Origin of the sequence: Streptomyces sp. NPDC059875 (genome assembly GCF_042731085.1) — a bacterium.
GTDB lineage: Bacteria > Actinomycetota > Actinomycetes > Streptomycetales > Streptomycetaceae > Streptomyces.
The window spans coordinates 224,045-338,475 of the sequence record NZ_JBHWJZ010000003.1; the positions used below are offsets into that span (position 1 = coordinate 224,045).

The 114,431-nt window shown below is 71.2% G+C and carries 101 protein-coding genes and 4 pseudogenes (2 of these 105 running past the window's edge); 52 read left to right on the forward strand and 53 right to left on the reverse strand.

All coding sequences use genetic code 11. The features are described from left to right. The 4 genes from ACFV9D_RS04970 to ACFV9D_RS04985 all read right to left on the reverse strand — a co-directional run. Positions 1–678, reverse strand: partial view of an N-acetylglucosamine kinase gene (locus ACFV9D_RS04970; RefSeq protein WP_385141007.1) — the 5' portion only. Its footprint begins 294 nt before the window's first position; only the first 678 of its 972 coding nucleotides appear in the window; its start codon is at positions 676–678; its stop codon lies off the left edge, out of view. Then, positions 675–1,352 carry a uracil-DNA glycosylase gene (locus ACFV9D_RS04975; protein WP_385141010.1) on the reverse strand — a complete coding sequence of 226 codons (678 nt, stop codon included), beginning with the start codon at positions 1,350–1,352 and terminating at the stop codon, positions 675–677. Before ACFV9D_RS04975 ends, ACFV9D_RS04970 begins: the two co-directional genes overlap by 4 nt. A gap of 34 nt (positions 1,353–1,386) precedes the next feature. Next, on the reverse strand, positions 1,387–2,472 hold the full coding sequence (locus ACFV9D_RS04980; protein ID WP_385141014.1) for a WD40/YVTN/BNR-like repeat-containing protein: 1,086 nt from the start codon (positions 2,470–2,472) through the stop codon (positions 1,387–1,389). Positions 2,473–2,629: 157 nt separating this feature from the next. Beyond that, positions 2,630–3,712, reverse strand: coding sequence for an NADH:flavin oxidoreductase/NADH oxidase (locus ACFV9D_RS04985; protein WP_385141017.1), 1,083 nt, complete (start codon positions 3,710–3,712; stop codon positions 2,630–2,632). A 127-nt stretch (positions 3,713–3,839) separates the two neighbouring features. Between ACFV9D_RS04985 and ACFV9D_RS04990 the strand changes: the two genes are divergently transcribed. Beyond that, positions 3,840–4,202, forward strand: a complete 363-nt coding sequence (locus tag ACFV9D_RS04990) for an ArsR/SmtB family transcription factor (RefSeq protein WP_385141020.1) — start codon at positions 3,840–3,842, stop codon at positions 4,200–4,202. Between the two features lie 75 nt (positions 4,203–4,277). On the opposite strand, the gene ACFV9D_RS04995 is transcribed toward ACFV9D_RS04990, so the two are convergent. Both ACFV9D_RS04995 and ACFV9D_RS05000 read right to left on the reverse strand, forming a co-directional pair. Further along, complete coding sequence (locus tag ACFV9D_RS04995; RefSeq protein WP_385141023.1) at positions 4,278–5,651, reverse strand: FAD-dependent oxidoreductase; 1,374 nt, start codon at positions 5,649–5,651, stop codon at positions 4,278–4,280. 254 nt (positions 5,652–5,905) lie between these two features. Beyond that, positions 5,906–6,556, reverse strand: coding sequence for a DUF305 domain-containing protein (locus tag ACFV9D_RS05000; protein ID WP_385141026.1), 651 nt, complete (start codon positions 6,554–6,556; stop codon positions 5,906–5,908). A 192-nt stretch (positions 6,557–6,748) separates the two neighbouring features. Between ACFV9D_RS05000 and ACFV9D_RS05005 the strand changes: the two genes are divergently transcribed. Then, positions 6,749–8,278 carry an LVIVD repeat-containing protein gene (locus ACFV9D_RS05005; protein ID WP_385141029.1) on the forward strand — a complete coding sequence of 510 codons (1,530 nt, stop codon included), beginning with the start codon at positions 6,749–6,751 and terminating at the stop codon, positions 8,276–8,278. Here ACFV9D_RS05005 and ACFV9D_RS05010 read toward each other — a convergent pair. The 4 genes from ACFV9D_RS05010 to ACFV9D_RS05025 all read right to left on the reverse strand — a co-directional run bounded on the left by ACFV9D_RS05010 (position 8,266) and on the right by ACFV9D_RS05025 (position 11,385). Then, the gene (locus tag ACFV9D_RS05010) at positions 8,266–8,964 is read right to left on the reverse strand and encodes a TetR/AcrR family transcriptional regulator (RefSeq protein ID WP_385141031.1); all 699 of its coding nucleotides are present in this window, start codon (positions 8,962–8,964) and stop codon (positions 8,266–8,268) included. The genes ACFV9D_RS05005 and ACFV9D_RS05010 overlap by 13 nt on opposite strands. Positions 8,965–9,093: 129 nt before the next feature. Further along, on the reverse strand, positions 9,094–9,771 hold the full coding sequence (locus tag ACFV9D_RS05015) for a phosphatase PAP2 family protein (RefSeq protein WP_385141034.1): 678 nt from the start codon (positions 9,769–9,771) through the stop codon (positions 9,094–9,096). A 46-nt stretch (positions 9,772–9,817) separates the two neighbouring features. Beyond that, entirely contained in the window at positions 9,818–10,753 is a 936-nt protein-coding gene (locus ACFV9D_RS05020; RefSeq protein ID WP_385141036.1) for a M56 family metallopeptidase, read from the reverse strand. A gap of 86 nt (positions 10,754–10,839) precedes the next feature. Beyond that, entirely contained in the window at positions 10,840–11,385 is a 546-nt protein-coding gene (locus ACFV9D_RS05025; RefSeq protein ID WP_385141038.1) for a DUF5134 domain-containing protein, read from the reverse strand. A 143-nt stretch (positions 11,386–11,528) separates the two neighbouring features. Here ACFV9D_RS05025 and ACFV9D_RS05030 point away from each other — a divergent pair, with 143 nt between their 5' ends. Then, positions 11,529–12,080, forward strand: coding sequence for a GNAT family N-acetyltransferase (locus tag ACFV9D_RS05030; protein WP_385141041.1), 552 nt, complete (start codon positions 11,529–11,531; stop codon positions 12,078–12,080). A gap of 26 nt (positions 12,081–12,106) precedes the next feature. Here the strand turns inward: ACFV9D_RS05030 and ACFV9D_RS05035 are convergent, their stop codons facing one another. Continuing rightward, positions 12,107–12,790: a glycerophosphodiester phosphodiesterase gene (locus tag ACFV9D_RS05035; RefSeq protein WP_385141044.1), complete on the reverse strand. Its 684-nt coding sequence runs from the start codon at positions 12,788–12,790 to the stop codon at positions 12,107–12,109. Positions 12,791–12,929: 139 nt separating this feature from the next. Next, positions 12,930–13,463, reverse strand: coding sequence for a PadR family transcriptional regulator (locus tag ACFV9D_RS05040; protein WP_385141535.1), 534 nt, complete (start codon positions 13,461–13,463; stop codon positions 12,930–12,932). A gap of 116 nt (positions 13,464–13,579) precedes the next feature. On the opposite strand from ACFV9D_RS05040, the gene ACFV9D_RS05045 reads away from it, so the two are divergent. The 7 genes from ACFV9D_RS05045 (at position 13,580) to ACFV9D_RS05075 (ending at position 20,544) form a co-directional block, all read left to right on the forward strand. Continuing rightward, a complete protein-coding gene (locus tag ACFV9D_RS05045) occupies positions 13,580–14,713 on the forward strand; it encodes an LLM class flavin-dependent oxidoreductase (protein WP_385141047.1) in 1,134 nt (377 codons plus the stop codon). Further along, positions 14,710–15,813 carry an alpha/beta hydrolase gene (locus ACFV9D_RS05050; RefSeq protein ID WP_385141050.1) on the forward strand — a complete coding sequence of 368 codons (1,104 nt, stop codon included), beginning with the start codon at positions 14,710–14,712 and terminating at the stop codon, positions 15,811–15,813. Before ACFV9D_RS05045 ends, ACFV9D_RS05050 begins: the two co-directional genes overlap by 4 nt. Before the next feature lie 80 nt (positions 15,814–15,893). Then, the gene (locus ACFV9D_RS05055) at positions 15,894–17,300 is read left to right on the forward strand and encodes a DUF6421 family protein (RefSeq protein WP_385141053.1); all 1,407 of its coding nucleotides are present in this window, start codon (positions 15,894–15,896) and stop codon (positions 17,298–17,300) included. Between the two features lie 29 nt (positions 17,301–17,329). Next, positions 17,330–18,088, forward strand: coding sequence for an SDR family NAD(P)-dependent oxidoreductase (locus ACFV9D_RS05060; protein ID WP_385141056.1), 759 nt, complete (start codon positions 17,330–17,332; stop codon positions 18,086–18,088). Then, positions 18,085–19,164, forward strand: coding sequence for a threonine aldolase family protein (locus tag ACFV9D_RS05065; protein WP_385141538.1), 1,080 nt, complete (start codon positions 18,085–18,087; stop codon positions 19,162–19,164). Before ACFV9D_RS05060 ends, ACFV9D_RS05065 begins: the two co-directional genes overlap by 4 nt. Positions 19,165–19,259: 95 nt before the next feature. Next, the gene (locus ACFV9D_RS05070; protein ID WP_385141059.1) at positions 19,260–19,838 is read left to right on the forward strand and encodes a transglutaminase domain-containing protein; all 579 of its coding nucleotides are present in this window, start codon (positions 19,260–19,262) and stop codon (positions 19,836–19,838) included. A 13-nt stretch (positions 19,839–19,851) separates the two neighbouring features. Continuing rightward, positions 19,852–20,544: a B3/4 domain-containing protein gene (locus tag ACFV9D_RS05075; protein ID WP_385141062.1), complete on the forward strand. Its 693-nt coding sequence runs from the start codon at positions 19,852–19,854 to the stop codon at positions 20,542–20,544. A 38-nt stretch (positions 20,545–20,582) separates the two neighbouring features. Here ACFV9D_RS05075 and ACFV9D_RS05080 read toward each other — a convergent pair whose 3' ends face one another. Further along, the gene (locus tag ACFV9D_RS05080; protein ID WP_385141065.1) at positions 20,583–21,305 is read right to left on the reverse strand and encodes a lysophospholipid acyltransferase family protein; all 723 of its coding nucleotides are present in this window, start codon (positions 21,303–21,305) and stop codon (positions 20,583–20,585) included. Positions 21,306–21,527: 222 nt separating this feature from the next. Between ACFV9D_RS05080 and ACFV9D_RS05085 the strand changes: the two genes are divergently transcribed. The 6 genes from ACFV9D_RS05085 (at position 21,528) to ACFV9D_RS05110 (ending at position 28,263) form a co-directional block, all read left to right on the forward strand. Beyond that, positions 21,528–21,860, forward strand: a complete 333-nt coding sequence (locus tag ACFV9D_RS05085; protein WP_385141068.1) for a TlpA family protein disulfide reductase — start codon at positions 21,528–21,530, stop codon at positions 21,858–21,860. Between the two features lie 197 nt (positions 21,861–22,057). Beyond that, entirely contained in the window at positions 22,058–22,573 is a 516-nt protein-coding gene (locus tag ACFV9D_RS05090) for a flavin reductase family protein (RefSeq protein WP_385141071.1), read from the forward strand. A 189-nt stretch (positions 22,574–22,762) separates the two neighbouring features. Then, positions 22,763–23,548, forward strand: coding sequence for an electron transfer flavoprotein subunit beta/FixA family protein (locus tag ACFV9D_RS05095; RefSeq protein ID WP_385141074.1), 786 nt, complete (start codon positions 22,763–22,765; stop codon positions 23,546–23,548). A 126-nt stretch (positions 23,549–23,674) separates the two neighbouring features. Further along, complete coding sequence (locus tag ACFV9D_RS05100; protein WP_385141077.1) at positions 23,675–24,637, forward strand: electron transfer flavoprotein subunit alpha/FixB family protein; 963 nt, start codon at positions 23,675–23,677, stop codon at positions 24,635–24,637. 167 nt (positions 24,638–24,804) lie between these two features. Continuing rightward, entirely contained in the window at positions 24,805–26,094 is a 1,290-nt protein-coding gene (locus ACFV9D_RS05105; RefSeq protein ID WP_385141080.1) for a DUF6986 family protein, read from the forward strand. Between the two features lie 117 nt (positions 26,095–26,211). Next, positions 26,212–28,263, forward strand: coding sequence for a protein kinase (locus ACFV9D_RS05110; RefSeq protein WP_385141083.1), 2,052 nt, complete (start codon positions 26,212–26,214; stop codon positions 28,261–28,263). Between the two features lie 19 nt (positions 28,264–28,282). Here ACFV9D_RS05110 and ACFV9D_RS05115 read toward each other — a convergent pair whose 3' ends face one another. Beyond that, positions 28,283–29,317, reverse strand: coding sequence for a LacI family DNA-binding transcriptional regulator (locus ACFV9D_RS05115; protein WP_385141086.1), 1,035 nt, complete (start codon positions 29,315–29,317; stop codon positions 28,283–28,285). A gap of 129 nt (positions 29,318–29,446) precedes the next feature. Here ACFV9D_RS05115 and ACFV9D_RS05120 point away from each other — a divergent pair, with 129 nt between their 5' ends. Then, entirely contained in the window at positions 29,447–30,397 is a 951-nt protein-coding gene (locus ACFV9D_RS05120; protein ID WP_385141088.1) for an ROK family protein, read from the forward strand. A gap of 52 nt (positions 30,398–30,449) precedes the next feature. Here the strand turns inward: ACFV9D_RS05120 and ACFV9D_RS05125 are convergent, their stop codons facing one another. Then, positions 30,450–30,629 carry a hypothetical protein gene (locus ACFV9D_RS05125; protein ID WP_385141091.1) on the reverse strand — a complete coding sequence of 60 codons (180 nt, stop codon included), beginning with the start codon at positions 30,627–30,629 and terminating at the stop codon, positions 30,450–30,452. Between the two features lie 204 nt (positions 30,630–30,833). On the opposite strand from ACFV9D_RS05125, the gene ACFV9D_RS05130 reads away from it, so the two are divergent. Then, positions 30,834–31,877 (forward strand): NUDIX domain-containing protein, encoded by a 1,044-nt coding sequence (locus ACFV9D_RS05130; protein ID WP_385141541.1) that lies wholly within the window; start codon positions 30,834–30,836, stop codon positions 31,875–31,877. Positions 31,878–31,980: 103 nt separating this feature from the next. Here the strand turns inward: ACFV9D_RS05130 and ACFV9D_RS05135 are convergent, their stop codons facing one another. Both ACFV9D_RS05135 and ACFV9D_RS05140 read right to left on the reverse strand, forming a co-directional pair. Next, positions 31,981–32,667: an MBL fold metallo-hydrolase gene (locus ACFV9D_RS05135; protein ID WP_385141094.1), complete on the reverse strand. Its 687-nt coding sequence runs from the start codon at positions 32,665–32,667 to the stop codon at positions 31,981–31,983. A gap of 93 nt (positions 32,668–32,760) precedes the next feature. Continuing rightward, positions 32,761–34,125 (reverse strand): dipeptidase, encoded by a 1,365-nt coding sequence (locus ACFV9D_RS05140; RefSeq protein WP_385141097.1) that lies wholly within the window; start codon positions 34,123–34,125, stop codon positions 32,761–32,763. Positions 34,126–34,247: 122 nt separating this feature from the next. On the opposite strand from ACFV9D_RS05140, the gene ACFV9D_RS05145 reads away from it, so the two are divergent. Continuing rightward, positions 34,248–35,681 carry a geranylgeranyl reductase family protein gene (locus ACFV9D_RS05145; RefSeq protein WP_385141099.1) on the forward strand — a complete coding sequence of 478 codons (1,434 nt, stop codon included), beginning with the start codon at positions 34,248–34,250 and terminating at the stop codon, positions 35,679–35,681. Positions 35,682–35,730: 49 nt separating this feature from the next. Here the strand turns inward: ACFV9D_RS05145 and ACFV9D_RS05150 are convergent, their stop codons facing one another. Then, positions 35,731–36,183: a nitroreductase family deazaflavin-dependent oxidoreductase gene (locus tag ACFV9D_RS05150; protein WP_385141102.1), complete on the reverse strand. Its 453-nt coding sequence runs from the start codon at positions 36,181–36,183 to the stop codon at positions 35,731–35,733. A 150-nt stretch (positions 36,184–36,333) separates the two neighbouring features. Here ACFV9D_RS05150 and ACFV9D_RS05155 point away from each other — a divergent pair, with 150 nt between their 5' ends. From ACFV9D_RS05155 to ACFV9D_RS05170, 4 genes are all read left to right on the forward strand, one after another. Beyond that, positions 36,334–37,038, forward strand: a complete 705-nt coding sequence (locus tag ACFV9D_RS05155) for a TetR/AcrR family transcriptional regulator (RefSeq protein ID WP_385141105.1) — start codon at positions 36,334–36,336, stop codon at positions 37,036–37,038. Positions 37,039–37,139: 101 nt separating this feature from the next. After that, positions 37,140–37,289 (forward strand): hypothetical protein, encoded by a 150-nt coding sequence (locus ACFV9D_RS05160; protein ID WP_385141107.1) that lies wholly within the window; start codon positions 37,140–37,142, stop codon positions 37,287–37,289. Positions 37,290–37,342: 53 nt separating this feature from the next. Next, entirely contained in the window at positions 37,343–38,641 is a 1,299-nt protein-coding gene (locus ACFV9D_RS05165) for a sensor histidine kinase (protein WP_385141110.1), read from the forward strand. After that, entirely contained in the window at positions 38,638–39,303 is a 666-nt protein-coding gene (locus ACFV9D_RS05170; protein ID WP_385141113.1) for a response regulator, read from the forward strand. Before ACFV9D_RS05165 ends, ACFV9D_RS05170 begins: the two co-directional genes overlap by 4 nt. A gap of 60 nt (positions 39,304–39,363) precedes the next feature. Here the strand turns inward: ACFV9D_RS05170 and ACFV9D_RS05175 are convergent, their stop codons facing one another. The 3 genes from ACFV9D_RS05175 to ACFV9D_RS05185 form a co-directional block, all read right to left on the reverse strand. Next, positions 39,364–40,110, reverse strand: a complete 747-nt coding sequence (locus ACFV9D_RS05175) for a maleylpyruvate isomerase family mycothiol-dependent enzyme (RefSeq protein WP_385141544.1) — start codon at positions 40,108–40,110, stop codon at positions 39,364–39,366. A 225-nt stretch (positions 40,111–40,335) separates the two neighbouring features. Next, positions 40,336–41,556 (reverse strand): MFS transporter, encoded by a 1,221-nt coding sequence (locus tag ACFV9D_RS05180; RefSeq protein WP_385141116.1) that lies wholly within the window; start codon positions 41,554–41,556, stop codon positions 40,336–40,338. Positions 41,557–41,647: 91 nt separating this feature from the next. Then, positions 41,648–42,310 (reverse strand): endonuclease, encoded by a 663-nt coding sequence (locus ACFV9D_RS05185; protein WP_385141119.1) that lies wholly within the window; start codon positions 42,308–42,310, stop codon positions 41,648–41,650. An 85-nt stretch (positions 42,311–42,395) separates the two neighbouring features. Between ACFV9D_RS05185 and ACFV9D_RS05190 the strand changes: the two genes are divergently transcribed. Together ACFV9D_RS05190 and ACFV9D_RS05195 are read left to right on the forward strand one after the other, a co-directional pair. Beyond that, positions 42,396–43,622 carry an ROK family protein gene (locus ACFV9D_RS05190; RefSeq protein ID WP_385141121.1) on the forward strand — a complete coding sequence of 409 codons (1,227 nt, stop codon included), beginning with the start codon at positions 42,396–42,398 and terminating at the stop codon, positions 43,620–43,622. 145 nt (positions 43,623–43,767) lie between these two features. After that, complete coding sequence (locus ACFV9D_RS05195) at positions 43,768–44,532, forward strand: class I SAM-dependent methyltransferase (protein ID WP_385141124.1); 765 nt, start codon at positions 43,768–43,770, stop codon at positions 44,530–44,532. Here the strand turns inward: ACFV9D_RS05195 and ACFV9D_RS05200 are convergent. Then, positions 44,505–45,140, reverse strand: coding sequence for a DUF4865 family protein (locus ACFV9D_RS05200; protein ID WP_385141127.1), 636 nt, complete (start codon positions 45,138–45,140; stop codon positions 44,505–44,507). The two genes, ACFV9D_RS05195 and ACFV9D_RS05200, sit on opposite strands and share 28 nt — an antisense overlap. A gap of 29 nt (positions 45,141–45,169) precedes the next feature. Beyond that, positions 45,170–45,757, reverse strand: coding sequence for a TetR/AcrR family transcriptional regulator (locus ACFV9D_RS05205; RefSeq protein WP_385141130.1), 588 nt, complete (start codon positions 45,755–45,757; stop codon positions 45,170–45,172). A 188-nt stretch (positions 45,758–45,945) separates the two neighbouring features. Between ACFV9D_RS05205 and ACFV9D_RS05210 the strand changes: the two genes are divergently transcribed. From ACFV9D_RS05210 to ACFV9D_RS05220, 3 genes are read left to right on the forward strand one after another with little or no spacing between them, the layout of a single operon-like run. Next, positions 45,946–46,227 (forward strand): SHOCT domain-containing protein, encoded by a 282-nt coding sequence (locus ACFV9D_RS05210; RefSeq protein ID WP_385141132.1) that lies wholly within the window; start codon positions 45,946–45,948, stop codon positions 46,225–46,227. Beyond that, complete coding sequence (locus ACFV9D_RS05215) at positions 46,224–47,003, forward strand: ABC transporter ATP-binding protein (RefSeq protein ID WP_385141135.1); 780 nt, start codon at positions 46,224–46,226, stop codon at positions 47,001–47,003. The genes ACFV9D_RS05210 and ACFV9D_RS05215 overlap by 4 nt, the downstream gene beginning before the upstream one ends. Further along, the gene (locus ACFV9D_RS05220) at positions 47,000–49,552 is read left to right on the forward strand and encodes an ABC transporter permease (protein WP_385141138.1); all 2,553 of its coding nucleotides are present in this window, start codon (positions 47,000–47,002) and stop codon (positions 49,550–49,552) included. Before ACFV9D_RS05215 ends, ACFV9D_RS05220 begins: the two co-directional genes overlap by 4 nt. A gap of 170 nt (positions 49,553–49,722) precedes the next feature. On the opposite strand, the gene ACFV9D_RS05225 is transcribed toward ACFV9D_RS05220, so the two are convergent. Together ACFV9D_RS05225 and ACFV9D_RS05230 are read right to left on the reverse strand one after the other, a co-directional pair. Further along, a complete protein-coding gene (locus tag ACFV9D_RS05225) occupies positions 49,723–50,334 on the reverse strand; it encodes an ATP-binding protein (RefSeq protein ID WP_385141141.1) in 612 nt (203 codons plus the stop codon). A gap of 195 nt (positions 50,335–50,529) precedes the next feature. Further along, positions 50,530–50,835, reverse strand: coding sequence for a hypothetical protein (locus tag ACFV9D_RS05230; protein ID WP_385141144.1), 306 nt, complete (start codon positions 50,833–50,835; stop codon positions 50,530–50,532). A 174-nt stretch (positions 50,836–51,009) separates the two neighbouring features. Between ACFV9D_RS05230 and ACFV9D_RS05235 the strand changes: the two genes are divergently transcribed. After that, a complete protein-coding gene (locus tag ACFV9D_RS05235; RefSeq protein ID WP_385141146.1) occupies positions 51,010–52,152 on the forward strand; it encodes a PLP-dependent cysteine synthase family protein in 1,143 nt (380 codons plus the stop codon). On the opposite strand, the gene ACFV9D_RS05240 is transcribed toward ACFV9D_RS05235, so the two are convergent. From ACFV9D_RS05240 to ACFV9D_RS05250, 3 genes are read right to left on the reverse strand one after another with little or no spacing between them, the layout of a single operon-like run. Beyond that, positions 52,112–52,612, reverse strand: a complete 501-nt coding sequence (locus ACFV9D_RS05240; RefSeq protein WP_385141149.1) for an SRPBCC family protein — start codon at positions 52,610–52,612, stop codon at positions 52,112–52,114. The genes ACFV9D_RS05235 and ACFV9D_RS05240 overlap by 41 nt on opposite strands. Positions 52,613–52,666: 54 nt before the next feature. Continuing rightward, complete coding sequence (locus tag ACFV9D_RS05245; protein WP_385141151.1) at positions 52,667–53,113, reverse strand: SRPBCC family protein; 447 nt, start codon at positions 53,111–53,113, stop codon at positions 52,667–52,669. Beyond that, positions 53,110–53,949, reverse strand: a complete 840-nt coding sequence (locus ACFV9D_RS05250) for a DeoR/GlpR family DNA-binding transcription regulator (RefSeq protein ID WP_385141154.1) — start codon at positions 53,947–53,949, stop codon at positions 53,110–53,112. The genes ACFV9D_RS05245 and ACFV9D_RS05250 overlap by 4 nt, the downstream gene beginning before the upstream one ends. Positions 53,950–54,088: 139 nt before the next feature. Between ACFV9D_RS05250 and ACFV9D_RS05255 the strand changes: the two genes are divergently transcribed. Beyond that, positions 54,089–56,491 carry a hypothetical protein gene (locus ACFV9D_RS05255; RefSeq protein ID WP_385141157.1) on the forward strand — a complete coding sequence of 801 codons (2,403 nt, stop codon included), beginning with the start codon at positions 54,089–54,091 and terminating at the stop codon, positions 56,489–56,491. Here the strand turns inward: ACFV9D_RS05255 and ACFV9D_RS05260 are convergent. The 4 genes from ACFV9D_RS05260 to ACFV9D_RS05275 form a co-directional block, all read right to left on the reverse strand. After that, positions 56,461–58,875: a right-handed parallel beta-helix repeat-containing protein gene (locus tag ACFV9D_RS05260; protein ID WP_385141160.1), complete on the reverse strand. Its 2,415-nt coding sequence runs from the start codon at positions 58,873–58,875 to the stop codon at positions 56,461–56,463. The genes ACFV9D_RS05255 and ACFV9D_RS05260 overlap by 31 nt on opposite strands. Before the next feature lie 82 nt (positions 58,876–58,957). Further along, positions 58,958–59,566, reverse strand: coding sequence for a hypothetical protein (locus ACFV9D_RS05265; protein WP_385141162.1), 609 nt, complete (start codon positions 59,564–59,566; stop codon positions 58,958–58,960). 164 nt (positions 59,567–59,730) lie between these two features. Further along, positions 59,731–60,555: an MOSC domain-containing protein gene (locus ACFV9D_RS05270; RefSeq protein ID WP_385141164.1), complete on the reverse strand. Its 825-nt coding sequence runs from the start codon at positions 60,553–60,555 to the stop codon at positions 59,731–59,733. Positions 60,556–60,590: 35 nt separating this feature from the next. After that, entirely contained in the window at positions 60,591–61,067 is a 477-nt protein-coding gene (locus tag ACFV9D_RS05275; protein WP_385141166.1) for a DUF6643 family protein, read from the reverse strand. A gap of 266 nt (positions 61,068–61,333) precedes the next feature. Here ACFV9D_RS05275 and ACFV9D_RS05280 point away from each other — a divergent pair, with 266 nt between their 5' ends. Continuing rightward, positions 61,334–62,635, forward strand: coding sequence for a TerD family protein (locus ACFV9D_RS05280; protein WP_385141546.1), 1,302 nt, complete (start codon positions 61,334–61,336; stop codon positions 62,633–62,635). 19 nt (positions 62,636–62,654) lie between these two features. On the opposite strand, the gene ACFV9D_RS05285 is transcribed toward ACFV9D_RS05280, so the two are convergent. Beyond that, on the reverse strand, positions 62,655–63,839 hold the full coding sequence (locus ACFV9D_RS05285; protein WP_385141168.1) for a glycosyltransferase: 1,185 nt from the start codon (positions 63,837–63,839) through the stop codon (positions 62,655–62,657). Between the two features lie 58 nt (positions 63,840–63,897). Between ACFV9D_RS05285 and ACFV9D_RS05290 the strand changes: the two genes are divergently transcribed. Both ACFV9D_RS05290 and ACFV9D_RS05295 read left to right on the forward strand, forming a co-directional pair. Further along, positions 63,898–64,683 carry a glutamate racemase gene (locus ACFV9D_RS05290; protein ID WP_385141170.1) on the forward strand — a complete coding sequence of 262 codons (786 nt, stop codon included), beginning with the start codon at positions 63,898–63,900 and terminating at the stop codon, positions 64,681–64,683. Positions 64,684–64,744: 61 nt separating this feature from the next. Continuing rightward, positions 64,745–65,320 (forward strand): hypothetical protein, encoded by a 576-nt coding sequence (locus ACFV9D_RS05295; RefSeq protein WP_385141172.1) that lies wholly within the window; start codon positions 64,745–64,747, stop codon positions 65,318–65,320. Positions 65,321–65,543: 223 nt separating this feature from the next. On the opposite strand, the gene ACFV9D_RS05300 is transcribed toward ACFV9D_RS05295, so the two are convergent. Beyond that, positions 65,544–66,581 carry an O-antigen ligase family protein gene (locus ACFV9D_RS05300; RefSeq protein ID WP_385141175.1) on the reverse strand — a complete coding sequence of 346 codons (1,038 nt, stop codon included), beginning with the start codon at positions 66,579–66,581 and terminating at the stop codon, positions 65,544–65,546. A 252-nt stretch (positions 66,582–66,833) separates the two neighbouring features. Here ACFV9D_RS05300 and lnt point away from each other — a divergent pair, with 252 nt between their 5' ends. The 6 genes and pseudogenes from lnt (at position 66,834) to ACFV9D_RS05330 (ending at position 73,389) form a co-directional block, all read left to right on the forward strand. Next, positions 66,834–68,438, forward strand: coding sequence for an apolipoprotein N-acyltransferase (gene lnt / locus ACFV9D_RS05305; protein ID WP_385141178.1), 1,605 nt, complete (start codon positions 66,834–66,836; stop codon positions 68,436–68,438). Positions 68,439–68,584: 146 nt separating this feature from the next. Then, entirely contained in the window at positions 68,585–69,067 is a 483-nt protein-coding gene (locus tag ACFV9D_RS05310; RefSeq protein ID WP_385141181.1) for an NUDIX domain-containing protein, read from the forward strand. 166 nt (positions 69,068–69,233) lie between these two features. After that, on the forward strand, positions 69,234–69,995 hold the full coding sequence (locus ACFV9D_RS05315; RefSeq protein ID WP_385141183.1) for a 3-hydroxybutyrate dehydrogenase: 762 nt from the start codon (positions 69,234–69,236) through the stop codon (positions 69,993–69,995). A 56-nt stretch (positions 69,996–70,051) separates the two neighbouring features. Continuing rightward, the gene (locus ACFV9D_RS05320) at positions 70,052–71,941 is read left to right on the forward strand and encodes a helix-turn-helix domain-containing protein (RefSeq protein WP_385141186.1); all 1,890 of its coding nucleotides are present in this window, start codon (positions 70,052–70,054) and stop codon (positions 71,939–71,941) included. 270 nt (positions 71,942–72,211) lie between these two features. Beyond that, on the forward strand, positions 72,212–72,430 hold the full coding sequence (locus ACFV9D_RS05325) for a hypothetical protein (protein ID WP_385141189.1): 219 nt from the start codon (positions 72,212–72,214) through the stop codon (positions 72,428–72,430). Between the two features lie 6 nt (positions 72,431–72,436). Next, a pseudogene (locus ACFV9D_RS05330) lies at positions 72,437–73,389 on the forward strand (IS5 family transposase). Between the two features lie 67 nt (positions 73,390–73,456). Here the strand turns inward: ACFV9D_RS05330 and ACFV9D_RS05335 are convergent. Further along, positions 73,457–75,727 (reverse strand): MMPL family transporter, encoded by a 2,271-nt coding sequence (locus ACFV9D_RS05335; protein WP_385141192.1) that lies wholly within the window; start codon positions 75,725–75,727, stop codon positions 73,457–73,459. A 175-nt stretch (positions 75,728–75,902) separates the two neighbouring features. Here ACFV9D_RS05335 and ACFV9D_RS05340 point away from each other — a divergent pair, with 175 nt between their 5' ends. Continuing rightward, complete coding sequence (locus ACFV9D_RS05340; protein WP_385141194.1) at positions 75,903–77,075, forward strand: sensor histidine kinase; 1,173 nt, start codon at positions 75,903–75,905, stop codon at positions 77,073–77,075. Continuing rightward, on the forward strand, positions 77,050–77,712 hold the full coding sequence (locus ACFV9D_RS05345) for a response regulator transcription factor (RefSeq protein ID WP_150497990.1): 663 nt from the start codon (positions 77,050–77,052) through the stop codon (positions 77,710–77,712). The genes ACFV9D_RS05340 and ACFV9D_RS05345 overlap by 26 nt, the downstream gene beginning before the upstream one ends. Before the next feature lie 319 nt (positions 77,713–78,031). On the opposite strand, the gene ACFV9D_RS05350 is transcribed toward ACFV9D_RS05345, so the two are convergent. Both ACFV9D_RS05350 and ACFV9D_RS05355 read right to left on the reverse strand, forming a co-directional pair. Further along, entirely contained in the window at positions 78,032–79,405 is a 1,374-nt protein-coding gene (locus tag ACFV9D_RS05350; RefSeq protein ID WP_385141197.1) for an MFS transporter, read from the reverse strand. A gap of 300 nt (positions 79,406–79,705) precedes the next feature. Then, a complete protein-coding gene (locus ACFV9D_RS05355) occupies positions 79,706–79,921 on the reverse strand; it encodes a hypothetical protein (RefSeq protein WP_385141200.1) in 216 nt (71 codons plus the stop codon). Between ACFV9D_RS05355 and ACFV9D_RS05360 the strand changes: the two are divergent. The 3 genes and pseudogenes from ACFV9D_RS05360 to ACFV9D_RS05370 all read left to right on the forward strand — a co-directional run. Beyond that, positions 79,897–80,100, forward strand: a pseudogene (locus ACFV9D_RS05360) (class I SAM-dependent methyltransferase); the annotation flags it as partial. The gene ACFV9D_RS05355 and the pseudogene ACFV9D_RS05360 overlap by 25 nt on opposite strands. 101 nt (positions 80,101–80,201) lie before the next feature. Then, on the forward strand, positions 80,202–81,380 hold the full coding sequence (locus ACFV9D_RS05365) for a hypothetical protein (RefSeq protein ID WP_385141203.1): 1,179 nt from the start codon (positions 80,202–80,204) through the stop codon (positions 81,378–81,380). A 32-nt stretch (positions 81,381–81,412) separates the two neighbouring features. After that, positions 81,413–81,574, forward strand: coding sequence for a hypothetical protein (locus ACFV9D_RS05370; RefSeq protein ID WP_385141206.1), 162 nt, complete (start codon positions 81,413–81,415; stop codon positions 81,572–81,574). Positions 81,575–81,931: 357 nt separating this feature from the next. Here the strand turns inward: ACFV9D_RS05370 and ACFV9D_RS05375 are convergent, their stop codons facing one another. The 7 genes from ACFV9D_RS05375 to ACFV9D_RS05405 form a co-directional block, all read right to left on the reverse strand. Next, a complete protein-coding gene (locus tag ACFV9D_RS05375) occupies positions 81,932–82,708 on the reverse strand; it encodes a hypothetical protein (protein WP_385141209.1) in 777 nt (258 codons plus the stop codon). A 63-nt stretch (positions 82,709–82,771) separates the two neighbouring features. Continuing rightward, complete coding sequence (locus tag ACFV9D_RS05380; protein ID WP_385141211.1) at positions 82,772–83,185, reverse strand: hypothetical protein; 414 nt, start codon at positions 83,183–83,185, stop codon at positions 82,772–82,774. Between the two features lie 521 nt (positions 83,186–83,706). Beyond that, positions 83,707–84,534 carry a competence protein CoiA gene (locus ACFV9D_RS05385; RefSeq protein ID WP_385141214.1) on the reverse strand — a complete coding sequence of 276 codons (828 nt, stop codon included), beginning with the start codon at positions 84,532–84,534 and terminating at the stop codon, positions 83,707–83,709. 3 nt (positions 84,535–84,537) lie between these two features. After that, complete coding sequence (locus ACFV9D_RS05390) at positions 84,538–84,780, reverse strand: hypothetical protein (RefSeq protein WP_385141217.1); 243 nt, start codon at positions 84,778–84,780, stop codon at positions 84,538–84,540. Between the two features lie 1,591 nt (positions 84,781–86,371). Then, entirely contained in the window at positions 86,372–86,584 is a 213-nt protein-coding gene (locus ACFV9D_RS05395) for a hypothetical protein (protein WP_385141220.1), read from the reverse strand. Between the two features lie 369 nt (positions 86,585–86,953). Beyond that, a complete protein-coding gene (locus ACFV9D_RS05400) occupies positions 86,954–87,130 on the reverse strand; it encodes a hypothetical protein (protein ID WP_385141222.1) in 177 nt (58 codons plus the stop codon). Continuing rightward, positions 87,130–87,900 (reverse strand): hypothetical protein, encoded by a 771-nt coding sequence (locus ACFV9D_RS05405; RefSeq protein ID WP_385141225.1) that lies wholly within the window; start codon positions 87,898–87,900, stop codon positions 87,130–87,132. Before ACFV9D_RS05405 ends, ACFV9D_RS05400 begins: the two co-directional genes overlap by 1 nt. A 497-nt stretch (positions 87,901–88,397) precedes the next feature. On the opposite strand from ACFV9D_RS05405, the gene ACFV9D_RS05410 reads away from it, so the two are divergent. Continuing rightward, positions 88,398–88,586 carry a hypothetical protein gene (locus ACFV9D_RS05410; RefSeq protein ID WP_385141227.1) on the forward strand — a complete coding sequence of 63 codons (189 nt, stop codon included), beginning with the start codon at positions 88,398–88,400 and terminating at the stop codon, positions 88,584–88,586. Here ACFV9D_RS05410 and murF read toward each other — a convergent pair. The 6 genes and pseudogenes from murF to ACFV9D_RS05440 all read right to left on the reverse strand — a co-directional run. Continuing rightward, positions 88,583–89,986 carry a UDP-N-acetylmuramoyl-tripeptide--D-alanyl-D-alanine ligase gene (gene murF, locus ACFV9D_RS05415; RefSeq protein WP_385141230.1) on the reverse strand — a complete coding sequence of 468 codons (1,404 nt, stop codon included), beginning with the start codon at positions 89,984–89,986 and terminating at the stop codon, positions 88,583–88,585. The genes ACFV9D_RS05410 and murF overlap by 4 nt on opposite strands. Before the next feature lie 32 nt (positions 89,987–90,018). After that, positions 90,019–90,624 carry a C39 family peptidase gene (locus ACFV9D_RS05420; protein ID WP_385141548.1) on the reverse strand — a complete coding sequence of 202 codons (606 nt, stop codon included), beginning with the start codon at positions 90,622–90,624 and terminating at the stop codon, positions 90,019–90,021. A 43-nt stretch (positions 90,625–90,667) separates the two neighbouring features. Continuing rightward, a complete protein-coding gene (locus ACFV9D_RS05425; RefSeq protein WP_385141562.1) occupies positions 90,668–90,865 on the reverse strand; it encodes a hypothetical protein in 198 nt (65 codons plus the stop codon). Positions 90,866–90,888: 23 nt separating this feature from the next. Next, positions 90,889–91,071: pseudogene (locus tag ACFV9D_RS05430) on the reverse strand (pyridoxal-5'-phosphate-dependent protein); the annotation flags it as partial. Then, a complete protein-coding gene (locus ACFV9D_RS05435) occupies positions 91,068–91,214 on the reverse strand; it encodes a hypothetical protein (RefSeq protein WP_385141233.1) in 147 nt (48 codons plus the stop codon). The pseudogene ACFV9D_RS05430 and the gene ACFV9D_RS05435, both read right to left, overlap by 4 nt. Before the next feature lie 51 nt (positions 91,215–91,265). After that, positions 91,266–91,466: pseudogene (locus tag ACFV9D_RS05440) on the reverse strand (pyridoxal-phosphate dependent enzyme); the annotation flags it as partial. Between the two features lie 273 nt (positions 91,467–91,739). On the opposite strand from ACFV9D_RS05440, the gene ACFV9D_RS05445 reads away from it, so the two are divergent. From ACFV9D_RS05445 to ACFV9D_RS05455, 3 genes are all read left to right on the forward strand, one after another. Further along, complete coding sequence (locus ACFV9D_RS05445) at positions 91,740–92,708, forward strand: FAD-dependent oxidoreductase (protein ID WP_385141236.1); 969 nt, start codon at positions 91,740–91,742, stop codon at positions 92,706–92,708. Next, positions 92,705–93,256 carry a flavoprotein gene (locus tag ACFV9D_RS05450; RefSeq protein WP_385141240.1) on the forward strand — a complete coding sequence of 184 codons (552 nt, stop codon included), beginning with the start codon at positions 92,705–92,707 and terminating at the stop codon, positions 93,254–93,256. Before ACFV9D_RS05445 ends, ACFV9D_RS05450 begins: the two co-directional genes overlap by 4 nt. A gap of 268 nt (positions 93,257–93,524) precedes the next feature. Continuing rightward, on the forward strand, positions 93,525–94,430 hold the full coding sequence (locus ACFV9D_RS05455) for a DUF5655 domain-containing protein (RefSeq protein WP_385141243.1): 906 nt from the start codon (positions 93,525–93,527) through the stop codon (positions 94,428–94,430). 185 nt (positions 94,431–94,615) lie between these two features. Here ACFV9D_RS05455 and ACFV9D_RS05460 read toward each other — a convergent pair whose 3' ends face one another. Next, the gene (locus ACFV9D_RS05460) at positions 94,616–95,026 is read right to left on the reverse strand and encodes a TIGR03618 family F420-dependent PPOX class oxidoreductase (protein ID WP_385141246.1); all 411 of its coding nucleotides are present in this window, start codon (positions 95,024–95,026) and stop codon (positions 94,616–94,618) included. A 453-nt stretch (positions 95,027–95,479) separates the two neighbouring features. Between ACFV9D_RS05460 and pglW the strand changes: the two genes are divergently transcribed. From pglW to pglZ, 4 genes are all read left to right on the forward strand, one after another. After that, on the forward strand, positions 95,480–100,150 hold the full coding sequence (pglW, locus tag ACFV9D_RS05465) for a BREX system serine/threonine kinase PglW (RefSeq protein ID WP_385141249.1): 4,671 nt from the start codon (positions 95,480–95,482) through the stop codon (positions 100,148–100,150). Positions 100,151–100,213: 63 nt separating this feature from the next. Further along, complete coding sequence (gene pglX / locus ACFV9D_RS05470; protein WP_385141252.1) at positions 100,214–103,972, forward strand: BREX-2 system adenine-specific DNA-methyltransferase PglX; 3,759 nt, start codon at positions 100,214–100,216, stop codon at positions 103,970–103,972. A gap of 20 nt (positions 103,973–103,992) precedes the next feature. Continuing rightward, a complete protein-coding gene (locus ACFV9D_RS05475; protein WP_385141254.1) occupies positions 103,993–107,886 on the forward strand; it encodes a phage resistance protein in 3,894 nt (1,297 codons plus the stop codon). Then, on the forward strand, positions 107,886–110,801 hold the full coding sequence (gene pglZ / locus ACFV9D_RS05480; RefSeq protein ID WP_385141257.1) for a BREX-2 system phosphatase PglZ: 2,916 nt from the start codon (positions 107,886–107,888) through the stop codon (positions 110,799–110,801). Before ACFV9D_RS05475 ends, pglZ begins: the two co-directional genes overlap by 1 nt. A gap of 347 nt (positions 110,802–111,148) precedes the next feature. On the opposite strand, the gene aspS is transcribed toward pglZ, so the two are convergent. Both aspS and metG read right to left on the reverse strand, forming a co-directional pair. Beyond that, positions 111,149–112,465 carry an aspartate--tRNA(Asn) ligase gene (aspS, locus tag ACFV9D_RS05485; protein WP_385141260.1) on the reverse strand — a complete coding sequence of 439 codons (1,317 nt, stop codon included), beginning with the start codon at positions 112,463–112,465 and terminating at the stop codon, positions 111,149–111,151. A 404-nt stretch (positions 112,466–112,869) separates the two neighbouring features. Continuing rightward, on the reverse strand, positions 112,870–114,431 hold the 3' portion of the coding sequence (gene metG / locus ACFV9D_RS05490; protein WP_385141263.1) for a methionine--tRNA ligase. It continues 163 nt past the right edge of the window; 1,562 of the gene's 1,725 nt are visible here — the last part of the coding sequence; its start codon lies off the right edge, out of view; it ends in the stop codon at positions 112,870–112,872.

Sequence of the window (114,431 nt, forward strand, 5' to 3'; positions counted from 1 at the left end):
GCCGGCCGTGGCGCAGTGGGCCACGTCGGGGGCGAAGGAGGCCAGCACGGCGGGCCGGTCGGGCCGGGGATACAGCGCCCCCGGCAGCCCGGCGGCGGGACCGAACAGCTTCTCGGCCCGCGCGAGCAGCGCCGAGGAACCGCCGCGCCGCCCGTCGAAGGCGCGCATCGCCGCCTCCAGACCGGCGCGGCCGATCCACGCACCGCTGCCGCAGTCGCCGAGCAGATGACCCCAGCCGTCGGCACGGCGCCACGTGGTGAGATCCGTGCCGAGCGCGATCAGGCCCGTGCCGCCCGCGACCACGGCCCCGGGCCGCTGCCCGAGGGCCCCGGCGTACGCGGTGACGGCGTCGGCGGCCAGCGCCAGACGTCGTACGCCCACCGCCCGGTCCAGAGCTCCGGGCAGCACGGCGCGCAGCTCGTCGCCGAGCGTCGCCATTCCGGCGGCCCCGACCGCCAGAGCGACCACGGGCGCGGCCCCGGCGCGGCCCCGCATCGCCTCGACGGCGGGCAGCAGCTGCTCGAGCAAATGCGCTGCCTCGATCCCCCCGGGCCCGGTCCGCACGGGCTCACGGGACGTCACGGTCTCCACGGCGACCCCGTCCAGGGCGCGCGCCAGGGCGATCCGCAGCCCGGACCCGCCCGAGTCGACCCCGACGACCCAGCCGTCGTCCGTCACGGCAGCCGCCAGTCCACCTCCTGCGCCCCCTGGCGCAGAAGCAGTTCGTTGGTGCGGCTGAAGGGCCGCGACCCGAAGAAGCCCCGGTCCGCCGACATCGGGGAGGGGTGCGAGGACTCGATCGCCGGCAGGGCGCCCAGGAGCGGACGCAGATTGCGCGCGTCACGCCCCCACAGCACGGACACCAGCGGCTTCCCTCGGGCGGCCAGGGCCCGGATGGCCTGCTCGGTGACGGCCTCCCACCCCTTGTCGCGGTGGGCGCCGGGCTTGCGGGGCGCCGTGGTGAGTGCCCTGTTGAGCAGCAGCACACCCTGGCGGGTCCAGGGTGTCAGATCGCCGTTCGAAGGGCGGGGCAGCCCCAGGTCGTGGTGCATCTCGCGGAAGATGTTGTCCAGGCTCGGTGGCACGGGGATCACCTCCGGCGCCACGGAGAAGCTCAGGCCCACCGCGTGCCCCGGCGTCGGATACGGGTCCTGGCCGACGATCAGGACCCTCACCTCGTCGAAGGGCTGCTGGAACGCCCGCAGGACGTTCGCTCCGGCAGGCAGGTAGGTCCGCCCGGCGGCGATCTCCTGACGCAGGAAGTCGCCCATAGCGGCGATGCGTTCGGCCACGGGTGCGAGCGCGAGCGCCCACCCCGGCTCGACGATCTCATTCAACGGTCGTGCTGCCACGGGCGTCACTCTACTGGCGCAGCGTGACGGCGCCTCACCCGATCACCGCCGCCCGCACGCAGAGCACGTCCGGCAGGTGCTCGGCCAGGAGCTGCCAACTGTCGCCGTCGTCGGCGCTCGCGTACACCTCCCCGTTGCGATTGCCGAAGTAGACGCCCGCCGGGTCCCCGTCGTCCGTGCACAGCGCGTCCCGCAGCACCGTGCCGTAGTGGTCGCCCTCCGGCAGTCCGGACGTGAGCGCCTCCCAGCTGCCGCCGGCGTCACTCGTACGGTAGACACGGCAGCGGTGCCCGGCGGGCACCCGGTCCTCGTCGGCGTTGATGGGGAACACATAGGCCACATCGGGCCGATGGGGATGCGCGGCGACCGTGAAGCCGAAGTCGGAGGGGAGCCCGGCACCGATGTCGGTCCACTTCGCGCCCGCGTCGTCGCTGCGGAACACACCCCAGTGGTTCTGCAGATAGAGCCGGTCCAGGTCGCCCGCGTCCTGCGCGATCTTGTGCACGCACTGGCCGAACTCCGGGTTCGGATCGGGCAGGAAGACCGCGGACACCCCCTGGTTGGAGGGGTTCCAGCTCGCCCCGCCGTCGCGGGAGCGGAACACCCCGGCCGTCGACACCGCGACCGTCACCGCGTCCGGATCGCGCCGGTCGGTCACGATCGTGTGCACGGCCTCGCCGCCTCCGCCCGGCACCCACCGCGACCGGGTCGGGTGCTCCCACAGCGGGCGGACCAGCTCGAACGAGGCACCGCCGTCCTCGGACCTGAACAGAGCGGCGGGCTCCGTGCCCGCGTAGACGACGTCCGGGGAGTGCGCGGGCGCGGGGTGCAGCTGCCAGACCCGCTCCAGTGAAGCTCCGGTGTCCTTGGGGAACTTGACCGCGGGCTTCGGCGGCTCCGTCCAGGTGGCGCCGAGGTCGTCCGAGCGGAACACGGACGGGCCCCAATGGGAGCTGTCGCCGCCGATGAGGAGCCGGGGCGTGGACCGCCGGGTGTCGATGGCGACCGAGTAGATCGCCTGCGCGTTGAAGTGGGGATCGTCGAACTCCCACCGGCCGTCGCGCCTTCGGCCGATGAACAGACCCTTTCGGGTGCCTACGGTCAGTACTACGTCGGGCATGGCCGACACCTCCAGGATGTCGTTGTCGCGGATACGGGCCAGTCTGCACCCGGCCACTGACAGCGGCCCCCGGAACGGGCGTCTCCCCAGGTCGGAGGCGTGTTCCGCGTCAACCCGGGGAGAAGTCCGAAGGGAGGGGCGAGGGTCGAGCGAGGGCTCAGATCGCCCAGGCGTACTGGCTCGGCGCGTGGGTCTCGGCGCCCAGCTCGCGCGCCGCCCGGCGCGCCCAGGAGGCGTCGCGGAGCAGCTCGCGCCCGAGCAGGACGGCGTCGGCCTCCCCGTTGGCGACGATCTTCTCCGCCTGGTCGATCTCCGTGATCAGCCCGACGGCCGCGACGGGCAGACCGGTCTCGGCCTTCACCCGGGCCGCGAAGGGCACCTGGTAGCCCGGGCCGACCGGGATTTCGGCGGGGCCGCCGTTGCCGCCGCTGGAGACGTCGAGGAGGTCGACTCCGTGCTCCTTCAGCAGGCCCGCGAAGCGGACGGTCTCGTCCGGGGTCCAGCCCTGGTCCTCCAGCCAGTCGGTGGCCGAGATCCGGAAGAAGACCGGAAGCTCCTCGGGCCACACCGCCCGGACGGCGTCGACGACCTCGAGGGCGAGGCGGGTGCGGTTCTCGAAGGAGCCGCCGTAGGCGTCGGTGCGGTGGTTGCTGTGCGGGGAGAGGAACTCGCCGATCAGGTAGCCGTGGGCGCCGTGCACCTCGACCACCTCGAAACCGGCCGCCAGGGCGCGGCGGGCCGCGTCCGCGAACTGACCCACGATCTCCGCGATCTGTCCGGTCGTCAGCTCGGTCGGGACGGGGTAGCCCTCGGCGAACTCGACAGGGCTCGGCGCGACCGGCTGCCATCCGTGGTCGCCGGGCGCGACCGGCCCGCGGCCATGCCAGGGGCGCTTGGTGGACGCCTTCCGGCCGGCGTGACCGATCTGGATGCCGGGTACCGTGCCGTGCTCCTTGAGGAAGGTGGCGATGCGGCGGAGCGCCTCGACCTGGGTGTCGTTCCAGATGCCGAGGTCGGCGGGGCTGATCCGGCCTTCGGGGGCGACAGCGGTCGCCTCGACGAGGATGAGGCCGGTACCGCCGGTGGCGCGGGAGGCGTAGTGGGCGAAGTGCCAGTCGTTGGCGACGCCCGCGTTCGGGCCGAACACCTCTGCCGAGTACTGGCACATCGGAGCCATCCATACCCGGTTCGGGATGGTCAGGGACCGCAGGGTGTAGGGCTCGAACAGGGCGACGCTCATGACGGACTCCGTTTCGGGGCAGGGCCTCGGTGGCACTCGTACGATACTCATCGTAGTACGGCATCTGTCAAACTACGAGAGTCCTCGTACAATGGGCGCGTACCCCGGATGAAGTGGAGCCGCCGCCGTGACGACCGCGATCAACCCTCGGGCCCTCGAGCACCCCGCGCGGGAGGAGATCCGCCTCGAGGGGGTGCTGCACGCGCTGTCGGACGCGGTGAGGCTGCGGATCGTGAGCGACCTGGCGCGCGAGGGTGCCGAGTTGAGCTGTTCCTTCTTCGTCCTCCCGGTGACCAAGTCGACGACCACGCACCACTTCCGGGTGCTGCGCGAGAGCGGCGTCATCCAGCAGATCTACCGGGGCACCGCGAAGATGAACGCCCTGCGCCGCGACGACCTGGACGCCCTCTTCCCCGGTCTCCTCGACAGCGTCCTGCAGGCGTCCGGGGCCCAGGCGGAGCGCCTGGGCGAGCCGACCGGGGACGCGTAGCGACTCCCGCCGTGTGCGGGCGCGGACGCGGCCCTGGGACCGGCCGCAGAATGTCGTGGAGGAGCCCGACCGGCCCTAGGCGCCCCGGTCCGCGCTCTCCCGGGCGGCCGCCCGCAGGCCGGGCCAGTCCGGGATCTTCACCCGGCCGCGGCCCAGTGAGCGGCCCAGGGCCGACTCCGCCGCCTCGATGGAGAGCCAGCCCCGCCAGGCGACCGGTTCGTGGCCCAGGTCCCGCAGCGCGCCGACCGGGTCCGCCGGCACCGGGCGGTCGGCCAGCTCCGCCGCGTCGGCCAGCAGGGAGGTCACCGTCTCCTTGGCGCAGGGCCTGTTGGTGCCGATGACGCCCGTCGGGCCACGCTTGATCCAACCGGCGACGTACTCGCCCGCCGACGGCGCGCCGTCCCGCAGCACCCGGCCCGCCTCGTTCGGGACCGTCCCGCGAGCCTCGTCGAAGGGCAGCCCGGGCAGCGCGACCCCCTTGTAGCCGACGGCCCGCAGCACCAGCTGGGCCTCGATCTCCTCGTACCGACCCGTACCGCGCACCCCGCCGGCGCCGTCCGGCTCCGTCCGCTCGAAGCGTACCGCGGCCACCCGGCCGCCCTCGCCCAACAGCTCCACCGGCCGGAGGAAGAACCGCAGCCGGATGGAGCGCGCTGCCGCCGCGTCTCCGGCCTCCTCCGCGGCGCTCGCCGCCCACCCGCGGACGACCTCCAGGTTCCGCCGGTTCACGGCAGGCAGCGCCGACGGGTCCGCGAACGAGGGGTCCAGGGCCAGGTCCGCAGGTTCCACGCCCACCCGCGCCCCGCCCAGACCGCCCAGCTCCCGCAGCTCCTTCGTCGTGAACTTGGCCTGCCCGGGGCCCCGCCGCCCGACCATGTGCACCTCGCGCACCCGGCTGGCCGACAACGCGGCGAGGGCGCCCTGCGGCACGTCCGTGGGCCGCAGCTCGTCCGCGCCCCTGGCCAGGATCCGGGTGACGTCCACCGCCACGTTGCCCACGCCGATCACGACCGCCGAGCGTGCGTCGAGACGGAAACCGTTGCCCGCGGCATCGGGGTGGGCGCTGTACCAGGAGACGAAGTCCGTCGCCGAATAGCTGCCCGCCAAGTCCTCGCCCGGCACCCCGAGCCGGCGGTCCCGCGCCGCGCCCACGCAGTACACGACCGCGTGGTACAGCTCCAGGAGCCGGGCCGGGGTCAGCCCCCGCGCGCCGACCTCGACATTGCCGACGAAGCCGACCCGCTCGTCCTCCAGGACCGCCCGCAGGTTCTGCTGCAGCGACTTGATCTTCTCGTGGTCGGGTGCGACGCCGTAGCGGACCAGACCGTACGGGCAGGGCAGCCGGTCCAGGACGTCGACCCGCACGCCGGGCACCACCGACTGCTGGACCAGCGACTGGGCGGTGTAGACCCCGCTGGGCCCGGAACCGACGACAGCGACACGAAGCACGGCCGTACTCCTTCCCGCCGCGGGGATTCCCGCCGAGAGGCTTCCAGCATGGCACCGGAAGCCTCCGGAGGGGAGAGACGCGACGGCCCCGAAGCGAGGACGGCCGGTACGAGCCACGCATGGGCCGGTACCAGCCAGGTACGAGCCTGGTACGAGCCGGTACGTGGCAGGCACGAGCCGGTACGCGGCAGGTACGAGCCGGTACGCGGCAGGTACGAGCCGGTACCAGCCCGGACGGGCCGGTTCCGGCGCCGCTACATCGAGCGCATCCGGTTGATCTCCGCCGTCTGCTGCGCGATCACGTCGTTCGCCATCTCCTCCACCAGGACGTTGTTCCCCTGCCCCAGCACCTCGGCCGCCATCGTCACCGCCCCCTCGTGGTGCGTGATCATCAGCTTGAGGAACAGCTCGTCGAACGCCGCGCCCTTCGCCTCCCGCAGCTGTGCCAACTGCGCCTCGGTCGCCATCCCCGGCATCGTGTGGTGGTCGTGGCCGCTCTGCTCGCGCGGACCGCCGTTGCTCTTCACCCACCCGTCCATCGCGTCGATCTCCGGCTTCTGCGCTGCCGCGATCCGCTCCGCCAGCTTCTTGATCTGCGTCGATCCGGCCCGCTGCGGCGCCAGCCCGGTCATCGTCAGCGCCTGCCGGTGATGGACGATCATCATCTGCGCATAGGTGAAGTCCGCCGCGTTGGGCTTGTCGTCGGGCAGCAGGCGGGACGCCTCGGCGGGCGATATCTTCCGCGCCGGTTCGCCCGGCTTGCCCGGGGCCACCACCGCGGGACCCGTGGACCCCTTGCTCTGCGGCGCGCTCTCGTCCGGGGCCGACTCGCAGGCAGCCAGTGCCCACACCGCGGCGACGCTCAGCGCCACGGCGACAGCTCCACGGATACGGCGGTTCAACAAGGCGACCTCCAGGGGTGGTTCCGAGGGACCGGGGGACAAGCGTCGGGCACCGTTCCTAGCACGCTTCTCAGGGGCGTCGAGCAAAAACATTCATTACATGTGTGTTGCCATCTGTTGAGATGTGCACGCTAAGGACGATACTGCCGGGGTCCATCACCCGTTCAACTACGAACGGATACAAGGGAGGACGGAGTGACTTCGTTGCGTACCACGCGCATCACGCGTACCCCGCGCGCACGGATCAGAGGTCTGGGTGTGGCGACCGCCGCGGCCGGACTGCTCGTCAGCCTGCTCGCGGCCGGCCCCGCGGCCGCCACGCCCGACCCGGGTGACACCACCGCGCAGGGCACCGTCTCCTCGGAGCAGGCGGCCGAGGCCCGGTCCGCCATCCAGAGCGGCGAGATACCCGGCGTGGACGAGATCGTCCACAGCGACAACATCCAACACCTCGCGAACATCCCCAAGGACGCACTTCCCGGCACCAACTCCGACCTGGCCTTCCAGGGCAAGTACGCCTTCGCCGGCAACTACGACGGCTTCCGCATCTTCGACATCAGCAACCCGCGGGCCCCGAAGACGGTCGCCCAGGTCCTCTGCCCCGGATCCCAGAACGACATCTCCGTCTCCGGCAACCTCGTCTTCCTCTCCACCGACTCCTCCCGCAGCGACAACTCCTGTGCCAGCGTCAGTCAGCCGGCCACGGAGAAGTCCTCCTGGGAGGGCATGAAGATCTTCGACATCAGCGACATCACCAACCCCAAGTACGTCGCCGCCGTCGAGACCGCCTGCGGCTCGCACACCCATACGCTGGTGCCCGAGAAGCGTGACGTGTACGTGTACGTCTCCTCGTACTCGCCCAACGCCGCGTTCCCGGACTGCCAGCCCCCGCACGACGGCATCACGGTCATCAAGGTGCCCCGCAAGGCGCCCGAGAAGGCCGCGATCGTGGGCTTCCCCGTCCTGTTCCCCGGCGAGGGCCCGGACGGCGGCGGCAACCCCGGCAGTCCCACCAACCCGGGTGTCTCCAAGACCACCGGCTGCCACGACATCACCGTGCTGCCGGGCAAGGACCTCGCGGCCGGTGCCTGCATGGGTGACGGCATCCTCTTCGACATCGAGGACCCGGAGCACCCGAAGGTCATCGACCAGGTCCAGGACAACGTCAACTTCGCGTTCTGGCACTCGGCGACCTTCAACCAGAAGGCGAACAAGGTCATCTTCACCGACGAGCTCGGTGGCGGCGGCGCGGCCACCTGCAACGCGGCCGTCGGGCCGAACCGCGGTGCCGACGGCATCTACGACATCGTCGGCAAGGGCAAGCACCGCGAGCTCGTCTTCCGCAGCTACTTCAAGATCCCGCGCCACCAGGCCGACACCGAGAACTGCGTCGCCCACAACGGCTCGCTGATCCCGGTCAAGGGCAAGGACCTGATGGTCCAGGCGTGGTACCAGGGTGGTGTCTCCGTCTGGGACTTCACCGACTCCGCCAAGCCCAAGGAGATCGCCTACTTCGAGCGCGGCCCGATCTCCGCGGACCGTCTCGTCGGCGGCGGCTCGTGGTCGGCGTACTACTACAACGGCTACATCTACTCGAACGACATGGCCAAGGGCTTCGACGTGCTGAAGCTCGACGACCGTCGCACGGACCCGGCGAAGCGCGTCCGGATGCACGAGCTCAACGTGCAGACCCAGCCGGACTACTTCGACGACTACGACGACTGACCCGAGCGTGCCTGACGAGTCGATTCGGTCGACTGTCGCGGCACCCGGCTCCGTAACGCGGACGCCGTGAAGGGCATGCCGTCGGGCGGACCCCCGTCCGGCGGCGTGCCCTGCTCCCAGTCGAGCCCGTAGCGGTGGAACAGCTCCGCCCGCAGTCGCGCCATCGGCATCGGCGCCCCCGGCAGCAGCACCGCCACGACCGCGCCCATCAGCAGGGCCCGCAGCAGCGGGTAGTCCGCGTCCACGTTCGCGGAGCCGTACCGCGTCACCGTGTCCCGCAGCAGGAACGCCAGCCGTTGCTGCTCCGGACACTGCACGAACCCCTCGGCCTGCAGGATGCCCGCCATGTGCGTCCGCATGAGCACGGGGTGGTCCACGGCCAGCCCGAGAATCGCGTCGATGGCCCGTGCCATCCGCTCCCGGCCGTCCTCGGTCCGCGGCTCGCGCTCCAGCGCCTCCTCCAGCGTGCGGTGCATCAGCCGGTGCACCGCCGACTGCAGCAGCTGGCGCTTGCCGGGGAAGTAGTACGAGATCAGGCCACGTGCGGAGCCGGCCCGCTCGGCGATGTCGCCCAGCGTCGTCGCCTCGTACCCGCGCTCCGAAACGAGCTCGACGGTGGCTTGCAGAAGCCGCTCCCGAGAGCGTCGCCGAAGCTCTTCATTGACCGATTGGCTACGCGGGGACATGCTTGACTCCTGCGTTGACTGGCTCGCAGCCAATATACTCAGCGCAGCCTGCTGTCGCGCCTTCGTGGCTGGTCAGCGGGTTTGCCGTCTGTTCTGGGCGACGCGGGGGATCGTCCAGGACAGGCGGCTTCATCGCGTTTCTCCCATTCTCCTCCGCCCGGGGCCCGCCGGACCGGTCCGTCCGGCGCCCTGTCCGTAGGTGCGGAACGTGATGATCGCCACAGTCACGAGACACCATCCGAGCAGCCAGCCGGCCACCACGTCCGACGGCCAGTGCACCCCGAGATAGACCCGGGTCCACCCCACCCCCAGCACGGACACCAGGGCCGCCACCGCGACCACGCTCCAGCCGCGCCGGCCCTCCCGCCAGTGCAGGGCGAGCACCCAGAGCAGCAGTCCCCAGCTGACGGCCGCCGTCATCGCGTGCCCCGAAGGGAACGACGCGTAATCGGCCGAGTCGAGCGGATCGGTCCACACGGGCCGCTCCCGGCCGACGGCCGACTTCATGCCCTGCTGGACGCCCGCCGTCAGCAGGCTCGTCACGGTCAACCACAGGGCGAGCAACCGCTCGCGCCGCCACCACAGCACCACCACCGCGACGGCGATCAGCCCGCGCATGGTCCACGGGTCCCACACCCAGTCGCTGAGGATCCGGTTGACCTGCGTGAACCCGGGCTCGGCGACGGCGCTGCGGTGGAGCTCCTCGGTGATCGACCGGTCCAGGGAGAGCAGTGGTGGCCAGCCCACGGCCACGAGGACGAGCAGCAGCACGGCCAGGGCACCGGAGACCACGGCGGAGGAGCGCATGAGGCGATCTTCCCCGACCCGTGCTCCGGCGCGCCGCCGACCCCGACTAACCGAGCGCCTTCAGCGCGGGGACGAATGCCACCAGGACCGGCACCACCGGTACGAACGCCGCGGTCGCCGTCAGCCGCAGCCGCCGACCCGCGGTGAGCCGGGGAGCGGCGGTGAGGAGACGGTTGACCCGCTGCGGGAGATCCGCGTCCGGTGCGGGACCGGGCCCGAACACCCCGCGCTCCTCGTTCAGTTCCACCAGCGCCAACGCGATCGTCAGCCGACCGAACCGCCGCGAGGCGACATCGTCGGCTGCCAGCTCCACCAGCCGGTGCATCTCGCCTCGGAAGGCCGCGAAGACCGGAATCCCCGGGAACCCGCCCGCCAGCGCCCCCGAGCAGTGCAGCAGCCAGTCGTGGCGCGCCCGGGCGTGTCCCTGCTCGTGCGCGAGCACGGCGTCGAGCTGGCGTCCCTTCAACCGGCGCAGCGCCGCCGTCGTGATGACCAGCTGCGGCGCGGTCCCCGGCAGCCACCAGGCGTCCGCTCGCTCGCCCTCCAGTACGACAAGACGCTCGCCGCCCGGCTCCTCGCCCGGCAACAGCGGGGCACGGACGAGCAGTTCGCAACGGCGCTGCCGGCGGCGCGCCCGCGCCCGGCGGATCTCCCGGCCGAGCATCGCCCCCGTCCACAGCCCGCCGCAGGCCAGGATCACCGCGAGCGCCGCCGACCAGGGCTGAAGCGTGCCCAGTTCGTACGCCTCGATCACTCCGTGCGGCGCGGGCGCGAAGACCTGACCCCGTACCACCTGCCAGGCGGCCGCGGCGCTGAACGTCATCGACAGCGCGAAGCTCAGCAGCACCGCCGCCACCACGCACTGCCACACCCACAGCGCCACCACGGGCTCGCGCTCCGCCCAGTCGGACCGTGACAGCAGCCGTGGGGCCACGGCGGCGGTCAGGACGCCGAGCGAGAGCAGCGCGAGGGAGACCAACATGGCGTCCAGCCTATGAGGGGCGTCCTACTCGGGGGTATGGCCTCGCACGGCAAGTGACGTACACCACGGGTTCGCGGCCACGGGGATCACAGCGCGACGAGCATCGCCAGCATCGCGAGGGCCATCGACAGCCGGCACACGAGCGTGAACTCCGGCCGCACCGCCCACACCGCGGGCGGACCGCCCGCCGGCACCGCGACCGGGACCAGCCGTGCTCCCGAGCGGAGCACGTAGACGACGTAGTACGCGAGCAGCGCACCCGTCACCAGCGGGACGCCCCCGCCGCTGCCGTGCCCGCCGTGCGCCCCCGCCCCCGGCCCCGGCCACGCCATGTAGACCATCGCGACCGAGCCCACCAGGTGGTGCACATGGTGGCCGCCTCGCCGTACCGCCCACAGCGCCCGCACCGCCGCCACCCCGAACACGGCCGCGTACACCATCCACGACCAGGAGGGCGGCGTGAGCACGGCCGTGGGCAGCGCCATCGCCGCCATCCCGAAGCCCATCACGGCCTCGCTCGCCGCCGCTCTGCGCTCCTCACCCGCGCACCGGCGCATCCGCAGCAGGCAGTACACCCCGCTCGCCCCGCACAGCGTCAGCAACAGCCAGGCCGACAACGCCGGTCCGTGCACGACACACCTCCCGTGGTCCCTCCGGGTCGATGCCCGCGCCCCGGCGGGCGTACGCGAGCGCACAGGCGTACGCGGGGGGAGCACGCCGCTGGGGCGTTACGCTCGGGGGGATCGTCAGCGCCCCGAGGGGAGACCCGAACAGCATGGACACCGCCACGCCGCAGGACACCGGTCGGATCGGCTACCGCGACGCCGTCGAGGACGACGTCCCCGTCCTCGTCCCGCTCGTGGAGTCGGCCTACCGCGGCGACTCGAGCCGGACCGGCTGGACCACCGAGGCGGACATCCTGCAGGGGCAGCGGACCGACGCCGAGGGGGTGCGCGCCGTCATCACCACCCCGGGCAGCCGGCTGATGGTGGTCGAGCGCGACGGCGAGGTCGTCGCCTGCTGCCAGCTCGAACACCGCGGCGAGGCCGCCTACTTCGGCATGTTCGCGGTCCGCCCGGAACTCCAGGGCGCCGGTCTCGGCCGCCTGATCATCACCGAGGCGGAGCGCCGGGTGCGGGAGATCTGGGGGGTGCGCGAGATGCACATGACGGTGATCTCCGTGCGCGAGGAGCTCATCGCCTGGTACGAGCGGCGCGGCTACCGCCGTACGGGAGAGATGACCCCGTTCCCGTACGGCGACGAGCGCTTCGGTGTCCCGCAGCGGGACGACCTGCAGTTCGAACTCCTGGTCAAGCCGCTGGTCTGAGCCCCCGGGCCGCGCGACCCCGCGGCTCAGGCCGTGAAGCGGCCGGTGCGGCGGATCTCCGGATAGTCCGTCGTCGCACCGTCCAGCTCCAGGGCCCGTACCAGCCGCAGGTGGTCCTGGGTGTTCACCACCCAGCCGATGACCCGCAGGCCCTCCTGGTGCGCGCGCTCGACGGTCTCCAGGGTGAGGTGCCGGATGTTCAGGACGAGGGCGCCGGCGCCGACCGCCAGGGCCCGGTCCACGACGTCGGCGCCCCACAGGTCCGCCACGAGCGCCGTACGCACGCCGGGGACCAGCCGGGAGATCTCTGTGAGCGCCTCGTCGTGGAAGGAGAGGACCTCCACACGACCCACCAGGTCACGCCGGTTCATCACCTCGGCGAGCGCCTGGGCGGCGGCCACGTCCTTGATCTCGGCCTGGAGCGGCGACTGCACCGCGTCCAGGACCTCTTCGAAGACGGGGACGCGCTCCCCGGCGCCCGCGTCCAGCTCGCGCAGCTCGGCGAGGGTCTTCTCGGCGATCGCGCCGCTGCCGTCGGTGGTCCGGCCGACGTCGGCGTCGTGCATGACGACGAGTGCGCCGTCCTTGCTCAGATGGAGGTCGAGCTCGATGACGTCCATGCCGACCTGCTCGGCCCGGACGAAGGAACGCAGGGTGTTCTCGGGCTCGACGCCCATGACTCCGCGATGACCGATGGTGAGGAAACTCAAGATCTTCTCGCTTCCGTCGATGTCCGGGCCCAGGTCCCTCCGGGCTTCCGGTGCGGCTCGGGGCGCAGCCTAATGACTTCACCGCGAGAAGGAAGCGCATGCGCGCGTGCCGTGGGAAGGAGCCCCTCCGGAGGGTGGCTCAGAGGCCGTTGCCCTCCGGCGGGTCCAGGTCCGCCAGGTCCGCCAGCATCGACTCCGCCAGTTCCAGTTCGGCCAGGTGCCGGCGTTCGCTCCAGCGCAGGGCCAGCGCCGGATGGCGCCACTCCGGCACGGACTCCGCGCGCGCCAGTGCGTCCCGGACCTCCTTCAGCTCGCCCCGGGTGCGGGCGATGTGCTCCTCGACGAGCGTCCGCAGCCGCTCCGGCGCGGCGAGATGCCCCAGCCAGACCCGCAGCACCAGCGGGTGCTTGAGCACCACGGGACCGCCGTCGCCGTCCGCCCAGTCGGCCAGCGCCGCCCGGCCCGCCTCCGTGATCGCGTACCGCCGCTTGGTCCGCGGCTCCTCCGGGCCCGACCGGGCCGACGTCACGTATCCCCGCGACTCCAGCCGCCGCAGCTCCGCGTAGATCTGGCTGATCGCCGGTGACCAGTAGAAGAAGCGCAGGGACGCGTCCGCCCACTTCTTCAGCTCGTAACCCGTGCGCTCGCCGGGGAAGGAGAGCAGGCCGAGCACCGCCCAGGCGGTCTGCGGCAATCCGTGCTCCGTCTCTTGCCTCTTCGCTACCTGACGACTAGTCATATGGCGAATCGAAACAAGGGCAGCGCCCCGACACAACCCCTGGAGGGCACATGAAGTTCTCCGTGATCTTCGAGGCACAGCTGGCCGACCCGACCGTGGAGCATGAGCACCAGGTCATCCACGACTGCGTCGAACAGGCCGTCCTGGCGGAGGAGATGGGCTTCGACCGGATCTGGGCCGTCGAGCACCACTCCCTGAAGTGGTACGCCCACATGTCCGCCCCCGAGGTCTTCCTCTCCTACGTCGCCGCGCGGACGAGCCGCATCCGCATCGGCCACGGCGTGGTCTGCATGCCGTTCCACTTCAACCACCCCGCCCGCGTGGCCGAACGCGCCGCCATGCTCGACCTGCTCTCCGGCGGCCGCCTCGACCTCGGCGCGGGGCGCGGCGGCACCGAGCAGGAGACCTCGCTGTGCGGGGTGGACCGGGACCGTACGACCCAGGAGGTCGAGGACGCCCTGCGGATCATCGGCAGGGCCTGGCAGAAGGACGAGCTGGAGTACCGCTCCGAGCTGATCAGGATCGATCCGCATCCGATCCTGCCCCGCCCGCGGCAGACCCCGCACCCGCCCCTCTTCCTCGCCTGCAGCCGTACCGAGACCCTCACCCGGGCCGCCGAGCTCGGCATCGGCGCGCTCGTGATGGGCTTCGCCGGACCCGATTCGATCGCCGAGATGCGCCGCGCCTACGACACCGCCCGCGCCGCACGCACCGGAGCACGGTTCGTCTCCACCGTCGTCAACGACCACTTCTCCGTCCTGTGCCCCACGATCGTCCTCGACGACCGCGCCGAGGCCCGGCGGATCGGCATCCGGGGGCAGCGCTTCTTCGCCCAGTCGATCGGCCACTGGTACGGGGGAGCGGGCATCCCCGACGAAGCGGTGGTGGACGGCGCCGACGAGGCCGCCGACATGCGCCGCGCCGCCGAACAGGTCGTCGCCCGGCTGCACGAGCAGCGCATCCCGGTACGCCCCTCCGCCACGGCCACGTTCAACGCCGACCACGCGTACGGCACCGCCGAGGACGCGATCGCCCACGTGGAACGGCTCCGGGACGCGGGCGCCGACGAGATCATGTGCCTGATGCAGATGGGGACCGTGCCGCAGGAGGCCTGTCTGGAGACCCTGCGCCAGTGGGGCGAGAAGGTCATCCCTTACTTCACCGAGGGGAAGGCCGCCCGATGACCGGCACCGCACCCACCGACGGGCCCGCACCCGCCGACCGGGCACCCGCGCCCGCACCCACCGAGGGGCCCGCGCCCACACGGGCCGACCGGGCATCCGCGCCCACGTCGCTGCCCGGCCAGGACCGGCTCGACCCCGACGCCCGCCCCTTCGTGGATCTGCTGACGGCCGTCTTCCCTGACATCGGCGGGGCCGTCACCGACCCCGTGGAGGCACGCCGTGTGCTCGCCTCCGCCCCCGCGCCGCCCGGTGCGCCGCCGGCCGTCGGCTCGGTGGAGGACCGGACGGTTCCCGGCCCCGAGGGCGCCCCGCCGCTCCCCGTACGGATCTACCGGCCCGAGGGGGACGCGGCGCCCCGCCCGACCCTCGTCTTCCTCCACGGCGGGGGCTGGGTGCTGTGCGGCCTGGACACCCATGACCGCACCTGCCGGGCGCTGTGCCGGGAGTCCGGAGCCGTCGTCGTCTCCGTCGACTACCGGCTCGCCCCGGAGGCCCGCTTCCCCGCCCCCGTCGAGGACGCCTACGCCGCCCTGTGCTGGACGGGCGCGCACATCGACGAGCTGGGCGGCGAGCCCTCGGCCCTCGTCGTCGGCGGGGACAGCGCGGGTGGCAACCTCGCCGCCGCGGCCGCCCTGCTCGCCCGCGACCGCCGGGGCCCCGCTCTCGCCCGCCAGGTGCTGGTCTACCCGGCCACCGACATGGCCGGCGCCCCCGAGTCGTACCGGACGAACGGCGAGGGCTACTACCTCACCACCGCCCACATGCGCTGGTACCGCGACCACTACCTCGGCCCGGACGGCGATCCCCGCCACCCGCTCGCCTCCCCGCTGCGCGCCGAACTCGCCGGTCTGCCGCCCGCCCATGTGGTCACCGCCGGCTGCGACCCGCTGTGCGACGAGGGGCGGGCCTTCGCCGCCGCCCTGACCGCGGCCGGTGTGAAGGTCACCGAGGACCACCACCCGGGGATGTTCCACGGCTTCCTGGCCATGCACGAGTACCTCGGTGCCGCGTCCCGGGCCCTCGCCGGCGCGGCGGATGCGATTGCCTCAACCCTTCCCGGCAGGAAAATTCACGGTGACCATGGGGGTGGCGCAGGATAATTTCTCTTGCTCCCCTTGTCCGGAGGAACCGCGTACGGATACGGTGTCTTGACGCGAGGTTCTCCTGTGGAGGAAGAGTAATGACGGAAATTCTTGTGCAGGATGTGACCGGTGGGGGGATATCCACCGCTGCTCCGGTGATCGACCACCCTGCCTGGCCCGAGCTCAAGAATGCCGTGGAGGGGATCCGTCCCTGGCAGAGCAAGGACGGCTCCATCGACTTCGAGGCCGAGGGCGCGCCGTCCCGCGCCCTCGCCGAGAGCGCGGTCGAGAGGATCGTGGCCGCGCTCGAGCAGCTCTCCCCGCTGCTCCCGCACGACGCCGCGTACCACCGCGCGCTCGTCGCCGACCTGCGCAAGTGGGTCGAGGGCGGCTTCGAGGTCCCGGACTTCCTGGACTCCCTGCTGGCCTTCCAGCCGGCCGCCGACCGTCAGGACGGGCTCCAGCACCTGGCGCTCTTCCCGATGTACACGCAGAACGGCAACCCGGACCGCAACCTGGAAGCCGTCGTGCTGCGCATGGTCTGGCCGGAGTGGCTCTCCGAGCTGGAGCGCACCCGCTACGACAACCCGCTGTTCTGCGGCATCACCTTCGAGGACTTCACCGCCGGCTACGACACGAACTCGGCCGTCCTCTTCCCCGAGACCATCGCCGTGCGCGAGGCCCCCGAGCGCTTCAGCTGGGGCGGCATCTTCTGCGACCGCGAGGCCGCCCGCTTCCGCAAGGTCACCGAGGCCGCCGTGGACATCCTCGGCATCGAGCTGCCCGAGGACATCGCCGCCATGGTCGAGGACCAGAAGCGCTGCGAGTCCGCCTTCGTGCTCTGGGACATGGTCCACGACCGCACCCACAGCCACGGCGACCTGCCCTTCGACCCGTTCATGATCAAGCAGCGCCAGCCGTTCTGGATGTACGGCCTGGAGGAGCTGCGCTGCGACCTCACCGCCTTCAAGGAGGCCGTGAAGCTCGAGGCCGAGGGCAACGGGCACGGCCGGGACGTGCAGTACGCCGTCCTCTTCGACCGGATGTTCCGCTTCCCCGTCTCCGGCGACCGCAACCGCAACTACGACGGTCTGGGCGGCCAGCTCCTCTTCGCGTACCTCCACAAGCACGACGTGGTGCGCTGGACGGACAACACGCTCAAGATCGACTGGAAGCGGGCCCCGGAGGTCACCAACCAGCTCTGCGCCGAGATCGAGAAGCTGTACCGCGAGGGCATCGACCGCCCCAAGCTCGTCCACTGGTTCAAGGCGTACGAGCTCGTGTCCACCTACCTCGCCCCGCACCCGGGATCGAAGTGGGCCAAGGGTCCGGACGCCCTGGACCTCTCCCTGCCGCCCCGCAAGCTCGTCGACGACGTGCTTCCGGACGAGTTTCCGCTCAGCATGTTCTATGAGGCCCTGTCCAAGAAGCTGAAGGACGTGATCGCCTCCACCAAGGGCATCACCGCCGCGAACGCTTCGCGGACCGAGCAGGCTGCCGCGTGAACCCAGTCACGGAGGAGGAGGGGACGACCATGAACGGCAACGGAAACGGCGGGCCGCTGGAGGGTGCCGTCATCGCGGTCGCGGGAGCGGCCGGTCCGGCGGGGCGGGCGACGCTGATGCGCCTCGCCGAAGCCGGCGCCATCGTCGTCGCCTCGGACGCCGACCCGGCGCGCCTGGCCGAGGCGGTCGACGCCGCCCGGTACGCCCACGGGGGCGCCACGGTCGTCGGCGACACGGTCGATCTGCTCGACCTCGCCGCGACCAAGGACTGGGCCGCGAAGACCGAGAAGGAGTTCGGCCGGGTCGACGGCCTGGTCCATCTCGTCGGCGGCTGGCGCGGCAGCGCCTCCTTCACCGAGACCGACCTCAAGGACTGGGACTTCCTGGAGCGGCTCCTCATCCGCACCGTCCAGCACACCTCGATCGCCTTCCACGACCATCTGCTGCGCAGCGACCGCGGCCGGTTCGTCCTGGTCAGCCAGGCCGGCGCGCACAAGCCGGTGGCCACCAACGCGGCGTACAACGCGGGCAAGGCCGCGGCCGAGGCCTGGACCCTCGCCCTGGCGGACTCGTTCCGCAAGGCGGGGGGCGAGGAGGGCTCGAACGCGGCGGCTGCCATCCTGGTGATCAAGGCACTGGTGCACGACGCCATGCGCGAAGAGCGCCCGAATGCGAAGTTCGCGGGCTTCACCGACGTCAAGGATCTGGCTGACGAGATCGCCGGCGTCTGGGCGCGGCCCGCACAGGAAGTGAATGGACAGCGTCTGTGGCTGACCCCCAAGCCGTGACCCCGGCTCTGCCCTCGAAGACCGACGCACGTCGTCACCACGACCCGTCGGTCCGGGGATTCGCCAGCGACAACTACGCCGGCGCCCACCCGGAGGTGCTCGCGGCCCTCGCGCTCGCCAACGGCGGTCATCAGATCGCCTACGGCGAGGACGACTACACCGAGCACCTCCAGCGGATCATGCACAGCCACTTCGGCCCGAGCGCCGAGGCCTTCCCGGTCTTCAACGGCACCGGCGCCAACGTCACCGCCCTGCAGGCGCTGACCGACCGCTGGGGTGCGGTGATCTGCGCCGAGTCCGCGCACATCAACGTGGACGAGGGCGGAGCGCCGGAGCGGATGGGCGGCCTCAAGCTGCTCACCGTTCCGACCCCGGACGGCAAGCTCACGCCCGAGCTCATCGACCGGCAGGCCTGGGGCTGGGAGGACGAGCACCGGGCCATGCCCCAGGTCGTCTCGATCACCCAGAACACCGAGCTGGGCACGGTCTACACCGTGGACGAGATCCGGGCCATCGTGGAGCACGCCCACGCCAAGGGCATGAAGGTGCACCTCGACGGGGCTCGGATAGCCAACGCCGCCGCCTCCCTGAACGTGCCGATGCGGGCGTTCACCAACGCGGTGGGCGTGGACGTCATCTCCTACGGCGGCACCAAGAACGGCATGCTGTTCGGCGAGGCCGTGGTCGTCCTCAACCCGGACGCCGTCAGCCACATGAAGCACTTGCGCAAGCTGTCCATGCAGCTCGCGTCCAAGATGCGCTTCGTGTCGGTCCAGCTGGAGGCGCTGCTCGCCAAGGACCTGTGGCTGCGCAACGCCTCGCACGCCAACGCGATGGCGCAGCGCCTGGCGGCCGGCGTGCGGGAGGTGGACGGGGTGGAGATCCTCTACCCGGTGCAGGCCAACGCCGTCTTCGCGCGACTGCCGCACGAGGTGAGCACCCGGCTCCAGAAGCGCTTCCGCTTCTACTTCTGGGACGAGGCCGCCGGTGACGTGCGCTGGATGTGTTCCTTCGACACCACGGAAGAAGACGTCGACGCCTTCCTCCAGGCCCTGAAGGAGGAGATGGCGCGCTAGCGCCCCTCTCCGCGAGCACCCTGCACATGGCATAAGTATGCGACCGACCGGAAAGTCATTGACTTCCGGTCGGTCGTCTTTCTAGGGTCCCGACCATGGAGCTGATCCAGCAGGACCCCGCACTCTCCGCCTATCTCGCCGCGGACGAGGTCATCGACCATGAGCACCCCGTCGTGCGGGAGACCGCCGCCGCACTGCGCGCCCGGCACCCCGACGTATACGCATACGCCCAGGCCGCGTACGCGTTCGTACGGGACGAGATCCCGCACTCGAGCGACACCGGCGACCCCCGCGTCACCTGGCGCGCCTCCGACGTCCTCGCGCAGCGCACCGGGATCTGCCACGCAAAGGCACACGCGCTCGCCGCGCTGTTGCGCGCCGAGTCGATCCCGACGGCGCTCTGCTATCAGAAGTTCGAGGTGCTGCACGGGCTGGTCGCGATCAGGCTGCCCGGTGCGGAGTCCTGGCACCGACAGGACCCGCGCGGTGGTGTGCCGGGCCAGGAGGCCGAGTTCTCCCTGGGGGAGGAGCGGTTGGCGTTCCTGCCCGACCCGGAGTTCAATGAAATGGACTTCCCGGTGCTGTATGCTGCACCGCATGCGGGAGTGCTGAGCGCGATGCGGTCGGCGCCGGACAGCCCGGAGCTCTTGCGGATCCTTCCGACCGACCTTTGACCCAAGGACGATCATGCCCCTCACCCTCACGGTGTCCGACGAGGTGCGTGCCCTCGTGCCCGGCTTCACCCACCTCGTCATCGAGGCCCACGGACTGGTCAACGGACCCAGTGACGAGGCGAGTTCGGCCCTGCTCGACGACGCCGCCCGCCGCCTCGCCGAGCGGCTCGCGGGCGAGGCCCCGGACAAGGACCCGCACGTCGCCGCCTGGCGCGCGGCGTACTCCGCGTTCGGCGCCAAGCCCTCCCGTACCCGAAACTCCGCGGAGGCGCTCGCCAAGCGCGCGCTCGCGGACGGCGGACTGCCCCGGATCAACCGGCTCGTCGACGCCTACAACGCGATCAGCGTCGCGCACCTCATCCCGGTCGGCGGCGAGGACCTCGGCAAGATCCAGGGCGCGATGCGGCTCGTGCGGGCCACCGGGGACGAGTCGTTCGTGACCATGGCGGGCGGTGAGGAGGTCGTGGAGCACCCCGAGCCGGGCGAGGTCGTCTGGTGCGACGAGGCGGGCGTCACGTGCCGCCGCTGGAACTGGCGCCAGGGGCCGCGTACCCGGATCGACGACGACACCGTCGACGCGATCTTCCTGCTGGAGTCGCTGACGCCCATGACGCGTGAGGAGCTCGTCGCCGCGGGCGCCGAGCTCGCCGAGTCGCTCGAGAAGCTCAACCCCGGGGCGCGGATCACCGTCCGCGACCCGGAGTGACGTTTCAGCCGATCACGCCCGGGTGACGGGCGGGCCGGTCAGCCGGCCTCTTTGACCTGGGCCGGAGTCGGAGCCGTACCCCCGAGGTGCGCGGGCACCCACCAGGTGTCGCTCGCGTCCTTGGGGCGTACGGGATAGGCGCGCTGCGCGGCCTCCAGGAGCTCCTGGACGCGCTCGCGCAGCCGCCGGGTGATGGCGCCGGCGTACTGGTCCGCCGGGGCCTCCATCGGCTCGCCCACCCGGATCGTCACCGGGATGTGGCTGCGCTTGAAGTTCCGCGGACGGCCCTTGGTCCAGATGCGCTGCGTGCCCCAGAGCGCCATCGGGATCAGCGGAACCCCGGCCTCCTGGGCGAGCCGCGCCGCACCCGACTTGAAGCTCTTGAGCGTGAACGACTGCGAGATGGTCGCCTCGGGGAAGACGCCGATGATCTCCCCGGCCTTCAGCGACTCCAGTGCGTGCTTGTAGGCGTGCTCGCCCTGCGAGCGGTCCACCGGGATGTGCTTCATGCCGCGCATCAGCGGACCCGACACCTTGTGCCGGAACACCGAGTCCTTGGCCATGAAGCGCACCAGACGCTTCTGCGGCAGCGCGGCCAGGCCCGTGAAGATGAAGTCCAGATAGCTGATGTGGTTGCTGACGAGCACGGCCCCACCGGTGCGCGGGATGTGCTCCGAACCCTGCGTGTCGATCTTCAGGTCGAGCGCCTTGAACATGGTCAGTGCGGCGCCGATGACCGGCCGATACACGAGTTCTGCCATCTGAGAGGAACCCCTTCTTCTGTTCCTGGGGAGGGTTCTCCCGGCGGAAGTTACGCGGCCGTAGGTTTTCGGCTTTGGGCAGATCGTGCCCCATGTGGGCCCCGGTGACCAGTCCTGACGGCTTCGTACGGGGAGATTCTCGTCACGCCCGGTGGTCGTGGCGGGAATCGAACGGTGGCGTGGGACGCTGCACAGGGCAGTGGAGAGCAGGGAGAAGAGACGATGACGGAACAGCCCGGGACGCCCGACGCGCACGTGCTCGGGGCCGGGAGCGGGGTCGAGCTGGGGGAGCGGGCCACCCTGGTGCAGTTCTCCACGGCCTTCTGTCAGCCCTGCCGCGCCACGCGCCGCACCCTGGCCGAGGTCGCAGAAATGATCGAAGGGGTGGGCCACGTCGAGATCGACGCCGAGGAGCGTCTGGATCTCGTACGACGGCTCGGCATCGTCCGCACTCCGACCGTCCTGGTCCTCGACCGCGCCGGGCGGATCGTCGTCCGCGCCGCCGGACAGCCCCGCCGGGCGGACGTCATCGCCGCGCTGGGGCGGGCGGTCTGACGCCGTGACACTTCTCCCACATCCCGGTACGCACTTGACTGCACCCGCCAACGATCGCCAACCTGGCGAGGTGCCTGCAGAAATCCTTCTCTACGGGCGGGCCCACGTGGACCTGGCCCGCAACGCGAGCGCGCGCTGTCCGGGTGTCTGAGAACCCACGGACCCCCCTCACGATGCCCTCGCAGAAGGACAGTTCCATGACGGTTACGCCCGAGCTCCGCACCATAGACGCCCCTCGGCAGGCCTCTCCCGACCTCCTCCGCTCCGTCTTCCGGCAGCACGCGGCCGGTGTCGCGGTCATCACCACCCACGGGGACCGTCCCGTCGGCTTCACGGCCACCTCCCTCACCTCCGTCGCCGCGGAACCACCCCTGATCTCCTTCGGCGTGGGCACCACCTCCTCCAGCTGGCCCGTGGTCGCCGAGGCCGAACACATAGGCGTGCACGTACTGGGCGAGCACCAGCGGGAGCTCGCCGACACCTTCGCCCGCAGCGGCGCCGACCGGTTCGGCGGCGCGACGCGCTGGAGCGTGGGGCCCGAGGGCGTCCCGATCCTGGACGGCGTGCTCGCCTGGCTGGTGTGCCGGGTGGTGGCCCGCGTCCCGGCCGGGGATCATCGGATCGTGATCGCCCAGGCCGTCGCCGGTGACCCGAGCGGGGCGGGCCGGCCTCTCCTGTATCACCAGGGACGCTTCAACGCTCTGCGTGACTGAGGGTTCCCTTCCTCGGGCGTTGTCAAGGTCACACGGCTGAGCGCTTGCTTACTGGTAACGAACTGGGTGTACTGACGAGTAATATTTCGGTGGGGACGTAGGGCGCCCCGACCGGAAACCCGCCCTTCAGGCGCCTATGCTGCGAGCAACAAGGCAGCCCAGTTATGACGATGCAGTAGGAGAGCCGGCGTGAGCTTGAGGATCGTTGTCTGTGTGAAGTACGTGCCCGACGCCACCGGCGACCGGCACTTCGCCGATGACCTGACCGTCGACCGCGACGACGTCGACGGCCTGCTGTCGGAGCTCGACGAGTACGCGGTCGAGCAGGCGCTGCAGATCGCGGAAGAGGCCGACGACGCCGAGGTCACCGTGCTCACGGTCGGCCCGGAGGACGCCAAGGACGCGCTGCGCAAGGCGCTGTCCATGGGTGCCGACAAGGCCGTCCACGTCGAGGACGACGATCTGCACGGCTCCGACGTCATGGGCACCTCGCTGGTGCTGGCGAAGGCCATCGAGAAGACCGGCTACGACGTCGTCATCGCCGGTATGGCCTCCACCGACGGCACCATGGGTGTCCTCCCGGCCATCCTCGCCGAGCGCCTGGGCGTCCCGCAGGTCACGCTGCTCTCCGAGGTCTCCATCGAGGACGGCGTCGTGAAGGGCCGTCGTGACGGCGACACCGCTTCGGAGCAGCTGGAGGCGTCGCTCCCGGCCGTCGTGTCGGTGACCGACCAGTCGGGCGAGGCGCGCTACCCGTCCTTCAAGGGCATCATGGCCGCCAAGAAGAAGCCGGTGGAGTCCCTGGAGCTCGACGACCTCGACATCGAGGCCGACGAGGTGGGCCTCGAGGGCGCCTGGACCGCGGTCGACTCCGCCGCCGAGCGCCCCGCGCGCACCGCGGGCACGATCGTCAAGGACGAGGGCGAGGGCGGCAAGCAGCTGGCCGAGTTCCTCGCGAGCCAGAAGTTCATTTAGTCGCTGGGGGTCCGGGGGCCGCGCGGCGGAGCCGCACATGTCGACGTCCCCGGGTCAGCACAGCATCTAAGGCTCGCGCGAGCCGCTGAAGTCCGCCCCTTTTCGTTCGCAGGAGATTGAATCCCCATGGCTGAGATTCTCGTCTACGTCGACCACGTCGACGGAGCCGTCCGCAAGCCCACCCTGGAGCTGCTGACCCTGGCCCGCCGCCTCGGCGAGCCCGTCGCCGTCGCGCTCGGCAACGGCGCCGCCGACACCGCCGCGGCCCTGGCCGAGCACGGTGCCACCCGTGTGCTGACCGCCGACGCCCCGGAGTTCGCCGACTACCTCGTCGTCCCGAAGGTCGACGCGCTGCAGGCCGCGTACGACGCCGTCTCCCCGGCCGCCGTGCTCGTCCCGTCCTCCGCCGAGGGCAAGGAGATCGCGGCCCGCCTCGCGGTCCGCATCGGCTCCGGCATCATCACCGACGCCGTGGACCTGGAGGCCGGTGACGAGGGCCCGGTCGCGACGCAGTCCGCGTTCGCCGCCTCCTTCACCACCAAGTCCCGCGTCTCCAAGGGCACCCCGGTCATCACGGTCAAGCCGAACTCGGCCCCCGTGGAGGCCGCCCCGGCCGCCGGCGCCGTCGAGGCCCTCGCGGTCTCCTTCGGCGCGCTGGCCACCGGCACCAAGGTCACCGCGCGCACCCCGCGCGAGTCGACCGGCCGCCCGGAGCTGACCGAGGCCGCGATCGTGGTCTCCGGTGGCCGTGGCGTCAACGGCGCCGAGAACTTCGCGATCATCGAGGCGCTCGCCGACTCGCTCGGTGCCGCCGTCGGCGCCTCGCGTGCCGCCGTCGACGCCGGCTGGTACCCGCACTCCAACCAGGTCGGCCAGACCGGCAAGTCGGTCTCGCCGCAGCTGTACATCGCCTCCGGCATCTCCGGTGCGATCCAGCACCGCGCGGGTATGCAGACCTCGAAGACCATCGTCGCGATCAACAAGGACGCCGAGGCGCCGATCTTCGACCTCGTCGACTACGGCGTGGTCGGCGACCTCTTCGACGTCGTCCCGCAGCTGACCGAGGAGGTCAAGTCCCGCAAGGGCTGACCTCTGCGGGCTTGACCTGCTGTTCTGTACGGTCCGGGGGCCGCGTGGTGATGATCACCGCGCGGCCCCCGGCCGTTTCGGACAACCATTGACGCAGGTCCCGGCGGACTACTAACTTCGCTATACGGATTGTTGATTCCGTGAAGCGGAAAACAGGAGGATGTGGGATGGGTCAGCAGGAGAAGGTGTCGACGAGCCTCGCCGGAGCGGTCAGCGAGGGCATCAGCGCCTCCCTCGCAGCGGTGGACGCCGAGCTCGACCGGCGCTACCCGGGAGACCCGGGCACCCGTCAGCCCGTCCACACCGTCTACGTCCCCGGCAACGTCTTCGAGGCCGGAACGATCCGCTCCTGGGGCGACCAGGCCCTCGCGGCCCTCGACGAGCACGCCCCCGACGCCGCCTCCTTCGCCGCCGTCCTCGGCCTCTCCGACGACCTCGCCGAGGACGTCTACGGCCGCGTACGGGCCAAGCTGGAGCGCGAGCCCATCGAGGACCTCCGCGTCGACTTCGAGGACGGCTACGCGGGCCAGGACGAGGACCACGACGCCGCCCGCGCCGCCCGGCTGATCTCGGAGGCGTACAAGAACGGCACGGCCGCCCCGTACATGGGCATCCGGATGAAGTGCATGGAGGCCGCCGTACGCGACCGCGGCATCCGCACCACCGACGTCTTCCTCACCGGACTCATCGAGAACGGCGGCCTGCCCGACGGCCTCGTCCTCACCCTCCCGAAGGTGACCTACCCCGAGCAGGTCTCCGCCTTCGTCCGCCTCCTGGAGGCCTTCGAGAAGGCCCACGGCCTGGACGCGGGCCGCCTCGGCTTCGAGATCCAGATCGAGACCAGCCAGTCCATCCTCGCCAGCGACGGCACCGCCGCCGTCGCCCGCATGATCGGCGCCGCCGAGGGCCGCGCCACCGGACTGCACTACGGCACCTTCGACTACAGCGCCTGCCTGGGCGTCTCCGCCGCCTACCAGGCCAGCGACCACCCGGCCGCCGACCACGCCAAGGCGATCATGCAGGTCGCCGCCGCCGGCACGGGCGTACGCGTCTCCGACGGCTCCACCAACGTCCTCCCGGTCGGCTCCACCCAGCACGTCCACGAGGCCTGGCGCCTTCACTACGGCCTGACCCGCCGCGCCCTGGCCCGCGCCTACTACCAGGGCTGGGACATGCACCCGGGCCACATCCCCACCCGCTACGCCGCCGTCTTCGCCTTCTACCGCGAGGGCTTCGAGGCCGCCGCCAAGCGCCTCTCCGCGTACGCCAACCACGCGGGCGGCGACGTCATGGACGAGCCCGCCACCGCCAAGGCGCTCAGCTCCTACCTGCTGCGCGGCATCGACTGCGGCGCCCTCGACACCGCCGAGGTCGACGCCCTCACCGGCATGACCCGCGCCGACCTGGACCGCTTCGCCGCCCCGCGCCGCGGCGACCTCACGGCCACGGCGCAGTAACAGCCGGGAACCTTCCGGCAGGAGCCGTCAGCCCTTCCCCCTACGCCCTAGAGGGCGTGGGGGGACCCCCACGTACTCTGTACGCGTTCATCGCAGGCGACAGGGAACGGGGCAGCGGTGTCTTCGGGGGAGAACGAGCGGCTGGCCGGCCGCTACCGAGTCGTGCGCCAACTGGGCCGCGGCGGCATGGGCGTCGTCTGGCGCGCCGTCGACGAGGTCCTGGGCCGCGAGGTGGCCGTCAAGGAACTGCGCACGTACAACGACTCGTCGGGGCCGGAACTGGCCGACCTGCGCCTGCGGATGCAGCGCGAGGCCCGCGCCGCGGCCCGGGTACGGCACCCCGGGGTCATCGCCGTCCACGACGTGACCGACCATCAGGGCCGCCCCGTCATCGTCATGGAGCTCATCGACGGGCCCTCGCTCGACGACGTCCTGAGCGAACGCGGGGTGCTCGAGCCGCGCGAGGCCGCCGCGATCGGCGCCGCGGTCCTGGAGGCGCTCGCCGCCGCGCACGACGTCGGCGTGCTCCACCGCGACGTGAAGCCCGGCAACGTCCTCCTCGACAAGGGAGGGCGGGTCGTCCTCACCGACTTCGGGATCGCGACCATGGACGACCCCGGCGACGGCTCCAGCACGCACCTCACCCGCAGCGGGGAGATCGTCGGCTCTCTGGACTACCTGGCACCGGAGCGCGCCCAGGGGCAGCAGCCGGGACCCGCCTCGGACGTCTGGGCGCTGGGCGCCACGCTGTACGCGGCCGTCGAGGGCGCCTCGCCCTTCCGCCGCACGTCGACCTGGTCGACCCTGAACGCCATCGTGGTGGACCCGTTGCCGGAGCCACACAGGGCAGGCCCCCTCGGCCCCGTGCTCCGGCAGCTGCTGGACAAGGACCCCACCCGCCGCCCCGACGCCCGATCCGCGGCACGGCTCCTGACGGCGGTGGCCGAGGGCGGCCGGGACAGCGCGGCCCCGACACACCCCGGAGTGCCGACGGAGCGCAACGCGACACCGCCCCGGCCGGAGGGCTTCGGCGCCGCGGGCTCCGGCCCCGAGGGTTTCGGTCCCGCCGCGGGGCACCCTGCACACGGGGCCGGCGCTGCCCCGAGCCCCGACGGTTTCGGCTCGGCGGCGGCGCACCCTTCTCAGGAGGCCGCTGCGGCGGCCGCGCAGTCCGGCGGCTTCGGACCGGCGGCCCAGCAACCTGCCCACGGGGCCGCCCCCGCCGTGGGGCAGCCGGAGGGGTTCGGCCCCGCGGCGCCCCAGTCCGGAGGATTCGGGCCCGCCGCTCCCCACCGTGCCCCCGGGGCGCCGCACCCTGCCGGCGGGTACGCGTCTGCGGCGTACCGACCCGACGGCAGCGGGCCCGGAGTGCCGCAGGCGGCACCGGCGGGTGGCTTTCCGGTCGCCGGCTACGCCACGGCCGGGGTGCCGACGCCTCCCACCGCTCTCCCGCCCGGGCGGAAGCGGTCCACCCCGCTGGTCGCCGCGGCGGTCGCCGCCGTTCTGCTGGTGGGCGGTGGAGTCACGTACGCCCTGATCGACCGGGGCGGCGCCAGTGGACAGGAGCAACTGGCCGGAGGTCAGGCGCCGAGCAGCCCGGCCGCCGACCCCGGCCGGGTCATCGACCCGGGGAGCGCGGGCGCGACGACCTCGTCAGCCACCCCCTCGAAGGCGGGCTCGACGAAGCCCGCCACGCCTTCCTCTTCGGGGACGTCGAAGGCGCCCCGGCCCGGCCCGGGCGGTACGGACGGCGGCGGCACCGCCGCAGGCGGAAGCGCCTCCGGTGGGGGTACGACGTCGACCGGTGGTGGCGGCACGAGCGGCGCCGGTACCAGCGGAAGTTCGACCACCACCACGGGCGGTGGCGGATCGACCCCTCAGCCCGCGCCGGTCTGCCACTCCCGAGGAGATGGGAAGTACGACTGCCAGGTGTGGCGCACGGAGAAGACGTACAGCGACGCCGGCGCCGAGATGGGCATCCTCAACGCCGGCACCAACTACTTCTACTGCCAGGTGAATCTGGGTCGGCGGGAGACGCACGGCGAGTGGACGAACGTCTGGTGGGCCAGGACCGACGACGACAGCGGCAACAGGAACGTGTACTTCAGCGTCGTGTACATCAAGGGCGGCGACAACGACGGGCCGCTGCCCGGCCTGCCGGTCTGCTGAACACCGCCCAGGGCCCCGGCTACGCGGGCGGCGGCGGGATCTCGCCCGAGCCGCGCGGGATCAGCCGGGTCTCCAACACCACCTGCGCCGGTGCCTCGTCGATGCCGTCGAGGCGGCGGAAGAGCCGTTCCGCCGCCGTGCGGCCCAGCGCCGCCGCGTCCTGGGCGATGACGGTGATGCCGAGCAGGTCGGCGAGTTCGATGTCGTCGAACCCGACCAGGGCGACGGGGCGTTCGCGGCCGGCGAGCGCCCGGACCGCGGTGACGGTGACCCGGTTGTTGCCCGCGAAGAGCGCGGTGACCGGTTCCTGTCCCGCCACCATGGCCGTGACCGCCTCCCGTACCCGGTCCGGGTCCGTCGGGCCGAGCGAGACCCAGGAATCCTCGACATCCAGTCCCGCGTCCTCCATCGCCGCGCGGTAGCCCCGCAGACGCTCGGTCGCGGTGTGGATGCGCGGCCGGTCGCCGACGAAGCCGATGCGGCGGTGGCCGTGGGCGATCAGGTGGGCCACTCCCGCGCGGGCACCGCCGAAGCTGTCCGAGAGGACGGCATCGGCGTCGATCCGGCCGGCCGGACGGTCCACGAAGACCGTGGCGACGCCCGCCTTGATCTCCGGTTCCAGATAGCGGTGGTCGGTGCCGGCCGGGATCACGATCAGCCCGTCGACCCGGCGCGCGCACAGCGCGAGGGCCAGCTCCTGCTCCCGGTCCGGGTCCTCCGCGCTGGAGCCGTTGATGAGCAGCGCCCCATGGGCTCGCGCCACCTCCTCGACGGCGCGGCTGAGCGGACCGTAGAACGGGTCGGCGAGGTCCTCCAGGACCAGGCCCACGGAGGCCGTACGGCCCTTGCGCAGCACGCGGGCGCTGTCGTTGCGCCGGAAGCCGAGCGAGTCGATGGCCTCCTGGACCCTGCGCTCGGTGTCGGGGGTGACCCCGGGCTCGCCGTTGACGACCCGTGAGACCGTCTTGAGCCCCACGCCGGCACGGGCGGCGACGTCCTTCATCGTGGGCCGATTGCCGTAACGGTGCTCGGGGCGGCGGGCGGTGTCGGCCACAGTGAGTGGATCTCCTCTGTCTCGTCTCTGTCTCGTCCGAGCATAGGGCCTGGACAACGTTGTCAGAGCAGGGGAGACTGTAGGTCGCAGCGATCGACCGCTCTCGCCCTTTCTGGAGACACCGCGCACATGCAGACAGACCTCGTCGTCGCCCTGGACTTCGGCGGCACCAAGATCGCCGGCGCGCTGGTGGACGGCGACGGCGGGATCCTCCTGCGGGCACAGCGGCCCACTCCCGCGCGGGAGGACGGCGAGACGGTGATGCGCGCCGTCGAGGCGGTGCTCGGGGATCTGGCCGCCTCGCCGCTGTGGGGGTCGGCGCATGCGGTGGGCATCGGGAGCGCCGGGCCGGTGGACGCCTCCGCCGGCACCGTCAGCCCGGTCAACGTGCCCGGCTGGCGCGGTTTCCCGCTCGTCGAGCGGGTCCACAAGGTGACCGGCGGGCGACCGGTCACGCTGGTCGGCGACGGTGTCGCCATGACGGCCGCCGAGCACTGGCAGGGCGCCGCCCGCGGCCACGACAACGCGCTGTGCCTGGTCGTCTCGACCGGTGTCGGCGGAGGTCTGGTGCTCGACGGCCGGGTGCACCCCGGTCCCACCGGCAACGCCGGCCACATCGGACACATCAGCGTGGACCTGGACGGCGACGCGTGCGCCTGCGGCGGACGCGGCTGTGTCGAGCGCATCGCCAGCGGTCCCCACATCGCCCGTCGCGCGGTGGAGAACGGCTGGCGGCCGGGTCCCGACGGCGACACCTCGGCCGCGGCCGTTGCCGCCGCCGCCCGCGCCGGCGACCCGATCGCCGTGGCCTCCTTCGAACGCGCCGCGCAGGCGCTCGCGGCGGGCATCGCCGCGACCGCGACCCTGGTCGAGATCGACATCGCCGTGGTGGGCGGGGGAGTGGCGGGTGCGGGGGACGTGCTCTTCGACCCGCTCCGGCGCAGCCTGCGCGGCTACGCCACGCTGTCGTTCGTCCGCGACCTCGTCGTCGTCCCGGCGCTCACCGGCACGGACGCCGGCCTCCTCGGCGCCGCGGCCGCCGCGGGACCGCACACCGCAGCCCCTCGCGTGGCGCGCTGACGACACGTCACCACCCCACGCGCCCGGCGCTCACGCGATCAGCCTCGCCCGGTCAGCCTCCCACCGGCTCCGGCGTCCTCTGCTGCACGATCACCAGGAAAGCGTCGGACTCCAGATCCATGACGACCTCCGCCGGGAGGCCCTCGTCCCGGCGGGCGCTCGCGAACTCCTCCGCGGGCCAGCTGCCTCGCGGGCCTCCCGCAGGAAACCGCTCCAATACCGTACGGTTCATCCCCGCACCCCCTTGCCTTGCCGGTCCAACGACAGCCGGTCTCGAAGTGTTACGCATCGGCCCGCACGTGCGTTCGTGGAGTGAGGCGTCTCACATCCGTGCACCCCACCCCGTCCACGCCCGCGCGAACCCCTCCGGTTCCCCCCGGGGGTTTCCGTGGCAGGGTGTTGCGGGCAAGCCACTGGGGGCTATCGAAGAGGGGGAATCGTGATCGTCTGGATCAACGGTGCGTTCGGCGCGGGGAAGTCCACCACCGCGCGCGAGCTGGTCGATCTGATCCCGAACAGCACGCTGTACGACCCCGAGTTCATCGGCGGCGCGATGGCCTGGCTGCTGCCGCAGAAGCGGCTCGACGAGGTCGACGACTACCAGGACCTGCCGATCTGGCGCCGACTCGTCGTGGACGCCGCCGCCGCGCTGCTCGCCGAGGTCGGCGGCGTGCTCGTGGTTCCCATGACCCTGCTGCGGCAGGAGTACCGGGACGAGATCTTCGGGGGGCTCGCCGCCCGGCGCATCCAGGTGCGGCACGTGCTCCTCGCTCCGGATGAAACGATCCTGCGCGCGCGGATCACGGGCCGTACACCCGACGACTCGGACCCCGAGGCCCTGGAGCGCGTCCGCCAGTGGTCCCTCGACCACATCGAGCCCTACCGTGCCGCCCTGCGCGACTGGCTGACCGCCGACACCCACACCGTCGACACCTCCGCACTCACCCCCGCCGAGGCCGCCGCGGCCGTCGCCGAGGCGGTCGCCTCCGGCACGGCCGCCCCCTGCGGCATCGTCCAGACCCCCGAACCCACCGGCGAGACCCTCGCCGCCGGGGTCCTGCTCTTCGACGAACAGGACCGCTTCCTGCTCGTCGACCCCACCTACAAGCCCGGCTGGGAGTTCCCCGGCGGTGTCGTCGAACCCGGAGAACCGCCCGCCCGGGCCGGGATGCGCGAGGTCGCCGAGGAGATAGGGCTGGAACTCGACTCCGTACCCCGCCTGTTGCTCGTCGACTGGGAGCGCCCCCAACCGCCGGGCTACGGCGGCCTGCGCCTCCTCTTCGACGGCGGTCGGCTCTCGGCCGCCGACGCGGACCGGCTCCTCCTGCCCGGCGCCGAGCTCCGCGGCTGGCGCTTCGTCACCGAGGAGGAGGCGGCGGAACTGCTGCCCCCGGTCCGCTACCGCCGCCTCCGTTGGGCCCTGCGCGCCCGTGAACGCGGGACCGTGCTCAACCTGGAGGCCGGCATGCCGGTCGGCTGAACCACTCGGCGAAGCAGCGGCCGGCCCAACCACTCGGCTGAACCACTCGGCTGAACCGGCGGCGGGCCGGGCCGGGTCCTGGGCCGAGCCGGTTGCCGGAGGACTATCCGACTCCGGCCGCTTCGCTCAGCTGACGGGCGGTGTCCACCGTCACCGGGTCCCCGTGCCCGCAGCACAGGACCGACGGCCGCAGCTTCGCCAGGTGCCGCATCGACTCGATCGCGAGCCCGCGGTCCACATGGAACACGCCGAAGGTCACGCCGTTCACCGTCGCCACCGTGTCGCCGGTGAACAGCACGCCGTGCTCCGGGAGATGGACCGCGAGGGAGCCGGGCGTGTGACCCGGCGTGTGCACCACCACGGCCCCGTCCCCGAAGTCGAGCACCTCCCCGCCCTCCACCTCCCGGTCGACCCGGGTCGCCGGCGCCACCGGGACGGTCAGACCGTGCTCGTACAGCGGGATCTCCCACTCGAGCAGGACCGGCTCGGGTACGGGGGCCTCGCCCCGGACCACGGGGGCGTCGAGGCGGTGCGCCACGATCTCGGCGCCGAACCGGTCGGCGAGCTCCTGGGCCGAGCCGACATGGTCGCGGTGGCAGTGGGTGAGCACGATCCGGCGCAGGGCCGCGGGGTCGAGCCCCGCTCCCCGTATCGCCGTCTCGATCTCCGGCGCCGAGCCCACCCAGCCGGCGTCGATCAGGGTCAACTCCTCGTCGTCCCGCCACAGATAGGCCTGGCCGATGGAGAAGTTCAGCATGTGCAGTCGTGGCGTGATCTCGATGAAGTCCATGCGGCGAACCTACGCATCCGCGCAGGTCCGCCGCATGGCTCTACGCTCTCGGCGAGCTTCGCCGAGCGCTTAAGGGGTGTCCCCCCGGCAGCCTCAGCCCTGCTTCGAGCGGGCGTAGTTGAGCAGGAAGTGCGCCTCCGCCACCGAGAGCCGCTCCAGCTCCTCGGGCGACACCGACTCGTTCACCGCGTGGATCTGCGCCTCCGGCTCGCTCAGACCGATCAGCAGGATCTCCGCCTCCGGGTAGAGCGACGCGAGCGTGTTGCACAGCGGGATGGAGCCGCCCATGCCCGAGCTCTGCATCTCCTCGCCCGGGTACGCGATCCGCATCGCCTCTGCCATCGAGGTGTACGCCGGGCTGGTCACGTCCGCCTGGAACGCCTGGCCCTGGCCGACCTGTTCGAAGGAGACCCGCGCGTTCCAGGGGGTGTGCTTCTCGATGTGCGCGTACAGCAGCTTCGTCGCCTCGGCCGCGTCCTGGCCCGGCGGCACCCGCAGGCTGATCTGCGCGCGGGCCGTCGACGGGATCGACGGGGTGGCACCGGCCACGGGGTGGCAGTCGATCCCGATGACGGTGACCGCCGGGCGGGCCCAGATACGGTCCGCGACGGTGCCGTTGCCCGGCAGGCCGACGCCGTCCAGGACCTTGGCGTCCTTGCGGAAGTCCTCCTCCGGGTACTGCAGGCCCTCCCACACGGCGTCCGCCGGCAGGCCGTCGATGACCGTCGAGCCGTCCGCGGCGCGCAGCGAGTCCAGTACGCGGATCAGCGCGGCCAGCGCGTCGGGCGCGGCGCCGCCGAACTGACCGGAGTGCAGGTTCCCTTCGAGGGTGTCGATCCGGACGCGGATCATCGTCATTCCGCGCAGGGTCGCGGTCACCGTCGGCAGACCGACCCGGAAGTTGCCGGTGTCGCCGATCACGATCGCGTCGGAGGTGAGCAGCTCGGGGTGCGCCTCGGCGTACCGCTCCAGGCCACCCGTGCCCTGCTCCTCCGAACCCTCCACGATCACCTTGACCGTGACGGGCACTCCGCCGTTCGCCTTCAGGGCGCGCAGCGCCAGCAGGTGCATGATGAAGCCGCCCTTGCAGTCGGCCGCGCCCCGCCCGTACCAGCGCCCGTCGCGCTCCGTCAGCTCGAACGGCGGGGTGACCCAGGCCGACTCGTCCAGCTTCGGCTGCACGTCGTAGTGCGCGTAGAGGAGGACGGTCGGGGCACCGGCAGGACCGGGCAGCACGCCGTACACCGACTGCGAACCGTCCGGGGTGTCGAGCAGCGACACGTCCTGGAACTCCTCGGCACGCAGCGCGTCGGCCACCCAGTTCGCGGCCCCCTCGCACTCGCTGCGCGGGGCCACCGCCTCGTCCGCCACCGACTCGAAGGCCACGAGCTCCGCGAGCTCCGCCTTGGCACGCGGCATCAGGCCGGCCACGGTCTCGGCGATCGGATTGGCGGTCATGGGCACGCTCCTTGTGGGTGCGACGTTGTAAGAACGACGCCGTATGTCTGGTGTACGGCGAACGTATTGTCGATCCTACGGCGCGGGGTCCCACGTGCCGCGCCGTAGGATGCCCGAAGAGCATGGACCGTCGGTCGGATCAGGAGCAGAAGCACATCGTGAGCAGCGAGAACGCAGACGCCGAAGAGGTACGCGCGGGAGAGTCGCAGGACGCGACCGTCTGGGACGTGGTCGTGGTCGGGGCCGGCCCGGCCGGCGCGTCGGCGGCGTACGCGGCCGCCGTCGCGGGCCGCCGCGTACTGCTCCTGGAGAAGGCCGAACTGCCCCGGTACAAGACCTGCGGCGGCGGCATCATCGGACCGTCGCGGGACGCTCTGCCGCCCGGTTTCGAGCTCCCCCTCCAGGACCGGGTGCACGCCGTCACCTTCTCTCTGAACGGCCGCTTCGCCCGTACGCGTCGCTCGCGCCGGATGCTCTTCGGACTCATCAACCGGCCGGAGTTCGACGCCGGACTCGTCGAGCAGGCGCAGAAGGCGGGCGCCGAGCTCCGCACGGGTGTCACCGTCTCCCGTGTCGAGCAGCACGGCCCGGCCGTCCCCGACCGGCGTACGGTCGCCGTGGTCCTGGCCGACGGCGAGACGGTCCTGGCCCGGGCGGTCGTCGGAGCGGACGGCAGCGCCGGCCGCATAGGAGCCCATGTCGGCGTCAAGCTCGACCAGGTGGACCTCGGTCTGGAGGCGGAGATCCCGGTTCCGCCGTCGGTGGCCGAGGACTGGAAGGGGCGCGTCCTGATCGACTGGGGGCCGATGCCCGGCAGCTACGGCTGGGTCTTCCCCAAGGGCGACACGCTCACGGTCGGCGTCATCTCGGCGCGCGGCGAGGGCGCGGCCACCAAGCGTTATCTGGAGGACTTCGTCGCCCGTCTCGGGCTCGCGGGCTTCGAACCGGCGGTCTCCTCCGGTCATCTGACCCGCTGCCGCAGTGACGACTCGCCGCTGTCGCGGGGCCGGGTGCTCGTGTGCGGCGACGCGGCGGGGCTCCTCGAGCCGTGGACGCGGGAGGGCATCTCCTTCGCCCTGCGCTCGGGTCGGCTCGCGGGGGAGTGGGCGGTACGGATCGCGGAGGCGAACGACGCGGTCGACGCGCGCCGCCAGGCGCTGAACTACGCGTTCGCGATCAAGGCCGGCCTGGGTGTGGAGATGGCGGTCGGGCGGCGCATGCTCGCGCTCTTCGAGCGCCGGCCGGGGCTGCTGCACGCCACGATCACCGGTCTGCGTCCGGCCTGGAACGCCTTCACGGACATCACCCGTGGCTCGACCACGCTGGCCGGGCTCGTACGGACGCACGGGATGGCCCGGCGGGCGCTCGACATCCTCGACCGGCGGATGGAGTCGACGGGTGGGGCGGCGCGCCGGGGCGTGACGGAGCCCGCGGAGCAGGCCGCTGCCGGCGAAGCGGAACGTGAACCGGAGTCCGTTTCGCGGGTGGTCGCGGGCGAGGTGGACGCGCCGGGCGGGAAGGCCGCGCGGGCGACGGGAGACGCCGAGGCGTCGTGACGAACTGCAGGGGAGCGGGGCCCGCATCGGTGTCGGTGCGGGCCCCGCTTCACGCGTTCGTGGTGATGCGGAAGACCGGGTGGTCGGGGGCGGCCGCCAGGATCTCCGCGTCCGAGGACCGGGCGGTCACGCCCTTGAAGTACTGATCGACCTCCCAGCCCCAGCGCTCCAGGTAGGTGCGGAGCACCTGGAGCTTCTCGTCGTCGGGGAGTTCGGCCGCCGTGAAGGCACGGACCTTGCGGCCGACGCGCAGCTCGCCGCCACCCGCGGCGCGCATGTTGCGGACCCACTGGGAGTGGCCGCGGGCCGACACCAGGTACTGACTGCCGTCCAGCTTGTGCGGGTTGACGGGGATGCGTTGCATCCGGCCGCTCTTGCGGCCGCGTACCGAGAGCTCGGCGGAGCCGAGGATGCTGATGCCGTGGCGGGCGAGCCAGCCGACGACGCTGTTGAAGCGGATGGCGAGGGGGCTGCCCTGCAGGTAGTACGGCGTGGACGTCATCTGAGGCTCCTCGGGGGTGATCCTGGCAGCGGTGCTCTCTTTTGTGAGCACCGTTCTCGCTTGAGATCAGTGTGCACGGATCGCCGCTCCATAGCAAGAGCAGTGCTCTCGATTCGGTGCGCTGCTCTGAAGAGTGGCACACTGCTCTCCATGACCAGCGTTCAAGGCGCCCGCGCCCGCGCCCGCATCGAGATCACCGCCGCCATCAAGGACGAGGCCCGCAAGCAGCTCGCCGCCGAAGGCGCGCCGAAACTCTCCCTGCGCGCCGTCGCCCGCGAGCTCGGCATGGTGTCGTCCGCGCTCTACCGCTACTTCCCCAGCCGCGACGACCTCCTGACCGCACTGATCGTCGACGCGTACGACGCCGTCGGCGCCGCCGCCGAGCAGGCCCTCGCCGCCGCGGACGCCCGCCCCCCGCGCGACCCCCTCGCCCGCTGGACCGCCGTCTGCCGAGCCGTCCGCTCCTGGGCCGTCGCCCACCCCCACGAGTACGCCCTGATCTACGGCTCCCCCGTCCCCGGCTACTCCGCTCCGCAGGACACCGTCGCCCCCGCCTCCCGCGTCGGTCTCGCCCTCATCGGCATCGCCCGCGACGCCTTCACCACCGAAGGCATCGCCCCGCCACCGCTCCCCGTGAAGCTGCGCCCCGAGGCGGAGCGCATGGCCACCGACCTCGCCCCCGACTTGCCGCCCGCGCTCGTCGTGGCCCTGGTCGCCGCCTGGTCGCAGCTCTTCGGACTCGTCTCCTTCGAGGTGTTCGGCCAGTTCAACCGGATCGTCGAGGGCCGGGAGGAATTCTTCACCGCGGCCGCCACCCGCCTGGGCCGAGACGTCGGCCTGCTGCCCCGCGCATGACCGAGCGCGCACGGCTCCGTGCCACCGTCAGGCGGCCGGAGCCCGCCCCGTCGTCTTCAGTGGTGTCACCGTCGCCGTCTCCCGCCACTCTCGTCCGGGTCGTGCTCCTCCCGGTCACCATGCGGCTCGCGGGCCGCGCCAACTGGTGGGCGCCCGCCCCGCTGCGCCGCGTCCACCGCTGTATCGGCCTGAGCGAGGCGCCACCGGCGGCCCCGGCGCCTGGTGGCGTACTCCAGCGGGAGTATGTGTGATCACCACGCCCGGCTGACGCCTGCGCGGCCCGTCCGCGTCTAGCGTGGCGGGCATGGACGAACAGCGCAGACACGGCCGCGGCGACCCGCCCCGGACGCGCGAGGGGCACGTCGGCCCGCCCTGGACGCGCGAGGGCCGTGGCGGGCCGCCCTGGCTGCGCGAGGGCCATGGGGGCCCGCCCTGGCTGCGCCGGTGGGCCGAACGCGAACCCGGCACCGGTCTGCCCTGGAGGTCCACCCTCCTCCTCGCCGTCTTCGTGATGGTCGGCTCCGGGTTCGCGGCGAGGAACCAGCCGGACCGGGAGTCGCTGGACGCCCTCGGCCGCTCGCTGCTGCTCGTCGGCTCCGCGCTGCTCCTGCTGCGCCACCGCCACCCGGTCCCCGTGGTCTTCGGCACCGCGGCGGCCACCCTCGGCTACTTCGCCGCAGGCTATGCGTACGGCCCGGTCTTCCTGACCGTCGCCGTCGCCTGTTACGCGGCGATCGTGCACGGTCACCGGCGGTCGGCCTGGTGGGCGCTGGGCCTGCTCTGGGCGGGGCACCTGCTCATCGCCCACTGGCTCTACCCGCACCTGCCCCCGGACGGTGACTCCGCCGCGCCCTGGGGCCAGGAGATCCCCGTCGCCGGCTTCGTCGTGGCGATCCTCGCCGCCTCCGAGCTGGTCCGCGTCCGCCGCGAGCAGTGGGCGCAGCAGCGCGCCGAGCGCGCCGCGGCCGAGCGGCGCCGCGCCGACGAGGAGCGTCTGCGGATCGCCCGCGAGCTGCACGACGTCCTCGCCCACTCGATCTCCGTCATCAACGTCCAGGCGGGGGTCGGCCTCGCGCTCCTCGACAGCGACCCCGAGCAGGCCCGCACCGCGCTCACCACCATCAAGGCCGCGAGCAAGGAGGCGCTGGGCGAGGTCCGGCAGGTGCTCGACACCCTGCGGGCACCGGGCGAGGCCCCCCGTACCCCGGCGCCCGGCCTCGACCGGCTCCCGGAACTGGTCGAGCAGGCGGCGTCCGCGGGGCTGACCGTACGCACCTCCACCGAGGGGGAACCCGTGGCGCTGGCGCCCGGCACGGACCTCGCGGCCTTCCGGATCATCCAGGAGGCGCTGACCAACGTGGTCCGCCACTCGGGGTCCCGCACCGCCCGGGTCGTGATCGGGTACCGGCCCGGCAGCGTGGAACTCCGCGTCGACGACGACGGACCGGCGACCGGCAACGACGCCGGCGGCAGCGGCAACGGACTCGCCGGAATGCGGGAGCGGGCCGCGGCGCTCGGTGGCACGATCGAGGCCGGCACCCGCAAGGACGGCGGCTTCCGGGTGCGCGCCGTCCTGCCTGTTCGCCCGAAGGAGACCCCGTGATCCGTGTCCTGCTCGCCGACGACCAGTCGCTGGTACGGGCCGGCTTCCGCGCGCTCCTGGACGCCCAGCCGGACATCGAGGTGGCGGGGGAGGCCGCCGACGGAGAGGAGGCCGCGGCCAAGGCGTCCGAGCTGCGCCCGGACGTCGTCCTGATGGACATTCGGATGCCGCAGCTCGACGGCCTGGCCGCCACCCGGCGGATCACCGGCGACCCGGAACTCGGCGCGGTGAAGGTGGTCATGCTGACCACGTTCGAACTCGACGAATACGTCTTCGAGGCCATCCGCTCCGGCGCCTCCGGCTTCCTCGTCAAGGACACCGAACCCGAGGAGCTGCTGCGGGCCGTGCGCGCCGTCGTCCACGGCGACGCGCTGCTCTCGCCGGGCGTGACGCGGCGGCTCATCGAGGAGTTCGCCGCCCGGTCGAAGCCCCCGGCCGCCGTGTCCGGCCTCGACGAACTCACCGAACGGGAACGGGAGGTGATGGCCCTCGTCGGCATCGGCCTGTCCAACGAGGAGATCGCCCGGCGCCTGGTCGTCAGCCCGCTGACCGCGAAGACCCACGTGAGCCGCACGATGGTCAAACTCGGCGCCCGCGACCGCGCCCAACTGGTCGTGCTGGCCTACGAGTCGGGCCTGGTACGCCCGGGCTGGCTGGGCTGAGAGGGGCGTACGGGCCGGGGGCGCCGTTCCCGTACGCGAGCCCAGGGCGCCGCCCGGTCCTCACGACCAGGTGATGCCCGACGTCTCCCGCCACAGCCGGGCGAGCGACGCGTCGCCGGTCACGGTCACCGCGTCGGCCGGCAGCCGGTTCCAGAGGAGCAGATAGAGCCGGCCTGCCGGGCCGGTCAGCTCGCAGTCGGTCGGCCCCGCCTCGCCCCGCTCCGAGCGCGGTGCCTCCTGAGACAGCCGGACGGTCCACACGTCCCCGGTGTCCGTCGCCCGTACCCGCAGGGTCTTCGGCTCCGGCGTGCGGACGCGGCTGCGGTCCCGGGCGTGGAAGGCGTGCAGCAGCTCCTCGATGCCGTCAGTGGCGAGCGTGGGGTCCACCGGGCCGGGGCGCCCCGACGGCAGGGCGGACTCGGCGTCCGCGCGATGCACCGTCGTCTCGTGGGCCTGCCGTCGCGCCCAGAAGGCGAGCGGGGAGGGGGCGGGCAGGAACGTCCAGCACCGCAGGGACTCGGGCGCGGAGCGCAGGGCGGCGACCAGCAGGGCATGGCCCTCGCGGAAGTACGCCAGGAGCTCCTCGCCGTCGAGGTCCGGCTCGCCGCCGTCGGGGTGGTAGGACGTGTGGCCCTCGGTGACGAACCCCGTGGCCCAGCGGTGCACCATCGTCGTGTGGCGCAGCAGGTCCCGCACCCGCCACCCCGGGCAGGTCGCCACCTCGGCGTCCGGGCCCGCCTCGGCCGCGGCGTCGGCCAGGGCCCTGCCCACCGCGTCCAGGGCCTCGATGTGCTCCTCGATCTTCATGATCCCCATGCGGCGGATTCTGCCAGGGGAGGGCGCGCGGCGGGGCGGAATCACGCCTGCGGCGGGACCGGCTGCGCCCTGTTCCCGCGCAGCCCGCGGTACGCCAGGCCCAGGAGGAAGGCGACGGTTCCGCATGTGATCCCCCTCCTCGCGCGGCGGGTCCGTCCCGCCGCCTCGATGGTGGCTCCATCGTGCGGCGGGGCAGCGCGCGCTCCCTGAGTAGGGCTACTCAACTTGCGCCGGGGGCTGGATGTTTCGGGCGGCGTAGCCGATCACGGCGGCGCCCGCGGCGAGGACCGCGACAGTGGTCAGGGCGACCGGCAGGGAGAACCAGTCGGCGAGGAACCCGATGGACGGCGGGCCGAGCAGCATGCCGCCGTAGCCGAGGGTGGAGGCGGCGGCGACCCCGCTCGGACCGGCGAGCGCGCCGGCGCGGGCCACGGCGACCGGGAAGATGTTGGCCAGGCCGAGGCCGGTGACGGCGAAGCCGAGCAGGGCGGCCCAGACGCTCGGGGCGAGCGCGCCGAGCAGCATGCCGGCGGCGGCCGTGGCCCCGCCCGCCACGAGCGTGCGGGTCTGGCCGAGCCGTTCGAGGAGCGCGGTGCCGGAGAGCCGGCCGGCGGTCATGGTCAAGGCGAAGAGCGAGTAGCCGGCGGCGGCGACGCCCGGATGCGCGTGCAGGTCCTGTTCCAGGTGGAGGGCGCCCCAGTCGGCGAGGGCGCCCTCGCCGTACGCGGTGCAGAGCGCGATCACCCCGAAGACCACGACGAGCCCGCGTGCACCGGCCTTGCCGCGGGGCCGGCCGGCGGCGGCGACCGCTTCCGGCGGGGCGGGGGAGGGCTGCCGGAGCAGTACGGGACCGGCAGCGGCCGTCAGGAGGAGCCCGGCGACCGCAAGGCCGAGGAGGTGGGTCGCGGGGGAGAGGCTTCCGGCGACGAGCCCGCCGAGTCCGGCGCCGACCATGCCGCCGAGGCTGAACGCGGCGTGGAAGCTGGGCATCACGGGTCGGCGCAGGGCGGCGACGAGGTCGACGGCGGCGCTGTTCATGGCCACGTTGATGCCGCCGTACGCGGCGCCGAAGAGCAGCAGGACGAGGCCGAGGGTGAGCGGGGAGTGGGTGAGGGCGGGCAGGGCGATGGAGAGCGAGAGCAGTACGGCCGTGACGACGGTGACGGCGTGGCTGCCGTGGCGGCGGCAGAGGCGCCCGGTCAGGGTCATGGTCACCACGGCGCCGGCCGACACGCCGAGCAGTGCGAGCCCGAGGTCACTGGCGGAGGCCCCGGTCTGCTGCTTGATCGCCGGGATGCGGACGACCCAGCCGGCGAAGAGGAAGCCGTCGAGGGCGAAGAAGAGGGTCAGGGCGGTGCGGAGGCGGGACAGGGAGGGAGCGGTGTCTCCGCCAGGTCCCCCCGGAACGGCCGTCCTTACTTTGTTTAGTAGCGGCACAAACTCAGGATAGGGGCCGGGAGGCCCGGATATCAACCGGGCGTGCGGGCCTGCCGGGGCCGTACGGGCAGAGGTGGCGCGCCTGCCCGGGCTACGCGGCTGATCGAGCGCCCTCGTGGGATCGCGAGGTGTCCCGCTCCAAGGACGCCCGCACCAGGGCCGCCGCGAGCGTGGGAAGGGCCTCGCGGGGCACCAGCTCCGCGAGCGCGTCGGCGTCCGGCGGCAGCCCCGCGCGGCGGGCTCCCTCAAGGGTGCGCGTGTCCAGATAGGGGGCTACTTCCGGCCAGATCCCCTGTGCCTCGCGCAGGAAGATGTCCGCGCCCGCCGGGCCGATGCCGGGCATCTCCTGGAGCGCCGAGCGCAGGACCTCCACGTCGCCGTCGGCCGCCGCCCGCATCCGCCGCAGATCGCCGCCGTACTTCTCGAGGACCAGCCCGGCCTCGACGCCGAGCTGTGTCGCCGTCCGCTCGTCGTAGCGCCGGTAGCCGCCCTCACCGAGCGCGTCCACCCGCTCCTGCCAGGTCGCCTCCCGCATCCGCCGCGGGCTGCGCATTCCCGCGTCGAACAGGGCCCGCGCCGCCGAGACGGCGGTCGCCGCGCGGATCCGGGCGCTCAGCAGATGAGCCAGGACGAGCAACTGGTACAACGGCTGCGGAGTGTCCTTGAGCCGTATGCCGGCCTCCTCGGCGTACGTCCCGACCGCCTCCTGGGACAGCAGATCCTGTACGCGCGCCGTCGTGCCGGAGCGTGCCATGACGCCTCCCGTTTTCCGCCGCGCCGGTACCCGCCCACGGACCGCGCAAACCGTGCGACCGTCCGATCATGGGAGACTCGCCACCATGAACGGCAAGGCGACGACGACCAGGACACGGCTGGACAGGGGGCGGGGCGCGCTCGGGCCCGCGCTGGAACTGGTGCACACGGGACGCGCGCCGACCCGTGCCGTGCTCACCGCCGAACTGGGCGTCACCCGCGCCACCGCCGGTGCCGTCGCCGCCGAACTGGAGGCCCTCGGCCTCATCCGTGTCGACTCCAACCCCGGCGCCGCCGCCGGGTCCCAGGGACGCCCCTCGCACCGCCTCGCCGTCGACGAGAAGGGCCCCGTGGCCCTCGCCGCCCAGGTCCACTCCGACGGCTTCCGCGCCGCGCTCGTCGGCCTCGGCGGCACCATCGTGGCCACCGCGCCCGGGTGCGTCACCGTCTCCGCCGACCCCGCCCAGGTCCTCGGCGCCGTCGTCGACGCCGGCGCCGCTCTCCTCGAGGAGAGCGGGCGCCGCTGTGTCGGCGCGGGACTCGCCGCGCCGTCCGCCGTCGCCGAGCCCGAGGGCACCGCCCTCAACCCGCTCCACCTCGCCTGGCCGGCCGGCGCGCCGGTACGGGAGATCTTCGCCGAACGCGTCCGCGCCGCCGGCATCGAGGGCCCGGCCTTCACGGGCAACGACGTCAACCTCGCCGCCCTCGCCGAGCACCGGCACGGCGCCGGCCGCGGAGCGAAGGACCTCCTGTGCGTCGCCACCGGCCACCGGGGCGTCGGCGGCGCGCTCGTCCTCGACGGGCGCCTGCACACCGGAAGTTCGGGCCTCGCCCTCGAGGTCGGACATCTCACGGTCAACCCCGAGGGCCGCCCGTGCCACTGCGGCAGCCGCGGCTGCCTCGACGTCGAGACCGACCCGCTCGCCTTCCTGACCGTCGCCGGACGCGCCCCCGGCCCCGAGGTCTCGCTGCTCCAGGAAGCGCGCGACCTGCTGCGGAACAGCTCCGACGACCCGGGTGTGCGGGCCGCGACGGCGGAACTGATCGACCGTCTGGGCCTTGGCCTGGCGGGCCTGGTGAACATCCTGAACCCGGACCGGATCATCCTCGGCGGCCTGCACCGCGAGCTGTTGGACGCCGACCCCGACCGCCTGCGCGCGGTCGTAGCCGACCGCAGCCTGTGGGGCCGCAGCGGAGGCGTACCGATCCTCGCCTGCACGCTCGACCACAACAGCCTGGTGGGCGCGGCGGAGTTGGCCTGGCAGCCGGTCCTCGACGACCCACTGACAGCCCTGGGCCGCCCGTCGCCCTGACGCTCCACCACACGCACCTCGCCGGGCGACGGCCCTACGCTCCGCCCGCGCCCCGCGTCCCTTGCCGTGGGGCGCAGTGGGTCGCTCCGACCTCGTGCGTTAATCGCTGGGCAGGTCGCTCCCGCTCGCACTAGCGTTCCGGCACATGACCGATTCCGATCTTCCCCCGCGCCTCGGCAGTCTGACCTTCCATGGGCCGCTCTCCGAGACCCGGGCCGCACGGCTGATCGAGCGGCTCGCCGCAGGCTCGCCCGCAAGCGTGCTCGACATCGGGTGCGGCTGGGGCGAGTTGCTGCTGCGTGTTCTGGAGGCCGCGCCCGGGGCGACCGGTGTCGGGATCGACGTCAACGGCGAGGACCTCGCTCGAGGTCGGATCCTCGCCAAGGAGCGCGGGCTCGCGGGCCGCGTGGAGTTCGTGGAGGAGTCCGCGCTCGGCACCACCCGCGGGCCGGTCGACACGATCCTCTGTCTCGGGTCCAGCCACGCCCTGTGCGATCCCGAGCAGCCCCACGATCCGGCCGCCGCCCTGCGTGAACTGCGGCGCCTGGTACGGCCCGGCGGCCGCGTCGTCCTGGGCGAGAACTTCTGGCAGCGCATGCCGACGGACGAGGAGCTCGCCGCGATGTGGCCCGGTGCGCACACCGGGGACCACCTTCTGCTCGGACCCCTCGTGGACCTGGCCGTCGAGGCGGGATTCCGGCCCGCTTGGATCGAGACGGCGAGCCGTGGGGAGTGGGAGGAGTTCGAGTCCGGCTACCGCCACGACACCGAGCTCTGGCTGGCCGCCCACCCCGACCACCCGTTCGCCGCCGAGACCCGCGAACGGGTCGACCGCCAGCGCTCCTCCTGGCTGAACGGCTACCGGACCGTCCTCGGCATGGCCTACCTGACGCTCGTCCCGGTGGACTGACCGGCCAGGCCCGCCCGTTCCGGCGCGGACAGGTGCAGCACCCGGAAGCGCTCGCCAGAGCCGTAGCCCGCGTTCGAGCCCCCGCCCGAGCCCCCGCCCGAGCCCACCTCCGCGCCCTCCGCCCACAGGGTGAAGTGCAGCAGCTCCCAGTGCCGGGGATCGATCGCGAGCGCGCTCGCCACCACGCCGTCCTCACGGGCCTCGTCCGCGTGGCGGGCACGTGCCTCCGCCACCGCCCGCGCCGGCGCGATGTCCATCGGTACGGGGAGCCTGCGTCGCGTCGCGGTCCGTGGCGTCGCCGAGGCCGCCGGCCCCTCCTCGTAGCCGAGGCCCGTCCAGTGCTGCACCACCGGCCGGCCGAAGTCGTTCACGATTCCCTGGAAACCGGGGCCCCAGAGGAAGGAGTTCATCCCTTCCGGCGTCGTCCAGAGGTAGAACGGCGCGTACTGGTTCACCGGCGAGCCGTCCGCGCGTTCCCTGACCAGATACGCCTTGAGACCGAGGCCCGGGAAGTCGTCGAGGAGGTGGCCCTTCGTCGCCACCCGCTCGCGGATGATCCCCATGTCGTAGTCGGCGGGCAGCGTGATCTCGTACTGCATGGCATGCATCGGGTGGTCTCCGATTCTCGTGGGTGCGCTCAGGCGGTACGGGGCGACAGCGCGGCGAGCAGGGCGAGCAGGCCGCGGACGGCGTCGTCGAACGCGGCGGGGGAGCCGGCGGCGCGGGCCAGTACATAGCCGCCCTGCACGGTCGCCACGATCGTGGCCGCGAGCTCGGCCGGATCCAGGGGTCCGGTCAACTCCCCACTGTCCAGGCCCTCCTGGACGACACCGGCGAGTCGGCCGCGCAGCCAGTCGAGCGTCTCGTCGACCGGTGCGCGCAGCTCCTCGCTGGCTACGAGGTCCGGGTCCATCGTCAGCCGCCCGACCGGGCAGCCCCGCAACACCTCGCGCTCGCGCAGCAGATACCCCTCCAGGCGGGCGTACGCCGTGCCCGCGCCGCCCAGGACGGCTTCCGCCGTCGCCCGCATCTCCTCGGCCGTGCGGCGGATCGCCGCGAGCGCCAGGTCCGGTTTCCCGGCGAAGTGGTGGTACATGCTGCCCTGCCCGGCCCCGGCCGCCTGCTGGATCGCCTTCGGGCTCGTGCCCACGTAGCCGCGCTCCCAGAGCAGCTCCCGGGTGGCCTCGATCAGTCGCTCGGACGTCGTCATGAAGGCAGTGTACATACCAGTAGGTACAGAAGCCCGGTCGCCCGGGAGCAGCCGGGGCCGTCCTCCGTACTCCCCACGGCGTACGCGCGAAGCCGCTGGCCGTACGACGACCCGGACCCCCTCCACGGGCGAGTCTCGAAGCATCGGCACACACGCCGCCCGCACGACTCACGCACGACTCACGCACGAGGAGCTGAGAGATCATGAACACCCTCGCCCACGCGGGCCCCGGCCCTTGGGTCCTGTTCTTCCCCCTCGTCTGGGCGGCCGTGATCCTCACCGTGATCACCGTCCTGCGCCGCACCGGCCGGCTCGGCCGACGGGGTCCCGGACGGCGCCCGGCCTACGACGAGCAGTCCCCGATCGCGCTCCTCGGCCACCGTTTCGCGGCCGGTGAGATCGACGAGGACGAGTACTGGCGCCGGCTGACCGTCCTGGAGGAGCAGTTCGGCCGTACCGCCGGACCGAAGGGGCGAGCGGCATGACCACCACCGCCCCGCGCACCACCCGTACCGCCGCCCGGGTCGTCGACGCCGTGAAGGTCTACGGCGTCGGCGACACCGAGGTCAGGGCCCTGGACGGGGTGAGCGTCGACTTCCCGGCCGGCCGCTTCACCGCGATCATGGGCCCCTCGGGGTCAGGCAAATCCACCCTCATGCACTGCGCCGCCGGGCTCGACACCCTCACCTCCGGCGCGGCCCTCATCGGCGACACCGACCTCTCCGCCCTCGACGACCGGCGGCTCACGCTGCTGCGCCGCGAGCGGATCGGATTCGTCTTCCAGGCGTACAACCTGCTGCCGACCCTCACGGTCGCCGAGAACATCACCCTGCCCCTGGACCTCGCGGGCACCGTCGCCGACCGGGCCTGGCTCGACACCCTGATCGACACCGTCGGCCTGCGGGACCGGCTCCACCACCGGCCGAGTCAGCTCTCCGGCGGCCAGCAGCAACGCGTCGCCGTCGCCCGCGCCTTCGCCGGCACCCCCGACGTCGTCTTCGCCGACGAGCCCACCGGCAACCTCGACTCGCGCTCCGGCGAGGAGGTGTTGCGGCTCCTCGGCTGGACCGTACGGCAGACCGGCCGTACGGTCGTCATGGTCACCCACGACCCGGTCGCCGCCGCCCACGCGGACGAGGTGGTCTTCCTCGCCGACGGGCGGCTCGTCGACCGCATGGCAGAGCCGACCGCCGAACGCGTCCTCGACCGCATGAAGGCGTTCGACGCCAGGTCGCCCGCTCAAGGAGCGGTGACCTCATGAACGCCTCACTGAAACTCAGCCTCTCCGCGCTGCGCGCCCACAAGCGGCGCTTCGTCGGCACCTTCACCGCCATTCTGCTCGGGGTCGCCTTCCTGACCGGCACCCTCGTCATGGGCGACACGCTGCGTGCGAGCTTCGACTCGCTCTTCGGGGACGCGAGCAGCGGCACGGACGCCGTCGTCCGCAGCACGAGCGTGGTCACCGTCGAAGGCGAGAGCCAGGGAACCCGCAGCCCCGTCCCGGCCTCCCTCGCCGACGAGATCGCCAAGGTGCCCGCCGTCGCCGCGGCCGTTCCCCGGATCGAGGGCGCCGGCCAGCTGGTCGGCGCCGACGGCGATCCCATCGGCGGCCAGGGCCCGCCCACCCTCGCCGGCAACTGGATCGAGGACGCGAAACTCAACCCGTACGCCCTGGCCGAAGGCCGCGCCCCGCAGAAGTCCGGCGAGGTCGTCGTCAACCGCGGCGCCGCGAAGACCGGCGACCTGGCCGTCGGCGACACCACGGTCCTGCGTACCCCGGACCCGGTGAAGGTCACCGTCGTGGGACTCGCCACCTTCGGCGGCGAGGACGGCATGGCCCAGGTCACGTACACCGGGATGACCCGCGCCGACGCCGAGAAGTACCTCACGCCGAAGCCCGGTGACGCGGCCGGCATCCTCGTCCGTGCCGGGCCCGGCACCTCGCAGCAGGAACTGGTCGACGCGCTGGCGCCCGTCCTCCCCGAGGGAGTCGAGGCGATCACCGGCGAGCAGTCCGCAGCGGAGAACACGGAGATGATCTCCGGGCAGTTCCTGACCCTCTTCACCACCTTCCTGCTCGTCTTCAGCGGGGTCGCGCTGCTCGTCTCGGTCTTCTCGATCCACAACACCTTCGCCATCGTGGTCGCCCAGCGGACCCGCGAGAACGCGCTCCTGCGCGCGCTCGGCGCCTCCCGCCGCCAGGTCGTCGGCTCGACCCTCGTCGAGGCCGTGGCCGTCGGCCTCGTCGCCTCCGCGACCGGGCTCCTCGGCGGCATCGGCGTGGCTGCCGGGCTCCAGGCGCTCTTCCCCGCGATCGGCTTCCCGTTCCCCGAGGGCGCCCTCGTGATCAGCGGCCTTTCGTTGGCGCTGCCGTTCGCCGTCGGACTTCTCGTCTGCGTCGGCTCGGCCCTGCTGCCCGCCGTGAAGGCCGGGCGCACGGCGCCGCTCGCCGCGCTGCGCGAGACGGCGGTGGACGAGTCGGGCGCCTCGCGCGTGCGCGTCCTGATGGGCTCCGGCCTGCTGCTCGCCGCCGTCGCGGTCGTGCTCACGGGAGTCCTCGCCACGCCGTCGCTGTGGCTCGCGTCCGCAGGGGCGGTGCTCGCGCTCGCCGCGTTCGTCGTGCTCGGCCCGGTGGCCTCCTCCTTCGCGGTACGGGTACTCGGCGGCCCGCTGCGCGGGGCCAACCGCGGGCTCGCACGCCGCAACGCGCTGCGCAGCCCCAAGCGGACGGCCGCCACGGCCACCGCGCTGATGATCGGCGTCGCCGTCGTCTCGCTCTTCACGGTCTTCGGCGCCTCGCTGAAGGCGACCATGGACCAGACGGTCTCGCGCTCCTTCGCCGGAGACGTGGCCGTCAGCACGCCGTCGTTCGGCGCGGGCGGCAGCGGACTCAGCCCCCGGCTCGCCCCGGCGATCGCCGCCCTGCCCGAGGTGGAGACCGCCGTAGGTCTCGGCCAGGGCGTCGCGGAGGTCGACGGCGAGGGACGGGCCCTGACCGTCACCGATCCGGTCGCGCTCGCCCGCTCCTTCGACCTGGGCGACGTCCAGGGGTCGCTGAACGGCCTCGGCGTCGACGGCATCGCCGTCGCCGACACAGAGGCCGCGAAGTCCGGGCTGAAGCCGGGCGCCACCACCGAACTTGCCTTCACCGACGGCACCCAGCACACCTTCACCGTCAAGGCCGTCTACCAGCAGTCCGAGCTGGCCGGCGACTACGTCGTCAGCCGCGAGGCGTGGGCCCCGCACCGCGCCCAGGACTCCGACACGCTCGTCGCCGTGACCTTCCGCGACGGCGTCTCCGCCGACACGGGCAAGGCCGCGGTCGAGAACGTCGCCGAACAGTACGGCAACCCGGAGGTGCAGACCCGCGACGAGTACGCCGAGTCCTCGGCGGGCGGCATCGACATGATGCTCACGCTCGTCTACGCCCTGCTGGCGCTGGCCGTCCTGATCGCCCTGCTCGGCATCGCCAACACCCTGACCCTCGCGGTCCACGAGCGCACCCGCGAACTGGGCCTCCTGCGCGCCGTCGGTCAGACCCGCGCGCAATTGAAGGCCATGGTCCGCTGGGAATCCGTCCTGGTCGCGGCCTTCGGTACGGCCGGCGGTCTCGTACTCGGCGGCTTCCTCGGCTGGGTGCTGGTCACGGCGTCCGACGGAGCGAGCGACAGCGCGTTCGCCTTCGCCGTCCCGCCGCTGCAACTCGCGGTGGTCGCCCTGGTCGGCCTGGCCGCGGGCGCCGTGGCCGCCTGGCGCCCGGCGCGGCGGGCAGCCCGGCTGGACGTGCTGCGAGCGATCGCGACGGAATGACGCCGAGACGGAGCACATGTATCGGATCCCGGATATCGGATCTTGGATATCGGATCCGATACATGTGCTCCGGTGGCGCGGTGGCGCGGTGGCGCGGTGGCGCGGTGACCGGGTGGAGGTGGCCCCCACTGCGCCGCGCCCGGTCCAGCCCCCCGCTCCAGCCCCCGCTCTCAGCCCGCCAGAACCGACCGGGCGACCGCCGGTGCGCGGGCGGGCTCCGTCGGCGCGCCGAAGGGGACGCCCTCCAGGCTCGTGCCGTGCGCGCCACGGAAGCGGGTGTGGCCCACGAAGGGGCCGTCGGTGGTCGCGCCGTAGACGGCGTGGGAGCGGGAGGGGACGGAAACCGCGGGCGTCGGCGCCGGGAGCGTGAACCACACGACCTTCCCCGTCTCGCCGTGCGGGCGTATGCCCCAGCTCTCGCTGAGCGCCTCGATGATGGCCAGACCGCGGCCCGAGGTGGCCAACTCTTCGACGTCGAGGCCGTCCTGGGACCTCTGGGCCCCCGCCCCGGCGTCGAGTCCCGGTATCCGGGGGTCGTGGTCGCGGACCGAGACCGTGAGGCGGTCGAGCAGCAGCTCGATCTCGACGGTGCACCTCTTGTCCGGCTGTGCGTGCCGGTGAACATTGGTCAGCAGCTCGGTGACACCGAGCGCGGCATGGTCGATCAACGCATCGAGATGCCAGTAGCGCAGATGCGCCGATACGATTCTGCGGACCTGACCGATCCGCGACGGCAGGGCCTGGAGCTCCACCGTGCAGTGCCTGCTTGGCTCGCTGATCACGGCTGCGACTCCCCGAAGTAGTCCGGAAGAAGACGAAGATTCGGATCTGTCATGCGGTACAGCAGGGCGGCGGGCTGGATCGCAGCGTCACCGCCGGTAAACCCTCGGTGAGGTGGTTCCAGCCTGAACCAGTGGTGAGCGGCCCGCAACTCGCGGCGACCCGCCGCAGGTCACCGGCGTGTCACCGCTCCGTGTCTACCGACCCTTGGTCGCCTTCTTCAAGGCTTCGAGGAAGCGTCCGCGGCCGGCGGCCCGGTCCTGCGGCCCGTCCATGGTCAGGCGGTAGCGGGTCCCGTTGACCGTCGCCACCGTCTCGTCCTGCTTCGCGAACCAGGGCCGTCCCGCCCGGACGGAGTCCACCGGGGCGCTGTCGATCTCGCTGCCGTAACTGGTCAGCAATGACAGCCGGCCGTCCTCGATCCGTACCTCGCCCGCCCGGGTGAGCGAGCGGGGCCAGCGCTCGATCCGTACGCCCGTGGCCGTGAACTCGGGCTCCGACATATCGCTCCGCCCCCTTCGCACCGCTGCTCCGACCAGTGTGCCCGGCCGGCGGCGGGCGCACCAGGGGCCCTTCTGCAAGGGACTCCTATGGACCCCCAAAGCGAACGTTTGTGCAGGTGAGGGAGTTATCGTCACCAGTGGGGACCGTCGGGGGAAGGATGAGGAGAGGGACGCATGAGCACCACGGAGAACACGGTGTCGGGCACCGCGCCACAGGCCGCGGCCACCATCGACGTCGACCGCAGCGACCCGGCGTACCGCGCCTGGCTGAAGGAGGCCGTCCGCAAGGTCCAGGCCGACGCAAACCGCTCCGCCGACACCCATCTGCTGCGCTTCCCGCTCCCGGAGAAGTGGGGCATCGACCTCTACCTCAAGGACGAGTCGACCCACCCCACCGGCAGTCTGAAGCACCGCCTCGCCCGCTCGCTCTTCCTCTACGGCCTCTGCAACGGCTGGATCCGGCCCGGCAAGCCCGTCATCGAGGCGTCCAGCGGCTCGACGGCCGTCTCCGAGGCGTACTTCGCCAAGCTGATCGGGGTGCCTTTCATCGCCGTGATGCCGCGCACCACCAGCCCGGAGAAGTGCCGCCTCATCGAGTTCCACGGCGGGCAGTGCCACTTCGTCGACGACTCGCGCAAGATGTACGAGGAGTCCGCGGCCCTCGCCGAGCGGACCGGCGGGCACTACATGGACCAGTTCACCTACGCGGAGCGGGCCACCGACTGGCGGGGCAACAACAACATCGCCGAATCGATGTACCAGCAGCTGAAGCTGGAGCGCTACCCCGAGCCCACCTGGATCGTCGCGACCGCGGGCACGGGCGGCACCTCTGCGACCATCGCCCGCTATGTGCACTACATGCAGCACGACACCCGCATCTGTGTCGCCGACCCCGAGAACTCCTGTTTCTTCGACGGCTGGACGAACAACGACCCGCTCGCGACCTCGGACTGCGGCTCGCGCATCGAGGGCATCGGCCGGCCCCGCATGGAACCGAGCTTCGTGCCCGGCGCCATCGACCGGATGATGAAGGTCCCGGACGCGGCGAGCGTCGCCGCCGTCCGCGCCCTGGAGGCCGCGATCGGCCGCAAGGCGGGCGGCTCCACCGGCACGGGACTGTGGAGTGCGCTCAAGATCGTCGCCGAGATGGTGGAGCAGGGCCGTACCGGCAGTGTCGTGACCCTGCTCTGCGACCCGGGCGACCGCTACCTCGACAAGTACTACTCCGACGCCTGGCTGGCCGAGCAGGGCCTGGACATCGCGCCGTACGCCGCCGCTATCGACCGGTTCCTGGAGACGGGTGCCTGGCCGGAGTGAGCCGCCGGTCCAGGCGGCGCATCGCGTCCCGGAAGGACTTGCCCACGCCCGGCCGCGCCAGGCGCATGGCGAGGAGGCAGGGCGCGGCGCCGTCGACGGCCATCGTCCAGCGGACGCGGGTGCCCGCGCCGGCGGGGGAGAGGGTCCAGTCCTCCAGCATGGCGTTCACGCCCGGTGCGTTGGTCTCGTCGATCCGGTAGGCGTACCGGGTGTCCGGCTCGTTGGCCATGATCGTCTCCTGGAACACGATCCCGCCCCGCAGCCGCACCGTCCGGCCGGCGCCGTCCCCGGTCGGGGCCGCGGAGGTCACGGCCGTGAACCAGGCGGGCATGGAACCGAGCTCCACCGCCAGTGAGCGGTGGACGGCGGCGGGCGGAGCCGCCAGCTCGGCCGTGAACACCAGACGGACGGGCGCGGACGTGGCGAAGTCGAGCTCCACGAGCCTGAGTCGGCGGGCCATGGACCGTACCTCCCGGAGGCGGGGCTGGAGTGCGCCACGATAGCTGACGTGACGTCAGCTGCCCAGGAGTCCGTCCATCGCCCGGCCGAACAACCACCGCCCGGCGAGGGCCAGTACGGGGTCGAGCACGGGATCGAGCGCGCGCGGCACCCCGCGTACTCGCAGCTCCTCCACCCACACCGCGCGGGAGCCGCCCGGCGCCCCGTACACCTCGATCGCGACCCGGCCGAGCACCACCCGGCCCCGTTTCTCCAGCCGGCACGTGCCGGACCGCCCGGACGCCGGCGGCTCCCAGTGGACGACCTCCATCAGGTCGTCGAAGGCGAGCCGTCCGATGCCCGTACGGGCCACGAACCGGCTTCCCACGCCCATGGGTCCGGGGGAGAGCAGCCTGGTCCGGGTCAGCGGCACCAGGCGGCCGTGCGTGCGGAAGTCGGTGAGCCGCCGCCACATCTCCTCGGCCGGAAGGGCCGAGGAGCGCTCGACGCGGAAGAGGCTCACACCCCCTCGCCCTCGTCCTCGCCCGCCACCACCAGACCCGGCAGCTGCTCCGCCATCTCCGCCCGGGTCTGCGGCGACAGGCCCGCGTCCGTCACCAGCGTGTCCACCTCGTCGAGCCGGGCGAACGAACTCAGGCCCACCGTCCCCCACTTGGTGTGGTCCGCGACCACCACCACCCGGCGGGCCGAGCGCATCAGACGCCGGTTCGTCTCCGCCTCCGCGAGGTTCGGCGTCGAGAGGCCGGCCTCCACCGAGACCCCGTGCACCCCGAGGAACAGCACGTCGTAGTGGAGCGAGCGGATCGCCTGGTCCGCCACCGGTCCCACCAGCGCGTCAGACGGGGTCCGCACGCCGCCCGTGAGCACCACGGTCGCCGCACCCGGCCGCGTCTCGCCGCTCGCCGAGCCGGCGTGGTGCGCCGTGTGGAAGACGTCGGCGACCCGCACCGAGTTCGTCACCACCGTCAGGTCCGGCACGTCGAGGAGATGCCCCGCCAGGGCGAACGTCGTCGTACCGCCCGACAGAGCGATCGCCGAACCGGGCGCGACCATCAGCGCCGCCGTCCGGGCGATCTCCTCCTTCGCGCCCAGTTCGAGCGCGGACTTGGCCTCGAACCCCGGCTCGTGCGAACTCGTCTCGACCACCGGCACCGCGCCGCCGTGCACCTTCTCGACGACACCCTGGCGGGCCAGCGCGTCCAGGTCCCGGCGGACCGTCATGTCCGAGACGTTGAGCCGCCGTGTCAGCTCGTTGACCCGTACACCGCCGCGTCGCCGCACCTCGTCCAGAATGAGGGCGCGCCGCTGCTCCGCGAGGAGATTCTGATGGTCGCTCACCACCGGGTGCCGTTCCTTCCGAAGGGGACTGGGGGATTGCCGTCGGATTCGGTGAGAGGCCGTGCACACGCGCACGGCCTCCGCGATCCTGATGCATGCCTGCCGTCGAATCCTCCCACCCAGAGAGCGAGACACCGAAGTGTCCCCTGCCACACCTGCCCCGAAGAGCGGAGGTGCGGCGCTCGAGCTCCTCGTCCACGGTGTCGGCGGAGCCACGCCGCAGGACATGCTGGACGACCCCCGTACGGTCAGGGTCACCGGCGACACGACCGCCGCCATGCACCGCCGCACCGACGACCTCGACGCGGAGGACCATCCCGAGCGCTACGCCGAACGGCCGGTCCCGGAGGCGTACTGCTGGTCCAACCTCACCTCCGGCAACGGTGCCCGCGCCCTGTGGCTGCTGCTCCTGCCCTTCATGGTCGCCAACCTCGCCCACTGGATGCGCCCGCCGGGCAAGGGGCGTCGCGGTCTCGTCCGCCTGTACGGGGTGCTGGTGCGGCTCGTGGCCCTCACCCTCACCGTGCTGCTCACCGCCGCCGCCTGCGAGGTCGCGCTCGATCTGACGGCCTGGCAGTGCGCCGGTTCGGCCGTCTGCGCCGAGGACCGCTCCTGGCTCGGCTTCCTCTCGGCAGAACGGGGCGGCTGGTGGTCCCAGCCGGGCCGCCGCCTCGCGCTCGCCGCGGTCGTCCCGGCCGCGCTCGTGGGGCTGCTCTGGTACCTCTCCAACCGGACGTGGAGCGCGTACGAGGCCCAGCGCCCGCCCACGGGGTACGACGACGCCCCCGCGGAACCCGCGGAACCGGCGGCGGTCGAGGGGGACGACGACGCAGATGCCACCCCCACCGAACTCCGCCCGGCGCTCGGCCGCCCCGGGTTCTGGTACGGCCGGCGGCTCGTCGCCCGGCTGCGCGCCGCCCACACCGCCGCGGGCTTCCTCACCGTCGCCGCGGCCCTCACCGGAGCTGCCGCCCGACACGACCGTCGCGCGCCCGAAGCGCCGCCCGAAGCCTTCGGCTGGGCCCTCCAGACCGCCTTCGTCGTCCTCGCCGCCGTCGTCCTCTGGGTCGTCTGCCGCCGCGGGCGCAGCGAGAAGCGACTCGACCTGCGGCTCGAACGGGCCCTGGTCTCCTGGCTGCCCGGCGCCTCCCTCGTCCTGCTCGCCCTCGCCGTCCTCCACGCCGGCTGGTCCCGCCCCGACTGGCGCTCGGCCGGCACCCTGCCCGGCGACGCCGCCTTCGGCGTCCTGACCCTGGCCCAGGGCGGACTCGTCGTCGCCCTCGGCGTGGTCGCCCTCCTCCTGCACCGCCCCCACCGCGAGCCCCGCACCGCCCTCTACGGCCTCGGCGGCCCCGCCGTCGCCATGCTCGCCTGCGCGCTGGGCGGCGTAATGTCCGGCGGCGTCGCCCAGCGCGTGGCCGACTGGCTGGACGGGTCAGGCACCCCCGGCATGGGGGCGGAGTCTCCCGTCGCCCCACCGGTGCTACTGAGTTGGCAGGCCTCCGTCATCCCCGTCCTGCTGCTGATGCTGCTCGCCCCGATCGTCTTCCTCGCCGTACGGACCGCGCGCGCCGCCCGCCGCCTCGGGCCCGTCGTCGAGGCCGAGTACCGCGCGGAGGACCCCGACCCCGTCCGTACCGCACGGATCGGCGCCGCCCGGGCCACGGCCGGACTCACCGACGTGGCCCCCGGCCTCGTCGGGATCGTCTCCGGCGCGACCCTGCTGCTCGGCGCGGCCTCCGTCGCCGGCGCCTGGGCCAGCGGAAACGTTCCCGGCCGGGCCTTCGACGGCGCCCACCCCGCGATCGCCTCCGCCGCCGACACGGCCCAGTCCCTCGGCTCCTGGATGATCGGCTTCGGCTTCCTGCTCTTCGTCACCTGGGGCCGCCGCGCCTACAAGGACGCCTCGGCCCGCCGCACCATCGGCATCCTGTGGGACGTCGGCACCTTCTGGCCGCGCGCCGCGCACCCCTTCGCCCCGCCCTGCTACGCCGAACGGGCCGTCCCCGACCTCACCTGGCGGATGAGCTCCTGGACCCGGCACACCGGCGGCCGGCTCGTCATCTCCGGCCACTCCCAGGGAAGCGTGCTGGCCGCTGCGGCCGTCTGGCAGCTGTCGCCTGCGACCCGCGGCCGGGTGGCGCTGCTGACCTACGGCTCCCCGCTGGAACGGCTCTACGGGCGCTGGTTCCCCGCCTACTTCGGCCCGGGCCCGCTGCGCGCCCTGCACCGTACGGTCCACTGCTGGAGCAACCTCTACCGCGCCACCGACCCGATAGGCGGACCCGTACGGGTGCCCGCCGCCGGCGACAAGCCGGCCGTCGACCGCGCCGTACTGCTCGATCCGCTGGCCTACGGCCGCACCCACCAACACCCGTTGCCGGAACCGATCCTGGGCCACTCCGACTACCGGGCCGACCCGGTGTTCGCCGCCGAACGGTCCGTACTCCTGGACCGGCTGCCGCCCGCCCTGCCCCGGCAGCGCGGCGGCGAGGCCGACGACCAGGCGGATCAGGGGAGTTCGGGCAGGTCCTCCGGATAGAGCAGCGTCAGGTCGTCCGTGCTCACCTCGGTGAGCACGGCGACCCGCCCCGCGTGCCGTTCCACCATCGACTCGAACGTCTGCCGCGCCGTACGGCCGTTGCCGAACGCAGGACCCTTCGGCAGCTCGGTGAAGTACTTCCGCAGCGCCTCGTCCGTGCCCTGCGCGAGCCGGTACTCGTGCTCGTCGGCCTGCTGCTCCACGATCCGCAACAGCTCGTCCGGCACGTAGTCGCTGAAGGAGATGGTCCGTGAGAAACGGGACGCCACACCGGGGTTGACGGTCAGGAAGCGTTCCATCTCCGCCGTGTAGCCGGCCACGATCACGACGACCGCGTCGCGGTGGTCCTCCATCAGCTTCACCAGCGTGTCGATCGCCTCGCGCCCGAAGTCCCGGCCGGAGTCCTCCGGCGACAGCGCGTACGCCTCGTCGACGAACAGCACCCCGCCGCGCGCCCGGTCGAAGGCCTCCTGCGTCCGGATCGCCGTCGAACCGATGTGCTCGCCCACCAGGTCGACCCGGGAGACCTCGACCAGATGCCCGCGCTCCAGGACGCCCAGCGAGGCGAGGATCTCGCCATAGAGCCGGGCGACGGTCGTCTTGCCCGTGCCCGGGTTTCCGGTGAAGACCAGATGGCGGCGGACCGAAGCCGCCTTGAGACCGGCCTCCTGCCGCCTGCGCCCGACCTCGATCATGTTGGTGAGCGTGCGCACCTCGTGCTTCACGCTCTCCAGGCCCACCAGCGCGTCCAGTTCACCGAGCACGTCGTGCGAGGAGCGCGCCTCGGGAGCTGGCTCGGGGAGGGGCGCGGCCGGGGGGACGACGGGGGAGCGCGGCGCGGGAACCGTACCGAGCAGCCCCGCCGACTGCGTCGCCGTCAGCACGGTCCCCGAGTCCGGGGCCGGAGCCGTACGCACCGCGCTCTCGTCGCTCGTGCAGTCCTCCGCCACCGGTCCCTCGTCGGGGAACTCGTACCCCCCGCGCGCGCAGCGCTCCGTACGGCACTTGCGCAGGGTCGTGCGGCAGCCGTCCATCACATGGAAGCCGTAGCCGCCGCTCCCGGTCACCCGGCAACCGTGGAAGGAGCCGCGCCCCTCGGCGGAGACGTAGAAACCGGCCTCGGCGGGCGAGGTGACCGTGCACCGCTCGATCGTCGGGTCGGCGCCCTTGGTGACGATGACCCCCGTCTGCACGGCGTCGATGGTGCACCCGCCGAGCGTCCCGCCGCTGCCGTGGTCCCGGAACCACGCGCCCGTGGACGCCTCCCGGATCCGGCAGTCGTCGAGCTGCGCGGTCGCCCCGTCGCTCACCGACACCGCCGTGTTCCGCACCTGCGACAGATCGCTGTCGACGACGTCCGCGCGCGACCCCCGGTCGAGGACGAACAGCGCGTCCGGCACGTCGTGCACCCGGCACGCGTCCAGGACGGCGGTGGCCCCGTCGCTGATCCAGACCGCCGGGTAGTCGCCCGTACTGTCGTGGATCTCGCACTGGTTGGCGTCCACCCGGGTGCCCGGGTCCCACACCGAGAGGCCGTTGCGTCCGAAGCGGCGCACGGTGGAGCGGGTCAACGTCAGGACGGAGCGCGAACGCAGGTCGACCGCGTTCTCGGGGATGTCGTGGATGTCGCAGTCGGAGAGGGTGAGGACCGCGTCCGTGTCGAGCGTGATGCCGTCGGCCGACGTGCGGTGCACCGAGGAGTCGGTCAGATGCGCGGTCGCGCGGGCCGCGATCTGCACACCGGTGCCCTTGATCTCGTACACCTCGCAGCCGATGCCCTCCAGACCGCTGCCCTCGCCGTTGACGGTGATCCCGGCCCCCGAGGCGTGATGGACCCGGCAGCGCTCCAGCCGCGGATGCGCACCGCCGCGCACGGAGACCCCGGACTGCCCGGCCGAGACGATCTCGCACTCCTCGAACACCCCACCCGCGCCGTCGAGTACGGCGATGCCGACGCCCGCCGGATTGTCGACGGTGCAGCGGCGGACGGTGGGGCGGGCGGCGCCGCGGACCTCGAGCCCCGCGGCCGAACGCGTCACGATCCGCAGATCCAGCAGCTCCGGGGTGCCGTCCTCGACGAGCAGCGCGGGCGCGGCGGAGTCCTGCCCCTCGACGTGCAGGTCCTGGACGGTCGCGGACGCACGTACGGTCAGCGGTACGCCGTCCACGGGAGCGATCCGGACCGAGCCGACCCCGCCCTCGGGGCCGCGCAGGGTGACGGCGCGCTGGATGACGAGGTTCTCCCGGTAGGTGCCGGGCGCGACGGTGAGGACGTCGCCGTCCCCCGCCGCCTCCAGGGCTGCGGCGAGGGAGGCGTACTCACCCGTGCGGCGCCGCCACCGCGATGTGCCGGTGTGCGTCACCTGGACCGTGCCCTGTGCCATGGGTGTGCTCTGCCCCCGCCTCATGCGTCGCTGCTGATCCGATGCCCCACCGTAGCGCGCGCGAGGGCGGCGGGTTGACGGGTCAGCTGCCCGCGCCCGTACGCCCCCAGTCGGGACCGGCCTTGGCCCACGCACGGTCGAGGCGCTGGTACCGCCGGTGTACCAGCCTTCGTACGACCAGCCGCCTGGCCGCCTCGACGAAGACGCCGGCCAGGGCCGCCGTGAGCAGCCCGACGACGATCGCGTGGGCGTGCGCGGTCTCCGGCTTCATGGGCGCGGTGACCGGGCGTCCGCCGCGGTCCGTCCAGAGCGGGAAGGTGCCGCCGGGATCGGCGAGTTCGCGCCGGGTGGTCACCGTGCCCGTGCGGGAGGTGCCGTCCGGCGCCGTCCAGCGCGCCACGACGGCGCGGCGGAGCGGCTGTTCGCCCGCGGAATCGGGGCTGGCGAGCCCGGGGGCCGGGGGGTCGGAGAGCCGGACGACCCGGGCCGTCGTGGGCTGTCGCAGCCGGTACTGGTCCTGGACGGCGCGCTGGAGCGAGGCGTCGGTGCGCGTCCCCGCGACCCAGCCGGCCGCGGGCACCGCGAGGGCGAGCAGCACCAGGGCGACGAGCGCGACCCACGCCTCGATCAGATCCGTGGTCCGGCGCAGGGGATTGTGCCGCCAGCGCCAGACTCCGGTGGCTGCTCGCACCCTCACACCCCCTCGTTGTCCTGTGGCTCTCTCAACGAGTCTGCCCCGGGGGAGGGTTCCCCGCCTGTCGGGACGGGAAGTGTGACGCGATCGCGGGGCGGCAGGCGTGGCGGGTGCGGGCGAGGGCGCCGATGGCGCGGGTGCAGTTCGTGGGTGGTCGTGCCTCAGTCGAGGATCTTGACCTCGTCGCCGACCCGGATGGTGCCGGTGTGCTCGGGAACGAGGTTCTGGCCGAAGATCAGCCGGCTGCCGTCCTTGCGGTGCAGGGCGAGCGTACGCAGCGGCTCCTTGCCGCGCGCGGCGGTCACCTGGTCGGTGGTGGTCACGACACAGCGACCGCAGGACCTGGCGACCCGGAAGGTGACCTCCCCGATGGCGAGCCGGGTCCAGCCGTCCTCGGCCCAGGGGGCCGTTCCGTCGACGACCACGTTGGGGCGGAAGCGGTTCATGGGCAGCGGGCCCTCGTCGGCGTGATCGCCCTGGGCGATCAGCGAATTGAGGGCGTCGAGGGAGGCGGTGGTGGTGGCGAGCAGCGGAAAGCCGTCTGCGAAGCTCACCGTCTCGCCCGGCAGGGCGAACTCGGGCTTGATCGGACGGCGGTGCGCCGGCTCGTCCATGTGGACGAGCCGGACCTCCGTCTCCAGGTACGCGCTGAACCACGCGGCGGCCGCGGGATCGGCCGGTACCGCCTCCACCGGAGTCTCGAAGACCTCCACCCGGATCGTGGACGACGGCCGCGGCACCTCGACCGAAAGCGCCGGGTGGCCGGACGCGGACACCCTGATGCCACCGCCCGGCAGCGGTTCGGCCGAGGCCAACGCCATCCGCGGATGACGGCGTTGGGTCACGACCTTGCCGGAGCTGTCCACGACGGCCCAGCGGCGGTCACCGGCCAGTCCCCATGGCTGGACCTCCGCCTCGGCGGGTGCGTACCCACGCACCGCCTTGACCGGGTGGACATGGACGGAGCGAAGACGAGGAATCGACATGTCGTCATCCTGTCAGCCGCTCCGCACGGAGTCGGTCAGTACCCCTGGCCCTGGTAGGGGCGGTTGTAGGGGTCCTGGTACGGCGCGGGCGCCGGGGCGGGCCGAGCGGCCGCCGGGCGCATCGCCTCGTACCCGGTGGACACCGGACGCTGCGGCTGCTGGGGCTGGACGCCCGGGTAGCCGCGGGGGCCGGCGGGCTGCTGCGGGATGTACGGCGCCGGAGCGTGCTGCAACGGCACGGGGGCCATCTGCTGCTGCATCGGCTGCGGGTAGCCGTACGAACCGCCGCCGCTGTAGGCCGGGGCGTGCTGGCTGGGTGCCGCCGGGAGGGCGGGCAGGGCCGCGGGCAACGCCGGCAGGTAGCTGTTGCCGGTGTCGTACGCGGCAGGCACTCGGATCGGGGCGATCTGAGGCGTGCCCCGCTCCGCGACCAGGGAGTCGTAGATCGGGGTGTCGGGGAACGACGGCGCGGTGTAGTAACCGCCTCCGTAGGTGGAGCGGGGGGAGGTCATGGCACATAAGTTAAGCCCACGATGTGCTGGTTGGGGAGCCCGATAAGAGGGTTGTTTGACGGGTTCTGAGTGACCGCCGATCCATAATGCGATCGAACGTGACAAAAACGGTCGCGCTGAGGGCCTCCGGCCGGGCGCCGATCTTGAAAACACGAGCTGAGAAGGGGTTACCCACGGGTCGCCCCGGACGAGGCCATGTGCCCGGCATTAGGTTGACGTAAAGAAATCTTGATGCGCCAGGACCGTGATGGGGGGCGAGCATGTCCATGCTTAAAGGAGCCAATGTTCCGGTGCCGGCGCGCGGTGTGCGTGTGGAATTGGGCTGGCGTTCCGGTGCGGGAGTGCCGGATGTGGACGCCTCGGCGCTACTCCTTGTGTCGGGGAAAGTGCGCTCCGACGCGGACTTCGTTTTCTACAACCAGCCGGCGCATGTCTCGGGGGCGGTACGGCACGAGGGGAAGACCTCCTCCGGCGGCCCCGGCGGCAGTGTGACGGACACGCTCGTGGTGGACCTCGAGCGGGTGGAACCCGCCGTCGAGCGGATCGTCCTGGCCGCCTCGGCGGACGGTGGTGACTTCGGCCGGGTGCCCGGGCTGTACGTACGCGTCACGGACGTGGCCGGCGGGGCGGAGCTCGCGCGCTACGACAGCGCGGACGCGACCGTCGAGACGGCGTTCGTCCTCGGGGAGCTCTACCGGCGCCAAGGCGCCTGGAAGTTCCGGGCGGTGGGGCAGGGGTACAGCTCGGGCCTGGAAGGTCTGGCCACGGACTTCGGCATCACCGTGGACGAGCCGCAGCAACCGGTGGCGCCCGCGCCGCCCACGCACGTGAGCCCGCCGACGGCGGCCCGGGCTCCTGCGTCGCCCACGCATGTGCGCCCGCCGACAGCGGTCCCGGCTCCCGCGTCGCCCGCCGCGTCCGCGCAGCCGGTGCGGCTCACGAAAGTCACCCTCACGAAGGAATCCCCGACGGTCTCGCTCGCCAAGCAGGGCGGCACCTCCGGTGCCATGCGCGTGAACCTCAACTGGCAGATGCGTAAACAGTTCACCGGCTGGGCCGCCAAACTCGGTCGCGCCGTCGCCCAGCACGCCGACCTCGACCTCGACCTGTGCGCCCTGTACGAACTGACCGACGGCCGCAAGGGCGTGGTGCAGTCGCTCGGCAACGCCTTCGGCTCGCTGCACCAGGCCCCGTACATCCACCTCGACGGCGACGACCGCACCGGAGCACTCGCCTCCGGCGAGAACCTCACCATCAACCTGGACCACAAGGACAGGCTCCGCCGCGTCCTCGTCTTCGTCACCATCTACGAAGGCGCCCGCAGCTTCGCCGATCTGCACGCGACCGTCACCCTCCAGCCGCAGCACGGCGCGGCCGTCGACTTCTCCCTCGACGACTGCACCGTCCCCTCCACCGTCTGCGCGCTCGCCCTTCTCTCCCGGGAGAACGGCGACCTGGTCGTCCGGCGCGAAGCCCGCTATCTGGTGCCGCAGCGCGGAGTCAGCCCACAGCGGACCGTCGACCAGGCGTACGGCTGGGGCATGAACTGGACCCCGGGGCGCAAGTAGCCTCCCTCGGCCGGGCGGCTCACCGGTCGGGCGCCGCCTCGGGACGGGCGTACGTACGCCCCTTCCAGGCCGCGCCCCGACCCCGGTAGTGCTGCACCGCCGAATCCACCGTCATGAGGAGATAGAGCAGCGCGGTGAACGGGAGCGTGGGAGCGAGCCAGAGCGGCTGGCGGTAGTAGCGGAGCATCGGGAGGTACGTCCCCGCCATCACCGCCCACGCGAGCCCGCCCGCCCAACCGGCGACCGCATCCCCGCCGAACAGTCCGGCCGCCAGCGCGACCGGGGGAGCGAGGTAGACGACGGCGAGTCCGGCGACCGTGCCCGCCAGCACGAGCGGGTTGTGCCGGAGCTGGGCGTACGCGCTGCGCGACACCATCCGCCACAGATCGGCGAGGTGCGGGTACGGGCGGATGGAGTCCACCCGGTCGGCAAGACCCAGCCAGATCCGCCCGCCGGCCCGCCGCACCGCCCGGGCCAGCGACACGTCGTCGATCACCGCCTGCCGGATCGACTCGGGCACCCGGGCCCGTTCGGCCGTCTCCGTCCGCAGCAGCACACAGCCTCCGGCCGCCGCCGTCGCGAGGGGGCGGCGGCGGCTGATCCAGCGGAACGGATACAGCTGGGCGAAGAAGTACACGAACGCGGGCACGACCAACCGTTCCCAGAAGCTCGCCACCCGCAGCCGGGCCATCTGGGACACCAGGTCCAGCTCGCCACCGACGGCCGCGGCCACGAGTCGCCGCAGGCTGTCCGGCTCATGGGCGATGTCGGCGTCCGTCAGGAGCAGGAACTCCGGCTCACGCGCGCGTGCCAGGCCGATGCCGTGGCGCAGCGCCCACAGCTTCCCCGTCCAGCCGGGCTCGGGCTCGCCGGGCGAGGCGACGGTCAGCGGCAGCCCTCCGTACGCCACGGCCAGCTCACCGGCGAGCTTCCCGGTGCCGTCCGTACTGCCGTCGTCGACCAGCACGACGTCCGCCTCGCCCGGATAGTCCTGCGCGAGCAGCGACGGCAGGCTCAGCGGAAGCACCTCCGCCTCGTCCCGGGCCGGCACGACGATCGTGACCCTGGGCCAGCTGCCGGGCTCCACGCGCGCGTGCGGGACGGGTGGGAGGCGTTGGTCGGTACGCCAGAAGAACCCCTGACCCAGCAGCAGCCACCCCCAGGCGGCCAGCGAACCCGTCGCGATCCAGGCAATGGCGCTCATTCGCCGCAGTCTGCCCCAGATCGCCGGGGATGCAAGGGTGGTCGGCTAGGGTGACCGGGTGAAGATCGCGCTCATGGACTCCGGAATCGGCCTGCTCCCGGCAGCGGCCGCGGTTCGCCGACTGCGGCCCGACGCGGATCTGGTCCTCTCCTCCGACCCCGACGGGATGCCCTGGGGTCCCCGTACACCGGAGGACCTCACCGAGCGCGCCCTGACGGTCGCACTGGCTGCCGCGGCACACGAGCCCGACGCGCTGATCGTCGGCTGCAACACCGCCAGCGTGCATGCCCTGCCCGCGCTGCGGGCCGCGCTGGAGCCCCGTATCCCGGTGATCGGCACGGTCCCCGCGATCAAGCCCGCCGCCTCGGAGGGCGGGAAGGTCGCCATCTGGGCGACCCCCGCCACCACCGGCAGCCCCTACCAGCGCGGCCTGATCCGCGACTTCGCCGACGGCGCCGAGGTCACCGAGGTGCCCTGCCCCGGACTCGCCGACGCGGTGGAGCAGGCGGACGCGGCCGCCGTCGAGCGGGCCGTGGCGGCCGCCGCGGCTCTCACCCCGCGCGATGTACGGGCCCTGGTGCTCGGGTGCACGCACTACGAACTCGTCGCCGAGCGGATCCGCGCGGCGGTGCAGTCCGCCGACCTGCCACCGGTGGTTTTCCACGGCTCCGCGGGGGCAGTCGCCGCACAGGCGCTCCGTCGGATCGGCGTCGAGCCCGCACCCCACGCGAGCCCGACCGGGGGTCTGACCGTCCTGCTAAGCGGCCGGACCTCGGAACTGCCGGCCGCCGCCCTGAGCTACGCGGAAGGCCGCCTGCTCCGGGCCGCGGCGCCCGCCCGCTGACGGGCCGCCGTCCGGCGCCGAAGGGGCGCCGTATGAGCGGAACGTGAGTAGGCTGCCACGCATGAGGGACCATTTCCGACATCCCCGACACCCCCGCCCCTTGGACACCGAAGCGCCCCTGCCCGAGGTGTGGATCGGTCGCGCCACCAACCGCATGCAGTGGGTGGCGGCGGTCGCGGGTGCCGCCTGTATGGCGCTGGGCATCACCATCGCGGTCGACTCGGCGTGGACCTCCGGCATCGCGGCCCTGCTGATGGCCGTGATCGGCTGTGTCGCGGCGGGACTGCTCGTCCTCTTCGGGACGCTCGCCTTCGTCCATGTCGAGGTCAAGGTGGACCAGCGGGCCATGGAGGTCCGTTGCGGCCACATAGGAGTGCCGCGTCGGCGCATCCTGCTCTCCCACGTGGTCGGCGCGGACTACCTCCCGAAGGTCACCCCCCACGACTGGGGCGGCTGGGGCTATCGCTGGCGCCCCGAGAAGGGCAAGGCGGTCATCGTCCGCCGGGGCGAGGCGCTGGTCCTGAGACTGGACGACGGTCGTACGTTCACGGTCACGGTCGACGACGCCGAGTACGGCGTCCGCGTCATCCGCGACCGGCTGCGCCCGGCGACACCGGCGGGTCCTACGAACGCCTGAGCCTGAGCGCCACGCTCGCCGGATCGGCGGCGACGCCGAGGCGTTCTCGTACGCGGGCTGGACCCGGGGTGCGGCGGTGGCACCGTGGTCAGTGGTCAGTGGTCAGTGGTCAGCGGTCAGCGGTCAGCGGTCAGTGGGCTGCGGGCAGTCGGCGGCGGTCAGGGGTCGGCCGGGCAGGCGACAGCGGGGGGTCTGGGACGGTGCCGGAGAGAGGCCGCGTGTCTCAGTCCGCCAGGTCAGGGGCGGTACGGGCCGTCGCCAGGCCCGCGAGAAGGCCGGCTCCCGCGGTCACCGGGGTGAAGCTCAGCGCGTTGCCGACCGTGGCGAGCGCCGCGAGCGCGGTCAGGGCGGCCGCGGCCGTCAGGACCACAGCGGTCCGGCGCGGCGAGGCCCAGAGCCCGTACAGCAGCCAGCCGTAGACCCCGCCCAGCAGCACGACTCCCGGCAACCCCTGCTCGGCCGCCTGCTGGAGCGGGGCCGAATGCGGCTTGCCGTCGGCGTACAGCGTCTCCCGGGCGGTGGGGCTCAGCGAGCCGAACCGTTCCGGCCCGACCCCGAGCAGCGGGTTCTCCCCGGCCAGGTCGGCGGCGTCCTGCCACAGCAGCACCCGGTGCCGGGTCAGCTGGCCCTCCAGGGAGACCGTGAGCCCCTCGGGGAGCCGTTCCTCCGCCACGGCCCAGGAGGCCCCCACGACCAGCCCCGTCGCCAGCGCGAGTCCCGCGAGTCCCAGGAGCCGGCGCCGCATCCGTACCGCCGCGAGGGAGCACAGCAGGACGCCGAGCGCCGCGACGAAACCCACCACCGAACCCAGGACCAGGGCCACGCCTGCCACCGTGAGGGCGAGCGCCCGCAGCAGGAGCCGGCCCGGAACCGAGTCGGCGGCCGAGGCGGCGCAGCAGGCCGCCCCGGCGGCAAGCACGAGCAGTGCCGCGGCCGCACCCGTATGACCGGGCGGTACCGAGCCGGCGGGGGTGGCGCCCGGGACGCCCGGCCCGGAGGTCAGGGCGAGGCCGAGGGCGGCGAGGGACGCGGCCGCAGCGGCGGCGACGGGGAGCAGAGTTCCGGAGATCCGGCCCACGGCGTACCCCGCGGCGAGCGCCAGAACGGCGAGAAGTATCCCCTCCGGGCGGGCGTCCCGGCCGGCGGAGGTGACGAGCGACCACACCACGCAGGCGCCGAGGATCAGCACCCCGGCGACATCCGGTGCCCGCCCACGCTCACGCCCACGCACGGCGGCCCGCTCAGCCGCAGGTGCAGCCATCCCCGTCGACCCCCCGCTCCGTCTGGCCGACACCGTAACGGGGCGGCCGCAGTTTGGGGAGCGAAAGCGCAGGAACGTTGTTGCAGAAGTGAGGGAATGGTGACGATGGCACGCCCCGCCGTACTCAGCCCTTATGAGGGCCCCTGCGTGGCCCTCGGCGCGCCGACGTCCGCCGGTCCGTCCCCGGGCTCGTCCGCGAGCCGCCAGGACCGGGCTGCTCCGGGCCCGGGCAGGCGCCGTAGACTCCGCAACGTGAGCACCACGATCACCCCCGTCGACGCCTCAGGACCCGCTGCCGCCCCCGAGCCCGGTCGGTCCGGCCTGCGGCGCCTCGTACGGCCGGGCGCGGCCGTGCTGTCGGGGGTGCTGCTCTTCCTGAGCTTCCCGCCCCGCCCGCTGTGGTGGCTCGCGCTGCCGGGCTTCGCCCTCCTCGGCTGGACGCTGCGCGGCCGTCGCCTGCGGGCCGGCTTCGGTCTCGGCTACCTCGCCGGCCTCGGCTTCCTGCTGCCGCTCCTGATCTGGACCGGTGCGGAGGTCGGCCGGTTCCCGTGGATCGCGCTCTCCGCCGTCGAGGCACTGTTCATCGCCGCCGCCGGTCTCGGGATCGCGGCCGTCTCCCGGCTCCCCGGCTGGCCGGTGTTCGCCGCCGCGGTGTGGATCCTCGCCGAGGCGGCACGCGCGCGTGTCCCCTTCGGCGGCTTCCCCTGGGGCAAGATCGCCTTCGGGCAGGCCGACGGCGTCTTTCTGTCTCTGGCCGCCGTCGGCGGCACACCGTTGCTCGGCTTCGCCGTCGCCCTCTGCGGCTTCGGGCTGTACGAGGTGATCCGCCAGGTCCGCGCCTACCGCGTCACCGGCGTCGTCCCGCGCGGCCCGCTCGCCGCGGCCGCGCTCACCGTCCTCGTCCCGGTCACCGGCGCCCTCGCCGCGCTGCCGCTCGTCGACGACTCCGCGGAGGACGGCACCGCGACCGTCGCCGCAGTCCAGGGCAACGTGCCCCGCCTCGGACTCGACTTCAACGCACAGCGCAGGGCCGTCCTCGACAACCACGTCGCCCGCACGAAGGAGCTGGCCGAGGACGTCGAGCAGAAGAGGAAGCCCCAGCCCGACTTCGTCCTGTGGCCGGAGAACTCCTCCGACATCGACCCGTACGCCAACCCCGACGCGGCCGACGCCATCGACCAGGCCGTGCGGAAGATCGGCGTACCGACGGTGATCGGCGCCGTCGTCGCCCCGGAGACGGGCAAGCTGCGCAACACCCTGATCCAGTGGGACCCGAAGCAGGGCCCCGTCGCCACGTACGACAAGCGACACGTCCAGCCCTTCGGCGAGTACATCCCGATGCGGTCCTTCGTACGGATCTTCAACAGCAACGTGGACCGCGTCAGCCGCGACTTCGGCCCCGGCAACAAGATCGGGGTCTTCGACCTCGCCGGCACCAAGGTCGGCCTCGCGACCTGCTACGAGGCGGCGTTCGACTGGGCCGTGCGGGACACCGTCACCCATGGCGCCCAGCTGATCTCCGTACCGAGCAACAACGCCACCTTCGGCCGCAGCGAGATGACCTACCAGCAGCTCGCGATGTCGCGGGTGCGGGCGGTCGAGCACAGCCGTGCCGTCGTCGTCCCGGTCACGAGTGGGGTCAGCGCGATCATCGAGCCGGACGGTGACATCGTGTCGCGGTCCCAGATGTTCACGCCGGACGTCCTCGTCGAGAAGGTGCCGCTGCGGTCCTCGCTCACCCCGGCGACGCGGATGGGCACGCTGCCCGAGGCGCTCCTGGTGGGTGTCGCGGTCGCCGGGCTCGGTTGGTCGGGGCTGCGGGCCGTGCGGGCGCGCCGGAGCCGCCGCGAAGCCTGAGGGCCGCCGGTGCCAGGGCGTGAGCCGCTCGGCACAGGGCCTCAGTCCTTGGACTACGGGCCTCAGGCGTTGGGCCTCGGGCGCCCGGCTTCGGGGCTCGGACACCGGGCCGAGGGTCTTGATCCAACGGGGCTTAGGGTCGAGGCATGGGTACTCCTGACTTCATCCGCGAACTCCGGGTCGGCATCGGCCACCAGCTGCTCTTCCTGCCGGGTGTGAGCGCTGTCGTCTTCGACGACCGGGGACGCGTGCTGCTCGGCCGCCGGACCGACAACGGACTGTGGGCGATCATCGGCGGCATCGTCGAGCCGGGCGAGCAGCCCGCGGCCTGCGCCGTCCGCGAGGTGTACGAGGAGACCGCCGTACGCTGCGAGGCCGAGCGGGTCGTGATCGTCCAGACCCTCCGCAAGCCCATCACCTATCCCAACGGCGACCAGTGCCAGTTCATGGACGTCACCTTCCGCTGCCGTGCCGTCGGAGGCGAGGCCCGCGTGAACGACGAGGAGTCGACGGACGTCGGCTGGTTCGACGTGGACGACCTGCCGGAGATGAAGCGGTTCTCGCACTTCCGGATCGAGCAGGCGCTCGCCGACGAACCCACATGGTTCGACCCCATGCCCCAGAGCTGAAGTATGGGCTCGCCACACATCGGTTGGCGGTGGGGTGCTTCATAAGGTGCGGAGCATGAGCGCCCCCACCACATCAGGTCCCGCACCGGCACAGGTACCGGCACCACCCGCACAGGGCCCCTCACAGGGCCCCGCACCGGCCCCCACCCCTGCGCCCGGATCCGTCATGCTCGACCTCGCCGGCCGCACGGCGCTCGTCACCGGCGCGGCCGGCGGCATCGGGCGGGCCTGCGCGCTCCGGCTCGCCGCTGCGGGGGCGCGCGTCAGAGCAGTCGACCGGGCGGCCGAGGGCCTTGAGGCGCTGGCCGAGGCGGCCGGCGGTCTCGCCGGCGCCGTCGAGCCGCAGCTGCTCGACCTCACCGACCTCGACGCCGCCGAGGCCGCGGCCGCCGGCGCCGACATCCTCGTGAACAACGCCGGACTCCAGCTCGTCCGCCCCATCGAGGAGTTCCCGCCGGACGTCTTCCACACCGTCCTCACCGTGATGCTGGAGGCCCCCTTCCGGCTGATCAGAGGCGCCCTGCCGCACATGTACGCCCAGGGCTGGGGCCGGATCGTGAACCTCTCCTCCGTGCACGGTCTGCGCGCGTCCGCCTTCAAGTCCGCCTACGTGGCCGCCAAGCACGGCCTCGAAGGACTCTCCAAGACCGCCGCGCTCGAAGGCGCCCCGCACGGGGTCACCTCCAACTGCGTCAACCCCGGCTATGTCCGTACGCCGCTGGTCGAACGGCAGATCGCCGACCAGGCCGCCGCCCACTCCATCCCGGCCGAGCGCGTCCTGACCGACGTCCTCCTGAAGGACTCGGCGCTCAAGCGGCTCATCGAGCCGGAGGAGGTCGCCGAGGCCGTGCTCTACCTCTGCACGCCCCAGGCCTCCTTCATCACCGGAACCTCCCTGACCCTCGACGGCGGCTGGACCGCTCACTGACAGCGGTTTTCCACAGGGCTGGTGCGATCACCCCTACGGCAGGTATCCCTGTGTCCATGTCCCAAGAACAGGTCTCCTACCTGGAGCTCCTCGCACGAGGAGCCGCCACGGAGGGCTTCGACAGGCCCGTGCTGCTCGCCCGTGCGAGCGGCGCGGGCCCCGAGGAGCTGGCCGAGCTCGAACAGGCCAAACAGCTCGCCCTGCGCGTGCGCGCCGAGCTCGAGGGCAGGCGCCGCCGCGAGGCCGAGCTCTCCGCCCTCTTCGAGACCGCCCACGACCTCGCGGGACTGCGCGACCTCGACGCCGTGCTCCGCGCCATCGTCCAGCGCGCCCGCTCCCTGCTCGGCACCGAGGTCGCCTACCTCAGCCTCAACGACCCCGCCGCGGGGGACACGTACATGCGCGTCACCGAAGGCTCGGTCTCGGCGCGCTTCCAGCAGCTCCGGCTCGGCATGGGGGAGGGCCTCGGCGGACTCGTCGCCCAGACCGCCCGCCCGTACGTCACCGACAACTACTTCGACGACGCCCGCTTCCAGCACACCCGCACCATCGACTCCGCCGTGGGCGACGAGGGCCTCGTCGCCATCCTCGGCGTGCCGCTGACCCTGGGCAGCCAGGTGATCGGCGTGCTGTTCGCCGCCGACCGGCGCGCCCGGGTCTTCGAACGGGAACAGGTCGCGCTGCTCGGCTCCTTCGCCGCGCACGCCGCCGTCGCCATCGACACGGCCAACCTGCTCGCCGAGACCCGCTCGGCGCTGGCCGAGCTGGAGCGGGCCAACGACATCATCCGCGAGCACAGCGGCGTCATCGAGAGGGCCTCGGAGGTCCACGACCGGCTCACCGAACTCGTGCTGCACGGCGGCGGGGTCCACGACGTGGCCGAAGCCGTCTCCGAAGTCCTCGGCGGAAGAGTCGAGTTCATCGACACCGGCCTCGACCCCGCCCGGCTCGCCGACGGCCACGCCCTGCGCGAGGCCGACCGCTGGATGGCGGCCGTCTCGGCCGGCGGAGAGACCTTCGGCGCCCTCGTCCTGCACGGCCAGCCCGACCTCGACCCCGTCGACCAGCGCACCTTGGAGCGCGCCGCCCTGGTGACCTCCCTGCTGCTGCTCGCCCGCCGCTCGGCCGGCGAGGCCGAACAGCGGGTACGGGGCGAGCTGCTCGACGACCTCCTCGACGCCCCCGACCGCGACCGCCGGCTGCTGCGCGAGCGCGCCGCCCGTCTCCGTACCGATGTCGACGCGCCGCACGTCGTGCTCGCCGCCCGTATCGACCGGGCCGGGTCCGGCGGCGAGACCGACGCGGGGGTACGGGAGAGCGCGGACCGCCAGCGACTGTGGTCGGCGGCCTCGCACCTCGCCGCCACCCGGCACGGACTGGCCTCCGCACGCGATGGCGGGACGGTGCTCCTGCTCCCGCTCGGCCCGGGGGAGAGCGCGGCCGAACTGGCCCGCCAGACCGCCAAGCACCTCGGCGGCGCGCTGCGCGAGCCCGTCACGGTGGGCGCCTCCGCCCTCGTCGACTCGCCCCTCGCCACACCCGGCCTGGTCGCGACCGCCTACGAGGAGGCCCGGCGCTGCATGGACGCGCTGCGCCTGCTGCACCGCTCGGGCGAGGGCGCCGCGGCCGAGGACCTGGGTTTCCTCGGCCTGCTGCTCGCCGACACCCGGGACATCGAGGGCTTCGTCGAGCGCACGATCGGCCAGGTCGTCGCGTACGACGAACGGCGCGGCACGGATCTGGTCCGCACGATGGACGCCTACTTCGCGAGCGGGATGAGCCCCGCACGTACGAAGGACGATCTGCACGTCCATGTGAACACGGTCGCCCAACGCGTCGACCGCATCGGCCGCCTCCTGGGCCCGGACTGGCAGTCCCCGTCCCGAGCCCTGGAGATCCAACTGGCACTCCGCCTCCATGCGATGTCGGCGGCCGTCAACCGCTGACCGGCGAGACGGACGCGCCACGTCGGCGAGATCCGGCCAAAGAGATGGCCGCTCAACGGTGCTCCCTGGCCGTCGAGTTGACGAAGAGTTAGCCTGAGCTGCGAAACCGACACCCGTATTCGGAGGTCTCATTGGCTTTCTCGCTCGCAGCGTGGCCACAGTCGGCCGGCTTACGCCGGACCCGCTGAACGGTCCACCACCTGGAGTGCACCTCGTCTGCGTGAGGTGTGCCCCGACCCGAGCGAACAACAAGTCAATGGAGGCACTCCCGTGTCGGCTCATGCCACTCAGTCGAACGTCTGCAGGCATCCCGGGCGTGACGTGGCCATCGTCGCCCTGTCCGCGGTTGTCGTGGCCCTCGTCGCCGTTGTCGTCGTGATGGCGGTCGACGGCGGCCCGCTCGCTGTCCTCGGCGCGGGTGGCACCAGCCTCGCCGCGGCCTTCACCGTGGGCATGGGCGTCCTACAGCATCTCAAGTCGAGCAACTAGGGCGCCCTGCCGATCGGCGAGTACGGCCCGTACCCCGAGCGACTGCGGCAGCAGTTCGAGGGCGTGACCTGGCGGTTCAAGACGGGCGGGCAGTGGCGGGGGACGCCGACGGAGTTCGGCGCCTGGTCGACCGTCCACAACCGCTTCCGGCAGTGGCGTGACGCCGGCGTCTTCGAGGCCCTGCTGGAGGGCCTGATCACGGAAGCCGCGAAGCGGGGTGAGGTGGACCTGTCCCTGGTCAGCATCGACTCCACCACCGCCCGAGCCCACCACGACGCGGCCGGGATGCACCTCGACGAGGACGTCGTCACCGCCCTGGAGAAAGCCGCGGCCGAGGAGGAGAAGGCCAGGTCAAAGGGCGCGGCCTCGAAGAGCAAAACGGGCAAGAGACCGAAAGTGATCCCGCGGTGGAAGAACGACGACGCATCCGGCGTCGGCGGAAACTCCGGCTGAAGGCCGCCCTCCTCGGACGTTCCAGAGGCGGGCAGACCAGCAAGGTCCACCTCGCCGCCGACCGCAAGTGCCGCCCGCTGGCGTTCATCCTGACCACAGGCCAGGCAGCGGACAGCCCGCAGTTCATCCCCGTCCTGAAGAAGGTACGGGTACGCGGGCCCGTCGGCCGACCCCGCATCCGGCCGGACGCGGTCGCCGGGGACAAGGCGTACTTGTTCCGCGGAAACCGCGCCCACCTGCGCAAACGCCGTATCAAGGCGGTCATCCCGGAGAAGAAGGACCAGGCCGCCAACCGGAAGAAGAAGGGCTCCAGAGGTGGCCGACCCGTCAGCCACGACGCCGACCTCTACAAGGAGCGGAACACCGTCGACCGTCTGATCAACAAGCTCAAGGCATGGCGAGGCATCGCCACCCGATACGACAAGACTCCCGACAGCTACCTCGCCGGTCTCCACCTGCGCGCCTCGATGATCTGGATCAAGGACCTCACCAGGACCACCCGATGATCACGACTCGATATGCCCCTAGGTGACGCGCCGAGGTGCCGGACGCCAAGGGCGGGCAGGAGTTGAGTCAACGGTCAATCAGCCGTGGCCGCGGGACCTCACCCGTGGATTCCGCGTCGGTGTCGTCGGTGCCGACCGGGCCGCGGGGAAGCATCCGGTCCAGCCACTTCGGCAGCCACCAGTTGGTCCGGCCGAGGAGTGTCATGGTCGCCGGTACCAGCACCATGCGTACGACCGTGGCGTCGATGAAGATCGCGGTGGCCAGGCCGAGGCCGAACATTTTGGTGGAGGGGTCGTTGGCGACGGCGAAGGACAGGAAGACCGCCACCATGATCAGGGCGGCCGAGGTGATGATCCGGGCGGTGCGCGAGACGCCCTCGACGATCGCCGTGCCGTTGTCGCCGGTGCGCAGGTACTCCTCGCGTACGCGGGAGAGGAGGAAGACCTCGTAGTCCATCGACAGGCCGAACAGGATGGCGAAGAGGAACATCGGGATGAACGACACGATCGGAACCGTCGCTTCCAGCCCGATGAGTGCGCCTCCCCAGCCCCACTGGAAGACCGCGACCATGATGCCGTAGGCCGCGCCGATGCTCAGCAGATTCAGCAGTACCGCCTTGAGCGGTACGAGTACCGAGCGGAAGACCAGCATCAGCAGCAGGAACGACATCGCCAGCACGGTGGCGACCAACAGCGGCAGGCGTTCGCTGGTGCGTCGGCCCACGTCGGACAGGCTCGCGGCGGCGCCGCCGACGTGGGCTCTGGCCGGGCCGTGCCCGATCGCCGTGGGCAGCACGTCGGTGCGCAGCCGGGCGATGGTGTCGGTCGTGGCCTTGTCCTGAGGGCTGGTGGTCGGGAACACCACGAGGGTCGCGATGCCGGTGGCCCGATCGATCTGCGTCGGCGCGACGGATGCGACGCCCGGATCCGCCGCGACCGTTGCGACGAGTCGGTCCAGCACTCCCGGATCACCGGCGGGGTCCGCGGCGATGACGAGGGGACCGTTGGTGCCCGGGCCGAACCCCTCGGCGACGAGGTCGTAGGCGCGGCGCTCGGTACGGCTCTGGGGCAATGAGCCGTCGTCGGGCAGGCCGACGCGCAGGCCGAGCACGGGCAGCGCCGCGGTCAGCAGCAGCCCCGCCGCGCCGACCGCGTACGGCACAGGGTGCCGGCTGACGTGCCCGATCCAGCGACGCCACCCAGCGGCGTGGGCGGCGCCTGTATCCGGGTCCCGCCGCCGTGCGAGTCGGCCCGGCTTCCTGGTCTGCAGAGCCCGGCCGATCCGGCCGGCCCGGGCCAGGCGTGGGCCGGCGGCGCCGAGGAAGGCCGGCAGCAGCGTCACCGACGCGAGCACCATGATCAGGACGACGATCGAGACGGCGAGCCCGCCCACCGTCATGAACGGTACGTTCGCGACCGCGAGGCCGAGGATCGATACGACGACGGTGCCGCCGGCGAAGACCACCGGCCGCCCCGCCGTGGCCACCGCTCGCCCCGCCGCCTCGCGGGGATCGAGCCCGCGCGCGAGGTACTCCCGGTGCCTGGCGAGCACGAACAGCGCGTAGTCGATGCCCACTCCGAGCCCGACCATGCTGCCCAGGACCGGTGCGAAGGTGGGGACGTCCGTGACCCCCGCCAGTACCGTCATCGTGGCGACCCCGACGGTCAGTCCGAAGACCGCCATGCCGATCGGCAGCGCGGCGGCGACGAGCGAACCGAACGCCAGGAACAGGATCGCGGCCGCGGCGAGGAGGCCGATCAGCTCGCTCACGCCGCCGTCGGGGTCGGAGAAGGCGTAGAAAAGGTTCCCGCCCATCTCGATGCGCAGGGGCAGTTCGGCGCGCAGCCGGTCGCCGAGATCCACGAGGGCGTCGAGGTCTTCGGCCGACAGCCGGCTCTGGTCGGGGTACTGCACCCGGACGACCGCGATCCGCCCGTCGGCCGAGACGAGGCCGCCGCGCACGGCGGTGTCCCCGCCCGCGTCGAGCGCCCCCGCCGGGTCGCTCGTGCCGAGCACGTGCGGCAGCCGCTTCACCTCGGTCTGCAGCCGCGTGAGAGCGGTGCGCGCGCCGTCGTCGTCGAAGAAGGTCGCACCGTCGTCGAGGGGGGTGACGACCACTTGGGCGGTCATCCCCTCCTGGCCGGTTCCTGCCCGTTCGATCAGTTCCGCGGCCCGCTGGGAGTCCAGTCCCGGAGCGGTTATCGAGTCCGCGGTGCGCCCGCCGAAGGCGACGGCGGCGAGGACGGCGAGCGTGGTGGCGATCAGCCATGCCGCGATCACCCGCCAGGGATGGCGGGCGGCGCTTGCGCCCAGGCGCAACAGGGCTTTCGAAAGCATCGGGTCCTCCAACCACCTCGTCGGCCGTCCTTGTACGGCCGCCGATGCCGAGGTTCGCCGCCACGGCGCTCCGCGGCATCGGCCCGCGGGCCGCGGATCCGTCGGCCCCAGGGCGGAGTGACGACCCGTCCTTTCGGCCGATGCGCGGCACGCCGCGGTGCCTAGGCTGAGAACCGTGCTCCGAGACGACCTGCGAACCCTGTGGACCGAACCCCGGCCGCCCGACGCGCCCGCCCGGGTGCGGCGGGACTGGGCGCTGCTCGCCACGGGCCTTGCCGGTGTGGCGCTGGAGGCCACCCTGCGCGAGAACGTCGTGTGGCGGCCGGTGGCGGTGGTGCTCGCCGTATGGCTGTGCCTGCTGCCCCTGTGGCGCCGGACCCGCCCGCTGGCGATGGTGACGCTGGCGTTCGGCTCGGTGATCCTGCTTCCGGTGGCCTCGCTCCTCGGCACACCGAGCGAGCCCGTCGGCCTGTACACCGGCGCGGTCGTGCTCGTGCTGGTGTACGCGCTGCCCCGGTGGGGATCGGGACGCGAGATCGTGCTGGGCGGCGCGGTGATCCTCGCGGCCGGCGCGCTGTGTTCCGTCACGGACGAGACCCCGGTCTTTGAAAACGTCGTGGGCATCGTCTTCCTGCTGCTGCCCGGCGTGGTCGGGGCTGCCGTGCGGTTCCGGGTGACCGCTCGCGAGCGGCAGTTGGAGCAGGTGCGCTCCCGCGAGCGCGAGCAGCTCGCCCGGGAACTGCACGACACGGTGGCCCACCACGTGTCGGCCATGGTGATCATCGCCCAGGCGGGCCGGGTGCTCGCGGGCACCGACCCGTCCGCCGCCGTCGAGGCGCTGGAGGGGGTCGAGGAGGAAGGGGCGCGCACGCTGGAGGAAATGCGCGCCATGGTCGCCGCGCTGCGCGACCGCGGGGTCGGCGCCGAGCTGGCGCCACCTGCCGGAGTCGCGGATCTGGAGCGCCTGGTGCGCACCCCGGGTGGTCGCCTCAGGGTCGACCTGGGGCTCGACGGCGAACTGGACGCGCTGCCCCCGGCCGTGGACGCTGCCGTCTACCGGATCGTGCAGGAGTCGGTGACCAACGCGCTGCGCCATGCGGTCGACGCGACCGAACTCGTCGTGCGGGTCGCCGCGGAACGGCACACGGTACGGGTGAGCGTGCGCGACAACGGCCGGCGCACCGGCCGGGGTCGCGACGGATACGGACTTACCGGATTGCGCGAGCGCGCGACGCTGCTCGGCGGCACACTACGAGTCGGCCCGGGTACCGACCGGGGCTGGCATGTCGAAGCCGAACTGCCGAGAGCGAGGAGCGAGAGCGGTGTCCATTCGCGTCCTCGTCGCTGACGACCAGACGATCATCCGCACCGGGTTGCGGATCATGCTGAACGCCCAGCCCGGCATCGAGGTGGTCGGCGAGGCCGCCGACGGGCGGGAAGCGGTACGTCTTGCCCGCGAACTACGCCCCGACGTCTGCCTGTTCGACATCCGCATGCCCGTACTCGACGGGCTCGAGGCCACCCGGCTGGTCGCCGGCCCGGGCGTCGCCGACCCGCTGGCCGTGGTCGTCATCACCACGTTCGACCTCGACGAGTACGTCTACGGCTCACTGCGTGCCGGCGCCCGCGGATTCCTCCTCAAGGACACGGGACCGGACCTTCTGGCGCAGGCCGTACGGTCGGCGTCCGACGGTGAGGCGCTCATCGCGCCCAGCGTCACCGTCCGTCTGCTCCAGGCATTCGCGGACCTGCCCGCCGGCCGGCCCGTGGCCCAGCCGGTCTCCCCCGTCACCGCCCGCGAGGAGCAGGTGCTCCTCGCCGTCGCTCGCGGGCTGACCAACACCGAGATCGCCGATGCACTGCACATCAGCCTCAGCACGGTGAAGACGCATCTGGCCAGCCTGATGGCCAAACTCGGCGCCCGCAACCGGGTCGAGATCGCGATGTGGGCCTACGAAACGCGCCGTATCCTCCCCGGAACCTGAGCCGGGTGCCGGGCCATGTCCCATGAGTCCCTGCCCGGACATCACCGGTCGGCTCACGTCGGCTCCACGTGCCTTACCCGCCCCAGAGCGTGACGTACCAGGAGGCCGGAACTGGGACGGTGAGACACCCGATACGACAAGACCCCCGACAGCTACCTCGCCAGTCTCCACCTGCACGCCTCGATGATCCGGATCAAAGACCTCACCAGGACCACCCGATGATCACGACTCGATACGCGCCCTAGGCGCCGACGGCACGAAGCGGCCCCCTCAGCCATCTCGGCCGAGGGGGCCGCTGGGTCCCCGTCGAACAGTGCGGTCAGGCGTCGGCGCGGACCGGGGCGGTCGCGGTCCGAGGGGCGTCCTCGGCGACCTCGGACAGGTCGCGGTCGCGGGTCTCGCGGGCGCAGGCGATGGCGACGATCGTGAGGAGTGCGGCGGCGATCACGTACAGGGAGATCGGCGTCGAGGAGTCGTAGTCGGCGAGGAGCGCGGTCGCGATCAGCGGAGCCGGGGCGCCGGCGGCGACCGAGGAGAACTGCGCGCCGATGGAGGCGCCCGAGTAGCGCATCCGGGTCGCGAACATCTCGGAGAAGAACGCGGCCTGAGGTGCGTACATCGCCCCGTGCAGGATCAGGCCGACGGTCACGGCGAGCAGCAGTGCGCCGAAGGTGCCCGAGTCGATCAGCATGAAGAACGGGAACATCCAGGCACCGACACCGACCGCGCCGATCAGGTAGACGGGGCGGCGGCCGATCCGGTCCGACAGCGCGCCCCAGGCCGGGATGACGGCGAAGTGGACGGCGGAGGCGATGAGGACGGCGTTCAGTGCGGTCTGCTTGGACAGACCCACCTGGGTCGTCGCGTAGACGAGGATGAACGCGGTGATCACGTAGTAGGAGATGTTCTCCGCCATGCGGGCGCCCATCGCGATCAGCACATCGCGCCAGTGGTGCTTGAGCACGGCGACCAGCGGCATCTTCTCGACCTGCGCGGCGGCCGCCTTGCGCTCCTCTGCGGCGGCCAGCGCGGCCTTGAACACGGGCGACTCGTCGACCGAGAGCCGGATCCACAGACCCACGATCACCAGCACACCGGACAGCAGGAACGGGATGCGCCAGCCCCACGAGAGGAACGCCGCGTCGGAGAGGAGCGCGGTGAGCGCGGACAGCACACCGGTCGCGAGCAGCTGCCCGGCCGGCGCACCGGTCTGCGGCCAGGAGGCCCAGAACCCACGCCGCTTGGCGTCCCCGTGCTCGGACACGAGCAGCACGGCCCCGCCCCACTCACCACCGAGCGCGAAGCCCTGCACAAGGCGCAGCGCGGTCAGCAGAAGGGGAGCGGCGGACCCGACGGTCGCATGGGTGGGCAGCAGACCGATCGCGAAGGTGGCGCCACCCATCAGCAGCAGACTGAGGACGAGCAGCTTCTTGCGCCCGAGTCGGTCGCCGTAGTGCCCGAAGACCAGCGCACCCAGCGGCCGGGCGGCGAACCCGACCGCGTAGGTCAGGAAGGAGAGGAGCGTGCCGACGAGCGGGTCGGACTCGGGGAAGAACAGCTTGTTGAAGACGAGCGCGGCGGCCGAGCCGTAGAGGAAGAAGTCGTACCACTCGATGGTGGTGCCGATGAGACTCGCGGCGACGATGCGACGGAGGTTGGAGGGTTGTGGGGGAGCGGTCGCGGGAGAGGACATCGGCACCACTTCCTGGCGTGTGACGGGGACGTTGACGTGTCGCCACACCGTAGAAACATGCAGGTCAGAGGCGTATGTGGTGGGACACCATAGTTCCAGGTGTGGGAGTGCGCGCGCCCACCATGGAGCCGGTACCGGGGTCTTCGGCGGAGCCTCAACGAGGCCACGAAGTACGCTGTCCGAGTTGCGCTATTCGGGCATGATTTGAAGGCGCCGTGCTGACTCCCGTGCTGGTTTCGTGCTGACTGAAAGCCCACGTCATCACCCCTTCTCACCGCTCCCGTGCTGACTTGGTGCTGACTACGCTGCGTTGAAGTCCGGCATCTGCGGCAGATCCTGCACGGCCCAGTCCGGAAGGGTGACCGCCGTGATGGATGGCAATCGGGTGTTCCGCAGAAGAGAGCCTTCCTTAAAGGCGGCTCCGGTGAGCCAGGACAGGGTGTCGTCGTCGAGGAGGTCGGGGTGCCCGGCGGCCGCTTCGGCGAAGTGTTCTGCATCGGGGAAGACGCTGGGCACGACCGTGGGGCGAACTGGATCGCACCCAGGAGCTGTTACGCCGACATCTCACACCTCCCTCCGCGAGGGTCCTCGACGTCGGCGGCGGCCCCGGTGCCCACGCGTGCTGGCTCGTTAACGACGGCCATACCGTGCACCTCGTGGACCCGGTCGCCAAACACATCGCGCAGGCCAACGAGCAGTGCTTCGGACCTTCCCGAGCGATTCTTCAGAAGGCCGAGGGACGTCTCGGGCTGTGAAGTCCGTGGCGCCCCTCCGGGCCAGATGACATGCTCAGATCGTGGCGAAGGCACAGTTTCCCCTGAGGGGCGCGTACGCGGACAAGGGGTTCCGCTACATGCGGGAAGTCCGGCGGGCGATCGAGGCGTACTGGTACGCGACCATGGAGGATTCGGAGGCTGCGGCTCTGGAGGTCCGAAGGGTCGCCTCTGCGGTCAACGTCCTTGACGAGGCCGTCTTCCTACCTGCGTTCGGCGATGGTTACCGGCGGCACAGGGCCCGTGACCCCCTTGGCAAAGTCGTCATGGGGCTCGAACTGATCCGGAACTGCGAGGAGCACTCCCCTGTAATCTTCGACGGCCTGCTCGTGCCGGGTGCCCACTTCGGCATCCCGATGTCCATGGCCCCCACGCGTATGCGCGTGGTCTACACCTGGGCTCGGTACGCGGACATGCCGGATGCTTACGTGAACATTGCTCAGTCGGCCACAGAGAAGCAGAAGCGGGCTCGTGGCGAGGCGCAGGACGCCTACCGCAAGGAGGTCCAAGGCCGACCGGTCGTGGACACCTTGTTCGATGCGGTGCGCTTCTTCCACTCCCTTGACCCCCGACTGATTGCCGAGGACCCGCCGCTCGTGCGGTGGGCGTTCGCGGAGTCCACTGAACTGGAGTCCTTGGTTGAGATTCCTGATACGGACCCGCGTCTGGAGACCCCCCGTCAGCATCTGGTGTACCGGCCGATGGGCCTGGACCACTACGAGGTCTTTCTCCTGGACATCGTCTGCCGGACCTCTGACCGGCGCTCGGCTCAGTGGCCGGCCTGGGACAAGGCAGTGAAGGGCCGGAAGAACGGTCTCGTCCGGCAGGCCAAGGACCGAAATCCGCCCGGCCGATGGCGAGAAGTCCGCTACCAGCTGATCGAAGACGGCAAGGTCATCGGTTACAGCGGGATCGGAGAGGGCCCCGATCTCCCCGGCGAGCCGTGGGTGGAGCGCACACGCCAGGTGGCCAACGACGTTGATCGCGGTTACGCGTACTTCGTGCGCGCGGGCGACGCGGTGGTGCCGGTGCAGCGGGTCGGAAACCAGACAGTGGCCGCGGTCCTTGACGGGAAAGATCTTCTTCCCGAGATCGAGGATGCCGGTGAGCGGTCTGGGATGGACGTGGGTGAGCTGAAGCTGTTGGAAGACAACCCCGACCTGTACTTCCGGACCCGCCCCCGGAATCTGCGTTCGGATTGAGGGCCGCGAAGATCACCGAGGTCAAGGGCCTCGTGACGCGGTACTACCGGGACCTGGGCGGCCACGCCGGCCAGGTCAGCGCCGCGCTGACCACGACCGAGCGTCTGCTGAATGCCGAAAACTACGAGGACGCCCTGTTGGCGGCGGAGGATGCGTGGGGGATCGTTGACTTCGCGCTCATTCGGAGTGAGTAGCTGTCGCACGCCTTCGACCGGATTCGCGTCCCGGGCCTCGGCACGGGCCACGAATCCTGGCGGGCCACGAATCCGGTTGTCACCCGCTCTGTTGACTGGTGGTGGGCATGCCGAGGGTGACGGTGGTTCGGCGGGTGAGCCGGGCTGCGTCGGCTCGCTTGGTGCGGACGAACGTGAGGTGAGGTCCATGCTCTCGATCTCGCCGAGCCATGCTCTTCCTCGGCTCGCTTACGTCGGAGGATCAGACCCTTCTCACTCCCGACGAGGCGGGGCAGCAACTTAACGTCGCCCCGGGGCATCGGGCAGCGGATGTAGCCGCGCGCGTCATCTGGCTCCGCTCGTGATCGCCAGGACTGCTTAGTCGCTGACGCCCAGGACGGCGCGCGCGCAACTGACAAACTCGTCCATGGCCTCGTTGTGCTCCCGCCAGGACTGTTCGAGTAGAGGACCTATTTCAGGGTTCATGAAGTCGTTGAGCAGAGCCGACGCCTGCTCTGGCTCCAGGGCCGGGAGCCGGCGGAGAGCCGCAGATGCCGCATCGTGCACCTCCATCATGTTCGCGGCGTCGGCGGCATACGCGACACGCCAAGCATGCAGGGCCTCCACAGCCTGTCGGGTGTCCTCGTACTCGGGCATCCCGATATATACGCCCGTCAACTGCATGTAGAGCCAGTACGCCTCACCGCGTTGGTGAGCAAGGCGCTGGATGTCCTGTGCCGCCTTCAGAACGCGGGAGGACGCGGTGGTGAGGGAGGTGGGAGCGACAAGCTGGACCACTCCCCAGGCGTGGAGAAGTTCGTCGTAGGCGGACGTGGAGTCCGTGTCGGGCTCCCGGAACATCGTGTGCAGCACTCGGCCGAACGCCCTGTCACTGCCGATCAGGTTCGTCGCTGCGCTGATTCGTTGCTCGCGCAGAGAAGCGGTGTGGGCCGCGGCTGCGGCGTGGTCGGCCTGTTCCCGGACTGCCTGGAGGGTTGCTGTCGCAGCCGTTTTCGCTGCCTGTTCCGCGGCCTTGGCCTGTGCCACGCCTCCGCGGGCCTGGAGCCAGGCGCCGAGCCAGGCTCCGACGAAGCCGACCACGATAGGGAGGAGCGCAAGTATGAGCGTCTGGTGCTCCTTGAGGAAATCAGTCACGCCCTGATCTTCCCTTGCGGAACACCTCCTCTGGGAGGCGGCCGGCAACCCTGTCCCGGGCGCTCAGGCTGCGGCTTCGCCGGGCTCCTCGGCTTCATCCTCGTCCGCGCCGTCGGATCTGCCGCCGCGCGTGTAGGGGTCGATGTCGATGACGCGTCCATCAGGAAGGGTCCGTGTGTACCCGCTCACCTCGTGCTCGGCGGGGGACTTCCGTGGGTCCTTGGCGGTCGGAGAATCGGAGGCCGCTCCAGCGTCCGCGGTGACCTCGCTGCCCTCGATGTCCTCCGCGGACTCAGTGTCCTCGGCGCCCTCGGTGCCGTTCTGGTCCATGGCCTGCTTGATGAGCACGCCAGCGACGAGCAGGGCAGCGCTGATGGCGAAGACCACCTTCCCTTCGTGCTTCTTGCACAGGTTCTTGGCTTTCTCGGTGATGGAGGTGGGCTCGTCGTCCTCGGGTGCCGGCGCGGAGTCATTCACGCGCCAAGATCTATCGGACTCGCCTCTCAACTGTCAGGTGATTACCGGACATCACCTGAACAAGTTCACCACGTGCCCGGGAAGCGGCGCCGGTGAAACAGGACGCTCATGGAGCACTACGTCGCCCACCCAAGGACAGGTCTCATCGTCCTTGACCACGTAGAAGGTGACGGTGACACCGATCGGGTGCGGCCCCGGGGCGGGGAGCTGAGAACAGACCACCCGGGCGCAGGACTCGGCGCTGCAGCGGTGTTGGCCGCGACGGTGGTCAGCTGAGCCAGGAGGTCGTGGGGTACCCCTCTCGAGAGGCGGATTGACCATGCGGGTCGATTCGCGTCGCTACCGCCGAGTCCGCCGGCTGTCCACCGCGTGAGGCTGGTGTTCGACCGTGATGCTGCGGTCCGGGGCTTGCCAGGTGGTGTGGGCAGAGTAGCTGGCCGCAGTCCAGTCGGCCTCGGGCAGGGGCAGTGGCCCGCGCCGTGGAGTCCTCACGGATGTACCTGGCGGGGAAGGGGCACCCGCTACGCAATAACATGTGCCTGATCCGTAGCGGTGTCTGGTGTAAACGCTGCGACCCATCGAGGGGTCTGCTTTGGCGGGGTAACCCACACGGGGCGAAGAGCGAACGTCGCCGGTGTCCGTTCCACGGTGCGGATTGTGCGTGGCCGTCGCCCGCGGCTGGACTGCTCATTGCCGGAGCTGTCGAACCAGCTGTTGCCGTCGCGCCATGTCCCGGCGAGATGCGCGAGCCACAGCGTGCGGGCGTTGACGTCCAGCAGTGCGACGTCGGTGGTGTGCGTGCGATGTATGAACCTGATCTCTTCGGGGACGCGGACCTCGATGTCGGGGCGGAGGGTCAGCAGTTCTGGGGCGCGAGAGCGGGTGAAGCACCACAGGGTCGACAGGTATCCGGCGGCACGGTCGGCACGCTCGCGCCGGATGATCTCCTTGGTGTTGATCGCTGATGCCTGGACTTCGACGGCTACCTGAACCGGCCCTGCCCGGCCCGGGATGCGGACGGCGACGTCGACTCGGCGACGGTGCTGTGGGTGGGGGCGTTCGAGGATGACGTCGTAGCCGAGCGCACGGAACTCTGCGGCCAGGAGCGCCTTGGCAGCCAGGTGTTCCGGTGATTCCGGCTCGGATGCGGCTGGACAGTCGGCGCCGGCAGCGTGAGCGAAGTGTGCGACCTTGACACGTCCGCGCTTGAGGTGCACCGGGTGACGGCAGTAGGGGCAGCAGTATCCGCTGGGCTCGGGGACAAGGTCGCGGTGGGCTTCGGTGTGGTGGCCATCCGGGGCTAAGGCAACGAGTATGGTCCTTCTCCTCGCAAGACGAGATGTGTGCACGGGCTAGTAGACGGGGCGGCTCCACCGCTCGTCTCGGACCTGCTGCTCGATTGCCGCTCTCCGCTGGGCGAATGCGTCAATACCCTCCCCAGCGTCTGGGTAGTGCCGCGCCCGGTATCCGTTCTCGGCGAAGTGCAGCGCCAGGCGGGCGCGTTCGGGGGAGACCAGCCGGGCGTCGAACGTCTCCGTCCATCCGCCCTGCGGCATCTGGGCCTTGGACAGGAACGGGACCCAGCTCTCACGCAAGACGGCTGTAGCGGGAGGCGTTCCGCATGCCTGGCACCCCGCGATGGTGCCGTGCCCTGGGAGCCCCGCCAGGTTGCGTGCCCCCATCCCTGCGGGCACCCATGCCCTGGTCTTCAGTTTGTCTAGAACCATCCGCTCGATCGCCTCCGCGTCCCTGCCCGTGGGTACCGGCAGCGCCAGCAACAGCACCCAGTCCTTGCGCTCGTGTGATCGGATTCGCCGCTCCTGTGGCTGCATGCATGCACCGATCTGAACGGCGCCGAGTTCGGCATGGTGCATTGCGTAGACGGCGGCAGGAACCTCAGCCCTCAATCCCATGGAACTATCGCTACCAGCCGCCACTGACAGTGCACCCTTCCGTGGCGACCGCTAGCGGCGCGATGTGGACCCGACCGAGTATCGGTGTCGCTGAGTCCTGACAGACGACATCGTGAGGGGTACCCACGCGTTGATGGCGGACAGGTCCAGCCGCCAGTTCAAGCGATCCATTGCCTCGGCGGCTTCGGGGGTGAGGTCGTTGACATGGGCGAGGCTGGTCGATCACCAGGTCCCAGCCTCCGACTTTCAGAGCACGTCGCACGTGTTGGGTGGCATGGCACGCCCCGCACAGCGGGCCCAGATCGGCCAGACGCTGGACCCGCTTCACTCCACCGGCCGCGAGACTGGGCTCCTCCAGCTGCCACACCTCGTGGCACTGCGGGAGCTGAGCCCGGGCCGGTATGCCGATTGATGTCGACGCCACCGCACGCGATGCATTCTCCGCCGGTCGTCGCCGCGACCCGGCGGCGTACCGCATCCCAGGCATTCGGCGTCAGCTGCGTCGGGGCGTTCTGCTGCCATTTGCCACGAGGCCACCGGTATCCCTGCGCGCGCTGCTTACGGCGGCCCTTTGGGCGCAGGCACCGGCTAACCCGAGGAGATCTTCTTGAAGTCCTCGCCCCCGGGGCGCTGACCTGCGGGAATCGGTCAATGAGGCACTGTGACCTGCGGTGATGCCTGTTTCAGGTGCTTTCATCGTGCTGCCCGTTTAGGCAGTCGATTCTCCCCACGCGCTCCCCAACGGAGCTTCGTTCTCCCCAGATTCTCCCCAGCGAGCGCCGCTTTGGGAGGGGCATCGCCCCTGGTAAGACGGGTTCCCGGCTAGATGGAGCGGCTACGCATCGTATCGGAGGGGCGGCTGGCCGGGACGGCTTCCCTGGCAGCCACCCAGCTCCACCAGCGAGCGGGCGATCCTCGAGTTCGCGACCTCGCTCATGGCATGGTCGGCGTCAACCTGCAGAAGGCGCTCCTCGCCGTCGACGACACCGAGATCCTCATCCGTGCACTGAGGCAGGCCGTGGGCGAGGAGCCAGCTGCCTGACCCCTCTTGCCGCACCCAACGGGGGATCAGATCGTGCAAGGAGCACGTGGACTTCGTACGGTCGGTGTCGGCACCCCTGACAGGACGGGTGCGCCCCGTGGGCCGGTCCCGCGTTACTTCGCACGTATGCGGGACCGGCCGTGCCACACTCAGTACAGAGCCCGTGTGTCTCCCCCGTCGCACCGGCTCATCCGGCTCCACCAGGCCACCGCCTGGTGGAGCCGTCGCGCATCAGGCCGGAGCGAGGTAGGCCAGGACCTTCATACCGAGCGTCGACGTGGAGACGAACAGCGTGACCCCACCCGCAACGGTCAGTGGGACGCTGAGGCCAAGGCCGACCAGAACGAAGCTGACGACCAGCGTGATGATGACGGCGAGCAGGAAGACGATGACCGTGCCGAGGATCCGGCCGGACTGCGGGGTCGCGCTGGAAGACGTACTCATGGGCCCCTCCCAAGGGACAGAGGGGTGCCGGACCTGAGCCTGTGAAGGCAGCTCGCAGTCCGACACCACCAGGACAGGTGTCGAAAGCGAGCTACTGCCGGCACAGAAGCTCGAAGCGGCTGCCCTGTTGTACGTCGTCGCTCCGCAGGAACATCTGCGGCTGCCGACCAACCATCCCAGGTCGCGAAGCCGTTACCTCATCCACGCATGGGCCGGAGAGGAACGACATACAGCATACGCGGGAGGTCTGACAGGCACGAACCAATTTCCGCCTAGGGGTACGCCCGCGCCCAGGTACGGCAGGGCGAGGAGAGTCGGACGAGGCGCCGAGCGCGAACCGGCGCCTCCTCGCCAGATGGTGACCGCCGGTCAGCGGGGCGGGGGCGTTCCGCTCCCGCCGGAGCCCATCAGCAGGTAGAGCAGCGTCACCACCCCCGCCCCGACGAGCAGGGCCACGCCCACGTCCGGGTGGAGGTAGGCGACGTACGCCGTGACCGCACCAGCCAGCAGCAGAACCAGGGCACGGAGATCGAGCGGGCCGCCCATCACTTGGCCACCGCCGAACTGACCGAGGGGACCATGATGACGCCGGCCGCGGCGAGCTCCTGGGCCCGGCGCCGGACACGGCCGAGGCGGCGCTCCACCGCCTTACGTGTGGTGCCGAGCCTCTGCGCGATCTGTTCCTGTGTGGCGCCGGTGGTCAGCATCAACTTGCAGACCGCCCGCTCCTCCATAGATGCGCCTGACAGGATCGTGGCGATCGTGTCGCGGAGCAGCGTGTGCTCCGCGGGTTCCGGGTCGAGGCTGACCATGGGGAAACCCCCGAGGACGTCGGGATGGAGGACCTCCGCAAGGCGACGGCGGTACGGGCCGGCCCACTCCCGGTACGCGTCACGGAAGCAGCCGAGGCACAGTCCGATGAAGAAGGTGCGGACGGACGCGCCTCTCTCCGGGTTCCAGCGTCCCTGGGAGAGCATGCGCATGAACAGGGGAACGGCCTTCCCCAAGCAGAGCCCGGCGATGTCGACGCGGACCTCGTCGCGCCGCATCATCTCCTCCACTTCCGTGTACGGGGCGAAGAAGTAGATGTCGTTCTCACGGCAGCGGGCGATGATCTCACCCTCTCGCATCCACTTCCGCAGGACGCGCCACCCGTACAGCCACAGGTCTTCCCGGAGAAGCTCGAACCGCGGACCGGCAAACCCGTCGGTCACCAGTTGCTCGTACAACTCGCGGTCGGCGGCCCGCTGCTCGGGGTTCCCTCGGTGTTCCTCGGGGTAGCCGGCGGACGACGTGGGCTCGGCAGGCACAGACATCACTCCATCTTGTACAGGAAGGTTGTAGTGCTGCGCTCTTATGAAAAGAAGCCCGAGTCATCCCCCGCGAAATTGCAGGGAACTTTCGCGATTCGTGGCAGGCACCCGATTTGGCGCCTGCATGTGCCCGGAGACCTGTCCCGCCGTGACCGGGTGGGCAGGCCGGTCGTTCACCGGACGAAGCCCTCCGCGAGCTTTCGGCGCCGCGCTGGCGGGGCGGTGTGCTGGGTTCCCGCTTCACCGCTCCTGGGCAGGAGACGAGCGGGGGCTGAATGCGCGGAAGGGGTCATTCACCTCATACGGAGTGAACAACCCCTTCGCTGTGCCGGGGTTCGCCGCGTGGATTCGGGATCCGGCAGTGGCCGCACTACGCGGTCCAGGCCAAGGACGAACAGGCAGAGGCCGGCCACCACGGCGATGAGCGCGGAGCCCAGGGTGGCGCCGCAGGACCCCCGTCCAGAGCGCTGGGGCGGGGGCAGAGGGGCGGGCGGAGAACCGTGGCCCTCTCCCCAGCAGGTCTTGAAGGACGTAATGGCCACGCGGCCGTCGTCGAGACGGCCCGCGCTGAGGCCGTTCGGTCCGCGCTCGCGATGGCGGAGCTGGGTGACGTGGTCGTGGTCATGGGCACCGGCGACCTGGCCGACCGCGGACGGACCGTCGTGACGAGGGAGCCTGTCGTCGCCTAAGCCCCAGCTGGCTCGGGATTCGATTCCAGCAGCCGCTCAGCGAGCTGCTGGAGCTGAACTCCCCGGGATGCCTTGACCAGGACGACGTCCCCGCGCCGCAGTGTCTCGGCCAGGAGCTGGAGGGCAGTGTCCTGATCGGGTAGGTGCACGGCGCTCGCACCGGCACCGATGGCGGCCTGCTGCATCCACTGGGCCTCTTCCCCTCCGACGAAGACGATCCGGTCCAGGTCGAGGCGAGCGGCGATGCGGCCGATGCCCTCGTGCGCCGTGCGGGACTCAGAGCCGAGTTCGTTCATGCGGCCGAGCACGGCGATGGCGCGCTGGTCGTGTCCGCGGGCCATGGTGGCCAGGGACTCCAGGGAGGAGCGCATGGAGTCGGGGTTGGCGTTGTAGGCGTCGTTGACGATGGTGACGCCGTCGGTGCGCATGGTGACTTCCATGCGCCAGCGCGACTGCGGCGTCGCAGCGGACAGCAGGCCCGCGACGTCGGCGACGCTCAGGCCGGCCTCCCGGGCGACGGCCGCGGCGGCGAGGGAGTTGGAGACCTGCGGGGCACCGACAAGCTGGAGCGAGACCGGGGCGCTGCCCTCGGGTGTGGTGAGGGTGTAAGTGGCGCGGCCGAAGGCGTCGACTTTGACGTCGGTGGCGCGGACGGTGGCGTCCTCGGCGAGCCCGTAGGTGGCGATGCGGGCGGTGGCGCGCTCGGCCATGGCCAGGACGAGCGGGTCGTCGGCGTTCAGGACGGCGAGGCCGTTGGAGGGCAGGGCTTCCACGAGCTCGCCCTTCGCCTCGGCGATCTTGTCTCGGCCGCCGAATTCGCCGACGTGGGCGGTGCCGACGTTGGTGACGACGGAGATGTGCGGGGGAGCGATGCGGGTCAGGTCGCGGATGTGGCCGATGCCGCGGGCGCCCATCTCCAGGACGAGGTAGTCGGTGGACGGGTCGGCCATGGAGATGGTGAGCGGCAGGCCGATCTCGTTGTTGAAGGACTGCGGGGTGGCCACCACCCGTCCTACGGCCGCGAGGAGTTGGGCGATCAGGTCCTTCGTGGAGGTCTTGCCGGCGGATCCGGTGATCGCGACGACCTTCGTGTCCTGGAGCGCGTGTGCGACGAGGTGCTGACCGAGGCGCCCGAAGGCAGCCAGCACGTCGTCGACGACGATCGCTGGTACGCCGACGGGTCGGGCGGCGAGTACGGCGACGGCACCCGCCTTCACGGCGGCCTTGGCGTACTCGTGGCCGTCGGCCTTCTCGCCGGCCAGAGCGATGAACAGGGCACCGGGGCCAGCCTTGCGGGAGTCGAAGACGGCGGGCGCGTTCACGATGGAGTCATGGTCGGGTGCGTCGGTGAGGGTTCCGCCGACGACGTCGGCGATGGTCGACAGGAGCATGGGCTGCATAGCGCTGACTTCTCTCTTCTGGTCGGGTCCGGTCAGGCGGGTCGGAGGTCGAGGGAGATGCCGCGCTCGCCGAAGAAGGCCGCGAAGCGGTCGATCGGCAGGGTGGGAGCGAGCGCTTCGGGGGTGTGTCCGGAGGGGTTGCTGAAGGCGATCTGCCCTTCGGGCGTGCGGCCTCGGCACAGGACCAGGTGACCACCACGGCGTGACGGCTGGACGTCCGGCGTGCGGATGTCCTTGGACACCGATGCCATGACCATCCGGCCGGCGTCCAACAGTGCGGTTAGTTCCTCGACTGTGAGCGTGGGGTGTACGGCGGTGCTCAGGCCGTGCGCCGAGCGCATCCAGTCGGCGGCCGGGGCGTAGATGAGCCCCTTGATGTCGCCGTTGTCGTGCTCGACGTACGCGTCTGCCTCCCGAGCCCCGGCCAGCAGCTGGAAGAGGCTCGGGGCGATCCCGTCACGGTGCAGGAGGGTCATCTGGAGACAGGCCATCCCGCACATGTGCCGACACCAGCGGCCGTACTCCTCCGATGTGCCGGCGCCGGTCTCGGTCCACCGGGGGTCGTCGCCCGGGTCGTGGCCCTCATACACGATCTTCGCGATGAGTTGCGGGCTGGCGTACTGGGTGACGACGGGCACGGGCGAGTGGACCAGGCCGGGGCCGCGTTTCGGCGGTGCGAGGTCAGTGCAGCACGGGGGCATCGGAGTTGATCCGTTCCATGGCGGAGTCGAGCAGTGGGCGATACGTGTTCCAGTCGGCGTTGCCGCCGGACAGCACCACGCCGACCGGGCCCGCGGGCAGCCGGTCCCGCAGCCTGGAGCAGGCCGGCGAAGGCGACGGTCGCCGGACGGCTCGGCGGTGACGCGGTGGTACTGCCACAGATACGCCATGGTGTCGGCGATCCGGTGCTCCGGCACGACTTCGATGCCGTCGAGAAACCTCCGGTTGCTCTCGAAGGGGAGGTACGCGGGCTCCGTGTGCCTTAGGCCGTCAGCGATGGTGCGAGGCGGTGGGATCGAGATCCGTCGGCCGGAGCGGATCGAGCGCCGGGTGTCGTCGGCAACAGCGGGCTCCACGCCGATCACCGAACGCCACGCGGCTGTCCGGCGTGGGCCGCGAGCGCGGCGCCGGCGGCGAGTCCGCCGCCCCCGCCGGGCACGGGGATGGCGACTTGGCCGGGCTCGTCCTGGAGGAGTGCCCATGCCAGCGTCCCGGCACGGGCGATCACTTCGGGGTGGTTCGCTGACCGGACGATGGTCAGTCCGCGTTCGTCGGCGAGCTACTGGACGATGGCGTCGCGGCGGCCGGTGTGGCGGTCGTACGTGACGATCCGCGCCCCGAGTGCGTCGATCGCCTGGAGCTCGACGGCCGGAGCGTCTGCCGGGCCGACCACCGTCGCGGGTACGTCGAAGAGCCGGGCGGCGAGGGCGAGTGACTGCGCTTCGTTCCCTGAGGAGCCCCCGATCAAGCCGCCAGCTCGCTGCTCGGGCCCATCTCGGCTAACGCGTTGTAGGCCCCGCGCAGCCCAGGCGAGTGAGCTTCAGGAATCGGTGCCGCTCTCGAAGCGGCCTCTGCTGCCTCATCACTTGAACGTTGAGTTCCCGTGTTCAGAGCGGTTTGGGACTCTCATGGGAGTCCCAAACGGTGGAGAACGTTTCCGGAACCCTCACGTGCGCAGCTTCCCGCTGGTTCTAGAAGACGCACTCGCCCAACACGCCTCATCGGCGCCACCCGGGCCGTTATGGTCAGGATCATGACTGCAGGGGAGGGAGTTGTCGTTGTCGGGGCTGGCGTGGCTGGACTTACCACCGCCGTCGTTCTCGCCGAGTCTGGTGCTTCGGTGCACGTGATCGCCGAGCAGGTGCCCGGCGTCACGTCGCTGGCGGCGGGGGCGATGTGGGGCCCATACCTGGTCGAGCCGAAGGACAAGGTCGACCAGTGGGGACAGCAGTCCCAGGAGATCTTCCGCAAGCTGGCGCAGGACCCGGCGACGGGCGTCCGGCTCACCAGCGGCATCGAAGCATCCCGCACGGCCGAGGCCCCACCGGACTGGGCCACTTCTCTACCCGGTTTCCGGCCGTGCGAGCCGGCCGAACTGCCGACTGGCTTCACTGCGGGCCACCGGTTTACCGTGCCACTCATCGACATGCCCACATACCTCGACTACCTCCTGCGTCGACTCGACGCCGCCAGCGGAACGGTCGAGCGGCGACGCCTGGCCTCCCTCGCGGACGCCGGCCCGGCCCCCGTGTTCGTCAACTGCGCCGGACTGGGTGCCCAGAACCTGGTCCCGGACCCCGACCTTCGGCCCATCCGCGGTCAGCACGTCGTCGTCACCAACCCGGGGCTGACCGAGTTCTTCTCCGAGGACACCGGCCTCTCGCCAGACCTGCTGTGCTTCTACCCCCACGGCGACACCGTCGTCCTGGGCGGCACCGCCATTGATGGCGAGGGCGACCTCGCACCCGACGACAAGGCGGCGGCCGCCATCCTCGCTCGCTGTGCCGAGGTCGAACCCCGTCTTGCCGAGGCACGCGTCCTGGAGCACCGGGTCGGAGCTCGGCCAACGCGTGCCACGGTCCGCGCGGAGGCAGAACGGCAGGAGGACGGCACCCTGGTCGTGCACAACTACGGGCACGGAGGCGCCGGCGTCACGCTCTCGTGGGGATGCGCTGAGGAAGCCGAACGCCTCCTGGCAGCCAGCGAAGGAGACACGTGGTGAGCGTCCACCCGAAGAAGCCCTTCCTGTACGTCGTCGTCTGCGCCGCAGGCATCGCGGACGACACCCACAAGCTGATCAGAGCTGGGCAGGCGCAGGGCTGGGACGTTGGTGTCGTTGCGACACCTCAGGGGCTCGGATTCCTCGATGTCGAGGCGATCACCGAGCAGACGGGCTATCCGATCCGTTCGGCCTGGCGCAGTCCCGGTGACCCGCGCCCGCTCCCGCCCGCCGACGCCATCGCCGTCGCACCTGCCACGTTCAACACCATCAACAAGTGGGCTGCCGGAATCGCCGACACCCTCGCCCTGGGGATCCTTTGCGAGGCATACGGGATGAGGATCCCGACGGTGGTCTTGCCGTACGTGAATGCTGCCATGGCCGCGCACCCCGCATACCCCCAGAGCCTGAACCGGCTCCGGGAGATGGGGGTGTTGATCGGGTCGTACGAACCGCACCGGCCGAAGGTCGGGGGAGGAGCCAACCTCTTCCGCTGGGAAGAGGCCCTAGAGCTTCTCGCTCCAGTGCTGCGGGACTCGACGGCTATCTGAGCGACCGAGCGCGCGCTGCGTCGCTCCCGTGGCCGGAGCGTTGACAAGGGACATAGCCAGCAACTGCTCTGACGGCAACATCATGGACCACAGGCCGATTTGACGCCCCGACCAAGAGCGCTACGGAGCTGCCTCCAGGGCCTTCGGGGCGTCATACCCGAGTAGTCAGGTCGCTGATGAGGGGGTGGGCCTGCAAGGCGAGGCTGTCGATGACCGCCTGTAGTTCGGAAATAAATCCGACTACCTTCGCTGTTCTGTCCCGAACATAGTGGGTGCACGGGAGGGGGCGTCGAACCTGAAGCTCTACAGCACGAATCACGGCGTGACCGAGATTGCGCCGCGTCTTGCCGAGGCCGAAGCGCATGTGCAGCGCCTCGTCGAGGCCAACATGGAGGCCCTGCTCGGGGTCCGCTTCCTGGCGTCCGAGTACAGCACGGGGCCGGTCCACGGCGGCCGGATCGACTCGCTGGGGATCGACGAGAACGGGGCCCCTGTGATCGTCGAGTACAAGCGCGGCACCGACGCAGGGGTGATCAACCAGGGGCTCTTCTACCTCTCGTGGCTCATGGATCACCGGGGCGAGTTCGAGTACCTGGTCCGTGACCGGCTTGGGACCACCCCCGCGGCCCAGGTGCTGTGGAGCGGACCGAGGCTGATATACGTCGCTGGAGACTTCACCCGATACGACGTCCACGCCGTGCGCGAGCACCGGCGCAGCATCGACCTGGTCCGCTACCGCTTCTTCGGCAGGGACCTGTTCGGCCTTGAGACGGTGGCCTCGGTCACGGCACAGATGCCGGCGGCCAAGCGAGTCCGCAATCGCGCGACAGCGATACGGCCCGACGGCGCGCAGGGCGAAGCGCTCTCGGAGCTGGCGGCAGCGGTCGACGAGGCCCTGCTCGGGCTCGGCGATGGGATCACCAAGGTCCAGCGCAAGCAATACCGCGCGTACCAGCGGCTGAGGAACTTCGCGTGCGTCTGCCCGCCGCAGAGGACCAAGCTCCTGGTCTACCTCTCGACCGACCCGCGCGTGGTCGACCTCGTCCCCAACTTCACCAGGGACGTGACGGGCGTCGGGCACCACGGGACGGGTGACCTGGAGCTGCAACTGCGTACCGAACGGGACCTGGAGCGGGCCCAGGATCTGTTCCGTGCAAGTTACGCGGCGGCCTGAAGCGCTGTCGGCCTTGAACGCCATGAGCGGTCCCGGATGGATCGTCCTGCCGTCTCTGATGCCTTTCGACGTATGGGCAGGGGAATGGCGGTGGAGAATGCATCATGCGGAGAATCCCCGGTTTGGCTAACCGTGGATTCGCGTCTATGTTTCCGCCCGCTCGTGGGCAGGTCACACGCGGAAGGTCACCACCCTGACGGCTTGGCGGTCCCCATCGCGCGGGTGACGGTGATCTCGATGACGACCCGGTTCGGGTTGACGCGCGGGGGCTTGTAGCGCTCCGCGTATCGGCGTTCGGCCTCCGCGACGGATTCGGGGTCGTCCTTGACGACGGCCGGGCCTTCCAGAGTGCACCAGCGCCGGCCGTCGGCTTGGCCGACGGCAGCTCGAGCCGCGGGGCCGGCGGCGCGGACGTTGCGGACCTTCCTGCTGCTGCCGTCACTGATGACGCGGGCGATTCGGGTCTCGGGGTCGTAAGTGACGCCGACGGGCACGAGGTGCGGGGTGCCGTCGGGCCGGTGGGTGGTGAGGAAGCACACTCGGCGTTCCTGCCAGAAGGTGTCGCCGCCGTCTGCGGGCGGGGCGTCGGTGCTCAACGTGTGTCTCCTGGGTGCGTACGGCGAGGCTGCGCAGACGGGGTTCACGTCCCGGTGCGGGTGGTGTGACGTGCCTGCGCTTCGACGGTACGCGAGACGGTCGAACGTCCACACTCGCGGTTCGCCTCCCCCCCCCGCAATGCCTCCACCCGCTGGCGAGCAAGCGGCCCCCGCTCCTTCAGCAATGCCATCGCCGGCGGCATCCAGCAGCTTCACGCAAGAGACCAGCACGACGTGCCCTCACTGCCATCTCGCTGCCCACTGCAACCTGACCAGCGGAAACCCGGCGATCACGCTCGGAAGAACAAAGGCTTCCAGGAATCCCAGTCGCCCTCTTGCTGTCAGTCCTGCCCTCTAAGATTCATTTTGCGGAGGCAGCCGGATGTTCCTGAGTGCGGCGGCAGGGTCGCAGTAGGGACAAATGTGCGCAAACGGACGTGGGCGGGGAGTCGCATGCTGGAAGGTCGGTGGACGACGGTCACCGAGTCCGAGCACGAGCACGAGCGCCGCGGCCTGGACGCGATCCGCAGGCGCATGCCGGACGAGGAGCCGTGGCGCGCCTGGTCGAACTTCACGTTTACCGCGAACAGCGGACATGTCCGCGAGATCGATCTTCTGGTGACCTCGCCGGCTGGGGTGTTCCTCCTCGAGCTCAAGGACTGGCATGGCTCGGTTCACGGCGGCGGTAACGACTGGGTGCAGACCACGCCCGGCGGTACCCAGCGGCGACACGGCAACCCCCTGCACCTGGCGAACCGGAAGGCCAAGGAGCTGTCCGGCCTGATCAACGACGTCTCCGGCCGGCCCGGGGACCGGTCGAAGATCTGGGTGGGCGAGGCGGTCTGCTTCACCGATGACAAGCTCCGGGTGAACCTGCCGGCCGCCGATTTGAACGGCGTGTTCACGGTCAAGGAGCTCGTGGACATGTTGGCCGAGCCGCCGGGAGACGCCCGGCGCCGGATAACGGCCGAGACGTCTCGCCGCGTGGACGTGGCCCTGAAGAAGCTCGGCATCGCACCGATCCGCCGCCAGCATGAGGTGGGCTCCTATCTCCTGGATGCGAAGGCGTTCGACTCCGGGCCCACCTGGGCCGACTACCTGGGCCGTCACTCCCAGCTGCACGATCTGGCGCGAGTGCGGGTCTTTCTCAGCGAGCGCGGTGCTTCGGACGCCGAGCGGCGTTCGGTGGAGCAGGCTGCTGCTCGCGAGGCGCTGGTGCTCAGCCGGTTCCGGCACCCGGGTGCGGTACAGCTGAAGAGTTATCTGCCGTCGGGGCATCCGGCCGGGCCGACGATCCTGTTCGACTACCACCCGGAGACTCTGCGGCTGGACGACTTTCTGGTGCAGCACGGGAAGCAGCTGGACCTGCGGGGCCGTCTCGCGCTCGTACGGCAGCTTGCGGAGACGGTGCGCTCCGCGCACTCACGCCGTGTCCATCACCGCACGCTGTCGGCGCACGCGGTGCACATCATTCCGCGTGATCGCGGCCCGCGCGGGCGGGAGCTCAGCGAGGAGCAGCGCTGGCTGAGCCCTTGGCCGCAGATCGCGGACTGGCAGATCGCTACAGGCCAGAGCGCCAGCCGTGGCCGGCCCCTGACCCTGGCTCCTACAAACGTGTCCGGGTTCCACGTCTCGGAGCAGGCTGATCCGTATCTGGCGCCGGAGCTGAGGATTCCGAAGGCCGATCCGGTGCGCCTCGATGTGTACGGGCTTGGTGTCCTCACGTATCTGCTGGTCACTGGGCAGGCACCAGGCGCGAGCCAGAGCGAGGTCATGGCCCGCCTGGAAGCCGGTGAGAGCCTGCGCCCGAGTGCCTTGGTCGACGGACTCAACCCGGACATCGACGACCTGGTTGAGGCATCCACCGCGTACGAACCGGGCCGGCGCCTGTCTACGGTCGACGACTTCCTGGAGATGCTGGAGTACGTCGAGCAGGCATTCACCGAAAAGGACTCCGTCGGCTCGGCCGCAGCAACCGCAGGCACGGGCGGGGACGGCGGGTCGGGATCGGAAACGGACGAGGACCGGAGCGAGCCGGAGAAGGACCCGCTGGAGGCCGTGGCCGGGGATGTACTGGCCGGGCGCTGGGAGGTTGTTCGCCGGCTCGGCACGGGCTCGACCTCTCGGGCGTTCCTGGTGAGGGATCTCGCGGGCGAGCCGCGGCGTAGCGGCACCCTGCCGGTGGCTGTGCTGAAGGTCGCGCTGAGCGAGGCCAAGCACGCGGTCCTCGACCGGGAGGCCCAGATTTTGGGCCGCATCCACCGGGATTCCAGCATCATCGCGCTGTACGAGCGGGAGCCGATCACTCTCGCGGGACGTCGGGTGCTCGCTCTCGAATACGTCGGCGACAGCCGAGAGCTGAAGGACCAGGACCGCGGTGACGGGAAGGGACCGAGGCGGCGTGAGGACACCGTCGCCCGTCAGCTGCGGGACAACGGCCGCCTGGGCATGGATCAGCTGGAGGCGTACGGGAAGTACCTGTTCGGCGCGGTGGAGCACTTGGAGGCGGAAGGAATCTGGCATCGGGACCTGAAGCCAGACAACATCGCCATCCGGATCCGTCCCAACGGCACTCGACAACTCGTGCTCATCGACTTCTCCCTCGCCGGATACCCGGCGAAGGAGATCGACGCAGGCACCGAGGGCTATCTCGACCCGTTCTTGGGCATCATCACGCGCGGCTCGTACGACGGTCATGCCGAGCGGTACGCGCTCGCGGCGACATTGCACGAGATGGCGTCGAACGAGCTCCCCCGATGGGGTGACGGTGCCGTCACAGCCCGGCAGACCGATCCGAAGGAGTGGCCGTACCCGCAGCTCGCCGCCGACGCCTTCGAGCCGGCGGTTCGCGACGGCCTGGTCGCCTTCTTCCGCAAGGCTCTGGCGCGGGACGTGAAGGACCGGTTCTCGGACCTGAAGCCGATGGAGCGTGCCTGGCAGGCACTCTTCCTGGATGCGCAGCGGACAACGGCTCCGAGCTCCGGGCACGGTACGGCGGAAAGCGTAGGGACCACGCAGGAAGCCGGGCCGCAGATCGGCCGCGAGGACGACGATGCCTCCGTCGAGCAGGTTCGTGACCAGCAGGCGGCCAGGGCTGACCGTACGACGCCTCTGTCCGTGGCAGGGCTGACGCTCTCCGCGCAGTCCCAGCTGTTCGCCATGGGACTCAACACCGTCGGGGACGTACTGGAGTACTCGGCGAGGAAGTTCCTCACTGCGCCGGGCATGGGCTCGCGCACCCGGGAGGAGATCCAGCGCCGGCAGAAGGAGTGGAACCTCCGACTCGGCAAAGCGGCCCCCGCACCACTCAGCGCGGAAGCCCGCAAGGCAGCCGGTCAGGAAATCACCGAGCTGGAACAGGCGGTCGCCGAATCGGTCGCCGCCGGCGGCGGAAATGTCACTGACCCGCAGCTGCTGGGCGCATTGAGCCTGGACGCGCTGGCCGCTCGCCTGGTGCCGAAGCCATCCAGCGGCAGTGCCCGCTCCAACGCCAAGGAGCGCGAAGCGGTCCGGCTGCTACTGCGGCTGCCCAACGAGACCGGCAAGCTGCCCGAGGGCCTGGCATGGGTTCGGCAGCGGGACGTCGCTGACGCGGTGGGCCTGACCGCGGGCCGTATCCCGCAGATCGTGAAGAAGGCGCGCGAGCGCTGGTACCAGGACGCCGCCCTTGGACTGCTGCGCGAGGAGGTGGTGGAGCTTCTTGCTGAGCGCGGACGGGTGGCCCCGGTGATCGAGCTCGCCGACGCGCTGATCGCCCGGCGCGGCACCCAGCACGTGGAGCGGCGCGACCGGCGCGCGCTCGCCCTGTCGCTGCTGCGTGCGGTGGTCGAGCGAGAGAGCTACGACAACGAGTCCCCGCCGCTCTTCCGCTACTTCCATGCCCGGATGCCCAAGGGCGCCGAACCGGTGCTCGGGCTGCTCGCCCTCGATGTCCGGGAGGGCGTGGACGGCCCGGACACCCCGACGCTGCCCGCTCTGCAGGAATACGCGCTCAACCTGGGCGCGCGGGCCGACCGACTCGCGGACCTGGAATCCCTGCCGACGGCCAACACCGTCCTTACCGAGCTGGACGCGGTGCGACGGCCGCCGGGAAACCTGGGCTGGGACGAGCGGCGCACCGCCGAGATCGCGGTGGCAGCCTCCACCCGAGCCGCTCTCACCCCCCGACTGGAGATCTACCCGCGCGACCTGGACCTGGTGCGCGCGCTGAGGATCACCCAGGCCGGTGTGGTCGCCGTGCAGCCGGGCGTCGAGGAGGAGCGACTGCCTGGCCTCACGGTTGACGCCCTGCACAAGCGAGTCACGACCCGCTTCCCTGAGCTGGGCACAGACCCGCTGGTGCCACGCGAGTTGCCCACGGGCAGCGCACTGGTCCGCTACCTGAAGCAGGCCGGCTTCGAGCTGAAGCTGGCGACGCGCTACGACAAGGTGCTCCGCCTCATCCCGGACCGTCCGGCCGGGGACGCCACCGCGGGCCTGACCTCGGCGAGCTGGGGAGCCTCGGCGGCCCGTCGATCCGCCCCCACCCAGTACGACGCGGACGCGGCCGTCGCCGCCGCGGTCAAGGCCGAACAGCGGCTCAGGCACTCGGCGCGACAGGACGGCTTCCGGGTCCTGACCGTGCCCCACCGGGGTGCTGAGGACGCGGTGCGGCACCTGGTGGACGAGCCGTACGGTGTGCGGCGGGTGTCATTGACCGGGCTTTTCGTGAAGGAACTGCGCGGTGTGATCGGCGAGGCGGCCAGACCGACCTGGGAGACCGTCCTCAAGGCGGACGCCGCCGAACCCGGAAGCCGGGCTCACCAACAGCTGCGCATCCGCACAGACAAGGCGTGGGGGCGCATCGAGCCGCAGCTGCGAGAGCGACTGAGGCAGGGGCAGGGACCGCTGCTCCTTACCGACACTGCGGTACTCGCCCGGTACGACGCGCTGGACCTGCTCGTAAGGCTCGCGGAGGAAGCGCGGCAAGGTGGCAGCCCGCTGTGGCTGCTCGTCGCCCAGTCTGACCCGGCGAAAGCACCGCGGCTGGCAGGGCAGAGCGTGCCGTACCAGGCAGGGTTCGACGAGTGGATCGTTGTGCCCGATGCCTGGGTCGCGCGCAAACACCTCGCGCCGGACGCCTGACCCTCTTCCCCTCCTGAACCGGCCTTCTTCCGCCCTCTCCGATCTCTCCACAGGAGCCGTTCCGTGATCGACCGCAAGAGCCTCCTCGCCGACCTGCAGAAGCAGGTCAAGGCGGCAGAGACCGACCTTGAACAGCAGGTCAAAGCTGTCCCCGAGGTAGGGGCGCGGCTGCGCGGTGAGTATGAGCAGGCCCGGAAGCTGGGCCGTACGGCGGCGACGTGGAACGCCTGGCTCGGGGAGCGGATCACCCAGGTTGCGGTGGCCTGGGTGCTCGGCACCGTCTTCGTCCGCTTCGGCGAGGACAACCGGCTGATCGCTGAGCCGTACATCACCGCCCCGGATGTGGCGGGGCGCGAGACCGCGCAGGCGCGGTACGAGGAGTACCTGGAGAAGGACGCCGACCCGACGTACCGAGGGTGGCTGGAGACTGCGTTCGCAGAGCTGGGCGCCGGGCAGGCCGGGCGGCTGCTCTTCGACCGCGACCACAACCCGCTCTATCAGATCCCGCTTTCGCATGACGGGGCGGGCGCGCTGCTCGCGTTCTGGCGGGAGCAGCGCGTCGGCGAGGGAGTGCTCGGCGGGGACGGCGACGGCGGCGTCGGCGGCCATGTTCTCGTACACGACTTCAGTGACCCGCTGAGCGAGGACGGCACCGAGGGCTGGGACACTCGGTTCCTCGGCGACCTGTACCAGGATCTGAGCGAGGCGGCTCGCAAGTCGTACGCGCTGCTGCAAACCCCGCAGTTCGTGGAGGAGTTCATCCTCGACCGGACTATGACTCCGGCAGTGCGGGAGTTCGGCTTCGAAGAACTGAAGATGATCGATCCGACATGTGGTTCGGGGCACTTCGTGCTCGGGGCGTTCCGGCGGCTGGTGCGAATGTGGGCGTCGCAGCGACCCGAAGTCGGCTCGTATGAACGGGTGCGGGCGGCGTTGGAGTCCGTGCATGGGGTGGACCTCAACCCGTTCGCGGTTGCGGTGGCCCGCTTCCGGCTGCTGGTCGCGGCGATGGCTTCGAGCGGCATGCAGACGTTCGCAGAGGCGCGGCAGTACGAGTGGCCGATCCAGCTCGCGGTGGGTGATTCGCTGCTGCCGACGGAGCACCGGCAGGAGGGACTCTTCGGCGACGAGCAGCTGAGCCTTGGCGATAGTGTGGAATCGGGCGACGCCGAAGACCCGTACTACGCGCTGAGCACGGAGGACGTGTTCGAGTACCCGCAGATCCTGAACCGGGGTCGTTACCACGTGGTCGTGGGGAATCCTCCGTACATCACAGTCAAGGACAAAACACTCAACGAGCTGTATCGCAAGCTGTACAGCGCGTGCGCGGGCACGTACGCGCTGTCGGTCCCATTCGCGCAGCGCTTCTTCGAGCTTGCGGTTCGGGGCGACGAGAAGTCCGGGCTCGGCTACGGCATGGTCGGCCAGATCACGGCGAACTCGTTCATGAAGAGGGAGTTCGGCGCAAAGCTGATCGAGAGCTTCTTCCGGGATCAGGTCGAACTGACAGAGGTCATCGACACGTCAGGGGCGTACATCCCGGGGCATGGGACCCCGACGGTCATCCTCGTGGGACGGCCGAGGGCCGGATCGAAGCGGCAGGCCACGATCCGGACGGTGCGGAGCGTGCAGGGGGAGCCTTCGGCGCCGGAGAAGGCAGAGGAGGGGTTGGTGTGGCGGGGGATCATCGAGCAGATCGACCTGCCCGGGAGTTCTAGCAAATGGGTGTCAGTCGACGATCTTGACCGGGTAGGGCTCTTCGACAAGCAGCCCTGGATCCTGGCCGCTGGCGGCCAGGAGATGGTTGAGCAGCTCGGCAGCAGGGCCGTGGGTAAGCTCAAGTCGGTTGTTGAAGAAATCGGTGCCGGTGCCGTTACGCGCGAGGACGATGCCTACATGGTCGGCGCGGGAGCCTTGCGGCGTGCCGGCATCACCGAGGCGCATGAACGTGAACTGGTCGAAGGCGGAGCCGTTCGCGACTACCTCATTGATGGGGCCGAACCCTCCTTGTGGCCGTACGAAGAGGAGACCCTGGAGCCCGATGCCCCCGAGGAAGTGAGTCGATTCCTCTGGCCAATGCGTAGGTATCTCATCGATCGCGTCGCCTTTGGTAAGTCTCAACTTGAGCGGGGCCTGCGCTGGTTCGAGTATTCGATGTTCTTTCGCCGCCGGTACTCCCCAGGCGTGACTATCGCATTCCCCTTCGTTTCTACTCACAACCACTTCTCCCTGAATCGACGCTCACGCGTATTCATCCGTACTGCGCCGGTGTTGGTGCTCCCAGAGGGGGCGACGGAGGAGGAGCATCTGCGGCTGCTTGGGCTACTCAATAGCTCCACGGCCGGCTTCTGGCTCAAGATGGTGAGCCAGGCGAAGGGGGGCAGTGGCCTGGGGCGTGGGATTCAAAGCGAAGCCTGGGAGGAGCGCTACGAGTTCACGGGGACCAACCTGGAAGAATTCCCCCTGCCTGCTGAATATCCCGCCGCCCTCGCCACAGAGCTCGACGCTCTCGCCCAGCAGATCTCCGCGACGGTCCCCGCCGCCCTTGTCACCAAGGCCGTCCCCTCTGCTCCTGCCCTTCGCGCAGCCCAAGCCCGCTATGACTCGAACCGCGCGCGAATGATCGCCCTCCAGGAGGAGCTGGACTGGCAGGTCTACTCCCTCTATGACCTGCACTCCGAGGACCTTCGCCTGCCCGACTCCTCCGCTGTGCCCGAGCTCGCCCTCGGTGAACGGGCTTTCGAGATTGTGCTGGCGCGGCGGGTCGCCGCAGGCGAGGCCAGTGGCGAATGGTTCAAGCGGCATGGGTCCACGCCGACCACGGAGATCCCCGCGCGGTGGCCCGCCGAATACCAGGCGCTTGTGCAGAGGCGGATCGAGGTCATCGAGTCGAACCGCGCCATCGGCATGGTGGAGCGGCCCGAGTACAAGCGCCGCTGGGCCACCGACGGCTGGGACGCGATGCGGCAGAAGGCGCTGAGGTCGTGGCTGCTTGATCGGGCAGAGGACCGTGCGCACTGGTTCGACGCCAGCGGCAACCCCACCGTTACCACCCTCGCACGCCTCGCCGAAAGCCTTTCCGCCGACGAGGACTTCGTGTCCGTCGCCGAGCTGTACGCGCCCCGGCAGGACCTCGCAAGGACCGTACGGGAGTTGCTGTCCGAGGAGCACGTGCCGTTCGTGTCCGCGCTGCGGTACAAGCCGACGGGGCTCAAGAAGCGCGCCGACTGGGAGTACGTGTGGGGGAAGCAGCGCGAGGAGGACGCCGCTCCTGACGAGCCGGCCAAGCGGCAGATCCGCAAGGGGACGCCCGTGCCACCGAAGTACACCTCGGCGGACTTCCTCAAGCCGAGCTACTGGCGAGCGCGTGGCAAGCTCGACATGCCCAAGGAGCGCTTCGTGTCGTACGGCACGGTCAACGCGCCGTCGCCGGAGCTGTACGGCTGGGCTGGCTGGGACCACTTGGAGCAGGGACTGGCTCTTGCCTCGTACATCCAGCAGGCCGGGCTCGGTGACGACGACCTCGTGCCGTATCTGGCTGGGCTGCTTGAGCTGCAGCCGTGGCTAGAGCAGTGGTACGGCGAGTACGACCCGGAGTTTGGTGCGTCGCCGGCCGCCGAGATTTTGGCGTTCCGGCAGCAGACGCAGGGCGGGCTCGGGCTGACCGACGACGCGCTGCGGGCCTGGCGCCCGGCCGCCGCCACCCGAGGTGGCGCGAAGAAGGCAGCCGCGCCCAAGAAGCGAACGGGCGCGAAGGCCGCCGTCCAGATGTCCGTCACGGACAACGTCACCGATGCCGTCACCGGCGCAAAGTCCGACTGAGCAGGGCGAGGAGCTTAAACATGGCGTTCATGAGCAGGAACAACACTCGCCCCGAGGACCGGCCGCTGCTCCGGGAGTTGATTGATATCCCGGTGTCGGTGTCCACCTCCGACTTCGTGCTGAAGCTGAACGAGGCGGTCACCCCCGAGGGCGCTGAGGCGGCCCTGAAGGACTACGTCGTCACCGACCGGCTGCTGGGTAACTTCGACGAGGCCCTGGACCTGATCAAGTCGGCGCTCGACAGTCACTCGTCGAAGGCGGCATATCTGCACGGTTCGTTCGGTTCCGGTAAGTCGCACTTCATGGCGGTGCTTTACGCGCTGCTCTCGCGCAACCAGGCCGCTCGGAACCGTAGCGAGCTCGATCCGGTGCGGGCCAGGCACTCCTGGCTGGACGCGGGCGACCGCAAGTTCCTGCTGGTGCCGTACCACATGCTCGGCTCCAAGTCTTTGGAGCAGCGGGTGCTCGGCAAGTACGTGGAGCACGTACGCAAGCTGCATCCGGACTGCCCGCTGCCGCAGGTCTACCGGACCGACGGGATCTTCGAGGACTTCGCCGAGCAGCGCCGCCGTAACGGCGACGACTGGGTGATCGCACAGCTCGCCGATGCCGGTGGCCAGGAGGACGAATGGGGTGATTCTTTCACCTGGACCAGCAGCCTTCTCGACGAGGCCATGGACGCGGTGGAGGAGCACGAGAACACCAAGAGCCTCGATCTGGACAATCCCTCCACGCCGAGGGAACTGCGTGCCCGCCTCGTGCAGGACCTCACAAGAACACTGTTCCCAGCCTTCGCGCGCAATGCTTCCGAGGACGTCAGCGGCTTCATCTCCCTCGACAGGGGGCTCAGCGTCATCGCGGCGCACGCCAAGGCGCTGGGCTACGACGGGCTCATCCTGTTCATGGACGAGCTGATCCTGTGGCTGGCCACTCTCATCCACGACCAGAAGGTGCTGGGCAGGGAATCCAGCAAGGTGACGAACTTCGTGGAGGGCGGTGACGAGCGGCGTGCCATTCCGGTGGTGTCGTTCATCGCCCGTCAGCGCGATCTGCGTGAGCTGGTCGGTGAGGAGATGTCGGGTGCCGCCGAGGCGGCAGTGCAGGACACCTTGAAGCTCAACGGCGGGCGTTACGACGAGATCGTCCTGGAGGACCGCAACCTTCCTCAGATCGCGCAGGCTCGCCTGCTCAAGCCCGTGCCGGGGGCCGAGGCGAAGGTGGACGCGGCGTTCGCCGAGGCCAAGAAGCTCGGCCCGGACGTGTGGGACACCCTGCTGGGTCACGACAAGTCCACCACCGGCGCGGACGAGGACGCTTTTAGGCGGACGTACCCGTTCCCGCCGGCATTCATGGACACCCTGGTGCACATCTCTGCCGCGCTGCAGCGCTCCCGCACCGGCCTGAAGCTGATGAGCCAGCTGCTCGTCGACCACCGTGATGACTGGCGGCTCGGACAGCTCGTGCCGCTCGGCGATCTGTATCCGGCGATCGCGGGCGGCGGCGACAAGGCGTTCAGCGGGGAGACCAACGTCCACTTCGAGGCTGCCGACAAGCTGTACCGGGACAAGCTGCGCCCGTACCTGCTGAAGACCAACCAGGTCACCGAGGACCAGGTCGAGGCGTACCGACGCTCTCCCGAGAGCCTGGGCGACCCACAGCTCGCGGCCCGTTGCCGCGACTTCACCGGCGACAGCCGGCTCCTGCAGACCCTCTTGCTGTCGGCGCTCGCGCCCAGCGTGCCCGCGCTCGCCGACCTCACGTTGGCGCGGCTGCACGCCCTCAACCACGGTTCCATCACCACCCGCATCGCGGGCACCGAGGTCGGCCGGCTCGAGCAGAAGGTGAAGGAGTGGGCGGCGACCTTTCCCGAGATCAAGGTCGCCGGTACCGGGCCGGGGTCGGTGGTCCGTCTAGAGCTCACCGGCGTCGACCTGGACGCCGTCCTCGCCAACGCACAGGTTCACAACAACCTGGGCAACCGGCGTGCCAAGATGCGCAGCCTGCTCAAGGACGCGCTCGGGGTTGGCGACGGGCCCGGCGGCTTCGACGCATACGACGTGCTCGACCTTGTGTGGAAGGGCACGGAACGACAGATCGAGGTGGTCTTCGGCCACGTCGCCGACGTCGACTCGCTGTCTGAGGCGACCTTGCGGCCCAGCCAAGACGACGCCTGGCGGCTCGTCGTCGATTTCCCTTACGACGAGGGCGAGTTCGGTCCGATGGACGACCTGCAGCGGCTGCGTGCCCTGCGGGAGAAGCCGGGCGGCGACTCGCGCACCCTGGCCTGGCTGCCCACACACCTTACCGACGCCTCCCGCAGTGACTTCGAGCGTCTCGTCGTCATCGACAAGGCCCTCGCCGACGAGGCACGATTCGACTCCGAATTCGCACGCAGCCTCAACGCTGACGACAAGGCGCGCGCCAAGAGCATGCTGCAGTCGCAGCGCAACATCCTCACCGAGCGCGTCACCCAGGCGCTGCGGCAGGCGTACGGGCTCGCGCAAAAGCAGGAAGGGGTCGTCGACCTCGGCTTCGACACCCACCTGGTCGCCCAGCAGGATGTGCCCGAGCTTCGGCTTCCGCTCGGTGCGCCGCTGGACGCCGCCGCCCGCGACCTGGCTGGCAAGCTGCTTGCCCACCAGTACCCCGCCCACCCCGACCTGGACCCCGACGGCACCGGCAAGCCTGTGAAACCTGCCGAGATCAGGACCGTCTTCGAGTACGTGCGCAAGGCCGCCGAGGACCGCGACGGACAGGTCGAGGTCGATGGCAAGGACCGCAAGACCATGGCGCGGATCGCGGGCGGCCTCGGCCTCGGCACCATGCGGGAGGCGTACTACCGGCAGTCCACCACCTGGCCTGACCACTTCACCAGCCAGGCCCGCCGGGACGGAACCGCCGAGCCGACTCTGGTCAAGCTCTCCGACTGGAGCGACCTTCCCGAGCCGCGCGGACTGCCCGAGCCGCTTCGCCGGCTGCTTGCCGCCGCCTACGCGGAGATGACCGACCGGGTGTGGGTACGCGGCGGTGTCCCCGTCGAACCGGCGCCTGCACCGCATGAGCTGAAGCGGGACTACGCCCTGCGCGAGCAGGCTCTGCCCAGTGAGGAAGACTGGACCGAGGCGCGCAAGCGGTACGAGACCGTGCTCGGGGACCGGGCGCCCCAACTGCGTCGCGGGCGGATCGTCAACCAGTTCGCCGGACAGATCAAGCAGGCCGCCGCCGCGCTCGCCCAGGACTCAGGACGGCTCGTCGGGGAACTGGAGAAGCACCGTTCCTTCCTGCGCCTCGACGACGACTCACCCCGCCTCGTCCTCGCCCGGCGGGCGCAGGAGCTGGTGAAGTCGGTGACGGAGGCCGGCATAGACGCCAAGACCGTCGTTGACCGGCTCGCACGCTTCGACCTCGGCGACTTCACCGCACACCGTTACGCCATGTCCCTCAAGGGCGCGGGGAAGGTCGCTGCCGCGCTGCAGAACACCAGCTGGGACCAGCTGGGCCTGGCCGACACCCTCGGTGTGGACGGTGCGGCGGTCCTGGAGCGGGTGCGAGATGCCGCCGCCGGCGATCCGGGGGACTACCCCGACCTGCCGGGCGTGTTGCAGGCCAGTGGCCGGGAGGTGCTGTCCCTGCTGAGGTCCCGGCAGACCACGGCCGAGCGGCCCCAACCTCCCGCCACCCCGTCGCCGAGCTCGGACGATGTGGACCTGATCGGCGGCTCCGCTCACCCGCAGGTGCTGCCGGAGCCGGTGGCGCAGCCGGAGCCCCGCACGCCGTCTCGGTCCGTTGTCCGCTCCGGCGGTGGGCGGACCACCGCCGCGAGGGCTGCCGCCGAGTTGCAGGCGGAGATCGCGGCGCTCGCGGCCGAGAACCCCAACGCCACCGTCGAGGTCGTCTGGAAGGTTGTCGACTGATGTCCGACACCGTCACCACAGCGCCCGCGTCCGCCGGTCTCGCCCGGCTGTCGGCGGGGACCGTCCGCCAGTACGTCGCCGCCCGCAGCCGGCTCGGCGACGGCACGGTCCGCGTCCTGCTGCTGCGGGCGGATCCGGCCTGGGACGGGCCCGCCGTGCAACAGACAGCGGGCGGGCTGCGGGCGCGCGTGGCTGTCGGGCCATCGGTATTGGCCGTACACGAGCAGATCCTGGGCCACCTCGACGCGGCAACTCCCCCCGACCCCAAGGTCCTGGTCGTCCTCACCGACCGCGAGGACACCGACCTCGACCCCGGGCTGCTCGCCCGCGTCTACGGCGGCAGGATCCGGTCCGTCGACAACTGGGAGGTCGTGCAGGAGGCGTTCGACGCACGCGGCCTCGACGGGCGACTGCGCAGCGAGACCTGGGCGGCCGAAGCGCTCCTGGACGCGGCAGCCACCCGCGGCTGGCCATCGTTGGGTAAGGGAGTGCTCTCCCGGGACGAGGCACTCACCCGGCTGGCCAGGCGCCGTCTCAGGATCGGCCGTCACGACACGGATGCGCTGGGCGGGCCGGCCGCACACGACGACGGAGACCGCATCGACCCCGTCGCACTGTTCCGATGGACCCTCACCCCTGGCGGCCCCGACCTCCTGCGCGACCTGCGCGGACCGGAACGGGCCGGCTTGGCCCGCTTCCTTGCCGAACCCGAACAGGGCGGCTCCACCGGAAAGATCATCACCGCTCTGGTGAGCGCCGAACACGGGGCAGACGCAGCCGCCTACGCGGTCGTCTGCGCCGCCTTGTGGGGGCACGCGGAGGCCGACCACGACTTGTACCGGGCGCGAGGGCGCGCCGAGCGGTGGCTCGGCGAACAGCCTCCCGCCCAGGGCGACGACCTCGACAGACTCCTGGCCTCCTTCGGTTCCAGCGGCGAGGCGTTCGTCCGCGGTCTCGTCGACCGAGGCGAGCACCGGCTCGCCGACCCGGTCCTGACTCGGGCCGCGCAACTCGTGGCACAGTTCGGGGCACAGGCTGCCGCGACTGCCAGCCCGCTGCTCTCGGCCGGACTCGATGCCCGTTTCACTGCGGCTGGTCGTGCCCTCGCCGACGGCGGCACCGACACGATCACCGCTGCCGTCACCGCGCTGGCCGACCATGCTCTGGCCGCCGACGGCGCCACCCGGGCCCGTATCGAGCGGGTGAGGATGGCGGCGCGCTTGCGGCAGTGGCTTGCCAGCTCGCCTGAGGCCGATATCGCCTCGGTCGCTGACGGCACCGCACGCCAGATCTGTGAACTCGGCTGGGTGGACCGAGCCTTGGAACACCTCGAAGCGGGCGGCGACCCGGACGGCGTACTCGCCGACGCGTACAGCCGGATCGGCGCGCAGGCGCGGGACAAGCGCCGCGAGCTGGACCGCGCATTCTCCGAGCGGCTCGCGGTGTGGACCGCGGGTGGCACCGCTCCCGGCGGCATGCTCACCGTGGAGAGCTTGCTGGACCGCGTTGTCGCGCCCGTCGTGGCCAGCCCTGGCCGACGGGTCCTGCTCCTGCTCGTGGATGGGATGAGCGCGGCGATAGCTGCGGAGCTTGGCGAAGAACTCCGGGGGCAGTGGGCGGAGTTCGACCCGCTGCCCGCTGCGGCCGGAGCGCCCGTCCGGCGCGCCGTGGCTGCCGCGCTGCCCACCCTCACGGCCGTATCCCGGACCTCGTTGTTCGCGGGCACCCTGATGAAGGGCGACCAGAGCGACGAGAAGCAGCTCTTCCCCCAGCACTCCTGCTGGAACGGGGCACCGGCGGTCGTGTTCCACAAGGATGACCTGCGCGGCCCCGACACCGGCTCGCCGTTCTCCACCGCCCTCACCGAAGCTCTCGCCGACGAGTGCACCCATGTCGCGGTCGTACTCAACACGGTCGACGACCGCCTCGGCAAGGAGCAGAAACTCGGCGACGGCGCGTGGCAGGCCAAGGAGATCGGCGGTCTGGAACCGTTGCTGCGGGCTGCCCGTGCGTATGGCATGACCGTGCTGCTTACCTCCGACCACGGCCATGTAGTCGAGCGGCGCGGTACCAAGCTCGATGCGGCCGGCGGCACGATCGGCTCGGCCCGCCACCGCACTCCTGGTGGAGCCGTTGCCCCGGCCGAGATCGAGCTGTCCGGACCTCGGGTGGTCTGGCCGGAGCCCGGATCGCGGATCGTCGCGCTGCGGGACCACGACACCCGGTACACCGCGCTCAAGGCGGGCTACCACGGCGGGGCGACTCTCGCAGAGTTCACCATCCCGCTCCTCGCCCTGCTTCCCTTCGGCGCCGAGCCGCCGATCGGATGGCGGGAGCTGGGCGACCCGACACCCTCCTGGTGGACGGAGGACGCCGAGGGCGGTGGCGTCGTCGAGGCCGGCGCCAAGAACGAAGCGGACACAGGTGCCGTGCCCGACGCCGGCGTGGCGAGCCCGCGCCGGAAGCAGACCAGGAAGGCCGCCCCGCCCGCGCCCGAGGGCGCCATCAGCTTGTTCGGCGAGGACGAGGTGGCACCCCCCGTACCGCAGGAACCCGCCGAGTCGGCGACCGAGCCCGAGACCGCACCCACCTCCAACCAGTCCGAAGACCCTGCTGTTGCCCTGGTCGAGCGGCTCATGGCCACCGAGCTGTACCAGGCACAGCTGGACTTGCTCGCACGCAAGTCACTGGCCAAAGCCGCCCCGCAAGCCTTGGCCGCGCTCGTCGAGGCCGGCACCCTGCCGATGACCGCCCTGGCCGAACGCGCCGGCCAACCCGCCACCCGCGCCCGCGGCTTCGCCACGACCCTGGCCCAGCTCCTCAACTACGACGGGGCCCAGATCCTGGAGATCCTTCCCGACAACCGCACCCTGCGCCTGCACCGCGCCAAGCTGATCGAGCAGTTCGGGCTGTGAACCGGCACACTGCGGCCGCGACGGGCGGGCCGGTCTCCCGGTCCGCCCGCTCTGCGCCTCCTCGCCACCGATGGCGTGCATGTCGGCTGCAACCTGACGAGGCGACATGATGTGGAGCCACGCGCAGACGCAGCACTGGGTGACCACCGAGTCCCCGCTCGCGGTGAGCGTCGCGTCTCCGACGGAGCCCTCTGCCACCAGGGCCCCTTCTCAGAACGCGAACTGGCACTGTGCGCCTACTGGGACAAGCGTCCAACTGAAGCTTGGACGCACGACCTTCGCAACATCAGCATCTGACCAGGCGGGGCCGCCACCGTGACACAGGTGGCCGCCCCGCCTCTTCATACCTAGGGAGTAAGCCGGTTGGGCCCGCGGAACAGGAAGGTGGCCTCTCGGATCGAGTCGAGGCCGAGCAACACCATCAGCACCCGCCCCAGGCCCATACCCAAACCGCCGTGCGGAGGACACCCGAACCGGAAGCAGTTCAGGTAGTCCTGCATCGGTTCAGTGTTCATGCCCTTCTCTGCGGCCTGCTTGAGTAGCACGTCGTAGCGGTGCTCGCGCTGAGCTCCGGTGGTGACCTCCAACCCCTTCCACAACAGGTCGAAGCTGAGCGTCACGCTCGAGTCGTCCGCGGGCCGCATGTGGTAGAAGGGCCGGATGCCTGTCGGATAGTGGGTGATGAACACCCACTCGTGCCCGCTCTGCTCCTTGATGTGAGCGGAGATCCGACGCTCGCCCTCCGGGTCCAGGTCCTCCTTGATGTGCTCTGGGTCCCAGCCCTTGGCGCGGAGAATCTCCTGGGCCTCGGCCATCGTGATTCGCGGGAACGGTGTCGTAGGAACCGTAACCTCGACACCGAACGTTTCCCGGATTGCTTCACCGTGGGCAGCGGCGACCTTCGTGATGGCGTGGGTGAGCATCTGCTCCTCGAACGCCATCACGTCCTCGACGCTGTCGATCCATGCCAGCTCCACGTCCACACCGGTGAACTCGGTGGCGTGCCGGGTAGTGAACGACGGCTCGGCCCGGAACACGGGTCCGATCTCGAAGACCCTGTCGATGCCGGCCGCGATCGCCAGCTGCTTGTAGAACTGCGGCGACTGCGCCAGATAAGCGGATCGGTCGAAGTACCCGAGCTTGAACACCTCGGCGCCGGACTCCGAGGCGGTGCCCATCAGCTTCGGGGTGTGCATCTCGGTGCAGCCCTGCGCGTACGCGTACTCGCGCATCGCCTGCTCGAGGGTGGTCTGCACGGCGAACAGCAGCTGGGCGGTCGGGCGGCGGCGGACGTCGAGGAACCGCCAGTCGAGGCGCTGCTCGATCCCGGTGTGCTCGTCAATCGGCAGAGGCGTCTCTGCTCGGTTGAGGACCTCGATCGACTCCGGGACGATTTCCAGGCCGCCGAGCTTGACGACTGGGTTGTCAACCACGCGGCCGACGATGCAGACGGCGGATTCGGTGGTCAGGTCCTCCAGCTGCTGTTCCAGCTCGCTGTCGTCGCGCTTGTGAGTCACCTGGGCGGTTCCGGTGTGGTCCCTCACGAGGACGAACTGCATCTTGCGCTGAAGGCGGAGGGTGTTCACCCAGCCTGAGACCGAAACGGTTTCGCCGACGTGTTCTCGCAGGTCAGAGACCAGCACGCGGCTAGTGGTGTGGATCATCGCAGCCCTCCCAGGGGCGTCTTCATGATCCCTTGGGAGCGTGGGCGAGAAGGGTACTCGCGGTGCCACCACGCCTTTGCCACCGCCGGGCAGCGGCAGCCTCATTCATGCCCGATGACGGGGGCCGGCCGGCGGGGCATAGGACAACAGGGTCGTTCCTCCCCGCGCTCAGGAGGGTCTTCACCTCGGGGCACGAGACTGCCTTCACAGCTACCGGCAGCTCTCTCGGCTCGCGTGGTCCCGCGGCTACTCGTCTCCATCAACGCGTTGCAGTAGAGGCTAGGGCGGCAGATGTGATCAAGGCAATCACATTGCCGCTTTAGGGGTCGCCCGTAGAAGGGGCGGGTGCCGTGCAGCCCGCACCGCTCGTTGAAGCACGGTCGGTACGGGCTCGGGAGACACGGTCAGGCTTCTGGGGCTCCACCGAAGCGGGCGCGGTAGGACTCCAGGTCCTCCTCCGTGATCTTCGCGAAGAGCACTGGCGGCACTGTGAAGGCGGTGCCGGCCGGGACGGCGTCCAGGGCCGCGGCCTGTTCGGCGGTTACCCAGGTCGCGGTGTCGTTCTCCAGGGCGAAGGCACCGCGCATGGCGGCGGCGGTGGCGGGGATGAACGGCTCGGAGACGACGGCGTACAGGTGGATGAGGTTCATCGCGGTGCGCAGGGTCAGCGCGGCGCCGTCGGCGTCGGTCTTGATCTCCAGCCAGGGGGCCTTCTCCTCCAGGTAGGAGTTGCCCGCGGACCACAGCGCGCGCAGGGCGGCGGCGGCCTTGCGGAACTGCAGCGCCTCCATCTGCTCCTCGTACTCGCCGAGCAGACGCGCGATCTCCTGGCCGAGCTTCGCCTCGGCCTCGCCGGCGGCGCGCCCGGCCGGGACCTCGTCGCCGAACCGCTTGCGGGAGAAGGACAGCACGCGGTTGACGAAGTTGCCGAGGGTGTCGGCGAGGTCCTTGTTGACCGTGGCGGTGAAGTGCTCCCACGTGAAGGAGGAGTCGTCGGACTCGGGGGCGTTGGCGATCAGGAAGTAGCGCCAGTAGTCGCCGGGCAGGATCTCCAGGGCCGCGTCGGTGAAGACGCCGCGCTTCTGGGAGGTGGAGAACTTGCCGCCGTAGTACGTCAGCCAGTTGAAGCCCTTGACGACGTCGACCTTCTTCCACGGCTCGCGCACGCCGAGCTCGGTGGCCGGGAACATCACCGTGTGGAAGGGAACGTTGTCCTTGGCCATGAACTGGGTGTAGCGGACGGTGTCGTCGGCCTCGTACCACCACGACTTCCAGTCGCGCGCCTCGCCGTCGCCGGCGGCGTCCGCCCACTCCTTGGTCGCGCCGATGTACTCGATCGGGGCGTCGAACCAGACGTAGAACACCTTGCCCTCGGCCGCGAGCTCCGGCCAGGTTTCGGCCGGCACCGGGACACCCCAGTCGAGGTCGCGGGTGATCGCGCGGTCGTTCAGGCCCTCGGTCAGCCACTTGCGGGCGATGGACGTCGACAGGTGCGGCCACTGGTCGCTGACGGTGGCGATCCACTCCTCGACCTCGTGCTGGAGCTTCGACTGCAGCAGGAAGAGGTGCTTGGTTTCGCGGACCTCCAGGTCCGTGGAACCGCTGATCGCCGAGCGCGGGTCGATCAGGTCGGTCGGGTCCAGGACACGGGTGCAGTTCTCACACTGGTCGCCGCGGGCCTTGTCGTAGCCGCAGTGCGGGCAGGTGCCCTCCACGTACCGGTCCGGCAGGAAGCGGCCGTCGACCGGCGAGTACACCTGGCGGATCGCCCGCTCCTCGATGAAGCCGTTCTCGTTCAGCTTCCGCGCGAAGTGCTGGGTGATCTCGACGTTCTGCGGCGAGGAGCTGCGGCCGAAGTAGTCGAAGGCCAGCTCGAAGCCGTCGTACACGGCCTTCTGCGCGTCGTGGGCCTGCGCACAGAACTCGGCGACGGTCAGCCCGGCCTCCTTGGCGGCCAGCTCGGCCG

Bases quoted from the DNA above. Each gene is read 5' to 3' on its own strand.
- ACFV9D_RS04980 (WP_385141014.1), bottom strand. From the start codon at position 2,472: ATGCCCGACGTAGTACTGACCGTAGGCACCCGAAAGGGTCTGTTCATC.
- ACFV9D_RS04985 (WP_385141017.1), bottom strand. From the start codon at position 3,712: ATGAGCGTCGCCCTGTTCGAGCCCTACACCCTGCGGTCCCTGACCATC.
- ACFV9D_RS05010 (WP_385141031.1), bottom strand. From the start codon at position 8,964: ATGTCCCCGCGTAGCCAATCGGTCAATGAAGAGCTTCGGCGACGCTCT.
- ACFV9D_RS05015 (WP_385141034.1), bottom strand. From the start codon at position 9,771: ATGCGCTCCTCCGCCGTGGTCTCCGGTGCCCTGGCCGTGCTGCTGCTC.
- ACFV9D_RS05020 (WP_385141036.1), bottom strand. From the start codon at position 10,753: ATGTTGGTCTCCCTCGCGCTGCTCTCGCTCGGCGTCCTGACCGCCGCC.
- ACFV9D_RS05030 (WP_385141041.1), top strand. From the start codon at position 11,529: ATGGACACCGCCACGCCGCAGGACACCGGTCGGATCGGCTACCGCGAC.
- ACFV9D_RS05045 (WP_385141047.1), top strand. From the start codon at position 13,580: ATGAAGTTCTCCGTGATCTTCGAGGCACAGCTGGCCGACCCGACCGTG.
- ACFV9D_RS05050 (WP_385141050.1), top strand. From the start codon at position 14,710: ATGACCGGCACCGCACCCACCGACGGGCCCGCACCCGCCGACCGGGCA.
- ACFV9D_RS05055 (WP_385141053.1), top strand. From the start codon at position 15,894: ATGACGGAAATTCTTGTGCAGGATGTGACCGGTGGGGGGATATCCACC.
- ACFV9D_RS05060 (WP_385141056.1), top strand. From the start codon at position 17,330: ATGAACGGCAACGGAAACGGCGGGCCGCTGGAGGGTGCCGTCATCGCG.
- ACFV9D_RS05070 (WP_385141059.1), top strand. From the start codon at position 19,260: ATGGAGCTGATCCAGCAGGACCCCGCACTCTCCGCCTATCTCGCCGCG.
- ACFV9D_RS05075 (WP_385141062.1), top strand. From the start codon at position 19,852: ATGCCCCTCACCCTCACGGTGTCCGACGAGGTGCGTGCCCTCGTGCCC.
- ACFV9D_RS05080 (WP_385141065.1), bottom strand. From the start codon at position 21,305: ATGGCAGAACTCGTGTATCGGCCGGTCATCGGCGCCGCACTGACCATG.
- ACFV9D_RS05085 (WP_385141068.1), top strand. From the start codon at position 21,528: ATGACGGAACAGCCCGGGACGCCCGACGCGCACGTGCTCGGGGCCGGG.
- ACFV9D_RS05090 (WP_385141071.1), top strand. From the start codon at position 22,058: ATGACGGTTACGCCCGAGCTCCGCACCATAGACGCCCCTCGGCAGGCC.
- ACFV9D_RS05100 (WP_385141077.1), top strand. From the start codon at position 23,675: ATGGCTGAGATTCTCGTCTACGTCGACCACGTCGACGGAGCCGTCCGC.
- ACFV9D_RS05105 (WP_385141080.1), top strand. From the start codon at position 24,805: ATGGGTCAGCAGGAGAAGGTGTCGACGAGCCTCGCCGGAGCGGTCAGC.
- ACFV9D_RS05120 (WP_385141088.1), top strand. From the start codon at position 29,447: ATGCAGACAGACCTCGTCGTCGCCCTGGACTTCGGCGGCACCAAGATC.
- ACFV9D_RS05125 (WP_385141091.1), bottom strand. From the start codon at position 30,629: ATGAACCGTACGGTATTGGAGCGGTTTCCTGCGGGAGGCCCGCGAGGC.
- ACFV9D_RS05135 (WP_385141094.1), bottom strand. From the start codon at position 32,667: ATGGACTTCATCGAGATCACGCCACGACTGCACATGCTGAACTTCTCC.
- ACFV9D_RS05140 (WP_385141097.1), bottom strand. From the start codon at position 34,125: ATGACCGCCAATCCGATCGCCGAGACCGTGGCCGGCCTGATGCCGCGT.
- ACFV9D_RS05145 (WP_385141099.1), top strand. From the start codon at position 34,248: ATGGACCGTCGGTCGGATCAGGAGCAGAAGCACATCGTGAGCAGCGAG.
- ACFV9D_RS05150 (WP_385141102.1), bottom strand. From the start codon at position 36,183: ATGACGTCCACGCCGTACTACCTGCAGGGCAGCCCCCTCGCCATCCGC.
- ACFV9D_RS05155 (WP_385141105.1), top strand. From the start codon at position 36,334: ATGACCAGCGTTCAAGGCGCCCGCGCCCGCGCCCGCATCGAGATCACC.
- ACFV9D_RS05165 (WP_385141110.1), top strand. From the start codon at position 37,343: ATGGACGAACAGCGCAGACACGGCCGCGGCGACCCGCCCCGGACGCGC.
- ACFV9D_RS05175 (WP_385141544.1), bottom strand. From the start codon at position 40,110: ATGAAGATCGAGGAGCACATCGAGGCCCTGGACGCGGTGGGCAGGGCC.
- ACFV9D_RS05185 (WP_385141119.1), bottom strand. From the start codon at position 42,310: ATGGCACGCTCCGGCACGACGGCGCGCGTACAGGATCTGCTGTCCCAG.
- ACFV9D_RS05190 (WP_385141121.1), top strand. From the start codon at position 42,396: ATGAACGGCAAGGCGACGACGACCAGGACACGGCTGGACAGGGGGCGG.
- ACFV9D_RS05195 (WP_385141124.1), top strand. From the start codon at position 43,768: ATGACCGATTCCGATCTTCCCCCGCGCCTCGGCAGTCTGACCTTCCAT.
- ACFV9D_RS05200 (WP_385141127.1), bottom strand. From the start codon at position 45,140: ATGCATGCCATGCAGTACGAGATCACGCTGCCCGCCGACTACGACATG.
- ACFV9D_RS05205 (WP_385141130.1), bottom strand. From the start codon at position 45,757: ATGTACACTGCCTTCATGACGACGTCCGAGCGACTGATCGAGGCCACC.
- ACFV9D_RS05210 (WP_385141132.1), top strand. From the start codon at position 45,946: ATGAACACCCTCGCCCACGCGGGCCCCGGCCCTTGGGTCCTGTTCTTC.
- ACFV9D_RS05215 (WP_385141135.1), top strand. From the start codon at position 46,224: ATGACCACCACCGCCCCGCGCACCACCCGTACCGCCGCCCGGGTCGTC.
- ACFV9D_RS05220 (WP_385141138.1), top strand. From the start codon at position 47,000: ATGAACGCCTCACTGAAACTCAGCCTCTCCGCGCTGCGCGCCCACAAG.
- ACFV9D_RS05230 (WP_385141144.1), bottom strand. From the start codon at position 50,835: ATGTCGGAGCCCGAGTTCACGGCCACGGGCGTACGGATCGAGCGCTGG.
- ACFV9D_RS05235 (WP_385141146.1), top strand. From the start codon at position 51,010: ATGAGCACCACGGAGAACACGGTGTCGGGCACCGCGCCACAGGCCGCG.
- ACFV9D_RS05240 (WP_385141149.1), bottom strand. From the start codon at position 52,612: ATGGCCCGCCGACTCAGGCTCGTGGAGCTCGACTTCGCCACGTCCGCG.
- ACFV9D_RS05260 (WP_385141160.1), bottom strand. From the start codon at position 58,875: ATGGCACAGGGCACGGTCCAGGTGACGCACACCGGCACATCGCGGTGG.
- ACFV9D_RS05270 (WP_385141164.1), bottom strand. From the start codon at position 60,555: ATGTCGATTCCTCGTCTTCGCTCCGTCCATGTCCACCCGGTCAAGGCG.
- ACFV9D_RS05275 (WP_385141166.1), bottom strand. From the start codon at position 61,067: ATGACCTCCCCCCGCTCCACCTACGGAGGCGGTTACTACACCGCGCCG.
- ACFV9D_RS05280 (WP_385141546.1), top strand. From the start codon at position 61,334: ATGCTTAAAGGAGCCAATGTTCCGGTGCCGGCGCGCGGTGTGCGTGTG.
- ACFV9D_RS05285 (WP_385141168.1), bottom strand. From the start codon at position 63,839: ATGAGCGCCATTGCCTGGATCGCGACGGGTTCGCTGGCCGCCTGGGGG.
- ACFV9D_RS05295 (WP_385141172.1), top strand. From the start codon at position 64,745: ATGAGGGACCATTTCCGACATCCCCGACACCCCCGCCCCTTGGACACC.
- ACFV9D_RS05300 (WP_385141175.1), bottom strand. From the start codon at position 66,581: ATGGCTGCACCTGCGGCTGAGCGGGCCGCCGTGCGTGGGCGTGAGCGT.
- ACFV9D_RS05310 (WP_385141181.1), top strand. From the start codon at position 68,585: ATGGGTACTCCTGACTTCATCCGCGAACTCCGGGTCGGCATCGGCCAC.
- ACFV9D_RS05315 (WP_385141183.1), top strand. From the start codon at position 69,234: ATGCTCGACCTCGCCGGCCGCACGGCGCTCGTCACCGGCGCGGCCGGC.
- ACFV9D_RS05320 (WP_385141186.1), top strand. From the start codon at position 70,052: ATGTCCCAAGAACAGGTCTCCTACCTGGAGCTCCTCGCACGAGGAGCC.
- ACFV9D_RS05335 (WP_385141192.1), bottom strand. From the start codon at position 75,727: ATGCTTTCGAAAGCCCTGTTGCGCCTGGGCGCAAGCGCCGCCCGCCAT.
- ACFV9D_RS05350 (WP_385141197.1), bottom strand. From the start codon at position 79,405: ATGTCCTCTCCCGCGACCGCTCCCCCACAACCCTCCAACCTCCGTCGC.
- ACFV9D_RS05395 (WP_385141220.1), bottom strand. From the start codon at position 86,584: ATGAGTACGTCTTCCAGCGCGACCCCGCAGTCCGGCCGGATCCTCGGC.
- ACFV9D_RS05400 (WP_385141222.1), bottom strand. From the start codon at position 87,130: ATGGGCGGCCCGCTCGATCTCCGTGCCCTGGTTCTGCTGCTGGCTGGT.
- ACFV9D_RS05405 (WP_385141225.1), bottom strand. From the start codon at position 87,900: ATGTCTGTGCCTGCCGAGCCCACGTCGTCCGCCGGCTACCCCGAGGAA.
- murF (WP_385141230.1), bottom strand. From the start codon at position 89,986: ATGCAGCCCATGCTCCTGTCGACCATCGCCGACGTCGTCGGCGGAACC.
- ACFV9D_RS05445 (WP_385141236.1), top strand. From the start codon at position 91,740: ATGACTGCAGGGGAGGGAGTTGTCGTTGTCGGGGCTGGCGTGGCTGGA.
- pglW (WP_385141249.1), top strand. From the start codon at position 95,480: ATGCTGGAAGGTCGGTGGACGACGGTCACCGAGTCCGAGCACGAGCAC.
- ACFV9D_RS05475 (WP_385141254.1), top strand. From the start codon at position 103,993: ATGGCGTTCATGAGCAGGAACAACACTCGCCCCGAGGACCGGCCGCTG.
- pglZ (WP_385141257.1), top strand. From the start codon at position 107,886: ATGTCCGACACCGTCACCACAGCGCCCGCGTCCGCCGGTCTCGCCCGG.
- aspS (WP_385141260.1), bottom strand. From the start codon at position 112,465: ATGATCCACACCACTAGCCGCGTGCTGGTCTCTGACCTGCGAGAACAC.